We start from the raw sequence: 111,668 nt of genomic DNA, 5'->3' as shown, positions 1-111,668 counted from the left end.
CCCATCCGGCCGGGAACGCGAGCGCGGATTGCAGCTAATAGGGGAGCCTACAGATACCGCTTCAACTCCACCGCGGCCTCTTCCGGCGTGCGCTTCAGGTTGAACGGCGAGACGAAGCGGCCGTCGCGGTCCATCAGATAGATCAGCGCGGTGTGGTCCATGGTGTAGTCGCCGTCCTTGGTCGGGACCTTCTTGGCATAGACCCGGTAGGAGGTGATCACCTTGGCGGTCTCGGCAGGATCGCCGCTGAGGCCTTCGAGGTGCGGGTCGAAGCTCGACAGATAATCCTTCATCGCCGCCGGCGTATCGCGCTCGGGATCGACCGAGATGAAGACGGCATTGACCTTGTCGGCGTCCTTGCCCATCGCGCGCAGCACTTCCGAGATCTCGAACAGCGAGGTCGGGCAGACGTCGGGGCAATGGGTGTAGCCGAAGAAGATCAGGGTCGGCTTGCCCTTCAGGTTCTTGTCAGTGACGGCCTTGCCGTTCTGGTCGGTGAGCTGGAACGGGCCGCCGATCGCGGCCGGCTGCACCACCTTGCCGACCCCGCCCATGGCCCAGAATACGATCAGGAGCCCAAGGACGAGGCTTGCGGCGAAGGCGGTCGCGATCACCAGCGGACGGGCGGCGGAGCTCATGGGCGAAAAACTTCCTGTCGCGGGTCAGAAGCAGGCGGCGAAACCGGTCCTGATCATTTCGAAGAACACCTGGCTGCCGTAGTGGAACCAGAGCGCGAGCGCCCCGAGCACGACCAGGCCGCTGACGCCAGCACCCGCCAACAGCAGCACGACCGGCATCCGGCCGGCAGTGGGCGAATTGTCCGATACGGGATGGGCGGGGTGCAGTGGTTGAGCCATGACAACGATCGGGTGAAGGGTTCCCTGCCGTTCAAATAGGCGCTGGGACTGGGCCGGGCAAGCGCGGTGGGCGGGCGGGGGGTCGTATGGTGGGGAGGATCTCCGTCATGCCCGGCCTTGTCCCGGGCATCCACGCACTTCTCGCCGGCCCAAAAACGTGGATGGCCGGGACAGGCCCGGCCATGACGAAAATTCAGGTTAGACGAAGCGAGCGCCTGCCGCGGTCTATCTTGGCGACGGCTTGTTGGCCGAGGCCTGCGCGTCGAGGTAGCAGGGCTTGTACATGGCCTGGAGCTGCCTGCCCTTCAGAAAGAGCATATGCGGGGTGAGGCCGCCGCGCTGATTGATCCAGCGCTTCACCTGCGAGGGATACATCGCATAGAGCATCTGGGTCGCTTCGGTATTGGTGACGGCGCGGCCGTTGCTGCCGAAATCCCACGCTGCGTGGAAACCCAGTGTCGCGTGCGAGGTCACGCAAATGCGGTCAGGCGGGATGGCGCCGAGGACGATGGTGCAGGCAGAGGCGCAGAGACCGTCGATGATGACGGTATCGCCTGACTGTCGCAGGTCCTGGTATTTGTCGACGTAGGTTCCGATTCGGCCGCCGCGGTCATCCGCGATCCGAACCACTGCCTGAGAAGCGCCCATGCTCGCGATCAGGAGAACCGCCGCAAGCAACCCCGTCAGAAACTTCATTGGCCCCCGCCCCAGTCGAATTCGAATCTGTGTGTCAGGTGGTGATGCCCTGCTAGGGTCTGTCGTAACCGCGGTTTTGTCTAGGCATGCCGGCTCGTTCAAAACAAATTCAAATCCAGTGTTGCGCCGGCGCTGCACTCGGGCGCTCTTTTTCCCGAAGTGGAACAAGTTAACGATGTCTTACGCGCCACACTCTTGATCTCAGTTGCAACCGCCGGCTTCAATCCGGGCAACTACAGGGGGGAACCTGTGGAGGGGGAAACACATGCAGGGGAAAACACATGGCCGAACGGATGACTGAAGAGACTGACGTCATCGTTGTCGGCGCAGGACTGTCGGGCCTCGTGGCCGCAACCGAGATTGCGGATGCCGGCAAGCGCGTGATCGTGGTCGACCAGGAGGGCGAGCAGTCGGTCGGCGGCCAGGCGTTCTGGTCGTTCGGCGGTTTGTTCCTGGTCGATTCGCCGGAGCAGCGCCGACTCGGCATCAAGGACTCCTTCGACCTTGCGATGCAGGACTGGCTCGGCACCGCCGGCTTCGACCGTGACGAGGATTTCTGGCCGCGCCAATGGGCCGAGGCCTATGTGGCGTTCGCGGCCGGCGAGAAGCGCGCTTGGCTGCGCGCGATGGGCCATCGCATCTTTCCCGTGGTCGGATGGGCCGAGCGCGGCGGCTATGACGCCATGGGCCACGGCAATTCAGTGCCGCGCTTTCATGTCACCTGGGGCACCGGGCCCGGCATCGTCGAGCCGTTCGAGCGCCGCGCGCGCGAGGCCGTCAAAAGCGGTCGGCTGACCTTTCGGTTCCGCCATCGCGTCGATGCGCTCTCGATCACCAACGGCACGGTGGATGGCGTCCGCGGCGCCATTCTCGCCCCCGACAATGTCGAGCGCGGCAAGAGCTCATCGCGCAACGTCGTCGGCGAGTTTGCGTTGAAGGCGCAAGCCGTGATCGTGGCGTCCGGCGGCATCGGCGGCAATCACGAACTGGTCCGGCAGAACTGGCCGAAGCGGCTCGGCGAGCCGCCGAAATTCATGATCTCCGGCGTGCCCGAGCATGTCGACGGCCGCATGATCGGCATCACCGAGACATCAGGCGCGCGGCTGATCAACCGCGACCGCATGTGGCATTATGTCGAAGGCATCCAGAACTGGTCACCGATCTGGCCGCGCCACGGCATCCGCATCCTGCCCGGCCCCTCCTCGATGTGGTTCGACGCCACCGGCACGCGCTTGCCGGCGCCGCTCTTCCCCGGCTCCGACACCCTCGGCCAGCTCCAATACATCATGTCCACCGGCTACGAATATTCCTGGTTCATCCTGACCCAGAGCATCATCAAGAAGGAGTTTGCGCTGTCGGGCTCGGAGCAGAACCCCGACCTCACCGGCAAAAGCTGGCGCATGACGATCAAGCGCGCCACCAACAAGGGCGCGCCGGCGCCGGTGGAAGCGTTCAAAAGCCATGGTGTCGACTTCATCGTGCGCGACAAGATCGAGTATCTCGTTGCGGCCATGAACAAGCTGGTCGGCAGCGACCTCCTCAAGCTCGAGCACATTAAGATGCAGATCGAGGCGCGCGACCGTGAAATCACGAACCCTTACGTCAAGGATGCGCAGGTGATGAACATCCACAATGCGCGGCGCTATATCGGCGACAGGCTGATCCGCACCGCCTCCCCTCACCGCATCCTCGATCCCGCGCAAGGGCCGCTGATCGCGGTCAAGCTCAACATTCTCACCCGCAAGACGCTGGGCGGTTTCGAGACAGACCTCTCTTCGCGTGTGTTCGGCGATGAGGGCAGCGTCATCCCCGGCCTCTATGCAGTGGGCGAAGCCGCCGGCTTCGGCGGCGGTGGCGTGCACGGCTATCGCTCGCTGGAAGGCACGTTCCTCGGCGGCTGCCTGTTCTCGGGCCGCAATGCGGGCCGCGCCGCGGCGCAGGCCGTGGGCTAGACCATGCGGGGGGGGATGCGCATCGCGGCGTTTGTTGCGGCATTGGCCGCCGCCCCGGCTGCGTCCGCCGATACGATCGACATCGACGGCGTGAAGCGGTCCTACGCTGTGCAATTGCCGGCAAAGCGGCTCGTGCCGCTCGTGGTCGTGCTGCATGGCAAGACCCAGCGCGGCGCCGACATGATGACGCGGACGGCGTGGCCGCAGGTCGCAAAGCGCGAAGGGTTCGCCGTGGTCTTTCCTGATGGCCTCAACCACGCATGGGCCGATGCGAGGACCAAGGCCGGACCGGCGCTCCGTGGCCCGCCCGCAGGCACCGACGACGTCGCCTTCATCGCCAAACTCGTCGAGAAGCTGGTGGCGAACGGCACCGCCGACCCTCGCCGCGTCTATGTCGCCGGCATCTCCAATGGCGGCGCCATGGCCATGACGCTGGTCTGCGCCCGCGCCGATCTGTTTGCTGCCGGCGCGAGCGTGAGCATGAACCTCACCGATGAGGCCGCGGTCACGTGCCATCCGTCGCGGCCGCTGCCGATGCTGCTGATGAACGGCACGGCCGATCCGCTGGTCCCCTACGAGGGCGGCCGCGGATCGAGCTATTATGCCGCAGACGGTTTCTGGTCCACCGACGAGACGCTTGCGTTCTGGCGCAAGCTCAACGGCTGCGAGACCGACAATTCCGACGTGACCGATCTGCCCGACAGGGCGCCCACAGACCAGTCCACGGTGACACGGATCTCCTCGCGCTGCCCTGAGGGGCACGACGTCGTGCTTTATCGCATCAATCAAGGCGGTCACCGCATGCCCGGATTTTCTCCGGATGCCCGCTTCCCGAAGGTCGCCGCCAGCTTGCTCGGATCGCAGAACGGCGACATCGACGCCGCCGAGACGATCTGGACGTTCTTCGGCCAGTTTCCTTGAAGCGCAACACATGCATGGCCAGCGACGCATGCGTGCCTGGCAACGCATGCGTGCCTGGGGTGGCACGGGGCAAGCCGCTGCGCTAGACAGGGCCGCCATTCAAAGGAGACCCCCAATGAGCATTCAGCGTCTTGAATCCGGCCCGCGCATGAGCCAGGTCGTCGTGCACGGCAACACCGTCTATCTCGCCGGTGTCGTCGCCAACAACGCCGCCGGCGAAAGCGTGACGAAGCAGACCCAGGACATCCTGGCGACCATCGACAGCCATCTGGCCAAGGCCGGCACCGACAAGTCGAAACTGCTCTCGGCCACGATCTACATCACCGACATGAAGACGTTTGGCGAGATGAACGCGGTGTGGGACGCCTGGGTCTCGCCCGGCAACACGCCGGCACGCGCCACCGTCGAAGCCAAGCTCGCGGCAGCACAATACACCGTCGAGATCATGGTCACGGCGGCGAAGTAACCGCGGAAAATTCACGCGCGCTGATGACCTCAGAGGTAATCGATCAGCGCGCGTGAACCTTCGATAGTCAGGTCAGCCGAACGATACGGCGCCATCGAAGGAGACGACAATGACCGACCCCATCACCATCGCCCGCCGCTACATCGATCTCTGGAACGAACGTGCAGCCGGCCGCCGGCGCGAACTGCTGAGCCAGAACTGGACAGCGGATGCGAGCTATGTCGATCCCCTGATGAAGGGTGACGGCCATGACGGCGTCGACGCGCTGATCGCAGGCGTGCAGCAACGCTTCCCCGACTTCAAGTTCAAGCTGATCGGCGAGCCCAACGGCTACGGCGACCATGTCCGCTTCAGTTGGGGTCTTGGTCCTGATGGCATCGACAGCCCGATCAAGGGGACGGATTTCGCCGTGCTGAAGGACGGCCGCATCAGGAGTATCACGGGATTTCTGGACCAGGTGCCTGCGGGTGCGTGAGCGCGCGCTGATCGTTGCTGCGCCCTCTCCCCTTGTAAGGGGAGAGGGCGAGCTTTCGCTCGTCGCACAAGTTAATTATTCGCGCTCGCGGAATCGTCCATCGCCTTGAAGGCTTCCTCCAGTTGCAGCGAGATCGGCACGTTCAGCCGTTCGCCGGTCGGAAGCCGTGCGGTGAACCATTTGTTGTAGAGCGGAACGAGGTCGTGGTTGGAGCCGAGCTTGCGGAAGGTGCGATCGACCACCGCCGCCAGTTGCGGTTCTCCCTTGCGGAACATGATGCCGTAGGGGTCGTAGGACAGGTAATCGCCGGTGACGCGGAATTTGTCCTGTGCCTTGTGGCGCACGATCAGGCTGGACAGCAGGATATCGTCGGTCGCGAACGCGTCGGCCTTGCCGTCGACGAGCATCTGGTACGACTGCTCGTGATCTGCACCGACAACGATGGTCAGTCCCAGCGAGGACTTCTTGTCGGCCGCCTGGATCGCCTGCTCGTTGGTGGTGCCCTTCGTCACCACGATAGTCTTACCCTTCAGATCAGTCAGTGACTGGACGCTGGACGCCTTCGGCACCATCAGCTTGGTGCCGGCGACGAACATCAGCGGCGAGAAGGCAACGCGCTTGCCGCGCTCGGCATTGGCCGTGGTCGAGCCGCATTCCAGGTCGATCTTGTTCTGGAGCACGGCGTCGATGCGGTCATCCGAGGTGACCTTGACGTAGGCGATCTTGAGATTGGGATCGTCGACCTCGACGCCGATCTCCTCGACGATAGCCTCGCAGAGTTCGAGGCTGTAGCCGATCGGCCGGTTGGCCTGGTCGAGGAAAGAGAACGGCGGCGAGCTCTCGCGATAGCCGAGCCGCACGGTGTGCGCGGTCTTGATGGCTGACAGCGTCGGGCTAAGCCCTTCGCTGCCACCGGTCTGGGCGGAGGCACCCGTTGCCAGCTGGCACGCTGCCAGCAGCAGGCCGCCCGGTATCGCCATTGAAAGGCGCATGATGCACTCCGATCAATGGCCGGCCATCGCGGGCACTTCGCCGGGGATCATGTCCCCCGGCACGGCATCGCCCGGTCCAAGCTCGTGCTCGGGCCCGAGCTCGCCTTCCCACTTGGCCACGACCGAGGTCGCGAGCGTGTTGCCGATCACGTTGGTAGCGCTGCGGCCCATGTCGAGGAAGGTGTCGATGCCCATGATCATCAATAGCCCCGCCTCGGGGATGCCGAACTGCGACAGCGTCGAGGCGATCACCACGAGGGAGGCGCGCGGCACGCCGGCGACGCCCTTCGAGGTGATCATCAGGGTCGCCAGCATCGCGAGCTGGGTGCCGAGCGGCATGTCGATGTGATAGCTCTGCGCGATGAAGACGCTCGCGAAGGTGCAGTACATCATCGTGCCGTCGAGATTGAAGGAATAGCCGAGCGGCAGCACGAAGCTCGATATCCGCGACGAGGCGCCGAACTTGTTCAGCCCCTCCAGCGTCTTCGGATAGGCCGCTTCGGAGCTCGCGGTGGAGAACGCGATCATCAGCGGCTCGCGGATGAGCTTCAGCAGATGGGCGTAGCGCGGCCCGATCACGATGAAGCCCACGACCACCAGGATGCCCCACAGGATCGCGAGCGAGAGATAGAAGCCGCCCATGAAGACGATGAGCTTCCAGAGCACCAGCAAACCGTTCTTGGCAACCGTCGCGGTGATGGCGGCCCAGACAGCGAAGGGCGCGAACAGCATCACATAGCCGGTGACCTTGAGCATGATGTGGCCGATGTCGTCGATCAGCGCCAGGATCGGCTTGGAGCGCTCGGGCATCGAGCCCATCGCCACCGAGAAGAACACGGCGAAGATCACGATCTGCAGGATCTCGTTCTGCGCCATCGCATCCGCGATCGAGGTCGGGATCAGATGGGTCAGGAATTTTTCGATCGAGAAGGCGGAAACCGGCAGGCCGGTCGACTGCGCCTTGTCAGGCAGCGTACCGGGGAAATTCGCGCCGGGCTGGAGCAGATTGACCATCACGAGGCCGAGCATCAGCGAGACGAAAGAGGCGCTGACGAACCAGCCCATGGTCTTGGCGAAGATGCGGCCGAGCTTGGAACCCGAGCCCATATGAGCAATGCCGCCGACCAGGGTCGCAAACACCAGCGGCGCGATGATCATCTTGATCAGGCGCAGGAAAATCACGGCGATCAGGTTGATGGACGAGGCCCAGTCGCCCCGCGTGTCGGGCAGGAAATTGTAGATCGCCGCGCCCATGATGATGCCGAGCACCATCGCCACCAGAATGAATTGCGTAAACCTGTTCGACATTGAACACCCCCGCTACACCGACCGCTTCATGATGTCGCAGATATGACGACTGCGCAACACGCTTGGCGTGCGATCGCCGGGGCGGATGTTCCCGTTGCGAAGCTGGCGCCCGCGATCTAGCTTCATGCAGCGCACAACGAATGCGGCTTGCACGTTTTTCTTGCGGCAGCTGCATCAATAATCGTCAAACGACCTAGGGGAAACATCATGAGCGGCAGCGTCAATCGTCAGATTCTTCTGGTGGAAAAGCCCAGCGGCAAGCTCGGCCCTGAGCACTTCAAGATGGTCGAAGGTGCGATGCCTGAGCCGAAGGACGGCGAGGCCTTGCTGCGCGTACGATACATCTCGCTCGACGCCGCCAACCGCGCCTGGATGCACGGCGCGACCTATCGTTCAGCAGTCGAAGCCAACAGCGTGATGGCCGGCGGCGCCATCGCCGAGGTCATCAGCTCAAAGGCGCCGGGGCTTGCGCCGGGCGACATCGTGTTCGGCGACACTGGCTGGCAGGAGTTGGCGGCAGTGCCCGCCAAGCATCTCACCAAGATGCCGAAGCTCGAGCCGATGACGCATCTGCTCAGCGTTTTCGGCATCGCCGGCCTCACCGCCTATTTCGGCCTGCTGGAGATCGGCAAGCCCAAGGGGGGCGAGACGGTCGTGGTCTCCGCGGCCGCGGGCTCGGTCGGCTCGATCGTCGGGCAGATCGCAAAGATCAAAGGATGCCGCGTCATCGGCATCGCCGGCGGCGCCGACAAGTGCAGCTGGCTGACCTCCGAGCTCGGCTTCGATGCCGCCGTCGACTACAAGGACGGCGCGGTGTTCAAGGCGTTGCGCGCGGCGGCGCCGAAGGGCATCGACGTCTATTTCGACAATGTCGGCGGCGACATTCTCGAAGCCTGCCTGCCGCAGATGAACAATTACGGCCGCATCGCCTGCTGCGGCGCGATCTCGCAATATGACGGCGCGCCGTCGGCACACGGCCCGCGCGGCGTGCCCGGCCTGATCGTGGTGAAGCGGCTCGTCATGCAGGGCTTCATCGTGATGGACTACATGAAGGAAAGCCAGCGTGCGCTCGCCGACCTCCAGGCCTGGGTCACATCCGGCAAGCTGAAGGTGCAGGAGGACATCATCGACGGCCTCGAGAACACGCCGAAGGCGCTGATCGGATTGCTCGCGGGCGAGAACCGCGGCAAGCGCATGGTCAAGCTCTGACGACGTAGTTACGTCGCAATTTCGCGGGCATATCTACTTGCGGTGGCAGCCAAAGCGGCCAAAGATATCGCTCGCGAGGCATCACTCGCGATGATTGCGTTTGCATCAGATTTGTAAAACTTCGGCGTTACCGACAGGGCAGGAATTCACTCAGATGTTCAACACGTTGAAACATGCGTCGGCACGCGGGGCGTTGCTGGCGGCGGCTCTCTTCGCAACTGCAGCAGGCGCATTCGCGCAAGCACCGACCGAGGCGCAGAAGAGCGCGATCCGCTCCGCATGCCGCTCGGACTTCATGGCGCACTGCGCGAGCGTCAAGCCCGGCGGCGTGGAAGCCTATCAATGCCTGCAGAAGAATATGTCCGGCCTGTCCTCGGGATGCCAAACCGCGGTTCGCGCCGTCGAGCCTGCTGCCGCGCCAAAGACCGAAGCCGCGCCGAAGATCGAGGCTACACCCAAAGAGGCTGCACCCAAGCAGGCTGCACCCAAGGCGGAGTCCGCGCCTGCCGCGCCGAAGGCTGAAACCGCTCCCGCCGCAAAGCCCGCTGCCGCCAAACAGCCGAGCAGCGCGCAGATCGCTGCCGTCAAGAGCGCGTGCCGTGCCGATTATCCCAAGGTGTGCGCCAGCGTGCCGCCGGGCGGCGCGCCTGCGCTCGAATGCCTGGAGAAGAACAAGGCGAAGGTTTCGCCGACCTGCGAGAAGGCCGTGTCCGCTGCGGCCGGCGGTGGCGCGGCAGCAACGACGGCACCTGCGGGCGCAACCCCTGCGGCGGCAGCTGCACCGGCAGCCGCGCCTGCCGTGATCGTGCTGCGCCCGCTGCGGCCGCGCGAAGAGCTGTTCATCGTCCAGTCCGCATGTCGCGAGGATGTCCGCACGCTGTGCGGCAGCGTGGCGCCAGGTGGCGGTCGGATCATCCAATGCGTTGCCAACAATGCCGCTTCGTTGTCGCCCGCCTGCAAGGACGTGCTGGCACCGTTTGCCGCACGCTAAGAAGCGAGCCACCCTGCCGTCTGCTGCACCGTGCTCGTAAATGGTGTCTGGGTGAAGCGCTGCGTCTGACGTGCGGATGGCCAAGCCGGCGCGGTTTGGCTATGCTTCGCACGCCACTGCTTCGGACACGCGCCAAACGCGCGTCCGGGCACGAGCTTCGGCGTGCCGCGCGCTTTGCCAATAAATTCCGCTGGCGCGGGAAGCCGGAGCACATTAGTCTACCCCTAGATAGTAAGTATACTGTCAATCAGGGAGGACAGACGTTGCGGATCGCCGTGATTGGCGGGGGGCCCGGTGGACTCTACTTCGCCTATCTCTGGAAGAAGCGTCACCCCGAGGATCAAGTCGACCTGTTCGAACAGAACCCGGCCGACGCGACCTGGGGCTTTGGCGTGGTGTTTTCTGACCAGGCGCTCGAATTCCTGCGTGCTGACGACCCCGAGACGGTCGACGCGATTGCGCCGCACATGGAGAGCTGGGAGAACATCACGCTGAACCTGAGCGGCGACAGCGTCGCCATCGACGGTGTCGGCTTCTCCTCGATCGGTCGGCTCGAACTGCTGCGATTCCTACAGCAGCGCGCGCTCGATGCCGGCGTCACCCCGCGCTTCGACACGCCAATTCATGCGATCGACCAGCTCAACGGCCACGATCTGATCGTCGCCGCCGACGGGCTGAACTCGCTGGTGCGCCGCGCCTTCGAGGGCGATTTCGGCACCTCGCTGTCCTACTCCTCCAACAAGTTCGTCTGGTACGGCACCTCGAAGCGTTTCGACACGCTGTCGCAGACCTTCGTGAAGACGGACCGCGGCGCCTTCAACGCCCATCACTACCGCTATTCGCCGACCATGAGCACGTTCCTGGTCGAATGCGATCATGCGACGTGGCAGGCTTACGGTTTCGCCTACAAGGACGTGGAGCAGTCCAAGGGTGTCTGCGAGGAGGTGTTCGCCGACACGCTCGGCGGCCGCTCGCTGGTCTCCAACAAATCAGTCTGGCGCAACTTCCCCTGGGTCTGGAACGAGCACTGGTCGTTCAAGAACATGGTGCTGCTCGGCGACGCCCTGCACTCGGCGCATTTCTCGATCGGCTCTGGCACGCGGCTCGCGATCGAGGACGCCATTGCGCTGGTCAAGGCGCTGGAATCGGATGCACATCTCTCGACCGCGCTGCATCGCTACCAGGCCGCACGAAAACCGGTGGTGCAGAAGCTCGTCAACGCCGCGCGGACCAGCGCTTTCTGGTACGAGCACTTTGCCCAGCACATGCAGCAAGGCCTGATGGACTTTGCCTATAGCTACATCACCCGCTCCGGCCGCATCGACGACTCCCGCCTGCGCGCGATGTCGCCGGCGTTCATGGCGCGCTACGAAGCCGCCAAAAACGGTGGGGACGAGGCATGAGCGGGCAGATCAACGACCAGGTGCCCGCCGACTGCGCGGGCGCGCGCGAGATCGGCTTTTCCGTTCCGCAGGTCTACAATGCCAGCCGCGTGCTGTTCGACAATCTCGCGAGAGGATGCGGCGACAAGCTCGCGCTCATTGGCCCCGCGGGCACGCGCACCTATGCCGAGCTCTGCGCGGACGCCTGCCGCTGGGGCAACGGCTTTGCGTCACTAGGCCTCAAGCGCGGCGATCGGGTGCTGCTGTTCCTCGACGATACCCCGGCCTATCCCGCCGCGTTCTTCGGCGCGGTGCGCGCCGGCTTCGTGCCGTTGCTGATCAACACGCTGACACCGCCTGATCTGCTGCAATTCTATCTCGCGGATTCCGGCGCCTCTGTTGCGGTGGCGGATGCCGAGTTCTGTGCACGTTTCAACGCCGAGGCCTGCAAGGACACGGCCCTGCATACGCTGGTCGTCGTCAACGGCGCTGCGGGCGATCACGCCTCGCCGAACGCCGTTTCTGCCGCCGGCTGGCTCCCGCAGTTTCCGGTCGAACTCGCGGAAGCCGGTACGCATCGCAACGAGATGGCGTTCTGGATGTACTCGTCCGGATCGACCGGCCGGCCCAAGGGCATCGTGCATCTCCAGCACGACATGGCCTATAGCGAAGTGGCCTTTGCGCAGAACATCTTGAAGCTGACGCCGGACGATATCTGCTTCTCGGTGCCGAAGATTTTCTTCGCCTATGGCTTTGGCAACGCGATCACCTTCCCGTTCTCGGCGGGCGCGACGACGCTGCTGCTGCCGGGGCAGCCGAAGCCCGCGGCGATCTTTTCGGCGATCGAGCAGTATAAGCCGACGGTCTTCTTCGGCCTGCCGACGCTCTATACATCGCTGACCAAGGCCGAGGGTGCCGACAGGACCGACTTCTCGTCACTGCGGATGGCGCTCTCGGCCGCAGAGGTGCTCTCGGCCGACGTCTTCAACGCCTGGAAGACGCTCACCGGTCTCGAGATCGTCGAAGGCCTCGGCTCGACCGAGGCGCTGCACATCTATCTCTCCAACCACCCCGAGCGGAAGAAGCTCGGCGCCGCCGGCCTGCGCGTGCCCGGCTACGAGGTCGCGCTGCGCGACAAGGACGGTCGCGATGTCGCCGACGACGAGGAAGGCATCTTGTGGGTACGCGGTGATTCCAACACGCCGCTGTACTGGAACCGGCCGGACAAATCCGCCGAAACCATTCGCGAGGGCGGCTGGATCTACACCGGCGACCGCTTCGTCCGCGATGCCGACGGCTTTCACTTCTTCCGAGGCCGCGCCGATGATCTCATCAAGATCTCCGGCCAGTGGGTCTACCCGCTCGAGGTCGAGCTGTGCCTCGCCGACCACCCGGACATCCGCGAGTGCGCGGTGTTCGCCGCCGAGCTGCCGGACCGGCGCATGACCCTGAAGGCGGTCGTGGTGATGAACAGCCGCGCCGCCGATCAAAGCGAAGCGACCCGCAGGCTGCAGGATTACGTGAAGGGCAAGCTGCTACCTTACAAATATCCGCGTGAGGTGATCTTCATCGACGAACTGCCGAAGACGGGCACGGGGAAGATCGACCGGCAGGCGCTGCTGCGGATGTGAGGGCAACAGCGCAGCTTCATATTCGCTGTCGTCCCGGCGAAGGCCGGGACCCATAACCACCGAGTTTGGTTTGGCGAAGATAGGCAATGACCTTCTCGCGCTATCACAGGTGCCTCGGCGTATGGGTCCCGGCCTTCGCCGGGACGACACCGAGGATGAGGCGCCGCTATCGTCACAAACTCGCGCTCACCCCGCCTTCCCCATATGCTCCAGCGCGTCCTCCGCCCGGAGCGGCACCCGCGACGCCTCGTTGTTGAGATCGACGAGCTGCACCAGGAGCCCCATCAGCGCCTTGCGATCCGCCGGCTTGAGCGGCTCCAGCATCCGCGCCTGGGCGCGTTCGACGGCGGGAATGATGTCACGCAGGATCGCCGCGCCTGATTTTGTCAAATAGAGCAGCTTGATCCGCTTGTCTTCCGGCGCCGGCCTGCGCTCGACGAAATCCTTGGCCTGAAGCCGCTCGATTACGCTGCCGAGCGTGGAGCGGTCGAAGGCGATCACCGCGGACAGCCGCGTCGCGTCGATGCCGGGATGGGTGTGGATCGCGATCAGAGCCGCGTATTGCACCGGCGTGAGGTCGAACGCCTTGCATTCCTCCATGAAGATCGAGACCGCGATCTGCTGCATGCGCCGGAACAGATAGCCCGGCGCGGCATAGACCGCGTTGATCGTGATCGGAGGCGGCTTACTCGGCATCGGGCTGCTTCTCCGGCGCGGCGTCGACGAACCCCGGCAACGCCTTGGCCGCAGCTTCCGCCCCGAGCAGACGCGGATAGGCGGAGACATCGACGCCGAAGCGGCGGGCATTGGCGAGTTGCGGCACCAGGCAGAGATCGGCAAGCGTCGGTGCTTCACCGAAGCAGAACGGGCCCGGCTCGTCCCTGATCAGCGTCTCGCAGGCCGCGAGCCCCTCGCGGTTGACCCAGGCCGCCCAGTCCTGAACCTTGTCCTCGGCAAGGCCAAGCTCGCGCAGCCGCGCCAGCACCTTCAGATTCTGCACGGGGTGAGTGTCGCAGGCGATCGCCAGCGCGAACGCCCTCACCTTGGCGCGCTGCAAACTATCCTTCGGCAGCAGCGGCGGGTTGGGATGGGTTTCGTCGAGCCATTCGATGATGGCGACCGACTGGGTCAGCACTGCGCCCGCATCGTCCTCCAGCGCGGGCACCAGGCCCTGCGGATTGATGGCGAGATAGGCGGGCGCGCATTGCTCGCCTTTGCGAAGGTGATGCGGCAGGTGCTCGGCACCGAGGCCCTTGAGGTTCAGCGCGATCCGTACCCGGTAGGCGGCGCTGGAGCGGAAATAACCGTGCAGCTTCATCGGAACCCTCCCTTTTGTCTGTCATTCCGGGGCGCGCGAAGGGCGAACCCGGAATCTCGAGATTCCGGGTTCGATGCTAACGCATCGCCCCGGAAAGACGACCTGGACTGTCATTCGACACGTTGACGCTACCTAGATCGTAAGTATACTGTCAATTAACAAAACGATGGGAGCCGCACCATGGAAGCCGTGACCAAGACGCCGGAACGCGAGGCGTTCTACAAGAAGATCGACGGCGAGAATCTCACCGCGCTGTGGACGGTCATGAGCGATTTGATCACGCCGGAGCCGAAGAGCGCCTGCCGGCCGCATCTGTGGAAGTTCGACATCATCCGCGACTACATGACCGAAGCCGGCAAGCTGATCACGGCGAAAGAAGCCGAGCGGCGCGTGCTGGTGCTGGAAAATCCAGGCCTGCGCGGGCAGTCGAAAATCACCACGTCGCTCTATGCCGGCGTGCAGATGGTGGTGCCCGGCGACGTCGCGCCCGCCCACCGGCACAGCCAATCGGCGCTGCGCTTCGTGCTCGAAGGCAAGGGCGCCCACACCGCGGTCGACGGCGAGCGCACCGCGATGGAGCCCGGCGACTTCATCATCACGCCGTCGATGACCTGGCACGATCATTCGAACGAGACCGACCAGCCGATGTTCTGGCTCGACGGTCTCGACATTCCGCTGGTGCAGTTCTTCGACTGCTCCTTCGCGGAAGGCTCCAACGAGGACCAGCAGAAGATTACAAGGCCGGCCGGCGACAGCTTCGCGCGCTACGGCCACAATCTGCTACCGGTCGACGTGAAGCGGAGCTCGAAGACGTCGCCGATCTTCAGCTACCCCTATGCCTACACGCGCGAGGCACTGGAGAAAGCCCGCGCGAGCCAGGAGTGGGACGCATGTCACGGGCTGAAGCTGAAATTCAGCAACCCCGAGACCGGCGACTTTGCGATGCCGACCATCGGCACGTTCATCCAGTTGCTGCCGAAGGGCTTCAAGACCGCACGCTATCGCGCGACGGACGCGACGGTGTTCTGTCCGATCGAAGGCCACGGCCGTACCCGCATCGGGGAATCGACCTTCGAATGGGGCCCGCGCGATTTGTTCGTGGTGCCGAGCTGGCAATGGGTCACGCACGAGGCGGACATGGATGCGGTGCTGTTCAGCTTCTCGGATCGCCCCGTGCAGCAGAAGCTGGATTTGTTCCGGGAGGATCGCGGGAATGCGTGAGGTGCGAATGTTAGCCGCACTCTCCGCCGTCGTCCCGGCGAAGGCCGGGACCCATAACCACAGGGAGATGTTTGGCGAAGACTCTTAGTTGTTCTTCGGTACGAACACCGCGCTCCCTCGATAGATCACGCGGTATGGGTCCCGGCCTTCGCCGGGACGACGGCGGGGTAAGCCTCACCGCCAGTGCAACAGCCGTATCTCCAGCCAGTTGATCACCCGCCCCACGATCAACCCGAACACCGATAAAATCACCACGCCCGCGAGCAGCTGATCCGTCTGCATCAAATTGCCGGCCTGCAACACGAACGCGCCGATACCGTACTGCGCGCCGATCATCTCGGCGCTGACGACGAGCAGAAGCGCCACCGACGACGTGATGCGGAAGCCGGCGAGGATCGCGGGCAGCGCGCCCGGCCACACCACCTTGCGGACGATGGTGGCGAACGGCACATTGAAGCTCTGCGCCATGCGGATGAGATTGCGCGGCACCGCGTCGACGCCGCTATAGACCGAGATCGCGGTCGAGAAGAACACGCCGAGCGCAATGGTTGCGATCTTCGGCTCTTCGCCGATGCCAAGCCAGAGGATCAACAGCGGCAGCAGCGCGATCTTCGGGATCGGGAACAGCGCCGAGATGAAAGTGATGCCGACGCTGCGCGCCAGCCGCGACAGGCCGATGCCAAAGCCAACCGCGACACCGGCCGCCGTGCCGAGCAGCCACCCGACACCGATCCGCAGGAGCGACGCGGAAAGGTGCTGCCACAGCGCGCCCGAGATCGCGAGCTGGTAGATCGCCCGTGCGATCGCCGATGGCGGCGGCAGGAACAGCGGATTGACGAGGCCGGTGCTGCCGGCCGCCTGCCAGATCGCAATGACCAGCGCGAGTGCGATCCAGCCGCCGAAACGGCTGCTCGCCGGCACGAAGCCGGCGCCGCGAAAGCGGACGCGCCGGACCGCTTCATCCTTCGCAGATGTTCCCGCCGGAGCGCGATCAAGCATGCTGAACCTCGCGCTCGGCATCGATCGCCTCGTTGCGGATCAGCGACCAGATCTGGTTCTGCAGCGCGAGCAGCTTTTCACGGGCTGCAATGTCACCGCGCTCAGTGCGCGTCATCGGCACGCTCACGACCTCCCGAATGCGGCCCGGACGCCGCGACAACACCACAATGCGATCGGCAAGCCGCGCCGCCTCTTCGAGATTATGCGTGACATAGACCGCGCCCATGCCGCCATCGGCGAGCAGCCGGACGAAATCCTCCATCAGCAGTTCGCGGGTCTGCGAATCCAGCGCCGACAGCGGCTCGTCCATCAGGAGAATGGCCGGCCTGACCGCGAGCGCGCGCGAAATGCCGACGCGCTGGCGCATGCCGCCGGAAAGCTGCTTTGGATAGGTCTTGCGAAAATCGGTCAGGCCGGTGCGGCGCAAGGCATCGTCGACCAGCGCGCGGCGCTGCACGGCCGAGAGCTGGGTGTGCAGCAGCGGGAATTCGACGTTCTCCTCGACATTGGCCCAGGGCAGCAGCGCGAAATCCTGGAACACGAAGGTGAGCGGATTGAGACTGTCCGCCGGCGGCGATCCACGCAGCTCGGGCGCGCCCGAGGTCGGCAGCAATAGGCCACCGAGGATCGACAGCAACGTGCTCTTGCCGCATCCCGAGGGGCCCACGATCGCCACCACCTCGCCCGCGCCGACGGTGAACGAGACGTCGTCGAGCACGGCGAGTTCGCCGAAGCGATGGGTGATGTGGTTGGCGATCAGGTCCATGTCATGGCCCCAGTGTCGTCCCGGCGAACGCCGGGACCCATAACCACCGAATTGAATTTGGCGAAGACAGGCAATGACTACTCTGCGCCACAACTTCCACTCGGCGTATGGGTCCCGGCCTTCGCCGGGACGACACTGAGGGCTTGGCAACAGTAACGGCCCTGCTGCATCCGGGCCGTGCATCCTTCGAGGCTCGCTTCGCGAGCACCTCCAGCGACAACGGCTTTGCCGTTGCGCGGGGATGACGGAGATGGAGAGGAGCGCGCAGCATCAATCCGCCTTCACAAATTCCTTTGCGATGATCGCGTTCGCGTCAAAGCCCTTGTCGGCAAAACCCTGCTCCTGGAGCCATTTGATCTGGTTGTCGACGTTCTTCACATCCAGCTTGCCGTCGGGATCGATGTAGGCGCAATTGCCCACCACCTGCTCGACCGGGAGGTTGGTATATTTTGCGATGATCTCCAGCAGCGGCTTTGTCTTGTCATTGATCGGCGCGACGCCGTCCTTCATCGCGGCAAGGATGACGTCGTGATATTCGCGGTCGGCCTTTGCCAAAGCGCCGAGCAGCTTCGTCACCAGCACCTTGTTGGTCAGCGTCTTCGGCGAGGCGAACACCGCGCCCAATTGCCAGGGTGTCTCGTCGCCGACCCAGCCGAGGAACTTCGCACCGCCGTCGTCCATCAGCTTTCGCGCGGTGGAGATCGGCAGCAGCGCCGCATCCACGGTTTCGCCCTTCAGCGCGGCCGCCGCATTCGACAGCGATTGCAGCGGCACGATCTTCACGTCGGCGAGCTTGAAGCCGTATTTGTCGGCAAGCAGGCCGAGCGAATAGTGAAAGGAGGAGCCGACCTGCGTCATCGCCACGCGCTTGCCCGCGAGGTCCTTCGGCGTCTTCAACCCGGCGGCATAAGCGCTATTGCTGGCGAAATAGCCGATCAGGGGATAGCCGGCCTTCTCGCGGCTCATGCCACCGATCACCTTGAGCACGCCCTTGCCGGCGAGATTGTAAAGACCGGCAGTAAAGGCGGTGACGCCGAAATCGACATCGCCCGAAGTCGTCGCCACCGCGATCGGCTGCGCCGCATCGAAGAATTTCAGCTCGACGTCGAGGCCGGCCTCGCGGAAATAGCCCTTGTCCTGTGCGATGAAGACCGGCGCGGAGGAGGATAGCCTGAGCACGCCGATCCTGGCCTTCGGCGCGTCCTCGGCTCGGGCCGTGCCCATCGCCGTGATCGCCATCAGGCCAGCTAGCGCGAGCCGCACAATCCCGATCATTTCGTTTCCTCCGGCGTCGTTATCATGCAGTCGTTACAGGCCCTCGGGCACGGGCTGGTCCCGTCCGATGAAGGCGCCCTGTTGTTTCAACGTTTCCTGCAATTTTTCAATGGGGATATCGCGTGGAATGCGGTTTCCGGAGAGCGCCAGCGCGGCGGCGGAACCTGCCGCCTCCCCCATCACGAAACAGGCACCGGAGACCCGGGCCGCCGACTGGCCCTCATGGGTCATCGAGGCGCAGCGGCCCGCGACCAGCAGATTGTCGACACCTTCGGGCACCAGCATGCGGTAAGGCAGCTCGTTATAGCCGCGCGATTCCGGGATCGGCGGGAAGGTGAAGACGACGTCGCCGGGGACATGGGCCTCGATCGGCCAGCCGTTGACCCCGATGGAATCCTCGAACGAGGCGCAGCCGAGCACGTCCTGACCGCTGAGCTGGTAGCCGCCCGTGATGCGGCGGGTCTCGCGGATGCCGAGCTGCGGCGGCAGGTCGACGATGTAGGATCTTTCAAAGCCCGGCACGGTGCGCAGGAATTCGAACGCCGCGAGCGCCTGCTTGCGGCCCTCGATCTCGCCCCGGGTGAGATCATCAGGCTCGATGCCGTTGATGGCATGGCCGTCCTCGCGCGCCACTTGCGTGAAGTTCACGCGCCATTCGATGCCGGATTTCTGCGGCCGCACGATCGCGCTCTTGCGTGGGAATGTGTGGGTGCCGGCGGCAATGGCCTTCTCCATCAATTGCGGGATGGTGCGCCAGGCCTCGCCCGCCTTCGCGGGATCGATGCCGTTGAGACGGAGCATCATCGAGGGGTACATCGGATGGCCGTGCTCGTCGCCGAATTCGAACGGCGCGCCGGCCCAGACCGCGAGATCGCCGTCGCCGGAGCAATCGATGAAAATCTCCGATCGCACCGCCTGCCGGCCGGCCTTGGTCTCGACCATCAGCGCATCGATGCGGCTGTTATCGCCCATCACGACGCCGGCACCGAGCGCATGGAAAAGCACGTGCACCTTGTGACTGGCGAGCAGTTGGTCGGCCGCGATCTTGTAGGCGGCGGTGTCGTAGGCCTGGGCAAAGACCTTGCCGAGAATCAGATGCGGCGCGTTGAGGCCGTTCAAATGGTCAATCCGCGCCAGCAGCTCGGACGCCATGCCCTGCACCAGCCGGTGGGCCTCGCCGTAGACATTCCCGTGCAGGCCGCAGAAATTGGTGACGCCGGCAGCGGTCCCCATGCCGCCAAGGAAACCGTAGCGCTCGATCAGCAGCGTCTTCCGCCCAGCGCGAGCGCTTGAGGCCGCCGCCACGATGCCGGCCGGACCGCCGCCGAGCACGACGACTTCATATTCGCCGTAGAGCGGCACCTGGCGCGCCGGTTCTTCGATCGTGGTGGCCTGCATGGCGCGTCCTGCTCCCAAAATCTCTTGCTTGGACCGGACTATGAATTAACGCGTGCCGAGCTACAATCCACCAAAATATGCGATCAGCTTTCACGAATCGAGAAAGGTCGACATGGACGTCCTCGTGAACCTCCAGGCCTTCCTCGCCACCGCGGATGCGGCGGGCTTCTCCGCCGCTGCGCGAAAACTCAATGTCTCGACCTCGGTCGTGGCCAAGCGCGTGACGCAATTGGAGGCACGCATCGGCACGCCGCTGTTTCACCGCTCGACGCGGCAATTGCGGCTGACGGAAGCCGGCCAGCGCTACGTGCATCGCGCCCGCGGCGTCGTCACCGATGCCACCGACCTGCTCTCGCGCATGGGCGAGAAAGGCCATGATCTCGTCGATCACCTGCGCATCAAGGCACCGACCTCGCTGACGGTGGCGCGGCTGGCCGACGCGTTCAGCGCATTCCAGACCCAGAACCCGCGGCTCAAGCTCGAGATCGTGCTGATCGACCGCCCCGTCGATCCGGTGACCGAAGGCTTTGACATCGCCATCGGCGCCTTCCCGCATTCCTTCGGCGGCGTGGTCGACGAGCCGCTCTGCGCGTTGAAGCGATTGCTCTGCGCTTCACCCGCTTATCTGAGGAAGCACGGCACGCCAAAACATCCGCGCGACCTCGTCGAGCATCGCTGCCTCAGCTTCCTGCCGACGGGACCGGAATGGATCTTTGACGGCCCGCGCGGCCGCATCAGCATCCAGGTCAGCCCGCTGCTCTCGTCCAACGAGGGACATGTGCTGGCGCGCAGCGCCATCGCGGGCAACGGCATTGCGCTGATCTCGCATTATCTCGTCGCCGACGCGTTGCGCGACGGCTCGCTCAAGCCGGTGCTGCGCGACTTTCCGATTCCGGAATTGTGGGTGAAGGCCGCGATCCCCGAGCGGCGACGCAATGCGGCCGCGGTGCAGGCGCTGCTCACACTGCTGAAAAGATCACTCGCGGCGTCGCTGTAAAGGCCCGTAGCCCGGACGGAGCGCAAGCGTCATCCGGGTTCGTGCCACGCGGCGCAATCGGGAGGTTCGGTTGGTCCGTTCCCGGATTGCGCTTCGCTCCATCCGGGCTACTCGCGTTCAGCTTTTAGCACCTCCCCAATTCGCCGCACGCTTCTCCGCGAACGACGCCAGACCCTCCGCGGCTTCCGCGCTCTGTCGCTTCAGCGAATGCAGCTGCACGAGGCGGTCATAAGCCGCATCGTCCACCGCCATTCCGCCGAACGAGCTCTCCAGCGCCAGTCGCTTGGTCTCGGCCATCGCCTCCGGTCCGTTGGCAAGCAACTGCTCGACCACCCTGCTGCCTGCGACGTCGAGATCGGCGAACGGCACCACCTCGTGGACGAGGCCGATGCGACGGGCGTCCTCGGCGCCGAAACGTTCACCTGTCAGCGCGTAGCGGCGGACTTGCCGTACACCGATGGCATCGCAGAGCTGCGGGATGATGATCGCCGCCGTCAGGCCCCAGCGCACTTCGGTAATCGAGAACAGGGCATTGTCAGCCGCGATCACGACGTCGCAGGCCGCGATCACGCCGGTGCCGCCGCCAAAGCAGCCGCCCTGCACCAGCGCGACCGTCGGGATCGGCAGCGTGTTGAGCCGCTGCACGGCCTCGAACGTCGCACGCGACGCCGCCTCGTTCGCCTCGGTCGATTGCGGCCGCACGCCATTAATCCATTTGAGATCGGCGCCGGCCTGGAAATGCTTGCCGTTGCCCTTGAGCACGACGACGCGAAGGTTGGGCTTGCTGCCGAGATCGTCCATGGCCGCGAGCACGCCCGCGATCAATGCGCCGTCATAGGCGTTGTTGACCTCCGGCCGGTTCAACGTGACGGTCGCAACCCCACGCGCATCCAGGGTCCACAGGACGGGGCTGTCGGTCATCGGTGTTCCTCCGCTCGCTTGTTTGGCGCGCACTATGACCGAGGCTCCGCGCCTTGATCCATATCTTTCGAGCGTAGGGCGGCCGCGTCCATCGCATGGCGGCTTGTGTCATGCTGTCGCGGGGCGGCATCAAGGGATCAGGGACGGACATCACATGCGCATCTGCATTTTCGGCGCGGGCGCCGTCGGCAGCCATCTTGCGGTTCGGCTGGCGCGCGCCGGCCATGAGGTCTCGTGCGTGATGCGCGGCGCGCATCTGGAGGCGGTCCGCGCCAACGGCCTCAAGCTGCGCGTCGGCGATTCCGAGGTCTCCGCCAAGGTGAACGCCTCCGGCGATCCGGCCCAGCTCGGCCCCCAGGACGTCGTGATCTCCACGCTCAAGGCCACCGCGCTCCAGGGGCTGGTCTCCAGCATCAAGCCGCTACTGCAAGATGGCACCGCGATCGTCTTTGCGCAGAACGGCATTCCCTGGTGGTACGGGATCGGCCTGCCGCCGCGACACCCGACCCCGCCCGACATCTCCTTCCTCGACCCGGGTGGCCGCTTGCGCGCCTGCATCCCGAAGGAGCGGATCGTCGGCGGCGTGGTCTTCTCCTCCAACGAGGTGATCGCGCCCGGCGTGGTGCAGAACCTGACGCCCGACCGCAACCGCCTGCTGATCGGCGAATGCGACGATCGCAATTGCGAGCGCATCACGACGCTGCGCGGTGTTTTCACCGACGCGCGGCTGGAATCGCCGCCGGTCGCCGAGATCCGCGAGGCGATCTGGTCAAAGCTGCTGACCAACATGTCATTGTCGGTGCTGTGCCTGCTCACCGGCCAGACCGCGCGCGGCGTGCGCGATGACCCCGCCTTTGCGGACGTCATTCCGCGGATGCTGAACGAGGCCAACGAGATCGCCCAGCATTTCATCCCCGAGGTCAAACGCGTGAGCCGCAGTGGTCCCGCCCCCAATCACAAGCCGTCGCTGCTGCAGGATTACGAGCTCGGCCGCGCCATGGAGATCGACGTCCTGGTGAAGGCGCCCCAAGCCTTCGCGCGCACCGCCGGCCTGTCGACGCCGACCCTCGATCTCATTGCCGCCCTCGCGATCCAGAAGGCGCGCGACAAAGGGCTATATTCGGCGTGAGATTTCAGGCGAGTTTGTCGATCCAGGCCGCGAGCACATCAAGTACCTCCGCAAGCGCCTCTTCATTGCTGCGACCGGACTTCTTCAGCACCGCGAAGGAGTGATCGCCGCCTTCGACCTCGTGCAGCGTCGCCTTCGGGCCAAGAGCGGCGATGACCGGCTTGAGGAGGCCGAGATCGGCGAGCCCGTCGCGGGTACCTTGCAGGAACAGCATCGGGATCTCGACATGGGCCAGGTGCTCGGCGCGCTCCGTCGACGGCTTCTTGTCGGCGTGCAGGGGAAAACCGAGGAACGCGAGCCCTTTGACATCAGGCAGCGGAGTCTTCGACTGCGCCTGCGACGTCATGCGCCCGCCGAAGGATTTTCCGCCCGCAACGAGCATCACACCGGGGCAGAGCCGCGCGGCTTCCTCGACTGCCGCGCGGATCGTGGCGTGGGCGACCGCCGGCGGGTCGGGACGGCCCTGCTTGTTTTCCATGTAGGGAAAATTGAAGCGGAAGGTGGCGATGCCGCGAGCAGCGAGCCCCTCCGCAATCTTGTCCATCGATGCGTGCCGCATCCCTGCACCGGCACCATGGGCCAGAACGTAGCAGGCGCGCGCATTGCCCGGCTGCGTCAGGATCGCCGAGACCGTGCCGATGCGCGCGATGTCGAGCTTGAGCTCTTGAGTTTTGACAGCCACAATCAACGATCCCGATAGACGCTGCTCCGGCCGCCTTGGTAGCGTCACCGGCGCAGCCTGAAAACACAATAATTGCCGCCAAACCCTGGCCTACCAAGCCGGAACGCCGCATTGACCGAGGTGACCATGTCCTACCGTTCCTCCTGGATGACCGAAGAGCTCGAAATCTTCCGCGACCAGTTCCGGAAGTATCTTGCCAAGGATCTGGCCCCGCATGCCGAAAAATGGCGCGAGCAGAAGATGGTCGACCGCTTTGCCTGGCGCGGGCTCGGCGAGATGGGCGCGCTGCTGGCAAGCGTGCCGGAGGAATATGGCGGGCTGGGCGCGACCTTCGCCTATGATGCCGCCGTGCTCGACGACCTCGAAAGCACGGTGCCGGAGCTGACGACCGGCGTCTCCGTGCACAGCGCCATCGTCGCGCACTACATCCTCAATTACGGCTCGGAGGAGCAGAAGAAGCGCTGGCTGCCGAAGATGGCCTCGGGCGAGATGGTCGGCGCCATCGCCATGACCGAGCCCGGCACCGGCTCGGATTTGCAGGCCGTCAAGACCACCGCCAGGAAGCAGGGTAATTCCTACGTCATCAACGGACAGAAGACCTTCATCACCAACGGCCAGGCCGCCGATCTCGTCATCGTGGTCGCGCGCACCGGAGATGTCGGCGCCAAGGGCATTTCGCTGATCGTGGTCGAAACCGCAGGCGCGGATGGATACAAGCGCGGGCGCAACCTCGACAAGATCGGCCTGCATGCCTCCGACACGTCCGAGCTGTTCTTCGACAACGTCACGGTTCCGCCGGACAATTTGCTCGGCGGCGAGGAAGGCCAGGGCTTCGTGCAGCTGATGCAGCAACTGCCGCAGGAGCGCCTCGCGCTCGCGGTCGGCGCGGTCGCCGCGATGGAGCGCGCGATAAAGCTCACCACCGACTACACCAAGGAGCGGAAAGCGTTCGGCAAGCCGCTGATGGATTTTCAGAACACCGCCTTCAAGCTCGCCGAGCGCAAAACCGAAGCGATGATCGCGCGCGTGTTCGTCGACTGGTGCATCGAGCGGCTGGTCGCAAAGGACCTCGACACCGTCACGGCGTCGATGGCGAAATACTGGTGCTCAGAGAAGCAGGTCGAGACCGCCGACGAATGCCTCCAGCTGTTCGGCGGCTACGGCTACATGCAGGAATATCCGATCTCGCGCATCTTCATCGATTCCCGCATCCAGAAGATCTATGGCGGGACCAACGAGATCATGAAGCTGTTGATCGCCAGATCGCTGTAATCAAGTCGCTGTAATCAGGTCGGCGTGAGCGGCCTGCCGCTCAATTCGGATGCCACCAGCGGCCGCCGATGACGACGCCCTCGGAGACGATCTTGCGATCGCCGATCAGGTGCTCGCCGACGACGTCCTCATAGTCGAACTGGCCTTGCTTGACCGAGATCAGCGTGGCGTCGCCGACGCTGCCCGGCTTGAGGCTGCCGAGCTCGGGCCGCCGCAGCGCCATCGCGGCGTTGACGGTCGAGGTTGCGATGACGTCGGACAGCGGCATGCCCATGCACAGGAATTTCGACAGGGTCGTCACCTGATCGAAGGCCGGGCCGTCGATGCAGAGCTGATGAATGTCGGACGAGATGGTGTCCGGATAGAAGCCGTTTGCGAGCATGGCGCGTGCGGTCTTGAACGCGAACGAGCCCTTGCCGTGACCGATGTCGAACAACACGCCGCGCTCGCGAGCGTCGAGCACCGCCCGTTTCACCGTGCCCTGCGCGGTTGCGGGCGTGTTGGGGAAAGGCCGGAACGCATGGGTGAGCACGTCGCCGGGGCGCAGGCGCGCCAGCACCTCCTCGTAACTCGGCGGCGGATGATCGATATGCGCCATCAGGGGCATGCCGACTTCGTTCGCGACCTCAAGCGCGATGTCGAGCGGCACGACGCCTGACGTGCCCGAGGAGTGCAGCCCCACGCGCACCTTGATGCCGACGATGAGGTCGCGGTTGGCGTCGGCCACCTTGGCCGCCTCGATCGGATTCATCAGCCGCAGCTCCTCGCTCTCGCCGACCATGATCCGGTGCGAGAAGCCGAAGATGCCGGCGTGCGAGACGTGCAGATAAGCGAGAATGCGGACCTGGCTCGGCTCAATCACGTGCTTGCGGAAGCCCGCGAAATTGCCGGGCCCCGCGCTGCCGGTGTCGACCGCAGTGGTGACGCCGGAGAGGCGGCAAAATTCCTCGGCGTCGATGCCAAGCGAAGTGCCGCCCCAATAGACATGGGTGTGGAGATCGATCAGTCCCGGCGTCACGATGAAATGCGAGACCTCGCGCACGTCAGTGCCTGGATCGGCCTTGAGCCCACTGCCGATCGCAGCGACCTTGCCGCCGGCAAAGGCGACATCGGCCACGGCATCGAGCTTCTGGGACGGGTCGACCACACGGCCGCCGCGCAGGATCAAGTCGAAGGGCATCATCGTCTCCGGATATGGCAGCGAGGCGGGGCGACAGTCAGCCCGGGCCAGGAAGGAAGCTTCGCGCTTCTAGCAATTTTTGCGCCGACGAGCGTGGCAAACCCGACGATTGCTCACTGAAAAACTGGCGATCCCGGGAAGACTCGAACTTCCGACCTACGGTTTAGGAAACCGTCGCTCTATCCGGCTGAGCTACGGGACCGCGGAACCCGCAGAGCGGGTTACCGGGGCTTCATATCAAAGCGGAGGCGGGATCGGAAGCCCTTCGCATTGCTCAATGCGGAGGGCTGCCGGTCGCCTCACGCCCGGATATTGTTGTCCTTGACCACCTTGCCCCAAGTGGCGACCTGCTTGTCGAAGAAGGTCTTGAAGGCGGGAGCGTCCTCAAGCAGCAACGTCATCTGCTGCGTCTCCTTGAGCTGGGCGGCGGTGGCGGGCTCGCTCAGGATCTCCTTGGAGGCCGTCGCGAGGGCTGCGACGATGTCCGGCGGCGTGCCCGTGGGCGCGAAGATGCCCCACCAGGCCAGCGTCTCGAAATCCGGAAAGCCTGCCTCGATTGCGGTCGGCGTATCCGGCAGGCCGGGCAGCCGCTCGCGGCCGAGCTGCAGGATCGGACGCAGCATGTTGGTGCCGAGCTGGGCCGCGACCAGCGCCGCAGATCCCGCGATCAGATCGACATGGCCGCCGAGCACGTCGTTCATCGCGGGACCGCCGCCGCGATAGGGCACGTGCATGATCTCGACGCCGGCCTTGTTGCCGAGCACGGTCATGGCGAGATGGCCGAGCGTGCCGATGCCGACGGAGGCATACTTCACCGCGCCGGGCGTCGCCTTGCAGGCCGCCACCACGTCGGCAAAGCTCTTGTAGGGACGTCCGGCACCGGCGGCGATCACGTAAGGCGCGGTGCCGACCAGCAACACCGGCATCAGCTCGCGCTCGACATCGACGGGCGGCTTGTCGAGGATGGAGGGGATCACCGCGTGGGAATCGAAGGTAACCAGGAAGGTCGAGCCATCAGGCGGACTCTTGGCGACCTGCGCCGCGCCGAGCGCACCGGCGGCGCCCGACTTGTTCTCGACGATGACGATGCGGTTGAGCTTGGTTTGCAGGTGGCTCTGGAGCAGCCGCGCCATCGCATCGGTCGATCCGCCCGGCGGAAACGGCACCACCAGCGTGATTTTTGAAGCCTGCGCCAACGCCGGCGTCATCGCGAGAATAGCCGGCGCTGCGAGCAGCGTCCGTCGTGTGATCGTCATGGTATCCCTCCCCTGTTTTCTCGCGCCCGGCTTTTGCTCTTGGCGCTTTAAGTCGTTCCGAAACCGGATCCCGCTTTTCTGTATTCTGGCCGCGGCGGACTGAAAATGTCCAGCACGCGGGCGCCGTCGGGGCCGGCGCGCATGGTGTGCGGCACATTGCCCGGCGTGCGCCAGAAGTCGCCCTTCTTCACGGCAACCTCCTCATTGCCCTGGACGCGGATGGCGGAGCCGTCGAGCAGCACGCCCCATTGCTCCTCGGGATGATGGTGCAGCGTGCCCTGCGCATGCGGCGCCAGCGTCACCACCGACAGCATCGCCTGCTCGCCGGAGAAGATGCGCGTGGTCACTCCTGCCGCGAGCTCGCGAAACAGCCCGTCGGCGGTATCGTCGAGATTGTGGAATTCGTCCTTCTGGCTCACGTCATCCTCCCTTTTGCGCTTTATTTTGCAGCAGACTGGCTCACGGCGGCCAGAAGGCGATCTTTGAACTCACCCTTCACGGTAACATACACGCTCGACCAATGCCGGCTCTTGAACTCGCAGCTCCCTCGTGGGCAATATTCTTTGTCGTGATAGTCCCCATTAAGGACGCCGAACAGAGTCATTCGACCGTCCAACAGACGAAACAAAGCGCTACCTGATGCCCCTACTGTGAACTCGCAGCTCGTTTCGAATATCGACCAGTCCCTTACGTCGCGTATCTGGCACTCCTGAATCGTCTTGTTGAAGGGGCCGTACCTGTCCCTTCTTCCCGTGGCTTCGATGTCGTAACCGACAACCGCCAGGACACGCTCCAGCTCGACCACACTTTCAGTTCGTTCATTGATCTCGTAAGGCGTCACTTCCGCGGCAGACTCGAGCTTTGCGACTGCCCAGTCGCTGACAATCGCCTTGGGCGCACTCTCAACGCATGTGCCCATCCATAGGGTCGCTGACAAAGGAATGGCACGCCTCTCGGCTCCGAGATAGTACTCGAATATGCACTTGTCAGGTGACGTATGGGGTTTGCAAAGGTCCCGAAACGCGTGAGCCGCCGTGGTAATCACGTCGCGCGCTCCTGTCACTTGAGCGCTGCTATCTCCACCAGGACATCGCAGGACTCCACTTGCCGCAAAGCGCTTTTCCACCTCACCTGGGGGCAGACCGTTGGCTTTTGCGTAAACCCCTTCAGTTAGTCGTCGCTCTGTCTCGGTCGAAGCGGCCTCGACTGCCAGATGACTATCAGTGACGCGATCGCGATTGAAAATGGGCGCTGCCCCGCGGCCGGAGCCAAAAGGCGGCATCTTCCACGAACCAACCTCGTTGCTTCCAGAGACCAACAGAACGAAGAAGCTAGGCAGGACGATCGCGTAATTCCTCGTCACTTGAAGTATCCCCAGCAGCAAAAAGCACGAAGCAAGTCTGACCGAAACAAAGTTGTGAAATCACTTTCGAAAGAGGCAATGGCCAACGTCGACGTGCGATCGATTCGACCATTGCTTTGACCAAGCCTCGCGCTGTTCAGGATTTGCCATACGAGCCCTGATAACGGCCCTCGCGGATCGCCTTCAGTGTGTCCTCCTCGCGCGCGACCTGGGCGCGCACGGCGTCCAGCAGCGCCGCGGCACCGGCGGCGGCAAACGACACCACGCCGTCCTCGTCGCCGACGACGATGTCGCCGGGCGAGATCACGCTGCCGCCGATGGTCACAGGCACGTTGATCTCGCCGGGGCCGTTCTTGTAGGGGCCGCGGTGGATCACTGCGCGGGCATAACATGGAAAATCATCGGCCGCGAACGCCGCGACGTCGCGGATCGCGCCGTCGATGACGTAGCCTTCGGCTTTGCGCCACTGCGCGATGTTCTTCATGATCTCGCCGACGAGCGCGCGGGTCTCATCGCCGCCGCCATCGACCACGATGACGTCGCCGGGGCCCACCAGCTCGAGCGCGCGGTGGATGGCGAGATTGTCGCCGGGACGGGTGCGGACCGTGAAGGCCGTGCCCACCAGCTTGGCGCCGCGATGATAGGGCTTGAGCCCGACGGCGCCCGGCAGCCGGCCGAGATTGTCCGAAATGACCGAGGTCGGCGCACCGCGAAAACCGTCGATGATCTCGGCCGGTGGCTTCGGCACAGCGTTCGCGGCGATGGTGATGGTCATAATCTCGTTCCTTCCCGTGAATTCTCTTGATCGGCGTGCGCCCTTTACTCTGCGTCCGCCCTTGCCTTCGCCGGCCAAATCCGGAAGGCGCGCCCCTCCTTCATCCATGTTGCGCGCTCATCGCGCAACAGCGTGCGACGAACTTTTCCGGAATCGTCGCGTGGCGGAGCGGCGACGATCTCGAAGCTCTCGGGGTGCTTGTAGCGGCTGAGCCTCTCTTTCAGGAAATCCGCCATCCCGTCGGCGATGGCCTGACCGTCCGCATCGCCCTCCGGCTCGATGATGGCGTGGACGCGCTGGCCCAATTCCGGATCGGGTAATCCCACCACCACGCAGGAGCGCACGCCCGGACAGGCGGAGACGGCGGCTTCGACCTCGGCCGGATAGATGTTGGCGCCGCCGCGCAGCACCATGTCGGCGAGGCGGTCACCGAGATAGAGGTAGCCGTCCGCATCCAGCCTGCCGATATCGCCGAGCGATTCCCAGCCGTCGGCGCGGCGCTTCGGCTCGGCGCCGAGATAGTGATAGGTGGCATCCTTGCCGTCATTGTTGAGGAAATAAATCTCGCCGGTCTCGCCCGGCGCAACGTCGTTGCCGTCCTCGCCGATGATGCGCAAGCGCGCCATCTCGCCGATCTTGCCGACCGAACCCTTGTGCGTCAGCCATTCCGTGCCGGAGATGATGCAGGAGCCTTGCCGCTCGGTGCCGCCGTAGAGCTCCCAGATCCGCTCGGGCCCGAGCCAGGCGATCCAGTTCTCCTTCAGCCAAGGCGGCATCGGAGCGGCCATGTGGAAGACGGTCTGCAGGCTCGACACGTCATAGGCGTTGCGCACGTGCTCCGGCAGGGCCCAGATCCGGTGCATCATGGTCGGCACGAAATTGACCCATTGCACGCGCTCGCGCGCGATTTGCCGCAGCGCCTCCTCGGCGTCGAACTTGACGAGGCCCGTGAGCTGGCCGCCGGTGAACAGCGCGTAGTGCGACACGATGAACGGCGCGTTGTGATAGAGCGGACCGGGATTGAGCAGCGAGACCCCGAAGGGAATATTGAGCGGCGGCGTGGCGACGGTGTCGATCACCGCCGGCTGGTGATCGAGGATCACCTTCGGCCGCCCGGTCGATCCACCGCTGGTCATGGCTTTCCAATAGCGCGCCACCGGTGCGGTGAGCGGCTCGTCCGAAAACCCTTCCGGCACGAAATCCGCGGGCAGACGGTTCGGCGCGTTCCAATCGGCTTCGCCGCCGACCACCAGCGCCGGCTTTAGGATGTCGAGCACCGCGGCGGCTTCGCCGCGCGGCAGCCGCCATGACAGCGAGGTCGGCGTCGCCCCGCATTTCCACACCGCAAAGGAAGTCTCAAAGAACGCATTGCCGTTGGGCAATCCGATCGCAACGAAATCACCAGGCTTGACGCCCTTGGCCATGAACGCCCGCGCGCGCCGGTTGGCGCCGCGTTCGAGCGCGTCCCATGTCAGCGTATCCTGCCCGTGACGGACGGCGATCGTGCCTTGCGGTTTGCGCTCGGCGTACCAGCGCGGCACGTCGGACAGGGGCAGCAGCATCAGGCGTTTCCACTTCGTTTTCTTGGCGTCGCCGGTGAGGCGAGCGCAGGATGAAGTGACGCTGTGACTCCCGCGCCACGTCAAGCAAAAAATGTCAGCATCCCAGCCATGAAATTCCCGAGTTCCATGGGTGACAAGCCGGCCATAAAGGGGCAAAAATCAGCCCGACTCAGTTCGGGTTGAGTTTTGCAAGGAATGCTCTCGTAGAATGTCGAACTTAGTTGCATGGCGTCGTGCGGCGCTTGTCGTTGCCGCAGCAGGATTTTTCCTGCTGGCGCCGTCGCATGCCCAGGCACAATGGTGGAAGCGCGCGCCTGTTGACTTCGAGGCTTGCGCCGATGCCGCCGAGAAAGCCACGACCAAGTCCGAGAAGACGGCTGCGCTTGCGGACTGCAACGCCAAATTCGCCGGCCGGCGCAAGGCAGGCGGCGGCTATTCCTATTACGACTTCCTCCAGGACCGCACCTTCGACATCGCCGGCCCCAATCCGACGCCGGAGGAGCAGAAGAAGATCGACGAAGCCTACACCGCCTATCTCGCCAATCAGCGCCGCAGCAATGAAGCCGCGCAGGCCACCGCGCGCCAGCAGCGCGAGCAGCAGGAACAACAGGTGCAGCAGCTTCAGCGGGTCGCGTTGCGAACCGAGGTCGAGCGCGTGCCGGTGCCGGTCGAGCGGCCCAAGGTCCAACAGGCCGCCATCGGCGACGCGCGGCCGCGGCCGAAGGGCGCGCCCTGCACCAAGGGCTCGTTCTCCTGCGAATGGCCGCGGCTGTCGGATGGTTTGAACGACATCAAGAAGCTGTTCAGCCCGACGCCAAGCAAGCCGGCGAAGAAGGGCTGAGCTTCTTTGGTGTCATTCCGGCAGAGCTACACCCTCCGCCGTCGTCCCGGATCGGCGCGCGCTTCGGGCGCGCTTGTCCGGGACGACGGCGGAGGATGTGGCGCCGCCTGCACCTCAGTTCGGAGGCTTCTTCTTGCTGCGCTTCGGTTGAGCTACCGGCGCGGTCGCCGGGGCCGTTGTTGTCGGTGAACTGCCTAATTGCGACCTGCTCTCCTGCAATCGGCTGTCATAGCCGGGAGAGTTCATGACCGTCGGCGGCCGGGCCTCCGCGACCGAGGACGCAACGCAGAGCAAAGACAGCGCGAACCCGATCATCAGACGACGCTTCATCGTTGCTCCTCGCTTCGCCCAGCCTGAACTCATGCGTTACCCGCGAATCTGCTGCGGCGTCAGCCGCGGCGGGCCCTTGCCCGCGGCCTCAGCCTCATTGATCAGCGCAACAATGCGGCGCGACAGCGGCACGTCGACACTGTTTTGTTCGGCGAGCGCGATGATCGCGCCCTGGAGATAGTCGATCTCGGTCTTGCGCCCCTGGTTCAAATCCTGCCACATCGAGGAGCGCGCCTCGGGATCGATCTTCATGGTCCTTCCCAGGATCAGGTTGAAAATCGGATCAGGCAGTCTCAGCAAGGTCGGCGTCCAGGACGACGGGATCGGCGTCGCCGAGACCGGTGTGATGCCGGCGGCCCTCATCGCCGCCAGCCCCTCCGCCATCTGATCGGCGAACAGCCTTCGCCAGTCGCGGTTCGCCAATTGCGCGGCGAGCGGCACGTCGGACAAGGCGCTGAGCGCGTTATTCAAATTGATGATCAGCTTGCCCAATTGCACCCCGGTGATGTCGCGGCTTGCGCGCATGGTGAGCCCTGGCACCGACAGCGCTGCGGCCGTGTTCGTATCATCTTGGCCAACATGAATGTCGCCGGAGGTCGAGCGGTGGAAGCGGCCCTCACCCATCCCGACCACGTTGAAAGGCACCATGCCGGCGAGCACGCGGCGGTCGCCGAGGCGCTCGCGCAGCACCGCGACATTGCCGACGCCGTTTTGCAGCGAGACGATGACGGCGTCCTGCGGCGCATGCTGCGCGATCTGCTCCGCGACAGCGGCCGTGTCGGCGCTCTTGACCGTGACCAGCACGATGCCGGCGCTGTGGAAGATCGCGGGATCTTCCGACAGCGCGAGTTGCCCCGCGCTGAGCTTCTTCTCTGAGCCTTCGAAATCGGTCAGATGCAAGCCGAACCGCTCGATCTCGGCCTTCACCCGCGGCCGCACCAGGAGCGCGACGCGGCGGCCGGCAGCGGCCAGGGTGCCGCCGACGAAACATCCGATGGCGCCTGCGCCGGCCACCACGATCGGTCGATCCGTAACCACCTTGGCTTGCCCCCTCAACGATCTGCCCTCGATAGCAGAGGCTGTGCCTGCTGCCCATTCCCGCAGTTGCGGCGCAATCGCCTTGTAACCGTCATGACAGCCTCATATGTTTTCGAGCGGGGCTTGTTACGGCAAGAAAGCGCCAAAGGAGAACGCCATGGGTTTGCTCGACGTCCTCAACGGCATGCAGAACGGCCCGCGCGGCCCAAGCACGCCGAGTTCACAATCCTCATCCAGCGGCGGCATGTCGCCCATGACCATGGCGCTCCTTGGCCTGCTCGCCTGGAAGGCATTCAAGCATTTGAGCGGCAACCAGAGCGGCAGCGCGCCGCAGCCGTCCCCGGCACCGACGCCGACGCATCTCCCCCCGCCGGTGAATGCGGGCGCTGACGGCGGCCTCGGTGACTTGTTGAAGGGTGGCCTTGGCGGCCTGCTCGCGGGCGGCGCGGCCGGTAGCGTACTCAGCGGCGGTCTCGGCGATCTCCTCAACCAACTCCAGCAGAGCGGTCATGGCGATGCCGCCAATACCTGGGTCGGCAAGGGCGAAAACAAGGCGATCGCACCAGGCGATCTCGCCAATGCGCTCGGCGCCGACCAGATCGAGAGCTTGTCCGCCCAGAGCGGCCTGTCGCGTGACGAGCTGCTCTCGGGCCTCAGCCAGTATCTGCCGCAGGTGGTCGACCATCTGACGCCGGACGGACGGCTGCCGACCGAGCAAGAGATCGCGGGTAGAGTCTGATTTAGTTTAGTCAAAGCGAGGGAAGCACGGACATGAGCATGGGTGGCTTGTTGTGGATCATCGTCGTCGGCTTCGTCGCCGGCCTCATCGCGCGTTGGCTGGCGCCGGGACCGAACAATCCGAGCGGCTTCATCCTCACCACCATCCTCGGCATCGCCGGCGCATTTCTCGCGACCTTCATCGGCCAGGCCATCGGGCACTACAGTCCCGACCAAGGCGCGGGATTCATCATGGCCACGATCGGCGCCGTGGTGGTGCTGTTCATCTGGCACCGTCTGGTAGCGAGCGGCGTGATCAAGGGGTGACGCTTCAAAGCGTCGAAAGCGGCACACCGCCACCTCATCGTCATGCCCGGGCTTGACCCGGGCATCCACGTCTTTTGATCCGCGCGGGAACGCGTGGATGGCCGGGTCAAGCCCGGCCATGACGTGGAGAGAGTTTGGCGACCTCACGTCACCAAATGCATGCCCGCATCCATGCGCACGACCTCGCCGGTCATGTTGCTGGAGGCCGGCATCGCCAGGAAGCAGACGAGCTGCGCGATGTCTTCCGCCGATGACGCGACCTTCAGCGGCACCTTGGCCACGACGCTGTCGCGCACCTGCTTGGCGCCAGCCTCGCCGCGGCCCTTGGTGAACCAGGGGGTGTCGATATAGCCCGGACATACCGTGTTGACGCGGATCAGCGGCGCCAGCGCGCGCGACAGCGACAGCGTCATGGTGTTGAGCGCGCCCTTGCTCGCGGCGTACGCAATCGACGATCCGACACCGCTGATGCCGGCAACCGAGGAGATGTTGACCACGGCGGACGGCCGCCCAGAGGCCTTGGCGCCGGCCTCAAGCAGGCCGCGCGCCGCGCGCACCATCTGGAATGGGCCGATGGTGTTGACGCCGTAGAGGCGCTGGAAATCTTCCGCCGACAATCCGTCGAGATCGGCATGGGCGACATGCTTGGTGGTGCCGGCATTGTTGACGAGCATGTCGAGCCGGCCCCAGCCGCTGGCTGCCGCAACGATCTTGCGGCAATCGTCATCCTTCGAGACGTCGCCCTGCACGACCAGAACTTCCGGTGAGCCGGCCTTGCGGCACAGCTCCGCGGTCGCCTCGGCTTCCTTCTGGCTCGAGGAATAGTTGATGACGAGCCGCGCCCCGCTCCGTGCGAGAATTTCCGCGGTCGCAGCACCCAGGCCGGAGGCGGACCCCGTCACGATTGCGCACAAACTGTCCTTTGCCATCCGGATTTCCTTCCCCTTGATTGACTATCGACGTTCTGTTTAGCGAGTTTGCCGCGCCCTGCAAATCGAGCAAACTCCGCTAAGCGGAATTAGCTCATCGCCCATGTCCGCGCCGCAGGTTGACCTGCGATCAACGCTTGTCAGGGCCATGGCTTTTTTGGATCATCGGGCGCAAGAAGAACCCGCGTGCCCTGCCCTCCGGCCGGACGCGCCAATGGCAAAACACGGGGAACGCTGTGGCGGAGAGTGACAATATCGTCGTCGAGACCGCGGAGAAAATCTTCGCCGATCTCGCCGATCCGCAGACCGTCAACAACGACAAGAAGGATTCGTGGCAGGCGCCGCTATGGCAGGCGCTGAGCGAAGCCGGCTTGCCGTTGTCGTGGGTGCCCGACGATCTCGGCGGCTCCGGCGCGAGCCTTGCCGACGGCTTTGCGCTGCTGAACGCCGCCGGCCGTTTCGCAGTCGCGGTTCCCCTGGCCGAAACCATGCTGGCAGGCTGGCTGCTGGCGCAGGCGAAGATCGCATCCCCCGAGGGCGAGATGACGGTGCTGCCGGCATCCCCGAAGGATCGGATCACGCGCGATGCCGATGGTGCGCTCTCCGGCCGCGCCCGCGGCGTGCCCTTCGCGAAGGCGGCAAAGCACTTCGCGGTGCTGGCCCACGGCAAGGACGGCGCCTCGATCGCGCTGGTCGATGCGAGCAAGGGTCGGATCGAGACCGGACTCAATGTCGGCTACGACCACAGCGACACCGTCACGCTCGACAAGGTGCAGCCCGTCACCATCAAGCCCGCCCCGAGTGGCTTTGACCAGACCACAATGATGCTGATGGGCGGCGTCGCGCGCAGCCTTCAGATCGCGGGCGCGCTGGAATCGATGCTCAACATCTCCGTGCGCTATTCCAACGAGCGCGTCGCCTTCGAGAAGAAGATCTCCAAATTCCAGGCCGTGCAGCACAACCTCGCCCGCCTCGCCGGCGAGTCGGCTGCTGCGCTTGCCGCGGCGACCTCTGCGGCCGATGCCATCGCCAACGCAAAGTCGTTCAATGACGAGGTCTATCTCGAAGCTGCCTCCGCAAAGATCCGCTGCGCGGAAGCCGCGGAAAAGGGCGGCGCCATCGCGCACCAGGTCCATGGCGCGATCGGCTTCACCCTGGAGCACATCCTGCACCGCTATTCGCTGCGGGCGCTGGCCTGGCGCGACGATTTCGGTTCGGAAAGCCACTGGGCCGTCGAGCTCGGCAAGCTGGTTGCAAACCGCGGCGCCGACGAATTGTGGCCGCTCGTGGCTTCGCGCTGATCAGGGACGAGACAACAATGACCGCTGCCCTCCGTTTCGATCCGATCCGCCTGCCCGAGAATTGCGAGCAATTGCGCAAGGAAGTGCGCGCGTTCCTCGCGGAAGAGATCGCCGCCGGCACCTTCGATCCGCACAAGCCCAACCGCGAAGACACCGACGCGCCGGAATTTTCCCGCCGGGTCGGCGCCAAGGGTTGGCTGGGCATGACATGGCCGAAGAAATATGGCGGCCAGGAGCGCTCGTTCCTCGAACGTTACGTGGTGACGGAGGAGATGCGCGTCGCCAACGCGCCGACTCGGCGGTTCTTCGTCGCCGACCGCCAGAGCGGGCCGGTGCTGATTAAATACGCGCCTGAGCACATCAAGATGGACATCCTGCCGCGCATTTGCCGCGGCGAGATTTGCTTCGCGATCGGCATGAGCGAGCCGAACTCCGGCTCGGACCTGTTCGCCGCGAAGACCCGCGCGACCAAGACCGACGGCGGCTATCTCATCAACGGCACCAAGATCTGGACCTCGTCGGCGCATATCGCCGACTACATGATCGCGATCTTCCGGACGTCGCAGCCGACCAAGGAAAACCGGCGTCACGGCCTGACCCAGTTCCTGGTCAAGATGAAGCAGCCGGGCATCCAGGTGAACCCGATCGGACAGATCACCGGGCAGTACGAGTTCAACGAGGTCGTCTTCACCGATTTCTTCGTGCCTGACGATCATGTGCTCGGCGAAGTCGACGGCGCCTGGAAGCAGGCGACCAGCGAGCTCGCTTATGAACGTTCGGGACCCGAGCGCTTTCTGGAGACCTATTACGTGCTGACCGAGCTGGTTCGCGCCGTTGGCCCCAATCCAGACACCCGCAGTGCCGAAGGGATCGGCCGGCTGGTGGCGCAGCTCCACACCATGCGGCGCATGTCGGTCTCGGTCGCGGGCATGCTGCAGGCTGGCAAGGAGCCGGTCGTCGAAGCCTCCATCGTCAAGGACATCGGCACGGTGTGGGAGCAGCAGCTTCCGCACCGCGTGCGCGATCTCGCCGCCTTCGTCGAGGAGACCGCGACCAATCGCGAGACGCTGGAGCGGCAGCTCGACTTCGCCATCAAGACCGCGCCGAAACTCACCATCCAGGGCGGCACCACCGAGGTGCTGCGCGGCATCATCGCCCGCGGGCTTGGCTTGCGCTAATCATTCGAGGACATCATGAGCACTTACAAAGATATCGGCGTCGAAAAAGTTGGTCACGTCGGCACCATCGAGATCCGCCGCCCGCCGCTCAACTTCTTCGACATTTCGCTGATCAACCAGATCGCGGACGCGCTCGACGAGTTCGATCGCAACATCGAGATTCGCGCCTCGGTGCTGTCGGCGCAGGGCAAGGCGTTTTGCGCCGGCGCCAATTTCCAGGACCCGGCACGGCAGGCGCAAGAGGCGCGCGAAGCCGATAAGACGGCCAAGGGCGACCCCGCCGACAGCCTCGGCGCGATCAATCACCTCTACATCCAGGCCGTGCGCATCTTCCGCGCCAAGAAGCCGATCGTCGCCGCCGTTCAGGGCGCTGCCATCGGCGGCGGATTGGGTCTCGCGGTCTCGGCGGACTTCCGGGTCACCTGCCCCGAAGCGCGCTTCTCCGCGAATTTTACCAAGCTCGGCTTCCATCCCGGCTTCGGCCTGACCGTGACCCTGCCCGAGCTGATCGGCAAGAACAACGCCGAGCTGATGTTCTACACCAGCCGCCGCGTCACCGGCGAAGAGGCCTTTAAATGGGGCCTCGCCAACGAACTCGTGCCGCAGGACCAGGTCAAGGCGGCCGCACTGAAGCTCGCCGGCGAGATCGCCGAATGCTCGCCGCTCGGCCTCGTCTCCACCCGCGCCACGATGCGTGCTGGCCTCGCCGATCGCGTGATGGCGGCAACCAATCACGAGCTCGAGGAGCAGACCCGGCTGCGCGCGACGGAAGATTTCAAGGAAGGCGTGAAGGCCACGGAAGAACGGCGGGTGGCGAATTTCAGGGGGCGGTAGCTTTCAAATTTGGCCGGAGGGAGATGTTTGGCGAAGACTCTTAGTCGTTCTTCGGTATGAACACTGTGCTCCCTCGATAGATCACGCGGTATGGGTCCCGGCCCCCGTGCGCAATTGCGCACTAGGCCGGGACGACGGCGTTGATTGTGACTACTACTTCCGCCCCACCAAGCGATCAAGCAACAAGCCGGAACGTCACCCCGCCCAGCAGGAACTCATCGCCCGCGACCGGAAGACCCTTTGCCCTGGCGGCATGCAACACGCGCGCCGTATCCGCCACCCGAAACTCCAGCGCGCCCATGATTTCGCTGGCGCCCTTCACGAAACGGAAGGTCGCGTTGGGCAGCGCCAGTTCGGCATCGCCACTCGGCGCAACGCCGATGAGCTTGCCCCAATGCTCGGCCAGCCCTTTCGGGTCCGGGCTCTGCATTTCCACGCTCGTCAACGCCTGCGTCACGTCCTTGCGGATGAATTTCTGCCAGTCCGGCCCCGCCGGCGGATAAGGCCCTAAAATGTCGTCGCTGCCTTCGGTGTGGTTGAACTCGATGAAGGCGGCGCGGCAGTCGCGGGGATGGAGCTGCACGCCGTGATAGGGCGCGTGGTCGATGACGTTGGCGGTGCGCACGCCGAGCGCGTTGGCATTGCGACCGCGCTCGTCGGGATCGTTGCAGCAGAAGATCGCCATGTAGCCGCCGCGCCCGCCGCTCTTCTCGATGAAGCGGCCGGCGGTGGTGCCGTCCTTGAACGGCGCGACCACCTCCAGCAGGATGGTGTCGACCGGCAGCAGCGCGTTCTCAAGGCCGTATTTCGCGACGTTGCCGTCGCGGTAGCAGACAGCGAGGCCCATGATATCGGCGATGTCAGTGATCACGGGCGCGAGCTGCGGCGCGACCAGGCAGATCTGCCGCAGACGCATATAGGGCGCCATCGTCATGTGCCCTTGAAGGTCGGCTTGCGCTTCTCGACGAACGCCTTTGCCGCCTCCTTGTGGTCCTCGGTATCGCTGCAGCGAGTGTGGTGGATCGCCTCGCCGTCGAAGCAATCTTCCAGCGCGAGATGCTCGGCATTGTTGATGTTGCGCTTGATGAAGCCGAGCGCGATCGACGGGCCCTGCGCCAGCGACAGCGCGAGCCCGTGCGCGGCCGTGTCGATCTCGGCGTCGGGGACGACCTTCGTCACCATGCCGATCGCATGCGCTTCCTTCGCGGAAAGCACCGGCGAGGTCAGATAGAGCTCGCGCGCCCGCGCGCTACCGAGGAGTTGTGTGAGAAAATAGGTGCCGCCGTAATCGCCGGAGAAGCCGACTTTTGCGAAGGCGGTGGTGATCTTGCAGGATTCGGAGGCGACGCGGAGGTCACACGACAGCGCCATCGACAGACCCGCGCCGGCGGCCGCGCCGTCGAGCTGTGCCACCACAGGCTTTGGCATCTGGTGCAGGATGCGCGACACCTCCATGCCGCGGCGCAGGTTCGCCATCTTCACTTCGAACGGCAGCGGCGCCCGGCCCTCGGCCATCGACTTGACGTCGCCGCCGACGCAGAAGCTGCCACCCGCGCCCTTGAACAAGACCGCGCGCACCTCCGGATCATCCGCCGCGCGCCGCGCCGCCACGACCAGCCCGGCGACCATGTCCGGATTGAGCGCGTTCTTCCGCTCGGGCCGGTTCATGGTGATGGTGAGCAGCCCGCCTTCGAGCTTTTGCAGGACCATGTCGTTACTCATGGGGCGTCTCCCTTGTTGTTGTTTTGTATCTCCGTCGTTCCGGGGCTCGCGAAGCGAGAACCCGGAACCTCGAGATCCCGGGTTCGCTTCGCGCCCCGGGATGACGTCGTGACTGACGTTACGCCGTCACTTCTTCACCAGCGGACAGCGCGACTGCTCCAGCGACTGGAACGCCTCGCTGCCGGGCACAGTGGCGAGCAGCTTGTAGTCGTCCCAGCGGCCCTTGGATTCCGACGGCTTCTTGACCTCGAACAGGTACATGTCGTGCAGCATGCGGCCGTCCTCGCGGATCTTGCCGTTCTTGGCGAAGAAGTCGTTGATCGGCGTCTCCTTCATCACTTTCATCACCGTCGCAGCGTCGGTCGTGCCGGCCGCCTTCACCGCTTTCAGGTAGTGAGTCACGGAAGAATAGACGCCCGCTTGCGCCGAGGTCGGCGGCCGCTTCATGCGCTCCTGGAAGCGCTTCGAGAACGCGCGGGTGTCGTCGTTGAGATCCCAGTAGAAGGCCTCCGCAAGCAGCAGGCCCTGCGCGGTCTCGAGCCCGATCGAGTCGATGTCGGTCACGAAGGCGAGGAGCGGCGAGACCTTCTGGCCGCCCTTGGTGATGCCGAACTCGGCCGCCTGCTTGATGGCGTTGACGGTGTCGCCGCCGGCGTTCGCGAGCCCGATCACCTTTGCTTTCGAGGCCTGGGCCTGGAGCAGGAACGACGAGAAATCCGACGTGTTGAGCGGATGGCGCACGCTGCCGAGCACCTTGCCGCCAGTCTTGGTCACGACGGCGCTGGTGTCCTTCTCCAGATCCTGGCCGAAGGCGTAGTCAGCGGTGAGGAAGTACCAGGTGTCGAGGCCCGACTTCACGGCCGCAAGGCCGGTCACGTTGGCCTGGCCGTAGGTGTCGAACACGTAGTGAATGGTATAGGGACCGCAGGCCTCGTTGGTGAGACGGATCGAGCCCGGGCCGTTGAACATGATGATCTTGTTGCGCGCTTTCGCGATCTCTCCGGCGGCGAGCGCGGTCGCGGAGGCCGCGACGTCGTAGATCATCTCGACGCCCTGATTGTCGAGCATGTCGCGGGCGATGTTGGCGGAGAGATCGGCCTTGTTCTGATGGTCGGCAGCCAGCACCTGGATCTTGCGGCCGAGCACCTCACCGCCAAAGTCCTCCACGGCCATCTTGGCCGCGGTCTCGCTGCCGGGGCCGGTGATGTCGGCATACAGGCTCGACATGTCGAGGATGCCGCCGATCTTCAGTGGCGGTTTATCCTGGGCCTGCGCGGCGCTTGCACTCAGCGCCAACGCAGCAGCAAAAACGCCCGACAAAACATGCTTCATCGAAAAAGACCTCCCTTATCGCGCCGTACTCTGATGGCGGCTTGGTTGTTGCTCTTGGTTAAAGCTGTTGCCGCAATCATGCCGCATGCACAAGAGCGCATCAAGCGAAGCTGCGCTACGAGAACAGGATTGGCGCGCATGTTTTCCGCAAAGCGGAATGGCGAAGTACAGACAACTGCTTCCACCTCGTTGCTTCGCTGCGCTCGCAATGACGGAGCCTGACGAAGCCTCTTCGCGACACGCCACGCTTGAGTTAAGACTGGCACGCAACGCAACCTCACCGGGCAACGTGACGCAACGGCTTCGCCTGATCGCAATCCTTCTCGTCGCGAGTCAGAGCGCATTCGCGAGCCCGTGCCAGTTCGAGTCCCAAGGCGAAGGCCGCGTCACCGCGATCGATGCGCGCAGTCTGCGGCTCGATGACGGCCGGGAAATCCGCCTGACCGGCATCGAGCCGACCGCGACCACGAGGCAGGCGCTGACCGCGCTGCTGGTCGGGCGCGACGTGATCCTGCGCAGTGCCGACGACACGCCCGACCGCTATGGCCGCCAGGGCGCGCTGGTCTTTGTCGGCGAGAGCGATATCTCTGTGCAGGCGACGCTCCTCGCCCGGGGCGACGCCATCGTCTCCGCCGAGATCGCCGATAAGGACTGCGCGGCCGTCTTGATGGCATCGGAGGCCGAGGCGAGGCGCCAAAAAAAGGGCAATTGGGCTGACCCATCGGCCATAAAAAACGCGGAAAGTTCGGACGATATTTTGGCGGGGATCGGGCGTTTTGTGGTGGTCGAAGGCAAAGTTCTGTCGGTCCGGCAAGCTGGGGCAATGACCTACCTCAACTTCGGACGAAACTGGACACGCGGCTTCGCCGTGACTATTTCAAAGCGCATGGTACCCGCGTTCGAAAGTGCCGGGATTGCTCTTAAGTCTCTGGAAAATAAACGTATTCGTGTCCGGGGCTGGGCTGAGGGGAATACGGGGCCGCGTATCGATGTACGCCTCGTGGGACAAATCGAGTTGCTGGGCGCAAACGAGCCGACAGGGGTAAGGCCCTAAAAGGGGCCAGGCACGGGTTAAGCGACGTGAATGGGGTGCTAGGACGGCACGGACAAGGTGAACGCCGCCGCCTGCGGGCAGCGCCGGCTGCGCTATGCCTCGTGCTCGGTTCAGCCCTTGCCGGTTGCGGCGATATGGGCCGCTTCCAGACCGCGGCGGCGCCGCCGACCGTCGCGATGCCCAAGCCGAAGCCGGCCGTCGCGCAGACCCCCGCAACCGAGAAGGAGCACGAGCGCATCCTGGCGAGCTATGGCGGCACCTATGACGACCCAAGGCTCGAATCGCTCGTCAGCAAGACCGTCGACCGGCTGGTCGCGGCGTCCGACCGCCCCGACCAGGGTTACAGGGTCACGATCCTCAATTCCGGCGCGGTGAACGCGTTCGCGCTGCCAAACGGCCAGCTCTATGTCACGCGCGGTCTGCTTGCGCTCGCGAGCGACACGTCGGAATTGTCCTCCGTGCTCAGCCACGAGATGGCGCATGTGCTGTCCAAGCACGCCGCGATGCGCGAGGACCAGGCCCGCCAGGCCGCGATCGTCACCCGCGTCGTCACCGACATGAGCAACGATCCCGATCTCACCGCGCTCGCGCTCGCCAAGACCAAGCTCACCATGGCGAGCTTTTCGCGCAATCAGGAGTTCGAGGCCGACGGTGTCGGCGTCGGGATTTCCGCCAAGGCCCGTTTCGACCCTTATGGTGCCGCACGCTTTCTCTCGGCGATGGAGCGCAATGCCGAGCTGAAGGTCGGCAAGACCTCGCTCGATCCGCGCGCGCAGGATTTCACCTCGTCGCATCCGGCAACGCCCGAGCGCGTGCAGAACGCGCAGACCATCGCGCGGCAATACGCAGCGCCAGAGGGCGGCGAGCGCGACCGCGAGACCTATCTCGCCGCGATCGACAACCTCGTCTACGGCGAAGATCCCAGCGAAGGTTTTGTCCGCGGCCGGCGCTTCCTGCATCCGAAGCTCGGCTTCACCTTCCAGGCGCCGGACAATTTTACGCTCGACAATACCGCGCAAGCCGTGATCGGCGTGCGCGACGGCGGCTCGCAGGCGATGCGTTTCGACGTCGTGCGGGTGCCGGCCGAACAGTCGCTCGGCGATTACCTGAATTCCGGCTGGATGGAGGGTGTCGAGAAGGCCTCCACCGAGGACATCACCATCAACGGTTTTCCGGCTGCGTCCGCCACCGCCAAGGGCGATCAGTGGCAGTTCAAGGTCTATGCCCTGCGCTTCGGCAGCGACGTCTACCGCTTCATCTTCGCGGCACGGCAGAAGTCGACCGAGAGCGAGCGCAATGCGCGCGAGACCGTCGGTTCATTCCGCCGCCTGACGCTCGAGGAAATCCAGGCCGCGCGCCCGCTGCGCATCAAGGTCATCACCGTGCAGCCCGGCGACACCGTGGAATCGCTCTCCCACCGCATGGCGGGCGTCGATCACCCGGCCGAGCGTTTTCGCGTCCTCAACGGCCTCGATCGCAACGCGCAGGTGAAGGTGCGCGATCGCGTGAAGGTCGTGGCGGATTGACGTACGCTAAACTGCCGTAGGGTGGGCAAAGCGAAGCGTGCCCACCATTCCCGATCAGGATTGTTGAAAGATGGTGGGCACGGCGCTTACGCGCGTTTGCCCACCCTACAAGCTCCGCCCGATCAGCGCCCCGCGTCCATATCGCCGGCCTCGCGCTGGCCGCTGAGCCAGAGCGCGAGCAAGGTCCAGAACGCGCCCGACAGCAGGTACGCACCCGAGGCGATGACGCCGAGATTGGTCGCAAGCAACAGGGCGACGAGCGGTGCAAAGCCGGCGCCGAACAGCCAGGCCATGTCGGAGGTCAGCGCCGAGGCCGTGTAGCGATACGTCTGCTTGAAGTTCGAGGCGATCGCACCCGACGACTGGCCAAACGACAGACCGAGCAGGATAAACCCGATCACCATGTAGATGGTCTCGCCGAACGCGCCGGCATCGAGCAGCTGCGGGGCAAAGCCGCTGTAGATCGCGATCGCGATCGCCGATCCCATCAGCAGCGACTTGCGGCCGACGCGATCGGCGATGACGCCGGAGAGCACGATCGCGCCGACGCCGAACACGGCGGCGACGATCTCGATGATCAGGAAGCGCACCGGGCTTTCGCGGGTGAACAGGAACACCCAGGACAGCGGAAACACCGTGACCATGTGGAACAGAGCGAAGCTTGCCAGCGGCGCAAACGCACCGAGCATGATGTTCTGGCCTTCGCGCGCCACGGTCTCGGAGATGCGCGAGGGCTGCAATTCGCGGGTCTCGAACAGCGAGGCATATTCTTCCGTCGTCACCATGCGCAGCCGCGCGAACAGCGCCACGACGTTGATGGCAAAGGCGACGAAGAACGGATAGCGCCAGCCCCAATCGAAGAAATCGTCGGCCGAGAGATTCCCGGCGAAATAGGCGAACAGCCCGCTCGCCACGATCAGACCGAGCGGCGCGCCAAGCTGCGGCACCATCGCGTACCAGCCGCGCTTCGAAGGCGGCGCGTTCAGCGCCAGCAGCGAGGCCATGCCGTCCCAGGCGCCGCCCCAGGCCAGACCCTGTGCGATGCGCGCCAGCGCCAGCAGCCAGATCGCGGCAACGCCGATCTCGTGATAGCCGGGCAGGAACGCGATCGCGACGGTGGCGGTGCCGAGCAGGAACAGCGCCGAGATCAGCTTGGCCGTCTTGCCGTATTCGCGGTCGACCGTCATGAAAATGACGGTGCCGATCGGCCGCGCCATGAAGGCCAGCGCGAAGATCATGAAGGAATAGAGGGTGCCGGTCAGTTCGCTCGTGAACGGAAATACCAGGCGCGGGAAGACGATCACCGAGGCGATCGCGAAGACGAAGAAGTCGAAGAATTCCGAGGTGCGGCCGATGATGACGCCGATAGCGATCTCGCCGGGACTGGCCTGGTCGTGGCCGTGCTCGCCCGAGTGGTCTGCCATTGCGGGGGTCTGTGCCATCGCCATTCGTGCGCCCTTAACGTCCTGAAAACCAAAGCCGACCGCCCGGCAAGGCGCCAGGCAATCCAAGCCTGTCTGGCGCAACATCCCGCACTGCAACATTGGACAAATTGTCCAATGTCCCGATTGCTGCGCCGCAGCTACCCCTTGGGCCCGCAAAGGAAACTCATTCTCATAAGGCTCGGCCCGTGTCCCGTTTCAAGATTCTGGCGCTGCTACCCCTGGCGGTTGCGCTCAGCGGCTGCAACTACGTCGTGCTGGCGCCGGCCGGCGATATCGCGGCGCAACAGCGCGACCTCGTCATCATTTCCACCGTCCTGATGCTCTTGATTGTCGTGCCCGTGATGGCGCTGACGGTGCTGTTCGCCTGGCGCTACCGCCAGTCCAACACCGACGCCCGGTACGAGCCGGAATGGGACCACTCGACCAGCCTCGAGCTGGTGATCTGGTCGGCGCCGCTTCTGATTATCGTTTGCCTGGGCGCGCTGACCTGGATGGGTACGCATCTGCTGGACCCCTATCGCACGCTCGGCCGCATCCATGCCGACCGCGCCGTGGACCAGTCAAAGGCCCCGCTCGAGGTCGACGTCGTCGCGCTCGACTGGAAGTGGCTCTTTATCTATCCGGACTACGGCATCGCCACCGTCAACGATCTGGCAGCTCCGGTCGATCGTCCCATCAACTTCCGCATCACAGCGTCCTCGGTGATGAATTCGTTCTACATCCCCGCGCTGGCCGGCCAGATCTACGCGATGCCGGGCATGGAGACCAAGCTCCACGCCGTCGTGAACCACGCCGGCACCTACCGGGGCTTTTCGGCGAACTACAGCGGCGCCGGCTTCTCCGGCATGCACTTCAACTTCCAGGGTCTCGACGACAAGGGCTTTGACGCCTGGATCGCCAGCGCCAAGTCCGGCGGCGGTTCGCTCGGCCGCGCCGAATATCTCCAGCTCGAAAAGCCCAGCCAGAACGAGCCGGTGCGGCGCTACGGCACGATCGATTCCGATCTCTACCGCCTGATCCTCAACATGTGCGTCGAGACCGGCAAGATGTGCCAGAGCGAGATGATGGCGATCGACGCCAAGGGGGGCCTCGGCCATGAGGGCCTGAACAACACGCTGCCGCTGGCCTACGACAAGTACGCCCGCCGCGGCACGGCGCTTGGGCCGGAGCCGACCTTCGTCGCCGGCACCTGCACGCCCGAGGCGCCGCAGGGCAGGACCACCGCCTCCATCACGGCACCTGTCGACACCGCGCCGCTGCTCGGCGCCGGCCTGAAGCGGCCGACTTTCACGCCGCTGAAGTCCTCGTCCTTCTTCCTCGGACAACGTCCGAAGTCAGATTCGTAAAGAGATCCCGCATGTCTCCTGATCTTCTCAAGCTCATCTTCGGCCGGCTCACCTTCGAATCGCTGCCGCTGCACGAGCCGATCGTCGTCGGCACCTTTGCCGTGGTCGCGACCGGCGGCCTCATCATGGTCGCCGGCCTGACCTATTTCCGCGTCTGGGGTTATCTCTGGAGCGAGTGGTTCACCAGCGTCGACCACAAGCGCATCGGCATCATGTACATGATCCTCGGCATCGTGATGCTGCTGCGCGGCTTCGCCGACGCGCTGATGATGCGGTTGCAGCAGGCGCTCGCCTTCGGCGGCTCGGAGGGCTATCTCAACTCGCATCACTACGACCAGGTCTTCACCGCCCACGGCGTGATCATGATCTTCTTCGTGGCGATGCCGCTGGTCACCGGCCTGATGAACTTCGTCGTGCCGCTCCAGATCGGTGCGCGCGACGTGTCGTTCCCATTCCTGAACAATTTCAGCTTCTGGATGACGGTCGGCGGCGCTGTGCTGGTGATGGCCTCGCTGTTCATCGGCGAATTCGCCCGTACCGGCTGGCTGGCTTATCCGCCACTATCGAACATCGGCTACAGTCCGGATGTCGGCGTCGACTATTACATATGGGGATTGCAGGTCGCGGGCGTCGGAACGACGCTGTCCGGCATCAACCTGATCTGCACCATCGTCAAGCTGCGGTGCCCCGGCATGACCATGATGCGGATGCCGGTGTTCACCTGGACCGCGCTCTGCACCAACGTGCTGATCGTCGCCTCCTTCCCGGTTCTGACCGTCGTGCTCGCGCTGCTCTCGCTCGACCGCTACGTCGGCACCAACTTCTTCACGAACGATTTCGGCGGCAGCCCGATGATGTACGTGAACCTGATCTGGATCTGGGGTCATCCCGAGGTCTACATCCTGGTTCTCCCCGCCTTCGGCATCTTCTCGGAAGTGACCTCGACCTTCTCGGGCAAGCGGCTGTTCGGCTACACCTCGATGGTCTACGCCACGGTGGTCATCACCATCCTGTCGTACCTGGTCTGGCTGCACCACTTCTTCACGATGGGGTCGGGCGCCAGCGTCAACTCCTTCTTCGGCATCACCACGATGATCATCTCGATCCCGACGGGCGCGAAGATGTTCAACTGGCTGTTCACGATGTATCGCGGCCGCATCCGCTTCGAGCTGCCGATGATGTGGACGATCGCGTTCATGCTGACCTTCGTGCTCGGCGGCATGACCGGCGTGTTGCTCGCGGTGCCGCCGGCCGACTTCGTCCTGCACAACAGCCTGTTTCTGATCGCTCACTTCCACAACGTGATCATCGGCGGCGTCGTTTTCGGCGCGTTCGCCGGCATCGGCTACTGGTTCCCGAAGGCGTTCGGCTTCAAGCTCGACCCGTTCTGGGGCAAGCTGTCGTTCTGGTTCTGGGTCACGGGCTTCTACCTCGCCTTCATGCCGCTCTATGTGCTCGGCCTGATGAGCGTGACCCGCCGGCTCCGTGTGTTCGACGACCCGAGCCTGCAGATCTGGTTCATCGTCGCCGGCATTGGCGCCTTCCTGGTCTTCCTCGGCATCCTCTCGATGCTGATGCAGTTCGCCGTCAGCTTCCTCAGGCGCGAGCAGCTCAAGGACGTCACCGGCGATCCCTGGGATGCGCGCACGCTGGAATGGGCGACCTCCTCGCCGCCGCCGGCCTACAACTTCGCTTTCACGCCCGTCGTTCACGACAATGACGCGTGGTGGGACATGAAGAAGCGCGGCTATCAGCGCCCGCTCCTTGGGTTCAAGCCGATCCACATGCCCAGCAGCACCGGCACCGGCATCATCCTCGCCGGCCTTGCCACCGCGATGGGCTTCGGTCTGATCTGGTACATCTGGTGGCTGGCGGCCGCGAGCTTCATCGCGATGCTCGCCGTCGGCATCGGTCACACCTTCAACTATCACCGCGATTTCGACATTCCGGCCGACGACGTCATCCGGGCCGAAGACGCGCGCACCAAACTGCTCGCCGGAGCCAAGTAAATGACTGTCGCTGTCAATCCCACGCAAACCGGCAAACCGGTGTTCTACCTCGCCGACGAACACCCGCATCCGGAAGGCTACAGCACCTCGCTGGGCTTCTGGATCTATCTGATGAGCGACTGTCTCATCTTCGCGATCCTGTTCGCCACCTTCGGCGTGCTCGGCGGCAATTACGCCGCCGGGCCGGCGCCGAAGGATCTGTTCGAGCTGCCGCTGGTCGCGGTGAACACCTCGATGCTGCTGCTGTCGTCGATCACGTATGGCTTTGCGATGCTGACGATGCAGCAGAACAAGATCGCGCAGACCCAGATGTGGCTGGCGATCACCGGGCTGTTCGGCGCCGCCTTCATCGGCATCGAACTGTCGGAGTTCGCCCACATGATCCATGAAGGCGCGACGCCGCAGCGCAGCGCCTTCCTGTCCGCCTTCTTCACCCTGGTCGGCACCCACGGCCTGCACGTCTCCTGCGGCCTGATCTGGCTGGTGACCCTGATGGTGCAGGTCTGGAAGTTCGGCCTGATCGAGGCCAACCGCCGCCGCCTGATGTGCCTGTCGATGTTCTGGCACTTCCTGGACGTGGTCTGGATCGGCGTCTTCACCTTCGTCTATCTCCTGGGAGTTTTGCGATGAACACCGATACTCACGCCGCCCACGCGGACGATCACCACCATGGCGATGGCCACGCTCACGGCTCGTTCTCGACCTACATGCTCGGCTTCGTGCTCTCGGTCGTGCTCACCGCGATCCCGTTCTGGCTGGTGATGAGCGGCGCGCTTCCGAGCAAGCAGATCACCGCGCTCGTCATCATGGCCTTCGCGGTGGTGCAGATCGTCGTGCACATGATCTACTTCCTGCACATGAACACGACGTCCGAAAACGGCTGGAGCATGATGGCGCTGATCTTCACCATCGTCATGGTGGTGATCGCGCTGTCCGGTTCGCTGTGGGTGATGAACCACCTCAACAGCAACATGATGCCGATCCACCAGATGACCGGGATGAAATGAACGAGACTAGGGCCGTGGCAAGCAAGACAGACGGGGCTCGCGGAAAGGCCGCGCGCCCGTCCTGGTGGCTCGCGGTCCTCTCGCTCGCGGCTATTGCGCTTCTGATCGCGCTCGGCGTCTGGCAGATCGAGCGCCGAGCCTGGAAGCTGGCGCTGATCGATCGCGTCGAGCAGCGCGTTCATGCTCAGGCCCAGCCGATCCCCTCGCCGGCGGCATGGCCGACCGTCTCCGCCGCAAGCGACGAATACAGGCACGTCAGCGTCAGCGGCCGTTTCCTGCATGACCGCGAGACGCTGGTTCAGGCCGTCACCGAAGAAGGCCCGGGCTACTGGGTGTTGACACCGCTCAGGCGCGACGACGGCACGCTGATCCTGGTCAACCGCGGCTTCGTGCCCTCCGACCGGCGCGACGCCTCGACGCGCCGGGACGGCAATCCGCAAGGCCCGGTCGAGATCACCGGCCTCTTTCGCGTGACGGAGCCAAAGGGCGGATTCCTCAGAACCAACGTGCCTGAACACAATCGGTGGTACTCGCGGGATGTCGCAGCGATTGCGGCGGCACGCGGCCTCGACCATTTCGCGCCCTTTTTCATCGATGCCGACGCTCGATCACAATCCGGCAGCGGCCCAATCGGCGGATTGACCGTGATCAGCTTTCCCAATAACCACCTGATCTACGCGGTGACGTGGTTTGCCCTGGCTTTCATGCTGGCCGGCAGACTTATCGTCACGTTCGGCGGCGGGCTGTTCCGCCGCAAGAAGCCCTGGAGCGGCTTCGTCCACGAAGCGGCCCGCGGCTCCGATGCTGTCGCCCGCAGGACGGGATCAGATGCTGGAACGATCGTCGAGCCCACCTGACGACGGAAGAACGCATGGCGCCGTCACGCTGCAATCGCAGGCGGACGCGCGCAGCGAGCTGATCGGCGCTGCGCCGACCGACGACGAGACCAACCGCAAGAACATGGCGCTGCTGATCCAGCTGCGCTGGACTGCAGTGGTCGGCCAGATCGTGACCATCGGCGGCGTGCATGTCTGGCTCGGCATTCCCCTGCCCCTCACCCGCATGGGCGCGGTGATCGGCGCACTGATATTTCTCAACATCTCCAGCCTCGTCTGGGTGCGCCATCGCGCCGCGATCACCAACAACGAGCTGCTGGTCGCCCTGATGCTGGACGTCGCCGCGCTGACCGCGCAGCTTTACCTCAGCGGCGGCGCTACCAATCCTTTCACCTCGCTGTTCCTGCTCCAGGTGACGCTGGGCGCGGTGCTGCTCGATGGCCGCTCGACCTGGTCGCTGGTCGCGTTGACCTGCGCGAGCTTCGTCTGGCTGACCGTCGCCTACCGGCCGCTCGATCTGCCGCCGAACCCGCTGAGCGAGACCTACACGCTCACGGTGGCCGGCATGCTGCTGGGTTTCGTGCTCAATGCCGTGCTGCTGGTGGTGTTCGTCACCCGCATCAACAGGAATTTGCGCGAGCGCGACGCGCATCTGGCGGCGCTGCGCCAGCATGCCGCCGAGCAGGATCATATCGTGCGCATGGGTCTGCTCGCCTCCGGCGCGGCTCACGAGCTCGGCACGCCGCTCGCCTCGCTCTCGGTCATCCTCGGCGACTGGCGCCGCATGCCCGACCTCGCCGCCGATCAGGAGCTGGCTGAGGACCTGGCGGAGATGGAGACCTCGCTGCAACGTTGCAAGTCGATCGTGACAGGCATCCTGGTGTCGGCGGGCGAAGCCCGCGGCGAAGGATCGTCGCCGACGACGGTGGCGGCTTTCGTCACCGCGCTGGTGGAAGAGTGGCGCGACGCGCGCTCGGCGCGCACGCTATATTTCGTCAACACCTTCGGCGAGGACGTAGCGATCGTCTCGGACGTCGCGCTGAAGCAGGTGATCTTCAACGTGCTCGACAACGCCTACGAGGTCTCGCGCGACTGGGTCGAGCTCGTTGCCGGGCGCGAGGGCGATCATCTCGTGCTGTCGATCAGCGATCGCGGCCCCGGCTTTGCGCCGGAGATGCTGGCACAGATCGGAAAGCCCTATCAGTCGAGCAAGGGCCGCGCCGGCGGCGGGCTCGGCCTGTTCCTGGTGGTAAACGTCGTGCGCAAGTTAGGGGGCAGCGTGACCGCCGAGAACCACAGGAAACGCGGCGCCACGGTCCGCCTTACGCTGCCGCTCGCCACGCTCGCGATCGGAGGCAGTTTTGACGCCTGACCGTTCGCTCATCGTCGTCGAGGACGATGCCGGCTTCGCCCGCACCCTGAAGCGTTCGTTCGAGCGCCGCGACTACGAGGTCGTGCTCGCCGCCTCGATCGAGGACGTGCGGAAGGTCCTGGAGGAGCGATCGTTCGGCTATGCCGTCGTCGACCTCAAGCTCGGCGGCGCCTCGGGGCTGGCCTGCGTCGAGCTGTTGCACACGCACGATCCGGAGATGCTGATCGTGGTGCTGACGGGCTTTGCCAGCATCTCCACCGCCGTCGAGGCCATCAAGCTCGGCGCATGCCACTATCTGGCAAAGCCGTCGAACACCGACGACATCGAGGCCGCCTTCAACAAGGCTGCAGGCAATGCCGAGGTCGCGCTCGACGCCCGGCCGACATCGATCAAAACGCTGGAATGGGAACGCATCCACCAGACCCTGATCGAGACCGATTTCAACATCTCGGAAGCGGCAAGACGGCTCGGGATGCACCGTCGGACGCTGGCGCGGAAGCTCGAGAAGCGGCCGGTGAAGTGAGGTTGGTCAACTTTGTAGGGTGGGTTAGCGAAGCGTAACCCACCACTTCTTTGCGGCAGCATGGTGGGTTACGCCTTCGGCTAGCCCACCCTACGGACCGAGCAAGATCATCCGGCGCCCAAAACAAAAAGCCCGGCCAAGCGGCCGGGCTTTTGCTTGGTTGTGATGAACGCGCGAGACGCTTACGCGGCCTCGTCGGCGACCGTGGCGCCGCCATCGGTCTCGTCGCTATCGCCCTCGGCGTCCGCATCGGCCTCGCCTTCGGCGGCTTCAGACTTGGCGCCGGTGCGGCGCGGGCTCTTGGCGAGCTGGGCCTCGATCTCCTTGACCGCTTCGGTCTCGGTCGAGTGCTGCACCACCGCGATCTCGCGGGAGAGACGGTCGAGCGCGGCTTCATAGAGCTGGCGTTCGCTGTAGGACTGCTCGGGCTGCGACTCGGAGCGATAGAGGTCGCGCACGACTTCCGCGATCGCGACGATGTCGCCCGAATTGATCTTCGCTTCGTATTCCTGGGCGCGGCGCGACCACATGGTGCGCTTGACGCGGGCACGGCCCTTCAGTGTCTCGAGCGCACGCTTCACCAGCGCGGGCTCCGACAGCTTGCGCATGCCGACATTGGCGACCTTGGCGGTCGGCACGCGCAGCGTCATCTTGTCCTTGATGAAGTTGATGACGAACAGCTCGAGCTTCGCACCGGCGATCTCCTGCTCCTCGATGGCCAGAATCTGGCCGACGCCGTGAGCGGGATAGACGACGAATTCGTTGGCCTTGAAGCCCTGGCGCTGGGTCACGACCTTCTTTTCCTCGACCTTCGGCGCAGCAGCCGCGGGCTTCACGGCCGGCTTGGCGACAGCGACAGGAGCCTTGGCAGGAGCAGCCGCAACAGGAGCCTTCGGCGCGGCGGGCTTGGCAGCTTGAGCCTTGGCAGCGGGAGCCTTGGCAACAGCGGGCTTGGCGGCAGGCTTGGCGGCAACAGGCTTGGCAACGGTCGCTTTCGCGGCCGGCTTGGCAGTCTTGTGAGGCATTGCGCTTCTTTTGTTCTTCGAGGACTTTGCAGCCGGCGCCTTCGTCGCGGTCCGACCCTTGGATGCGCTACGGCTGGCCGCGGCGACTTTCTTGGCGTCCTTATGGGAAGCCTTCGCTGAAGTACTCTTTTTACGCGTTTTCTGTGACACAGCCTGCGCGCGGAAACTGCCACGCCCCTGTTCGACATTTGGTTTCACGGGAACCCAACGGGGCCGACGGGGCTAACCAGGGTTCGGCTCAATGTGCCCAATATAGCACATTTCCCGCAAAAATCAATGATTTAGGGGTCTTAAGGGCTGGTTTTCAGCGGTTACGCCGCTAATAGGGTTAAGTTTGACCCGAATTAGTCGCCGGAGCCGGGGTTCGGCGAGAAATACTTGTCGAACTTGCCCTCCATGCCGTCGAAATCCTTGGCGTCGGCGGGTGATTCTTTCTTCTGGGTGATGTTCGGCCAGCTCTTGGCATAGTCGGCGTTGACGGTGAGCCACTTTTCCAGGCCCGGTTCCGTGTCCGGCTTGATGGCATCGGCGGGGCATTCCGGCTCGCACACGCCGCAGTCGATGCACTCGTCAGGATGGATGACGAGCATGTTCTCGCCCTCGTAGAAACAATCGACCGGGCAGACCTCGACGCAGTCGGTGTACTTGCACTTGATGCACGCTTCAGTGACGACGTAAGTCATCCAACGCTCCGAAAAGCTCTTTTAAAAGTCGCGGCTTGCGTAGCGCGGATGGCCCGGCGCCGCAAGCTCAGGAACGGCCGATCATGACGGCTTTATGCGCTTGATCGACCAAGAAATGAATTCAAAGCGCAATTAATTGCGCTGAGAATTCGGATGGCCTTCGCTCAGCTCTTCGTAGAGCACACGAGCCGAGGCAGCATCGCCGCGGCGCTCGTTGAAGGCGACGACTCTCAAGACGCGCACGGTGCGATCGAGCGCGACGGTGAGCACGTCGCCGATCTTGATCGCATGCCCCGGCGATTTCTCGCGTGCGCCGTTGACGCGAACATGGCCGGACTCGACAAGCTCGGCAGCGGAGGTGCGCGCCTTCACCACCCGCGCGTGCCACAGCCATTTGTCGATGCGCTGCCGCTCGGTCGTGACTCTATTCCTTCTGACGCGTCTTCTTCACGCGAACCGCTCCGCACTTCGCTTGAAAACGCTGCGCTACTCCTTGCGCCCGGACAGCTGCTCCTTCAGCGCAGCGAGCTTCGCGAACGGCGAGTTCGGATCGACCAGACGATCGCGTTCACGCGGGGTGGCGCTCGATGCGTAGGGGCGCAGCGACGGTCCACCCTGGCGGTCGCGGCCCTTGTCGCGGTCGCGGCCGCGGTTGTCGCGGCCCTTGTCGCGATCGCCGCCGAACTTGCCCTTGTTGCGATCCTTGTTGTCGCGGTCCTTGTTGCCGCCATTCTTGCCTTCGAAGCGACGGTTCTTGTCGTCGCGCCCCTCGGGACGTGGCGCGCCTTCGGCGCCGCCTTCGCGCGGCTTGCGGAAGTCTCTGCCACCATCGCGACGATGACCGCCGCCATGGCGATGACGCTCACCGCGCTTCTCGCCGTCGGCGGCAGGCTGGGCTTCGCCTTCGGCAGGAGCAGTGCCGGCTTCCGCAGTCGCCTGCGGACGCGGCTGGTGATGGCGCTGGTTGCGATGGCGCTCGTGGCGCGGCTTGCGATCGTCGTGACGGCCGGCGGGACGCCAGACCTCGATGAGCTCGGGCTCGGCGGGTGCGGCCGCGGCCTCCACGGGTGCTGCCGCATCGGCCGACGCAGCGGCTTCGGTTGCAGCAGTTTCTGCGGGCGCGGTTTCCGCAGGAGCGGCTTCGGCAGGAGCGGCAGCTTCAGTGGAGACTGCAGCTTCTTCTTCCGGTGGCGCGATGCCGGGAGCGTCTTCCGGCGTGACGGAAGCCTCAAGCGCCGGCTCATCCTGCGCGGGCTCGTCGTGCTGCTCCATCCCTGGCGCGTCTTCGACGGTCACAGGCTCGGCGGCGGCTTCGATCGAGGCATCCGCAGGCGCTGCGGCGTCCTCGACCGGCGTCTCTGCCGGAGCTTCGGTGCTTGCTTCCGCAGCCGGCGTTTCCGCAACAACCGGCTTCGCCGGCAGCGGCGGACGCTTGTCCATGCGATAGCCGAGCGCGCGCAGCACGGAGGCAAAATCTTCGCCGGCCGAACCGGTGAGCGACGTCATCGCCTGCGTCACGACAAAGCTGCGGCCGTCGAACGCACCGGCGGGCTTTTCGCCGGACGCGTTCTCGCGCCAGGCCAGCGCCGGACGGATCAGATCGGCCAGGCGCTCCAGGATGTCGACGCGGACGGCGCGCTCGCCGGCCTGCTTGTAGCCGAGCACGCGATAGGCGTCGCGCGGCAGCTGCTTGTCGACCGGGAACGAGGTGCGGCCGGAGCTCGCCAGATGCTGCGCGCCCGACAGCGCGGAGGGATCGACATTGTCCTGCTTCAGCGCCCAGAGCAGCGCGGCCAGCGCACGCCCGGCCGGCTTGAGCAGGCCGGGGAAATAGAGGTGATAGGCGCCGAAGCGGACGCCGTATTTGCGCAAGGTCGCGCGCGAGGGCTGGTCGAGGTCCTTCAGCTCGTTGGCGATCTTCGGGCGCTCCAGCACGCCGAGCGCCTCGACGAGCTGATAGGCGATGCCGCGGGCGATGCCGGTGACGTCCTCGGCCTTGCTGAGCTCGAACAGCGGCCCGAGCAGCTTTTCGATATGCGTCTTGAGCCAGAGGTCGAGCCGGGCCTGCACCTTGTCGCGAGGACCGCCCGTGAGGCGTTCGTCGGAGATGATGCGGATGCGCGGATGCAGCGCGTCCTCTGCGGCAGACAGCCGCGCCACGGCGTCGCCGGTCCAGCGGATGATGCCTTCCGAGGTCAGCACGAACTGCTCGTCCGGCGCATTGCCCAGTTTTTCGGCGCGCGCGTTGATCTCGCCGGCGAGCACGGCCTGCGCTGCAGCCTGCAACGCTTTCGCATCGGAGCCGGCTTCCGCCGCATCCGGTGCAAAGGTGAAGCCATCGAGGCGGCCGATGACATGGCCTTCGACGATGACTTCGCCGGTCTTGCCGATTTCCGTATTCAAGCTCGTGTTCTCCCGCAGGCGGCGCATCAATACACTGGTCCGGCGATCAACGAAACGCTCAGTCAAGCGTTCATGGAGCGCATCCGATAATTTATTTTCGACCTCGCGGGCGATCCCCTGCCATCGTTCCGGGTCTTTCAGCCAGTCGGGGCGGTTGGCGACGAAGGTCCAGGTGCGAATCTGCGCGATCCGGGCCGACAGCGTGTCGATATCGCCGTCGACGCGGTCGGCCTGGTCGATCTGGGTCCTGAACCAGGCGTCGGGGATGCATCCCTTCCGCATCAGGAAGCCGTACAGCGTCGTCACCAGCTCGGCGTGGGCGGCCGGCGACAGCTTTCGATAATCCGGGACCTGGCAGGCCTCCCACAGCCGTTCCACCGCGTCCTTGCCATGTGCGACATCGCGCACCTCGGCGTCGCGGGCGGCGTGGTCGAGCACGCGCATGTCCTCGGCGATGGGCGCGCGCGTCAGCGCCTCGTGACCGGGGGCCAGGTTCAGCGAGACCTGGAGCGCGCCGAGGGAGGCAAAATCCAGCTTCGAATTGCGCCATTGCAAAACCTTCACGGGATCGAAGGTGTGGTTCTGCAGCGCATTGACGAGTTCGGGCTCGAACGGCGCGCAGCGGCCGGTGGTGCCGAAGGTGCCGTTGCGGGTGGCGCGGCCGGCGCGGCCGGCGATCTGGCCGAATTCGGACGGCGTCAGGCGGCGGAACTGGTAGCCGTCGAACTTGCGGTCGGAGGCAAAGGCGACGTGGTCGACGTCGAGATTGAGGCCCATGCCGACGGCGTCGGTGGCGACGAGGTAATCGACCTCGCCGTTCTGGAACATCGCGACCTGCGCGTTGCGGGTGCGCGGCGACAGTGAGCCCAGCACCACGGCGGCGCCGCCATGCTGGCGGCGGATCAGCTCGGCGATGGCGTAGACCTCGTCGGCCGAGAAGGCGACGATGGCGGTGCGGCGCGGCTGCCGCGTGATCTTGCGGTCGCCGGCGAATTCCAGCTGCGACAGCCGCGGCCGCGTGATCATGGAAACGCCCGGCAGCAGCCGCTCGATGATCGGTCGCATGGTCGCAGCGCCCAGCAGCAGCGTCTCGTCGCGGCCGCGGCGGTTGAGGATGCGATCGGTGAAGACGTGGCCGCGTTCCAGATCAGATGCAATCTGCACCTCGTCGACGGCGAGGAACGAGACGTCGAGATCGCGCGGCATCGCCTCGACGGTCGAGACCCAGTAGCGCGGCGATTTCGGCTTGATCTTCTCCTCGCCGGTCACCAGCGCGACGGCATCGGGGCCGACCCGCGCGGCGATCTTGTTGTAGACCTCGCGCGCCAGCAGGCGCAGCGGCAGCCCGATCATGCCGGAGGGATGCGCGAGCATCCGCTCAATGGCGAGATGGGTCTTGCCGGTGTTGGTGGGACCAAGCACCGCAGTGACGCCGGCGCCGGGAAGCCGATCGGAAGCGAAGGGGGAGGAGGAAAAAGGCATCTGGGGGATTAGGTAATGGCGATTGGGGCGAATGTCAGTGCTGTTTTGGGGCGGTGGCGCGAAGGGCTGGCCTCACACACTGCTGTCATCGCCCGGCTCGACCGGGCGATCCAGTATTCCAGAGGCGGCGCAGATCAAACCGAGAGGGCGCGGCGTACTGGATGCCCCGGTCAAGCCGGGGCATGACAGCGGAGAATGCGGCGCCCCTCCCCAGATCCCGCGCAACTGTCTCACTTTGCGACGCTTTTCCCGTTGGCTTTAAGCTTCGGAACGAGTTGAGAACGAATCGCGGCCGAATCGCTGACTCCCCCTTGAGTCCTGTTCCGTTCACGCAAGATGTCGCGGGAGGCTTATTGGGTTCGCACTAGATGGAGTTTTGGCCCGCCGCACAAGCGACGTTTCGGTGGCGGATTCGTTAAAGCTGGGGACGGCGCGGAGTCGAATCAGAATCGGGGAGGAGTCAAATGGATTCCCGTCCTCGCCCCCACAAAAAGCGCGAAAACAACCCCATGCACAGTAGGCATGTCGTTGAAATCATTCGTGTTTATTTTGCCAAAAAGGGGAGTTCGGCGCGGGACGCCAGCCCTACTGAGTCTTCGCCACCCTGGGCGGCTGCGCCGTGGTGATGAAGCTGGTGGCTTCCAGCATGGCCGGCCCGAGCGGGGTCGGCACTTTCAGCCAGAACGGGACCAGGATGCGCGTGCCGGCGATCGGCGCGAACGCGACCTCGATGTTGCGCTGGGCGGCGAGATATTTGATCACCGGACGGTCGGGGATGTAGCCGGCGATGGGCACGAAATACAGCGAGCAGACCACGACCTGGCCGTGATAGCCCTTTTCCGCCTTGACGTTTTCCATGCGCTTGAAATCGAGCTTGAGCTCGTAGCGCATGCGGCCGTCGAACACGGCGGCGCTGCCGTGGCAGGCGTCCGCCGACAGCACGTCGCCGGTGCCGGATACGCGCACCAGCGAGGCCGTCATCGGATCCCAGACGCCGCGGCGATGCGCGTCGGTGACGACGATGCGGTCTGGATCGACCGGCGGCTCCGGCAGGATGGCAAAATCCTTCACATTGCCCTTGTCGAGCGTGATGCGGATCTCTTCGGTCTTCTTCGAGGTGGTGGTGGAGGCCTGGTAGCCGGTCGCGACCAGCGCGCCGTTGACCACGCGGCCCTGCGAGGCGCCGGTGCCGGACCCGCCCGCGAACGATTTCAAAAGCCCCGAGGTGCCGCCGGAGGCCGCGGCCGCGAACACGTCGTCCTGGATGTCGATGTTCCAGGCGCCCTTGCCGACCGGAATGCCCGCCAGCGTCGCCTCGTATTGCGCCTCGAGCTTGCCTTGCGCCGCCGCGGGCTCCGCCGCCCACGCCAAGACCAGCCCGAAAAGGGCCACCATGACCCAGCGGCCGGCAGAGCGCGGATGACTTGCGCGCCGCTCCGCTGAGCGCAGCTCATTTGGGCGCAGCTCATTTGGACGCAGACTTGGCGCAAGATGAGGCGTTGTGAGCACGAAACAATCCAATCGGGGCGCGAACGGTTGTTACTTAAGCGAAAAACCGCGCCAGGCAATGTGTCCGGGCCTATCGGCGTCCGGAACTCCACTGGACTCTTCGGGCGCGAATACGCCCTTTATGTGATGGTAAGGCGCGATAATCATTGCCGTTTTGGTGATCGGGGCGGGTCAGAAGCGCGCACCTCTCTCCTCCCTTTCCACTGTCATGCCCCGGCTTGACCGGGGCATCCAGTACGCCGCGGCCCCTCTGGTCAGCCGTACCGTCTCGGAGTACTGGATCGCCCGGTCCCGGCTCCGCCAAGGCTACGCCGAGGCCCACACGGGTGCTCGGCCCGCCGAAGCTTCAGCGAAGGCGGCAAGGCGGGCGATGACACCGCTTTATGCCGCTCGAGATCCCGGTTTCGCGCTCTCGCGCGCCCACATTGCGCAAGCGCGCAATGGGGGAACGACGGGCCAAAAACGGCCCGTCGCCTTGACGTCCCGCCGCTTCCCCCCTATACGTCCGCCCGCTCCCTGCAAGGACAGAGAATTTGCCCGTGGCGCCCCGAATGGCGGCCGCACATCGTTGGGAAAGATTGAGGATTTTGCCATGTCTCGCCGCTGCGAATTGACGGCCAAGGGCCCCCAGGTCGGCCACACGGTCAGCCACTCCAACATCAAGACCAAGCGCCGCTTCCTGCCGAACCTGGTCAACGTGACCTTCATCAGCGAAGCGCTGGGCCGCAACGTGCGCCTGCGCGTCTCCACCAACGCGATCAAGAGCGTCGACCACAATGGCGGCCTCGATCCCTTCCTGCTCAAGGCCAAGGCGGCCGTGCTGTCGCCGCGCGCCCTCGAGCTGAAGCGCGCCATCCAGAAGAAGGTCGGCCCGACTCCCGCGCCGGAGAAGAAGGCGAGCTAAGAATTTTCGAATTGGGCGAGGGCTTGCGTCGGGTGGCGTAGGCTGAGCCGGAAGAGTTTTGCATTGCGGCCGGATCGGAAGATCCGGCCGTTTTTGTTTGCGATGCAACGTGAGCGCGGGGCGTGGATAGTCTGAAAGACTAGCTATCATTTAGGTTGCAGATCTGAAATTCGCTATCTTTCCGCCGCTGAGTTCTAGCCATGACTATCAAACCACCCCTCTTGGGCCAACTAAACCAAGGATCAATTTTCTCCTGTGCAAGGGCCGAACGGTATCCAAAATGTAGAGTTGACGGCATCGTTCTCACAGCGCGATGCGACCTTGAGCAGGACAAGTACAACGTTCTCAATTATGCGCCCATTGTCTCGCTTGCGGACTGGTTACGAGTAGATGGCTATGAACTAATCGTGTCGAGAATAGCCAGTGACCTTTCGTCGAGAACAGAATCTGCTCTAAAGACTATCGAACTGCCGAACAGTATTCTCTATTCTCAAACGCCGGCTACGATCCTCGAAAATTACATCAGGGCAAAGGCTTCATTTTTACGATTTTCAGATTCTACCACGATCACCTAAATAATGCTGGTCAGTTTGACACCGATGATGTCGTTCTGACAACCATAGGCCAACTCGACACCCCTATCTGGCGCAGAAGGCGCACACGTGACGGCTATGACGCAGTGCTGGTTGACGAGACGCATTTATTCAACATCAATGAGCTTCAGCTATTTCATTATTTTACCCGCCTGGAAGGGCCGCACCCTATCGCTTACTCGGTAGATAAATCCCAAGCCGTAGGAGACAGAGGGTGGAGTACCGAAGATATCGCAAACACGTTGGCGGATTCTCGCGGCATCCACGCGGATGAGCAAAGCGAAGTCGTTCGTACGGTATTCAGATCTTCGCCTGATATCGTAAATCTAGCGTTTGCCATTCTGTCCTCTGGGGCGACGCTTTTTACTAATTTCGATAATCCGATGGAAGCCGCAGCATCTGGCTTCACCGAAGTAGACGAACGACTTTGCTCTGAGCCGATCTACTACCATGTTGCAAATGAGCAGGCGTTGATTGCTGGAACGTTCGAGCGCGCCGAGATACTTCAAAGAGAACTTGGGTGTCGCCGGAGCGATATTTTGATCGTCAGTCTGAGCAAGGCTCTTGTGACCGAACTTACCGATTACGCGAAGGGTCGAAATAAGCCTACCCTTCTCTTGACTAAACGAGGCGACGCTAGCGCCGTGGGCGCCGCACGCGAGGCTGCACAGTGGGTCGTAGGTCACGCGGATTTCGTTGGAGGACTTGAGTTTCACGCCGCAATCATTGTGGGGGTTGACGGCGGCCGCGTCCCTCCAACGGCGGACAACGAAAACTTCAGCAGCAAGAGCTTTCTTTCCTATGTCTCACACAACCGATTATACGTCGCCGTCAGTCGCGCACGCTACCGGGTCGAGTTGCTAGGAGAGAAAGCTCGGGGGCCCAGTCGACTAATTGCGTCAGCCATCGAAAATGGGCTTCTCAAAGAGCTTGACCTTGAGGTTTAGATCGGTCGAACGATATTCCTCTTCCTTTCCGAGGTGACCGCGCCGATAGCGCCATCGGGAGAGGTATGCGGTTGAGCCGAACCGCAACATTCGACCACAAATCCAGGCCCAAAATCCTCGTGAACTGCTGACCGCGCCTGCAACGACACCTCGAAGGACATCTCCAAACGTCCTGAAACTCTATCGCTGCCCACGCAAGGACGGCGAGGACGCAGCCGACAGATGATGTCACCATCCTGGGGCATGGTGACGAAGGAAACGACGTGGCACCTGATCAAGGCAAAAGGTCCGATCTGGCTGGCTGGGGCCACCGGCTCCAAGCTAAATGATAGGAGACCGTCTATCGCATCAAGAGCTCTAACCCCGAAAATCAATGCTCCGCAGCACGATCCCCGGCGGCGTGCCTTCGAACTCCGTCGCCTGATATTTGCGTCCGGTGCAGGCTTCGATGCGTTCGCGCAGGCGCGTGAACTGCTCTTCGCGCTCGCTGGGCCTGGCGCGCGGGCCGCGCTCGAGGTCGTCCATGGCGGAGGTCGAGATCGCGCAGGCGATCTCCTTACTGCCGTCCTGCATCGAGAACTGGACGATGCCGCGGTCCTGGTCGTGGGCGATGAAGCGGCTGCTGGTGAGCGTCATGGGGTACTCCTTTTGCGTCCGCGCGGCGTGCCGGCCTTGTGCAACGCGCACACGGGGACGCCGGTCGGCGTTATCGAAGCACGCTGTGACACAAGGGTGCACGACAATTCACTTCGGTGGTTATGGGTCCCGGCCTTCGCCGGGACGACGCCGGTGTTTGCGCGACTTGGCCGGCTTCAGCCGTCGCCGTTGAGTCTTGCGAAATCGTCGAATAGCGCGGCCACCAGCGCGCGGTGGCGGGTGTCTTCGGCGGGCAGGCTCGCGGCATAGAGGTTGAGCAGATGGCGGGCCTTCACGGCGGCCTCGGGCCAGGACGTGGCGGGCACCGACATCATGCGGTTTTCGAGCTCGGCCTCGCGCTCGCGCAGCTCCCTGACCTGGGCCTCGACATCGGCCAGCGCGCGGCGCAGATCGGTTGCCTTCTGGGCGGCCATGCCGCGGTGGCTGTCGAGATCGACCGGGATGTCAGTCATTACAGGCACTCGCATCGATACGTTGGGCATCCGCCAGGTCGACCGAGCCGATCGACAGCATCTCCGTCGCACCGCGCACGCCTTCGGAGGGCACCGTGATCATGGTGGCGACGCGGCGATAGGACGCGAACGACAGGCCCTCGATCATCTGCTCGTCGGTGACGACCTCATAGGCGCCGGCCGGCAATTCGCGCTCGAGGCCGCGGATGTGGAATGGATGCTTGAAGGTGATGGTTTCTCGCCGCGAGCGGATGGTCATGCGCGCCTGCCTTTCGCAAAGAAGGGGCCCCAACCGACGCCAGCCATGGCGAACCATGCGCTTGTTACCCGGCAATAGCCAGCTTTATGTCAGCGCGGGCCGGGACTTAAGGCGCATCGCGATACTCGTGCGCGGCGTTTTAGTCCTCGCCATCGGCAGGACGCGGGCGTACGCTCGACCACGTCAGCGCAGCTCACGCAATTGCCGCGCGTCGATGTTGCGCTGCATCTTTCGCGCCTCGTGTGCGCGGCGGCGATCTTTCAATGGCTCGGGCAGGTGCATCTCGTCGCCTGGCCTAGCGACCATTGCAGCGCCGATCTCGCACGCGGACGAATTCGAAACCCAGGAGGAGACGACGTCATGGCCAAGGGACAGCAACGCAGCAACCGCGAGACCAAGAAGCCGAAGAAGGACAAGATCAAGACCAGCGCCGCAGCGCCCAGCCGCAAGGATGCGGCGTGGCAGCCGGAGATCGGTCAGAAGAAGAAGTAGCGGCGGATAGGAGGGCGGGCTCGGCGTATCGCCGGACTCCGTCATGGCCGGGCTTGGCCCGGCCATCCACGTCTTTCGCGCGGAAGCAAGAACGTGGATGCCCGGGACAAGCCCGGGCATGACGAGTTTGTGGCGCGATCACGCGTTCAATCTCGCCACCATCTCCTTCTCCCCACTCTTTTCCGCTATACTCGCCCGGGTAGCATCACCTGGAGGGGCGTCCTGTGGAGCACGAGCGCAACGCCGACCACACATCCGAGCCGAAGAATCTCGTCATCTGCTGTGACGGCACCGGCAACGAGATCTCGGAGAACATCTCCAACGTCCTGAAGCTCTATCGCTGCCTGCGCAAGACCGACAAGACGAAGCCGCGGCAGATGGTGTTCTACGATCCAGGCGTCGGCACCGTGACGGAGCCGTCGACGTGGCACCGCTGGAAAGCCAACGTCAATCTGGTGCTGGGGCTCGCCACCGGCTACGGGCTCGATGACAACGTGCTCTCGGCCTATTGCTTCCTGATCGAGCATTACGCACCCGGCGACAGGATTTACCTGTTCGGCTTCTCGCGCGGCGCCTACACGGTGCGGGTGCTGGCGGGGCTGATCCACAAGATCGGCTTGATCTCGCCGGAGCAGGCCAACCTCGCAGGCAGTGGCCTCGTCGCCTACAAGCAATATTCCGGCACCGGGCGCGGCAACGACGTCGAGGATCTCAAGGACGTCGCGATCGACGAGAGCGGGCCGCTGCCAAAGGACGCGTTCGACCTCGCCGCGCAATTCGCGCGCATCACCTCGACACGCTGGCCGACCATCCACTTCATCGGCGTCTGGGACACGGTGGCGAGCGTGATCGTGCCGCGGCGCGACAACTTCTTCTTTCTGTTCAGCCTGGAGGAGCTCGCCTTCACGCTGCGCAATCCCAGCGTCAACATCTTCCGCCAGGCGATCGCGATCGATGAGCGCCGCTGCATGTTCCGCCTCAAGCAGTATGAGGAGCCGCAGGATTATTGGCGCAACCGCTATGTGCCCGACGAGAAGAAGGAGCCGCAGGACATCCTGCAGGTGTGGTTCGCCGGCGTGCATTGCGACGTCGGCGGCGGCTATCCGGAAGTCGAGAGCGGCGAGTCCAAATATCCGCTGCTCTGGATGATCGAGGAGGCGACGAAGGCCGGGCTGAACTTCAACCCGCGCACGGTGAACCAGCTCGCCTGGGGCATCCAGCGCAAGAACTCACCATTTCAGTACGTGCCGCCGGCCTACACCGGCAAGACCGGTGAGCTGCACAATTCGATGACGGCGCTGTGGCGCGTGCTGGAGTATCTGCCGAAGAGCGCGACGTACAAGGAATGGCCGGAGCGGAAGGTGTTTCTGGGGTTCTACATCCCCGATTGCGAACCGCGCCCCATCCCCGAAGGCGCGCATGTGCATGAGAGCGTGGTGAAGCGGATGGCGGTGGAGCCGGACTATCGGCCGGTGAATCTGCCGAAGGATTATGTGACCGTGCCGATGCCCGTGCCGCCGCATGTGGGGATGGCGGCGGAGGCGGGGGAGATCGTGGTGGGGTGAGGTTTGCTTGGCGGTACTGCCGCCCCAAAAAAGGTGTCGTCCCGGCGCAGGCCGGGACCCATAACCACAGGGAGCAGTTTGGCGAAGACTCGTCGCTCGGTACTCCTACTTTCCGCAACCGAGAGATCACGCGGTATGGGTCCCGGCCTTCGCCGGGACGACGGCGAATTTGGAGCGCCCGCCGCACCCCGCTACCGCTGCTTTCTCCATTCACCGACACATTTCATTAAAATTCTCCGCCCCGCCTTAGCCGGATCGCATCAACTCCTCTGCATCATCTGCCAAACCACCCGCGCCATCCGCGGAAATTGGAGGAGAGTGCCAATGCATCCGCGACGACATGCCCGCGTCAAACCCGCGGGCCTCGTATCCCGCCAGGCCAAGATCATCACCGACCCGCGCGCGCCGGTGATCCCCTGCACGCTGATCGACTATTCGCCCGGAGGGGCCTGCGTCGATCTCGGCGGACAGGTGAAGATTCCCGATCGGTTCGAGCTGCTGCACGTCAACACCAAGAAGCGCTGCCGCGTGGCGTGGAAGCGCGGCACGAAGGTAGGCGTGGTGTTTTAGAGGGAGCGAGACGTCAGCTTAATCACCCTCTCCCCTTGTGGGAGAGGGTGGCTCGCCGCAGAGCGGCGAGACGGGTGAGGGGTCTCTCTCCGCGGGTACATCTCTCACAGTTGGATCTGCGGAGAGAGACCCCTCATCCGGCGCCATAGCCGATGCGAAGCGTCGGCGTTTTCAAGAACGGCGGCCGAAGGCCGCCTATGCCACCTTCTCCCACAAGGGGAGAAGGAAGAAGCCTACGTCCGCATCCGCGCCTTCGCGCCCGCGACGATCTGCATCGCCACGCCCGCGATCCAGCCAAACAAGGCGAACCAGCTCCACGCGATATGCGGCTCGAGGCGGAGCACGATGATGGCGACGGAGGCGAGCGCGGTGAACGTGGCGCAGAGCGTGCCGGCGGAGCTCAACAGCTCCGCGGCGTCGATGTCACCGTGGGCCTCGTCGAACGGCAGCTGCGGCGTGTCGATGCCGAGATAGAAGCCGACAAAGCCCAGCACCATCATCAGCAGCAGGAAGCCCTCGGTGGTGAGCGCGGGAATCGCAGATCCCACGTAAGCGCCGACGAACAGCCCGCACGCCGCGCCCGCCATCGCAAGACCCACGCGCTCGATGACGTGGGCAGCTTTCCGGATACGAAACCGCATGGCGGGCCTCCGTGAGGCGTTGAACGCGCGCGAGGTTAGGCCAGATTTGGCGGAGGTGGAAGGTGAGGGGATCTACGGATGCGTGAGGCGGGGTGGAGTGGGACGTGACGACCCAAGCCCCACTCTCGCGTCGTCCCGGAGAAGGCCGGGACCCATAACCCCAGGGAGATGTTTTACGAAGACTCAGAGTTTAGTTGCACACTGACAACTCCCACCACGCCTCGTCGTTAGATCACGCGGTATGGGTCCCGGCCTTCGCCGGGACGACACTGTAAATGCGGCGTGGTCCTCGCGCCACACTCGCTCCCCTCACCGCGCCCCGAAACTGGTCTTGCCGAACAGCGCCTTCTGCGTCGAGGGCTGCGAGCGCCAGTATTGCGGCGGGGCTTCGACCTCGCCGCCGAGCTCCGCTGCGGCGTGCCAGGCCCAGCGGGGGTCGTAGAGCAATCCACGGGCGAGCGCGATCATGTCGGCCTTGCCGGATGCGACGATGTCTTCGGCCTGCTTCGGCTCGGTGATCAGGCCGACGGCGATGGTGGGCAAACCCGTCTCGCGCTTGATGGCCTCTGCAAACTGCACCTGGTAGCCGGGGCCGAGCGCGATCTTCTGCAGCGGCGAGACGCCGCCGGAGGAGGCATCGATCCAGTCGACGCCGCGCGCCTTCAGCGCATTTGCGAATACGATGGTCTGCGCCAGTCCCCAACCGCCCTCGACCCAGTCGGTCGACGACACCCGCATGCCGACCGGCTTGTCGTGCGGGAACACCGCGCGGACCGCGTCGTAGACCTCCAGCGGGAAGCGCATGCGGTTCTCGAGCGAACCGCCATACTCGTCGGTGCGCTTGTTCGAGATCGGTGACAGGAATTGATGCAGCAGATAACCGTGCGCGCCGTGCAGCTCGATGGCGTCGATGCCGATCCGGTCGGCGCGTTTGGCGGCATCGACGAAGGCGTCGCGGATGCGCTTGAGACCGGCGGCATCGAGTGCCAGCGGCGCGGCTTCGCCCTCCTTGTGCGGCAGTGCGGACGGCGCCACGGTCTGCCAGCCGCCCTCGCTCTGCGGGATCAGCTGGCCGCCGTCCCAGGGCCGCGCGCTGCTGGCTTTGCGGCCCGCATGCGCGAGCTGCATCGCCACCGCTGTCGAGGAATGTTTCCGCACCGAGGTGAGGATCTGCTTCAGCGCGGCCTCGGCGGCATCGCTGTAGAGCCCGAGGCAGCCCGGCGTGATGCGGCCGATCGCCTCGACATGGGTCGCCTCGATGCAGAACATCGCCGCGCCCGACAGGCTGAGATTGTTGATGTGGGTGAAGTGCCAGTCGGTGGGGACGCCGTCCTCGGCCGAATATTGGCACATCGGCGACACCACGACGCGGTTCTTCAAGGTCAGGCCGCGCAGCTTGATCGGGGAAAACAGGGCGCTCATGCGGGGGAGTTCCGAGGGATGGAGGGCGGGAGTTGGGGAGAGTGTAGTGGGCGATGCGCCAATTGCCAGCCGCGCGGCGGGAATGGCGGCTCGCGGGGGATGCATTGCGGCTATTCCACCAGCGCGAACTGCAGCAGCAGCGTGCGCTGGAGCATCGAGAAATTGTCGTCGGACACCAGCGTCAGCACGGTCTCGCCGTCGGCGGTGAAATGGGCGTCGATGCCTTCCATGTTGTCGATCTCGTGGCCGAGATCGGCCTTGAACAGCACGGGGCCGTCGACCAATGCGCCCGGCGCAATCGATTTCAGGGGGATCGCGCGGATGCGGATATCGACGCCGGTGAACCAGGAGAATTTGCGTTCGAGGATCAGGAGATCGCCCGAGGGCAGCAGCACGGCGTCGCTGATGAGCTGCTGGTCGGTGCGGCGAATGCTGAACTGGCCCGGTGTGGGGCCGCCGATCAGAAATCCGATCAGGTTGCCGTCGGCATCGAAGCCGCCTTCCGACAGCGCGATCAAGGTCCCCGCGAGCGGCTGCCCCTTGGGGACGAACACCAGCGCCTCGAGACCCTTGTTATAGGGCAGTTTCCGCAAGCCCGGCGGCGTCGGCAGCACCTCGCCGCGGGCGCTTGTGCCGCCCTTTGAAAAATCGAACCGCATGATCTGGTTGACGCGCTCGAGCCCGACATAGACGAGGTCGCCGTCACGCGCGAGCGCCTCGGTATCGTACCACAGCCGCTTCTCCGTGATCGGCCGCCCCTGCGCATTGAGCACCGGCGCGGCCTCGACGTCGTCGAGACCCGCCATGCTCCGCCCGGAATAGCGGATGCGACCGGTGAACCAGGTGCCCTGGTCGGACATCGCGAGGAAGCGCTCGCCTTTGCTGTCGAGGAAGCGGAAGCCGGACAGGCCGCCGAAGCCGCGATGCGGCGAGGTCAGCACCAGGCCGCCGCGATAGTCCAGCGAGCCGAAACGCGTGCGCGCGCGGTCGCGCGGCTCGAAATTGGGAATCGGCCGCGCGTTGACCTCGATGCCGACAGGCGCGGCGACGGCGTGCTCGATGAGCGCCGGCTTCGGCGCGGGCTGGGCCTGCGCCAAGCGAGATAGTGCGAGAGTGGAAAATCCCGCCGCCGCGTGGCCGATAAAGCTGCGGCGGGATCGATGGTTGCTCACGAATGCAGTTTGCGTCGCGGGCGACCGGCCGGCTGCGTGGGCGCGGTGTTGGTCTCGCTGAAGAGTTCGGCAAGTTTTTCGGTGATGGCGCCGCCGAGCTCTTCGGCGTCCACGATCGTCACCGCGCGACGATAATAGCGCGTCACGTCATGGCCGATGCCGATCGCGATCAGCTCGACCGGCGAGCGGGTCTCGATCTCCTCGATGATGTGGCGCAGGTGCCGCTCGAGGTAGTTGCCGGGATTGACCGACAGCGTGGAATCGTCGACCGGCGCGCCGTCCGAGATCATCATCAGGATCTTGCGCTGCTCGGGCCGGCCGAGCAGGCGCTTGTGCGCCCAATCGAGCGCCTCACCGTCGATGTTCTCCTTCAGCAGCCCCTCGCGCATCATCAGGCCGAGATTCTTACGCGCGCGACGCCACGGGGCGTCGGCCGACTTGTAGATGATGTGGCGGAGATCGTTGAGGCGGCCGGGACTGGCCGGCTTGCCGGCGGCAAGCCACGCCTCGCGCGATTGCCCGCCCTTCCAGGCGCGCGTTGTGAAGCCGAGAATCTCGACCTTGACGCCGCAACGCTCCAGCGTGCGGGCGAGGATGTCGGCGCAGGTCGCCGCGACCGTGATCGGCCTGCCGCGCATCGAGCCGGAATTGTCGAGCAGCAGCGTCACCACGGTGTCGCGGAACGTCGCCTCCTTCTCGTGCATGAAGGACAGCGGGTGATAGGGATCGGTCACCACGCGCGACAGCCGCGCGGGGTCCAGGATGCCCTCTTCGAGATCGAACTCCCAGGCGCGGTTCTGCTGCGCCATCAAGCGCCTCTGGAGGCGATTGGCGAGACGGGCGACGATGCCCTGCAGATGCGCGAGCTGCTTGTCGAGATAGGCACGCAGGCGCTCCAGCTCGTCATGATCGCAGAGGTCTTCGGCGGCGATGACCTCGTCGAATTTCGGCGCGAAGGCGTGATATTCCGGCCCGCGCGGCTCGTTCTTGCCGTGCGAATTCGGCCGCGTCGCCTCGCCCGGCGTCTCGTCGTCACCGAGCTCGCCATCGTCGAAGGTGTCGGAGGTCGAAGCCTGCGCGCTTTCCATCGCGCTCTCGCTCATCTCCTCGCTTGATGCCTGGGCCTGGTCGGCGCTCATCTCCTGCGCGGCGTCGGAATCGGGCGAGCCCTCGGCGCCGGACTGATCGTTGTCGCCGTCCTGGTTCTCGTCGTTCTCGTCATTGTCTTCGCTGTCGGCGCTGCGCTCGTCGCCAATCTCGAGCGCCGTCAGGAGATCATGCACGGCATCGCCGAACCTGGTCTGGTCCTCGACCACGGTGTCGAGCCGGTCGAGGCGCCTGCCGATCTTGTCTTCGAGGATGGGACGCCAGAGATCGACCATCTTCTTGGCGGCCGTCGGCGGCGCCATGCCGGTCAGGCGCTCGCGCACCAGCATCGCCAGCGCGTCGGCGAGCGGCGCGTCGGCGCGATCGGTGATCTCGTCGAACTTGCCGCGATGGAAATGGTCGTCGAGCATCGCGGTAAGGTTTTTCGCAACCCCCGCCATGCGCCGCGCGCCGATCGCCTCGACACGGGCCTGCTCCACCGCCTCGAACACGCCGCGCGCCTGCGGATTGCCGGGCATCAGCTTGCGATGCACCTTCGGATCGTGACAGGCGAGCTTGAGGGCTATCGAATCGGCATGGCCACGCACGATCGCGGCATCGCGCCTGGTCATCTTTCGCGCGGGCTCGGGCAGCCGCGCCTTGCCCGGTGCGAGCCCGGGACGCTCGGCGGCGAAGCTGACGTCGAGCTCGGGCGCCTTGGCGATCGCCTTCAGGCAGGAGGCCACCGAGCGCTTGAACGGCTCGGTCGGGGCTTCCTTGGTGTTGCGGAATTTGGAGTTGGAGGTGGTCATTTCACCCTATCCGTCGTCCCGGCGAAGGCCGGGACCCATAACCACCGGCCGTTGTCGGTCAGGGAAAACTATCGGTGTGGCTTCATCGAGAGACCTCGCGGTATGGGTCCCGGCGTTCGCCGGGACGACATATCGCGAGAGTAATCAGCTGAGCGCCACGTTCACCGCCGATTCCGGCAGCTCCGCGTTGAAGCAGCGCTGGTAGAACTCGGCGACGAGGGGACGTTCGAGTTCGTCGCACTTGTTGAGGAAGGTGACCCGGAACGCAAATCCGATGTCGCCGAAGATGTCGGCGTTCTCGGCCCAGGTGATCACCGTGCGCGGGCTCATCACCGTCGACAGATCGCCATTGGCGAAAGCGTTGCGGGTGAGATCGGCGAGGCGAACCATCTTGTTGACGATGTCGCGGCCCTCCGTGGTGCGATAGTGCTTGGCCTTGGCCAGCACGATCTCCACTTCCTCGTCATGGCTGAGATAGTTCAGCGTGGTGACGATCGACCAGCGGTCCATCTGGCCCTGGTTGATCTGCTGGGTGCCGTGATAGAGGCCCGAGGTGTCGCCGAGGCCGACGGTGTTGGCGGTCGAGAACATGCGAAATGCCGGATGCGGCTTGATCACCTTGTTCTGGTCGAGCAGCGTCAGCCGGCCGGAGACTTCCAGCACGCGCTGGATCACGAACATCACGTCCGGGCGGCCGGCGTCGTATTCGTCGAACACCAGCGCGACATTGTGCTGGAGCGCCCAGGGCAGGATGCCGTCGCGGAATTCGGTGACCTGCTTGCCGTCGCGGACCACGATCGAGTCCTTGCCGACGAGGTCGATACGGCTGATGTGGCTGTCGAGGTTGACGCGCACGCAGGGCCAGTTCAGCCGCGCGGCGACCTGCTCGATATGGGTGGATTTGCCGGTGCCGTGATAGCCCGTGACCATGACGCGGCGGTTGTGGGCGAAGCCGGCAAGAATGGCGAGCGTGGTGGCGCGATCGAAGCGGTAATCGGAATCGACTTCGGGGACGTGAGGATCGACTTCGGAATAAGCGGGGACTTCGAGATCGCTGTCGATCCCGAACACTTGGCGCACCGACACCTTCATGTCGGGCAAACCGGAAACTTCCTCAACTTTGGACATCGCGGCGGTCGTCATCAATCCTCCGAGGTCCCGGGCGATCCCGAGACCAGTTATTGCACGTTGGCTGCGGCTGGGTGCTGTTGCGAACCTATCAGAGACAACGTGCGGGCAGAAGCCCGCCCCCCAATCAAAGTTCCGTTGTCTTTTCATTTAGATAGGCAAGGAACGCGATTTTTGGAAGGCTGCCCTGCGAATCACGCCTGAATTTCGTGCGGAAGGCACGTCCTGCCCACGTGGGTGGCACTTTTACCGCCGCTCGTTACTTATGTAGGGTCCGAATGCAGGGTCCGAACCCCGAGGCCCAATCCCACCATAGAGACGACGTGACGTCCTTTCTCGATCCCCTCATTTCATTCGTCTCGGCCCATGCGTGGCTGGCCTATCTGACCCTGTTCCTGGCGGCTCTGCTGGAGGCGGTTCCAGTGGTGGGGTCGGTGATCCCCGGCTCGACCATCATCCTGGCGCTGAGCGCCCTGGTTCCGGGCGGCGAGCTCAGGCTGCAATGGGTGTTGCTGGCGGCGGCGCTCGGCGCAGTGCTCGGCGACGGTTCGGCTTACTGGATCGGGCACCGGCAGCAACGGGAGATCCTCAACACCTGGCCGCTGACCAGCTATCCGCGCGTAGTCGAGCAGAGCGAGAATTTCTTCCACCGCTTCGGCACCTGGGCGGTGTTCTTCGCCCGCTTCGTGCCGCCGATCCGTGCCTTCGTCCCGGTCACGGCGGGCGCGCTGGGCATGCCTCCGGCCCGCTTCTACGTCATCAACATTCCGGCGATCCTGGTCTGGGCACCGGCGCATGTGCTGCCGGGTGTTTTGGCGGTGTCGGCCCTGCACGAATATGCCGGGCTGCACCACCATGGACATGTCGGCAAGCACATCTGGATTTTGACTGTGGCTGCAGCGGCGATTTTGCTGGGCGTAGCGGCGTGGGTCTACCGCCGGCGGAACGGCGGCGCGGTCGCCGCGGCGAAGCCGCAGATCTAGCGCCGGCGTCGCGACCTTCTCTCAAGGCGTATTGAGAAGTACCCACAGCCGCGAGATTCTACCATTTTCGACTTCAGCCACGTCGGCCCCTGTCACGGTGGTCGGGCCGTGCTCGGGCCCGGCGTGCCAGGCTAGATGGCCCAAGCCGTGATGCCCGACAGCCGCGCCATCGGGTACGAACCTGAAAGTCGGCCCGAACTGCTTCAAAAGATCTCCCGCGATCCTCGATATTTCTGCCCGCCCGCGGACGATATTCGTCGGCTCGTACATGACGGGCTCATCGACGAACAACACGGCTATGGCCGCTCGCCGCTTGTCCTCGTCACGCTCGTTGAACACGCGCTCCAGATTTGAACGAAGCAGATGGTCGAATTCGATACTACCGGTTGTCATGTCGTAGCCTTTCTTCACATTATTGGTCGGCGAATATCCGCGACGGATCATCAATCGAACTTGACCAGGTTCAACGCGGGAAGCGGGCCACCCGGAAACTGGGTCAACCTTCCGCCGATCGCGAGCGAGCCAAGATCGATGCCGAAGAATCCGAGTTGTTCGATCAGCGCGCCGATGGCGGTCTTAGCTCCGGCATCATCTCCCGAGTAGAACAGCACGCGCTTGCCCCCATCGGTGGTCGGGTCAGCTGCGAGGAGTTCTGACAGCAGATGATTGAATGCCTTCACTACCCGCGCTCCGGGCACCAGATCGGCGAAGACCTCCGACGAGGCGCGACCACCGAGTTCAGCCGGCTTGAATAGCGGCGCCTCGATCGGATTGTTGGCATCAACCACGATGCGGCCGCCGAACGGCGGCAGGCCCGCAAGCGCGCCAGGCAGCTTCGACCAGTTGACCGCGACCAACACGATATCCTTGGCAGCCGCCTCCTCGCGAGTGCCGGCGGTCACGAGCCGACCGATGTCGGCCACAGCCGTCGCCAAGCTCTCCGGACCGCGGCTGTTAGACAAGGTCGTGGCGATGCCCTTACGCGCGAACGCCCGGGCGATGGCGCGGCCGATATTGCCCGCGCCGATAATGCCGATGGTGGACATGGAAGATGCTCCCGAGATGTATGGAGATCAGATCGACTGATCAGTGACCTCAAAATGGCGCAACCATTCCCTCTTGATTAGAGGGAACTTGGTAGTAAGATTTTCAACGATTACTTTCGAATGAGCTGATGGAAACGCTGGCTAATCTGGAATCCTTCCTCCGCAGCGCGGAATGCGGCAGCTTTTCCGAGGCAGGTCGGCGTCTCTCGGTGACGCCGGCTGCTGTCAGCCGCAATGTCGCGATGCTGGAGCGCAATCTGGGCGTCCGGCTGTTTCATCGATCCACGCGAAAGCTGACGCTGACGGAGGCCGGGGAGACGTTCCGCGCAGCGATCGCCGACAATTTGGAGGGACTGCAGGCAGCGATTACTGGGATATCGACGGGGAGCAATGAGCCGGCTGGCCTTCTCAAGGTGAGCCTGCCGCCGACATTCGGCATAGGCCATATCCTGCCGCTGCTTCCCGGTTTCCTGGCCCGTTATCCGCGGGTACGCGCCGAGTGGCACTTCGAGAATCGCCAAGTCGATCTCGTCGGTGAAGGCTACGACGCCGCGATCGGAGGCGGATTCGAGTTGTCCCCCGGTCTCGTGAGCCGAACACTTGCGCCGGCACACATCGTCGCCGTGGCGTCTCCAGCCTATATGTCGGGACGAACATTTCCGACCAAGCCGGACGAATTGGCGACACTGGACGGCATCGTCATGCGCTCGCTGCAGACCGGGCGCATTCGGCACTGGTCGATGCGCGACGTTTCAGGTCGGGAAATTCAGGCCTCGCTCTCCGAGGCGATCGTGGTGAACGATCCCGCTGCGATGCGTGAGGCGGCATTATTGGGCCTCGGGGTCGCCATGCTCGCAACCGCCGACACCCTGCCCGCGCTTGAAAACGGTTCGCTGCTGCGCCTCGTGCCGCGCTGGTACTGCGACGCCGGCGCGATCTCGATCTACCATGCCTCGCGCAAGCTGGTGCCGGCAAAGACGAGAGCCTTCGTGGACTGGGTGGCGGATGCATTCAAGAAGAACAAGCTCGCGGAACGCTTTGCGGGGAGTCTGAGCTGACACGCATGCCCGCACGTATGATCTAGGCCTTTGCGTCCGGCTCCCCTGCCCGTCGCCCCGGTGCAGGCCCAACATAACGCGCCCTTGGCCTGATCAGCTTGCCGAACTGCAATTGCTCGCTGGCATGGGCGATCCAGCCGACGCTGCGGGCCATGGCGAACAAAGCCAGCTCGCTGCCTCCAGGCAGGCGCAGCGCGTGCACGAGCACCGCGAGCGCGTAGTCGATATTGACGAGTTCGCCTGTCGCCTCCGCGATCCGCTCCGGCACCTCCTTGGTGAATTTGCGCGGTGCGCCGGCGCGGGCCAGGGCATTCAGGAGCGACTGCGCGCGCCGATCGCCCCGCTTGTAGACGCCGTGACCGAAGCCGGCAAAGCGTTCGCCGAGCGCGACGCGTTCGCGGACCATTGGCTCGACGTCACGATCCACCAGCGCCTTGACGAGCTGCGAGGCGAGCACGCCCGCACCGCCGTGCTTCGGTCCCTTCAGCGCGGCGAGGCCGGCGATGACGGAGTCATAAAGATTGAGGCCGGTCGAGGCCGCGCAGCGCGCGGTGAAGGTGGACGCGTTCAATTCATGCTCGGCGAGCAGAACCAGCGCGCGGCGGATGAGTTCGGCCGCGTGCTTGTTGTCGGGCGCCCAGGCCCTCGCGATCTGCTGGTGCAGCGGCTCGGCAGACGGCTCCGTATTGAGCATGGTCGCGACCAGGAGCCGGACGATGCGCGCACCGACCATCGCGCGTCCATCATGCGCGCGGGTGAAGGCGCGGGGATCAGCGCTCGATGCGAGCGCCAGCACGGCAATGGCGCGATCGATCGGCGCGGCGCGGTGCGCCGCCTGCGCGATCAGGCGCATCTCATCGGACACCGCGGGCTGATTATCCGGCGCAAAGGGATCGACGCCGGAGACGTCCCACAGAAGCGTCGCGGTGTGCTCCAGCGTGTCGTGCTCGGCGAGATCGACGCAATTGACGCCGCGATAGATCGCGCCGTCCTCGGTGATGGTGGAGATCTCCGTGTCCATGACCGGCAGATCGGCATCGAAGCTGCGCAGACCGCGCGGCTCCGGCGACGGCACCCGGCGCTCCTTCAGCGCCCGGACGTCCTCGGCGCGATAGCGGTTCTTGCGCGAGTCCGGCGTCGGCTCGGAGCGGACCAGGCCGCGGCTGACATAGGCGTAGAGCGTGGCCGGCGAGATCGTGAGCTCGGCGGCGGCTTCCCGGGCCGAGAGGTATAGCTCCTCGGAATTTTTCATATTGATTTATGTAATCAAGATTGATCAATCTGTCGAGAGGCCCGACCTTTGGCTTGTGCAAAGGAGATTTGGGCCATGAACATCCACCTCACCAAAAGCCAGATCGGGCTGGACGGCGTTCCCGCGGCCGAAACCGTGCTGAGCCATGTCGACGGCGAGCGGGGCGAGTTGATCATCGCCGGCGAGCATGTTGGCCGACTGGCGAGCCAGTCGAGCTTTGAGGGCGTCACCGCCCGGCTCTGGAACGGCGCCAGCACGACCACGCTGAGCGAAGCCAATGTGCGCGCAAGCCTGGGCGCCGCACGCGAGCGCGCCTTCGCGCGGCTGGATGAGTTGCTGCCGGCAACGCGCGGCATGGGCGTCATCGACGGGTTTCGCGCGGCGGTCGCGGGACTTCGCGCCGAGCACGGCCTCGCTCATGAGGCGACGATCGTCGGCGCATTCCCGGTGATTGCGGGCGCGCTCGTCCGCCGCGCTAGGGGTCTCGATCCCGTGGCGCCCGATCCGAACGTGAGCCATGCTGCCGATACGCTTCGCATGCTGCACGGGCGCGCGCCTGAACCACGCGAGGTCACGGCGCTGGACGCCTACCTCGTCACCGCGAGCGACCACGGCATGAACGCCTCGACCTTCACCGCGCGCGTGGTGGCCTCAACGCAGGCAGATCTGTTTGCCGCCGTCACCGCCGGCTATTGCGCGCTGACGGGTCCGCTGCATGGCGGCGCGCCGGAGCCGGTGCTGGAAATGCTCGACGCGATCGGCTCGCGCGAGCGCATCCAGCCCTGGGTGGACGCGGCACTCGCCCGCGGCGAGCGGATGATGGGTTTCGGCCACCGCGTCTATCGCGTGCGCGATCCCCGCGCCGACGTGCTCAAGACCGCGATCGAGGCGCTGGCCTCGGACGGCGCCGACCTGCCGTTTGCCGGCGAGGTCGAAGCCTATATCCGCAGCGCGCTGCGCAAGAAGAACCCGGACCGGCCGCTGGAGACCAATGTGGAGTTCTTCACCGCGATCCTGCTCGATGCGCTGGCGATCCCGAGGCAGGCCTTCACGCCGATCTTCGCGGTGGCGCGCGCCGCCGGTTGGACGGCACATGCGCGCGAGCAGCAGCGGACGGGACGGCTGATCCGGCCGAGCTCGTCATATGTGGGGGCGATGCCGAAGGCGTGATGAAACGTAGCCTGGATGGAACGGCGTTCTTTCCCTCTCCCCTTGTGGGAGAGGGTGGCTCGCCGCGCAGCGGCGAGACGGGTGAGGGGTTCTCTCCCCGCACAATCCCTTGCATTGGAATTTGAGGAAGCAACCCCTCATCCGGCGCTTCGCGCCACCTTCTCCCACAAGGGGAGAAGGGAAGACAGAGGCGCGGCCTCAGGCCTCGCGCACCACGGTCTTCAGGTAATTATACGCCTTGATGATCTCGATCAGGCGGTCCTCGGTGGAGCGGTCGCCGCCGTTGGCGTCGGGGTGGTGCTGCTTCACCAGCGCCTTGTACTTGGACTTGACGTCGGCGAGCGTGGACTCGGGGCCGAGGCCCATCACCTGGAGCGCCTTGCGCTCGGCATTCATGATCTTGCGCGTCTCGGCCTTGGGCGCGGCCTGCGGCCCGGCGCGCCAGCCGGTGCGGCCGTTGAGCTCCTGGAACATGCTGAACGGATCGAAGGCGCCGTCGATCTCGGCTTCCGCGCCTTTCTTGACGCCGCCATTGGCGCCCATCTTCCAGGTCGGACGATGACCGGTCAGTGCATCCTTCTGATAGCGCGCGACAGCGTCGGCATTCATGCCGGAAAAGAAATTGTAGTTCTGGTTGTACTCGCGCACGTGGTTCAGGCAGAAGTGCCAGTACTCACGCTGATTGTCGCGACCCTTGGGCGCACGATGCGCGCCCTTGTTCTGACACCCGGTCCATTCGCAATTGACCACGGCGTCGCGCGGCTTCACTTCCGGCTGCTTGCCTTTCGGCTTGACCCGGATGGAGTCGAAGAACTTTGATGAATCAATCGGCATGGCTGACTTTGACTACGCAATGCAAAAACCTTCAAGTCTTGACATTGCAATTAGCTGAAAACACATAGCCGAAGCTTCGCCTCGGCGTCCTGAAGAACGGCTACCCAAGGGCAGCCTACGCAATTGACGGAGTGCGGTCGCGCACCTTAAGGCACACCCATGGCTATGAGAGACACTATCAGCAACAAGTTGCAGGAAGCTTTCACGCCGGAAAGCCTGCAAGTCGTCGACGAGTCACATTTGCATGAGGGCCACGCCGGCCATCGGCCGAGCGGCGAGACGCACTTCCGCGTATATATCGTGTCTCAGGGCTTCAAAGGGAAGAGCCGGGTCGATCGCCACCGCATGATAAATTCGGCACTGGCCGCGGAACTCGCAGGCAGCGTGCACGCGCTGGCGATCCACGCGCAAGCGCCGGGAGAAAATTAGCTTGGTCATTCCGGGGCGGCTCGAAGAGCCGAACCCGGAATCTCGAGATTCTCAGGTGCGCAATTGCGCACCATAGTTCGATGCTTCGCATCGCCCCGGAATGACCGAGGAATCAAAACGACGTCCCGGCCCGCCGCCGCTTGGCTTCTTCCATTTCCGTCTCGCGCGGCACCGGTGAAATACGGAGTGCGGTGATGCGGTTGCGTTCACGGCGGAGGACGCGGAAGCGGAAGCCGTGGAAGGTGAAACTCTGGCCGCGGTCGGGGATCGAGCGCGCCTCGTGAATGACGAGGCCGGCGACCGTCGTTGCCTCTTCGTCAGGCAGGTGCCAGTCCATGGCGCGGTTGAGGTCGCGGATCGGCACCGAGCCGTCGACGACGACCGAGCCGTCCGGCTGGGCGCGCACGCCCGCGACCACGACGTCATGCTCGTCGGAAATGTCGCCAACGATCTCTTCCAGAATGTCTTCCAGCGTCACGAGACCTTCCACTTCGCCGTACTCGTCGACGACCAGGGCGAAATGGGTCTTGCGGCGGCGGAACGCCTTGAGCTGCTCGGAGACGGGCCGCATCTCCGGCACGAACCAGGGCGGTAGCGCGATGGTGGAGACGTCGATGCGCGAGGTCTCGCCGTCGGCCGCGCGGATCGCGCGCAGCAGATCCTTGGCGTGGAGCACGCCGATGATGTTTTCCGGCTTCTCGCGCCACAGCGGGATGCGGGTGTATTCGGCCGCCAGCACCTCGCGCACCAGATCCTCCGGCGGCAGATCGGCGTTGATCATCGTCATCTCGGTGCGATGGATCATGACGTCGGAGACCTGGAGCTCGCGCAGATCGAGCAGCCCGCCGAGCATGTCGCGGTCCAGCTTCTCGAACTTGCCTTCATGATGCAGCAGGTCGACCGCGCCGCGGAGGCGCTCGGTCGGCGACAGGATCGCCTGGTGCTCGCCGGCAAGGCCAAACAGGCGCATCAACAGCCGCACGATGACTTCCACGATCCGCAGCAACGGCCCCAGCACGTACATCGTCAGCCGCATCGGGCGGGCGACTGCCAGCGCCATGCGGTCGGGCGCGTTGATTGCGATGGTCTTGGGCAGCACCTCGGCGAAGATCACGACCAGTGCGGTCATCAAGCCGGTGGCATAGAGCACGCCGACGTCGCCGAACCAGGCCGTGAAGATACTGGTGGCCAGCGCGGATGCACTGATATTGGCGATGTTGTTGCCGAGCAGCAGCGCACCGATCAGGCGCTCGCGCATGTCGAGCAGCTGCGAGACCACGTCGGCGTCGCGATTACCCTGCTTGGAGAGCCGCAGCATGCTGGCGCGCGAGGCGCCGGTCAGTGCGGTCTCGCTCGCGGCGAAGAAGCCGGAGACGAGCAGGCAGAGAATGACGATGGTGAATCCGAGCCAATCCATGAACCACTCTGGTTTCTTGTTTTGACGCGTTTTCTTGACGCGAACCGGTACCCACTTCGCTCGAAAACGCTTTAACGCCGTTCAGCCGCGTGTCACGCCTTCTGGGCGAGCTTGTCCTTGAGGAAGTCGCGCACCGGAGCCGGCTCGACGTTCTTCACGACGACGGCCCGCCCCACCGCCTCCAGCAGGATAAAGGTGAGCCTGCCGCGCTCGACCTTCTTGTCCTGCGCCATCAGCGCCATCAGCGCGTCGGCATCGGCAAGCCCCTCCTGCGCGAAGCCCGCGATGTCCTGCAAGCGCGTCGGCAGGCCGGCCTCAATGAGGTGACGCTCGACTCGCGTCGCATCCGCCTCGCCGATCATGCCGAGCCTGGCCGAGAGCTGCGCCGCCAGCGTCATGCCGATCGAAACGCCCTCGCCGTGAAACAGGCGGTCGGAGAAGCCGGTCGCGGCTTCCAGCGCATGACCAAACGTATGGCCGAGATTGAGCAGCGCGCGCTCGCCGGTCTCGCGCTCGTCGCGCGAGACGACGCCGGCCTTGGCGCGGCAGGAGGTCGCGATCGCATGCTCGCGCGCCGAACCGCCTTTGGAGATGTCGGAATGGTTCTTCTCGAGCCAGGCGAAGAAGGCCTCGTCGCCGAGCACGCCGTATTTGGCGACCTCGGCATAGCCGGCGCGGAACTGCCGCGGCGACAACGTGTCGAGCACGGCGGTGTCGGCGATCACCAGCACCGGCTGGTGGAAGGCGCCGAGCAGATTCTTGCCCTGCGGCGAGTTAATGCCGGTCTTGCCGCCGACGGAGGAATCGACCTGCGCCAGCAGCGAGGTCGGCACCTGCACGAAATCGACGCCGCGGCGCAGGATCGCCGCGGCAAAGCCGGCGAGATCGCCGACCACGCCGCCGCCGAGCGCGATGACCAGATCGTTGCGCTCGATCTTCGCGGCGATCAGGGCCTCGCTGACCTTTTCGAGGCCGGCATAGGTCTTGGAGATCTCGCCTTCCTCGACGACGATGCGCGATGTCGGAATGCCCGCGGCTGCGAGCGATGCCTCGGCGGGCTCGAGCCAATATTTCGCGACCGTGCGATCCGTCACGATCGCGGTGCGCACGCCGGGACGCAGACGCGCGACCCGTTCGCCGAGCGAGGCCAGCACGCCGCGGCCGATGACGATGTCATAGGCGCGATTCTCCAGCGCGACTTCGACGTTGACGGGATCGGAATGTTTCAAGGGCGCGGTCATCGTGCGGCACTCGCGACGTCGGCTGGTGGCGGGGACGCCTGTTCGCCGCAAAGATGCGCGCGCAGCGTTTCGATGGTCTCATCGACGATCTTGTCGTGCGGCACGTCGCGCGAGGCGATGGTGAGGTCGGCATGGCCGTAGACCGGCTCGCGCTCGGTGAGCAGGCGCGTCACGGTTCCCTCGGGATCGGCGGTCTGGAGCAGCGGACGGTCGGCGCGCCGGCGCACGCGGCGCATGATGACATCATGATCGGCCTTGAGCCAGATCGAGATCGCCTTCGCCGCGATGCGGCCCCGCGTCTCCTCGCGCATGAAGGCGCCGCCGCCGGTCGCCAGCACGATGGGACCACCGTCAAGCAGACGCGCGATCACGCGGGCCTCGCCGTCGCGGAAATGCGGCTCGCCGTGGCGCTCGAAGATTTCCGGTATGGTCATGCCGGCCGCCGCCTCGATCTCGGTGTCGGCATCGATGAAGGGCAGCTTGAGCCTGAGAGCCATGCGGCGGCCGATGGTGGATTTGCCCACTCCCATCATGCCGACGAGCACGATCGAGCGCGTCCCCAGCGCCGACAGGATGTCGGCCTCGGGCGAAGCTTGGATCGGCAACGCGGCGTCGGGCATTTGTCTCGCTCGATTGGGTCTCGCTCGATCTGCCGCCAAAGGCGGCATCCTTTGGCCACCTATACGACCCCGCAGGGGCCCTCGCCAGAGGACTCTTGCCACGAAACAGCGAACGTGTTGGATGATTTCATTGGTTAATTTGCCCGCCGAGCCCCTGACCGAGACCCCTCCGAGATCCTGCCGATGCCCAGCCTGTTCCGCTTCCTGACGGTCGTCGCCGTGATCGCCGGCATCGTCTATGGCGTGGTCTTCGCGCTGGCGAACTTCGTCAATCCGAAGCCGCGGGAAATGACGGTGACGATCCCGCCGGATAAGTTTCTCAAGAAATAGGGGCTAGGCTGCCGGGCATGCGTGCCAGATCTTCCACCAGCAAGCCCTCAGATACAAAACTCACCGGCCTGTTCCTCGACATGCTCGCGGCGGAACAGGGCGCCGGCCCCAACACGCTCGATGCCTACCGCCGCGACCTCACCGACTTCTCCGAGTTTCTCGGCCGCGTCGGCCATGCATTTGAGGATGCGGAAACACAGACGCTGCGCGACTATCTCGCCGATCTCGACACGCGAGGCTTCAAATCCACCAGCGTCGCGCGGCGGCTGTCGGCGATGCGGCATCTCTATCGCTTCCTCCTGAACGAACGCATCAGAACCGACGATCCCGCGGCGATCCTGTCCGGCCCGAAGCGCGGCCGCGGCCTGCCGAAGGTGCTGTCGATCGCGGATGTCGACCGCATGCTCCGCCGCGCCAAGGAATTGAGCGAGGCGGAGGATGCCTCGCCGTCGAAACGGCTGCGCGCCCTGAGGCTCTATTGCCTGCTCGAGGTGCTCTACGCCACCGGCCTGCGCGTCTCCGAGCTGGTGGCGCTGCCGCGCACGGCCGCGAAGCGCGACGCCCGCATGATCGTGGTGCGCGGCAAGGGCAACAAGGAACGGCTGGTGCCGCTCAACGAGGCCTCGCGCCAGGCGATGGCCGATTATCTCGCGGCGACGGAGGCGGCCAAGGACAACAGCAAGACAGACAAGAAGAACAGCGTGGCGGCCTCGAAATGGTTGTTCCCCTCGTTCGGCGAGAGCGGACATCTGACGCGGCAGCATTTTGCCCGCGACTTGAAGGAGCTCGCGGTTGCTTCGGGGCTGCAGGCCCGGCTGGTCTCCCCCCACGTGCTGCGCCACGCCTTCGCCAGCCACCTGCTGCACAACGGGGCCGATTTGCGCATCGTGCAGACGCTGCTCGGCCACACCGACATCTCGACGACTCAGATCTACACCCACGTGGTCGAGGAGCGGCTGAAGAGCCTGGTCCGCGACCTGCACCCCCTGGCGGAGAAATGAGTCTCCGGTAGCCCGGCTACAGGCCACAGCCCGAAACCGCCTTGACTTCGGCCACATCTCCGCAGAAAGAGCCGGGGCCTCACGATGATTTGGCCTGCGCTCGTTGCGAGCACACAAGCCAACTCATTGACGAACCTACATTTCTTACCGCGACATCGAATCCGCTTCGCCGCCTCGCCCCGTTCTTCCTATATTGAGTTGATGCCAGACCAGATGCGCAGCTATCTCGATTTCGAAAAGCCCGTCGCCGAGCTCGATTCCAAGCTCGACGAATTGCGGACGCTTGCGGCCTCCGGCAGCGACATCGCCGAGGAGATCGGGCGGATCGAGGACAAGGCCGCGCAGGCGATGGCCGACCTCTATCTGAACCTGACGCCGTGGCAGAAGACGCTGGTCGCGCGGCATCCGCAGCGGCCGCATTTCAACGACTTCATCAAGGGCCTGATCACCGAGTTCACCCCGCTCGCCGGCGATCGCAAATTCGGCGAGGACGAGGCGCTGGTGGCCGGCTTCGGCCGCTTCCGCGGCGAGGCCATCTGCGTGATGGGCCAGGAAAAGGGCGATTCCACCGAGAGCCGCATCAAGCATAATTTCGGCATGGCGCGGCCCGAGGGCTATCGCAAATGCGTGCGGCTGATGGAGATGGCCGAGCGGTTCGGCCTGCCGGTGCTGTCGCTCGCCGATTCCGCCGGCGCCTATCCCGGCATCGGCGCGGAAGAGCGCGGCCAGGCCGAGGCGATCGCGCGTTCGACCGATGCCTGCATGGCACTGACAGTGCCGAACGTCGCCATCATCACCGGCGAGGGCATGTCCGGCGGCGCCATCGCCATCACCACCGCCAACAAGGTCCTGATGCTGGAGCACGCGATCTACAGCGTGATCTCGCCCGAGGCGGCGTCCTCGATTCTGTGGCGCGACGGCTCCAAGGCGCAGGAAGCCGCCAACAACATGAAGATCACCGCCCAGGACATGCTCCGCTTCGGCGTGATCGACAGCATCCTGAAGGAGCCGGTCGGCGGCGCCCATCGCGACCCCGCCGCCATGATCGCCACCACGGGCGACGCCATCGCCAAGGCCTTTGATGAGCTCCGGGGTCTGGACGGCGCCGCCATTCGCAAGCATCGACGGCAGAAATTCCTCGATATTGGCCGGAAACTGGGCTGATTCGGGCAGGTTTGGGGCCCGTCGGCCGCGTCACCCTCCTTGGGGTAATGGGTCCTGGCTTTCGCCAGGACGACACTGAGTTTGAGGCCGGCCAAACCGCGCCGTAGGCCCCGGTAACCCCGCGTTAACCCTTTTTTTGCCCAAATCAGCGATCTCTGTACCGGTTTGGCCGCGAGGCCCAAGTTACGGCCCAGTTTAAGTCTTCGTTGACCACACCTTTGGGCCAACGGGCTCGTGATCCCCGCTCGGGTTGCGACCACATGCCCCAGAGGTTAGAATTTTAATCAATGGCTTCAGGGCATAAGCGCTGGAGCGTGATTGCGAAAAAGCCCGTCGCGACGGGTCCGGGTCTCCGGTCGGATCATGCTTCAAGATTGGGGTTTGCGCGCGATGCCCTGGACGGTGTGGGGTCCATCTTGATTTCTCGTTCGCTTGCTCGCGCGTTTTTGGTTTCGGTGGCGCTTGCCGCCAGCTTTGTGCTGGCCGGCTGCGACACCGACCAGGTTTCGCTTGCGACCAATGCCAAGGCCAACCAGCCGGTGCCGCCAAAACTTCTCGCCGCGATGGTCGAGAAGAACATGGACCTGCAATCGCCGATCCTGGTGCGCCTGTTCAAGCAGGAGGCCGAGCTCGAGGTCTGGAAGCAGACCCGCAACGGCCAGTTCGCGCTGCTCAAGACCTATCCGATCTGTCGCTGGTCGGGCGACCTCGGGCCGAAGGTGCGCGAAGGCGATCGCCAGGCGCCGGAAGGATTCTACTCGATCAATCCGGGCCAGATGAATCCGCAATCGGCATACTATTTGTCGTTCAACACGGGCTATCCGAACGCGTTCGACAAGGCCTTGGGCCGCAGCGGCTCGCAGCTGATGGTGCATGGCGATTGTTCGTCGCGCGGCTGCTACGCGATGACGGACGAGCAGATCGCCGAGATCTATTCGCTCGGGCGCGAGTCCTTCTTCGGCGGCCAGAAGGCGTTTCAGCTGCAGGCCTATCCGTTCAAGATGACGCCGGTGAACATGGCCAAGCACCGGAACAATCCGAACATGCCGTTCTGGAAGATGATCAAGGAAGGCTATGATCATTTCGAGGTGACGCGGCAGGAGCCGAAGGTCGATTTCTGCGAGAAGAAGTACGTCTTCGACGCCGCCAAGCCGCCCGACGCCAAGCGCGATCCGGTGTTCGACGCGTCTGCAAAGTGCCCGGCCTATGTGATCCCCGAGGAGATCGCCAGCGCTGTGCGCGAGAAGGATGCGCGCGACCAGGCGGAGTACAGCAAGCTGGTTTCGCGTGGCACGCCCGTTGCGCGCATGAACACCGGCATCGACGGCGGCATGAACAAAATCTTCGCCGCGAAGATTCCGGAAGGCTCGACCGGCCTGTCGGAGGGCGCCGAAGGCACGACGTTGCAGATGCTGGCCATGGCGAAGGCGCCGGGCACGATCCCTGGGCACGTCAATCCGCCGAAGCCGAATCTCGATGCAGCCGCGCCCTCGCCGCAGGAGGAGCCGGTTGTCGCCGTCAGCGCGCCCGCCGCCAACACCCGCGTCGCCACCGCTGCTGCACCTGAGAAATCCGGCTTCTTCTCGAATCTCGGCCGCAAGATGGGCATGGGCAACGCCGAGGCCACGGCGACCACGCCTTCGCCGCAAGCCACGGCATCTGTCGCCCCGGCCGCGACGACCACGACGCCGCCGAGCGCGGCGTCCCGGCTGAAGGCCGCGGTGACCCGGTTCGTGCCGGGACACGACAAGTCCAAGGATGCAGCGAAGGATGCGCCGAAGCCGGCTGTTGTCGCTGCCAAGCCCGCCGAACCTGCGAAGCCCGACACCCGTCTCGCCGCAACCCGCCCTGCGCTCAAGCCGTCGGTGTCGGATGGCGCGGGTGAAGCATCCCAGATCATGGGAGCCGCGCCGGTCGTGCAGTCGAACTCGTTCGACAGCCGGTTTGGGGCCGTGAAGTAAACGGGCGGGAACCTCTCGCCCCTTCCCGATTCGTACCAAGCTGACGGCCGTCCCGGATGATCAGCGGCATTCCAGGACCTGAAGCCCTTGAATTGCGATGATATCCTATCCATGATATACAATAATCCTGTATATCATGGAGCAGTCCATGCTGGTCTCCAAATGGGGTAACAGCCTCGCAGTCCGTCTGCCTAAGGCACTCGTTGAGGCCTTGAACCTCGCCCCCGGTGACGAGCTCAACGTCGTAGAGGCTTCGACAGGCCAGATCAAAGTAGAGAAGGTCGACAGACGAGCGGAATTTCTCAAGCGAGCCGAGCAGTTCCGGATTCCCCTGCCCGAGGGTTACAAATTCGACCGCGACGAAGCGAACGAGAGATGAGCTCGTTCTTCGACAGCAACATCTTGGTCTATGCCTTTTCGGCCGACATCCGGCGCGAGCGCGCGCTGACCACAATTGCTGGCGGCGGCGTCATCAGTGCGCAGGTGCTGAACGAGTTCACCAACGTACTGCGCAAGAAGCAAAGACAGGACTGGTCCGTTATCGAGGCCGCGGTGCAAGCCATCCGATTTCGGTTTCCGGATATCGCACCGCTCACCGCCGACACGCACGCTACGGCGCTTGCGCTTGCGCGCGACCATACGCTTGCCTTCTACGATGCTCTGATCGTAGCGGCCGCGATCGAGGCTGGCTGCGAGACGCTGTATAGCGAGGACATGCAGCACGGCCGCAGCATCGGTGGGCTGTCCATCGTCAATCCATTTTTCGGAAGCACTTCGCCGTCACCCTGAGGTGTCCGCTTCTTCAGCCGCCCTCGAAGGGCGACGGCCCGGCTGGCAGCGCTACGCGAGTGCCTCCAGCGACAATGGCTTCGCCATTGCGCGGGGATGACGAACTGCCAGGGCTCTCCTACGGCGCCAGATAACGCAGCAACTCCGGATTGCCCCTCACTTCGCCTGCCTCGCCTTGCAGTGCGACGCGGCCGCGGTCCAGCACGTAGGCGTAATCGGCTACGCGGAGCGCGAGGTCGAGGTGCTGCTCGACGATGATGACGGCGATGGTTTTCGCGAGCTCGATCAGGCGCTCGGTGATCTCCTCGATGACACCGATCCAGACGCCTTCGGTTGGCTCGTCGAGCAGAAGCAGCTTGGGATCGCCCAGCATGGCGCGGCCGATGGCGAGCATCTTGCGCTCGCCGCCGGAAAGCGTGCCGGCGGGCTGGTCGAGGCGCTGGCCGAGCTTTGGGAAGATGGTCAGCACGTGGTCGACCGCGTCGGCTTTCCTGCTCGCGAGCGAGCCGACCGCGAGATTGTCGCGCACCGACAGGCGCGCGAACACCGAATGCTCCTGCGGCACGTAGCCGATGCCGGCGCGTACGCGCTCCTGGGTCGCGCGGCGGCTGATGTCGCGGCCATCGAAGGCGACCTCGCCCTTCCACGCCGGCAGCTCGCCGACGATGGTCTTCATCAGCGTGGTCTTGCCGGCGCCGTTGCGGCCCAGCACGGCGACACCGCCGCGCCAGGGAATGCCGAGGTTGACGTCGAACAGGACCTGGCTGCGGCCATAGCCGGCGTCGAGATGCTTGATGTCCAAAAATTCAGGCACGGCGCAAATAGATCTCCTGGACGGCCTTGTTGGCCTGGATCTCCGACACAGTGCCGGATGCCAGCACCTTGCCCTGGTCGAGCACGGTGAGGCGATCGCAGATGTCGCGGATGAAATCGAGATCGTGCTCGACGATGACCAGCGAGCAATGTTTTTTGATCGGCTGCAGCAATTCGCCGGTGACGCGGCGCTCCTCCAGGCTCATGCCGCCGGTGGGCTCGTCCAGCAGCAGAAGCTTCGGCTTGCCGGCCAGCGCCATCGCGATCTCCAGCCATTGCTGCTGGCCATGCGACAGCGCCGCCGCCGCGTCGAAAGCGCGGTCAGCGAGGCGGAACTGCGTCAGCATGGTCATGACCTGATCGTGCAGGAGCCCGCGCGTGCGCGAGAACACGAGATCGAACAGCGAGGACTGCGCCTGCAAGGCGAGCAGGATGTTGTCGTAGAGCGTCAGCGTCGGCAGCACGGACGTGATCTGGAATTTCAGGCTCATGCCGGCGCGGGCACGCTCCGTCGGCGTGAACGCGGTGATGTCGGTGTTGATGAAGCTCACCTTGCCCTGCGTCGGCACCTCGGCGCCGGCAATGCACTTCATCAGCGTGCTCTTGCCGGAGCCGTTGGGGCCGATCAGGCCGTGAAACTCGTTCTCGCCGACGGTCAGCGCGGCGCCATCGAGCGCGGTGAGCTTGCCGAAGATCTTCTTGACGCCGGTGGCTTCAAGGAGCGGCATCGCGCTTCTCCTTTTGGGTCTCCCTGGACTTGCCACCAAAGCTGCCGACCCGCTCGCGCTCGCCGAGCACAAAGCTGATCAGGCCGAGCGGCCGGAACAGGATCACGAGCAACAGCAGCACGCCAAGGATGATCGGCCAGACCTCGCGGTAATTGTCCGAGAGCCAGAAGCTGACGCCCTCGACGATGACAGCGCCGATGACGGCGCCGATCAGCGTGCCGGAGCCGCCAAACAGCACATAGAGCACGACTTGCGTCGAGACCACGACGCCGACCATGTTGGGCCAGACGAAACCTTCGTGGAAGGCGTAAAGGCTGCCGGCAAGACCTGCTACCGCGCCGCCGATCGCGAAGATAATCGCCTTCAGGTGCTGCGCCTTGTAGCCGAAGAAGGCGATGCGCTGCTCGTTCTCGCGCAGGCCGGCCAGCGCCAACCCGAACTGCGAGCGCACCAGAAAACGGCAAAGCAGGTAGACCACAACAAGAAGGCCAAGCACGAGATAATAGAACGGCGGCCCTTCCGAGAACTCGTAACTGCCGACCGTCATCGGCGCGATCGAGGGGATGCCGTTCTGGCCACCGAGATAGTACCAGCCGCGCGCCAGCCGGTCGGCGGCGTAGGATCCGGTCAGCGTGCCCAGCGAGACGAAGATCACACTGGAGGGATGCCGCCCCAGCAGCAGGAAGCCGCCGAGCAGCAGCGCGAAGGTGAGGCCGATGATGGTGCCCGCAGGCAGCACCAGGAAGATGTTGGTGATGTCGAGGTCGCGCGCGAGCAGCGCCACGCCATAGCCGGCTGAACCAAAAAACAGCGCCTGGCCGAAGCTCATGATGCCGGCATAGCCCCACACCAGGTCGAACGACAGCGCGAACAGCGCGAGGATGATCACCCGCGTCGCGAACACCGTGAGGTAGTCCTGCAGCACCAGCGGCGCGAACAGCGCCGCGACGAGCACGGCGCCCTCCACGATCGGCAAGACCTTTCGTCCCGGAGCGGCTTGCTTCGCTGATGCGTGTTCAGTCATCGCGCCGACCGCCTCCCCGCCGATCTCGGCGGGGATTGCCTGTTTCACTGCGCCCATCGACTTCAGCATTCCAGCTTAACACTCCTTGGGATCGACGAGCCCGTCGCTGCGTCCGACGATCTCGTAATTGCCGCCCTTGGCGACCGCGGTGTACATTTTCATCTTGCAGTGCCGCTTGCCCGGCACCATCTCGGCCGGTCCGCCCGGACCTTCGGCGATCTTGGCGTGGTCGAGCGTAGCCGCAACCGACTCGCGGTCGATCTTGCCGGCTTCCTTGACGGCGGCTTCCCACAGCTTCAGGCCGCGATAGGTGCCGGTGGCGGCGCTGCCGGCGGCGAACAGGAAGTTGCCCGGGAAATCCTTCTCGTAGGCCGCCTGGATTTTGGCGTCGAACGGGTTCTCCTTGGTCAGCACCTTGAAATAATCGAGACAGCTGGCGAGCCCCTCGATCTCGGCCGCCTGATTGATGTTGAGCGTGTTCTCGTCATAGTAGACGCAAGCCAGCCGTCCGCCATTCTTGAGGAAGCCGGCCTCATAGAGTTGCTTGAAGAACGGACCGACACCGGGCGGGATGACGGTGTTGAAGACGACGTCGACCTTGTTGGAGATGATGCGGTTGACGGTCGAGGAGAAATCGACCTGGTCGAGCGGATAATATTCCTCGAACACGACCTCGCCGCCGTTGGCCTCGATCACCTTGCGGGCATAGACGTTGAGCGTGTGCGGCCAGACGTAGTTGGCGCTCGGCAGCGCGAACTTCTTGCCGCCGTTCTTGATCAGCCAGGGAATGAACTCGTCGCACTGCTGCGCGGGCGTCGGCCCAGTGCAGAACAGATAGGGCGTGCACTCCTTGCCTTCGTAGAGCTGCGGATAGATGTAGAGCGTCTTGCCGCGCGCGACGATCGGGTCCTTGATCGCGTTGCGCATCGACGAGGTGATGCCGCCCAATACCATGTCGACCTTGTCGCGCTGGATCAGCTTGCGGACGTTGCCGACCGCGACGGATTCGTTCGAGGCGGTGTCCTCGATATAGAGCTCGAGCGGGCGGCCGAGCAGACCGCCGCCGGCGTTGATCTCCTTGATCACCATCTTCGCGACGTTGGCGTCGGCATTGCCGGCGTAGGCGATCGGCCCGGTGAGGTCAGTGGCGATGCCCACCTTGATCGGGGCTTCGGCCGCATTAGCCCAGGGCGCCGGAATCACCCAACTGCCGACGCCGGTGGCGACCGCGCCGGAGGCAAAGGCGAAATTCGAGAGGAAGCGGCGGCGGGAGAGCTGAGTGCGATCGGACATGTGACTAAACCCCTTTTCCAGCGATGAGGCCCTGCGGCCGGAATTTGATGAAGACGATGGCGAGAACAAAAACGAGGACATCGGCAACGACGGGCGCCATTACCCAGGGCAGCGCGGCACTGAGCGTGCCGATGAGCCCGGCGCCCGCGACCGGCCCGATGAAGGAGCCGACGCCGCCGACCATGACCGCGACAAAGCCCTGGATCAGGAAGCGCAGGCCGAGATCGGCGAACAGGCTGAACACCGGCACGATCAGAGCGCCGGCTAGGCCGGCAAGCGCCGCACCGAACGCAAAGGTGGCGCCATAGATCAGCGGCGTGGAGATTCCGGAGGCGCGCGCCAGCGAAGGATTTTCCAGCGTGGCGCGCACGCGCAGGCCGAAGCTGGTGCGCGCCAGCAGCAGATAGCAGCCACCCATCACCAGCGCCGTGATGACGATGATGGTGAAGCGCCAGGCCGAGATGTGCATGGCGCCGATGTCGATCGAGCCGCCGATCGGCTCCGGCACGGTGAGATAGAAGCCGCCGATCAGGCCGCGCACGGATTCGCGGATGATCAAGCCAAGCGCATAGGTGCCGAGCATGGCGACGATGGGTGCTGCGTAGAAGCGGCGGATGATCAGCGCCTCCAGCACGAAGCCGAGTGCGCCGACGACGAAGGGCGCGGCGACCATGCCGGCCCAGATCGGCAGGCCCTTGGCGTAGGCGAGATAGGTAATGTAGGCCCCGAGCAGGACGAACTCTCCCTGCGCGAAGTTGAAGATGCCCATCATGCTGGCGATGATCCCGAGCCCCAGCACGATCAGGACGATGATCGCGCCGAAGCTCAGGATCTCGAACGCCGCGACGAACGCGTTAGCCATATGATGGGTTCTTGTTTTGACGCGTTTTCTTGACGCGAACCGGTATCCACTTAGCTTGAAAACGCTCTGGTCCGTCCGTCTGCATAAGTCCCTCGCTCACATCTTCTTCCAGTCGCCGATCTGCTCGAACGCGTGCGCGGCGCGGTAGATGGTGGATTCCTCGAACATGCGTCCGACCAGCATCAGACCGACGGGCAGGCCGTCGACCATGCCGCAGGGCAGCGACATCGCGGGATGATGGGTGATGTCGAACGGCGCGGTGTTGGAGATCATTTCCAGCGCACGCGCGACATAGTCCTCGCGGCTGGCCGTGGGCTCCGGCAGCTTCGTCGCCTTCATCGGCGTGGTCGGCAGCAGCAGCAGATCGTAGTCTTTGAAGGCCTTGTCGTAGGCCGCCGTCAGGCGGCGGGAGATGTTGAGCGCCTTGCCGTAATAACGGGGACCGAAAGTATTGTTGATGTAGGTGCCGAGCAGCAGGAACAGCTTTGTGGTCTCGGACAGTGAATCCGCCTGCCGGCGCCAGCCGCGATGGAAGTCCATCAGCGTGGTCGAATAGAGGTCGGAGCGGGACAGGCCATAGCCGTCGCCATACATCATGGTCTGGGTCATGCCCTCGGTGCCGATCGGCGTCCAGATCGCGGGGCCGGCGAGATGCATCGGGATCGAAACCGTCTCGACCGTGGCGCCGAGATCCCTAAAACGCTTTGCGGCCTCCCGCACGCTCTCGTTCACGGCGGCTTCGGCATTCGCCTGCTCAAAACCTTCCTTGAGGATGCCGATCTTCATGCCCTTGACGCCCTGGCCGAGCGCCTTGGTGTACTCCTCGACCTTGGGCGCCTTGATGCGGGGATCGTAGCCGTCGTCGCCGGCGAGCACTTCGAGCAGCAGCGCGTTGTCGGCGACGGTCGCCGTCATCGGGCCGGTGTGATCGACGAACACCTCGATCGGCATGATGCCGGTGTAGGGCACGAGGCCCCAGGTCGGCTTCATGCCGTAGGTGCCGCAGAACGAGGACGGCATGCGGATCGAACCGCCCTGGTCGCCGCCGATCGCCATGTCGACCTCGCCGAGCGCGACGACGACGCCTGAGCCTGACGACGAGCCGCCGGCCGAATAGCCCATCTTGTGCGGATTGTGGACGGCGCCGACCGCATTGGTGTGGCTGCCGCCGGACATGCAGAAGGATTCGCAATGGACTTTGCCGGCGATCTCGGCGCCGGCATCGAGCATGCGCGTGACGATGGTGGCGTCGAAATCGGGGACGTAGCCTTCCAGCGTCGCCGAGCCGTTCATCATGGGAACGCCGGCGAGCATGATGTTGTCTTTGAGAGCGACCGTCTTGCCCTTGAGCTTGCCGCTCGCCGCACCCTTGACGGTCGACTTGCGATACCAGGCGTTGCGCGGGTTCTCTTCCGGCGAGGGCCGATAGCCCGGCGTGCGCGGATATTTGACCTCCGGCACCTCGTCCGGCATGGCGCCGACGAGATTGTAGGCTTCGATCGAGCCCTGCATCAGGCCGCGGAACGAGGCGACATCGTCGTCGGATAGCGAAAGGCCGCACTGGTCGGCGACACTGCGCAATTGGGCTGGCGTGGGAAGGACAACTGTCACGGCGCTCTCCTCAAAGGCTTCTTGATCCCTGGAATTGGAATCCCTGGCATTGGAGCCTCATGGGCGCACGTGTGCGGCGCGCGCCAATCGGCTTCACCTCGATATTACAGACGGAAATATTTTCCTTTTCAAGTATTATTTTGGAATCTGGCGTTTGCAGATGGCCGCGCCGGCATCAGATCGGTTTGATCAGCTTGAAGTCGAGGCCATCCGCCCCGGCCAGATACATTTGCATCCGGGTGTGACCGTTCCTGACGGTGACGGGGCCGCGCGCGCCGCCATAGACGATGTTGCGGCCGGCCGCGAGCATCGGGCCCATCGCCAACGTGCCCGCCTTGTTCGCGACTGCCTCGAGGAAGCGCAGTCCCTCATAGCTGGATTGACCGAGCGAGCCGATCGGAGGCCCGTTCGGCCCGAACATCGCGCGATAGCGGCTCTGGAAGTCGTCGTTGGCCCGCGATCCGATGCCGGGGAAATAGCCGGAGGCGCAGAACAGGTTCTCGCTGTTGTCGGCGCCGATTCCGAGCAACACGGTCTCGTCCATCGCCCCGGCCAGCCGCAGCGTCGTGGCGCCCAGGCCGCATTCGCCGAACGCGCGATTGAACGTGATGCTGTCGGTGCCGATCAACGAGATCAGCACGACGTCCGGCCTCGCGGCACGGATGCGCTCCAGATGCGGCTCGTGGTTGTCTTCGCCGAGGGGAACGAACTCTTCGCCGACGACATGGCCGCCGGCCTCCTTGATGTAGCGCTTCACCGCGCGGTGTGACTGCCAGGGCCAGACATAGTCGCTGCCGATCAGGTACCAGCGCGCCGCCTTCTTGACGTCGGCGAGCCAGTGAATGGAGGGGCGGCTCTGCCAGCGCGGCGTCTCGCCGATCGCCATGACGCCCGGTGTCTGCTCGCCGCCCTCGTAGACGGGTGTGTAGATGTAGGGGATGCGGTGGCGGGTGGTGACCTTGCGCAGCGCCACGCGCACCGCGCTGGTATGCAGTCCGACGATGAGGTCGATCTCATCCGAAGCGATCGCCTGCTCGGCGCGGCTCAGAATCTCGTCGAGCGGACCGCCAGCGTCATAGATCGAAAGCTCGATCTCGCGCCCGAGGATGCCGCCGCGCTTGTTGATCTCGGCGACCGCGAGCTGCGCGCTGCTTGTCGCGCACGGGCCCCAAACGCCGGGCGAGCCGGTGCAGCACATGAAGCCTCCGATGCGGAGCTTGTTGTGTGCACCGCGGCGCTTCATGAAATGCGCGTCAACCGGCGACAGGTCGAAATCCGCTGCCGCGGGCGACAGATTCCTGAACAGCAAGGACGGCGGTAAGGCCGGACCGCCGTGAGCCGGGAAGTTTACCGTCGCGCGCACGCCAACTCCTGTCTGACACCAGACTTGAAAGCTCATTCAGCAGGCGGCCGCGGCACCCGCCCTATTGTTGGGCAATATCCTATTTTGAAAATATTGAATATTCAAGAATTGAAGTGCATATAGATGCAGCATCGATTGCAAGACATTCACTCATTTGGGTCAAGACAAAGTCTTAGCCGTGGCAAAACCGAACACCCCGATCACCGAACACCTCGCCTACCTGCTCGCGCAAGCCAACCGGGAGATCAACCGGCAGCTCGAACTGCGGTTGAGCAAGGAAGGCGTCCCCGTCGAGCAGTGGCGCATCCTGAAAGTGCTGTCGGATGGCAACGGCCATTCGATGGGCGAGCTGGCGGATGCCGTGCTGCTCAACCATCCAACGCTGACCAAGATGATCGACCGCATGGTCTCTGACACGCTGGTCTACCGCGTGCAGGACCCGAACGATCGCCGCAAGGTCCTGATGTTCATCTCCGACCGCGGCAAGGTGCTGAGCAAGAAGCTCAACTCGCTCGCGGTCGACCAGGAAGAGCACATCCTGGAGAGCTACGGCGACAAGTCGACGAGCGAATTGAAGCGGCTGCTGGAGAGCTTGATCGACAGCTCGAATTGAGGGGTGCGTTTAGCGCGCTCTCTCAACGGTCATCCTGGACAAGCGCAGCGAAGCGGAGCGCCGATCCAGGACCCATTACCCCAGAACCCAGTTTGGCCGAAAACCCGCGCGGGTTAGCAGCTCGGGCCTTAACCTCTCACTGGGGTAATGGGTCCTGGCTTTCGCCAGGACGACGATGGAGATGGAGCTGCGCGCCACATACTCGCTGTCATCGCCCGATTTAATCGGGCGATCCAGTATTCCAGAGACTGATGTGATCTGAACCGAGAAGCCGCGGCGTACTGGGTCGCCCGGCTAAACCGGGCGACGACAGTGGAAAGCGAGGCGCCGACGTCGCACCTCACAGCTGATCGCTACGCATACCGCCCGTGGCAGTGCTTGTACTTCTTGCCTGAGCCGCACGGGCAATCCTCGTTGCGGCCGATCTTGCCCCAGCTGGCCGGGTTCTTGGGATCGCGCAACGCCGCGTCGGTGGCCTGCGCTCCGAGCGTGACGCTGGCGAGCGCCATTTCGTCCTCGCCGGTGTTCGGGTCGAACTTGTGCGCTTCCATCGGCGGCAGCGCCGGGGCTTCCTGCTCCGGCGGCACAATCTCGACCCGCATCAGCTGCGCAGTGACGGCCTCGCGCAGATGCGCGCTCATCTCCTGGAAGAGGTTGAACGCTTCGGTCTTGTACTCCTGCAACGGATCGCGCTGGCCGTAGCCGCGCAGGCCGATGACCTGGCGCAGATGGTCGAGCATGATCAGATGCTCGCGCCAGAGATGGTCGAGGGTCTGCAGCAGAATGGTCTTCTCGACGTAACGCATCACGTCGGGACCCCATTGCGCGACCTTTGCGGCCATGTGCTCGTCGGCGCGGGTCTCGATCCGCGTGAGCAGCTCCTCGTCGGCGATGCCCTCTTCCTTGGCCCAGTCCTCGACAGGCAAGTCGAGATCGAGCACGCGCTTGAGCTCTTCCTTCAGGCCCGCGACGTCCCACTGCTCGGCATAGGCATGCTCGGGCACGTGCTTGGCGACGAGGTCGTCGATGAAGGCGTGGCGCATGTCGGCGACGGTCTCGGCGACGCTGTCGTCCTTCATCAGGTCGACGCGCTGGTCGAAGATCACCTTGCGCTGGTCGTTCTGGACGTTGTCGAACTTGAGCAAATTCTTGCGGATGTCGAAGTTGCGCGCCTCGACCTTCTGCTGCGCCTTCTCCAACGCCTTGTTGATCCAGGGATGGATGATCGCCTCGCCCTCTTGCAGGCCGAGACGCTGCAGCATGCTGTCGAGGCGATCCGAGCCGAAGATGCGCATCAGATCGTCTTCCAGCGACAGGAAGAATTTCGAGCGGCCGGGGTCGCCCTGACGGCCGGAACGGCCGCGGAGCTGGTTGTCGATGCGGCGGGATTCGTGGCGTTCGGAGCCCATGATGTAGAGGCCGCCGGGCTTCTTCACGGTCTTGGCGGGCTTCGAACCCTTCGCCGGCTCGATCTCGACCTCTTCCTCGGCCTTCAGCACGATGTCGCGGAAGTGCTCGATGTCGGCCTTGATCTGCTCGATCTTCTTGGCCCTCTCGGCCTCGTCCTCGATCGAAGCGGCCTCCTGCTGGATGCGCATTTCCAGCGAGCCGCCGAGCTTGATGTCGGTGCCGCGGCCGGCCATGTTGGTCGCGATCGTGATCGCGCCGGGTACGCCGGCTTCCGCGACGATGTAGGCTTCCTGCTCGTGGAAGCGCGCGTTCAGCACCGCGAACAGCTTTGCCGGCTTGCCGGCGCGGGCCGCGGCGTACAGCTTCTGCATCGAATGTTCGCTGCCGAAATCGATCTGCCGATAGCCGTGCTTCTTGAGATATTCGGCGATCACTTCCGATTTTTCGATCGAGGCGGTGCCGACCAGCACCGGCTGCAGCCGCGCATTGGCGCGCTCGATCTCGGCCAGGATCGCGGCGTATTTCTCGTTCTGGGTGCGATAGACCTCGTCGTCCTCGTCGAGACGGGCGACCGGCAAATTGGTCGGGATTTCCACGACCTCGAGCTTGTAGATGTCGAACAGTTCGTCGGCTTCGGTCAGCGCCGTGCCGGTCATGCCGGCGAGCTTTTCGTACATCCGGAAATAGTTCTGGAAGGTGATCGAGGCCAGCGTCTGGTTTTCCGGCTGGACCTGCACTTGCTCCTTGGCTTCCAGCGCCTGATGCAGGCCTTCCGAATAGCGGCGGCCCTGCATCATGCGGCCGGTGAATTCGTCGATGATGACGACCTCGTCGTCGCGGACAATGTAGTCCTTGTCGCGCGTGAACAGCGTATGGGCGCGCAGCGCCTGGTTGATGTGGTGCACGACGGAGACGTTCTCGACGTCGTAGAGCGACTCGCCCTTGAGCTGGCCGGCATCGCGCAGCAGCGTCTCGATCTTCTCCATGCCGGCTTCGGTCAGCGTCACCGTGCGCTGCTTCTCGTCGACGTCGTAGTCGGACTTGTCGAGCTTGGGCAGGAAACCGTCGATGGTGTTGTAGAAGTCGGAACGGTCGTCGAGAGGGCCGGAGATGATCAGCGGCGTGCGCGCTTCGTCGATCAGGATGGAGTCGACTTCGTCGACGATGGCGTAGAAGTGCGGCCGCTGGACCATGTCCTCGAGCCGGTACTTCATGTTGTCGCGCAGATAGTCGAAGCCGTATTCGTTGTTGGTGCCGTAGGTGATGTCGCAGGCATAGGCCGTCTTGCGCTCGGAATCGTCGAGGCCGTGCACGATCACGCCGGTGGTCAGGCCGAGGAAGCCGTAGATCTGGCCCATCCAGCCGGAGTCGCGGCGGGCGAGGTAGTCGTTGACGGTGACGACGTGGACGCCCTTGCCGGCGAGCGCGTTGAGGTAGACCGCGAGCGTTGCGACCAGGGTCTTGCCTTCGCCGGTCTTCATCTCGGCGATGTCGCCCTCGTGCAGCACCATGCCACCGATCAGCTGGACATCGAAATGGCGCTGGCCGAGCGTGCGCTTGGCGGCTTCGCGGACCGTGGCGAAAGCGGGGACCAGCAGGTCGTCCAGGGTCTTGCCCTCGGCGAGCTGCTTCCTGAATTCGACAGTGCGGGCCTTGAGGGCCTCGTCGGAGAGTTTCGAGACCTCGGGCTCCAGCGCGTTGATCGCGTTGACGCGGGATTGATATCCCTTCACCCGCCGGTCGTTGGCGGAGCCGAAAAACTTGCGGGCGAGCGCGCCGATCATGCTTAGTTCCTGTGTTCGCGATTCAACCGCGTTCGCGTTGCAGCCAAGAGGTTGTCACCCGCCTGCCTATCAACTCACCGTGACGCCTGCTGGGCGCCGGAGCCCGGACTGCGGGGGGTCCATCCGCCATATGGGTGGGAGTTGGGCAAGTCTGGGTTCAACGGCCAAAAACGCAGCAAAATAAACGCCATCGCATGGACGCGACCGGGCAGAGATATGGCCCGGTCAGGGCCTTGTCAACGGCGGGTGCATTGCGGCTAATTCATCATTTTGACAGACTTTTCGCGTTGCCAAGGCCCCCTGAATTGGGCGAGTGTCCGCCCCGCTCGAGCAGCCCCCTGCTTCAACAAAAGGATTTTCCATGACCACCTCGTTCCCGGTTACCAAAACCGGCCTGCGCTTCGGCCTCGCCACCGCCCTGGTGGGCTGCCTTGCGCTGGCGCTGATCGCGGGGCCCGGCCGGGCTGCCGACGATCCGGTGCTGGCGAAGGTCAATGGCGCTGAAATCAAGAAGAGCGACGTCGCCATGGCCGAAGAGGAACTCGGGCCGAGCCTCGCCCAGATGGACCCGGCGACCAAGGACGAGAACGTCCTGTCCTTCCTGATCGACATGAAGATCGTCGGCAAGGCCGCCGAAGACAAGAAGCTCGCCGAGGGCGAGGAGTTCAAGAAGCGGCTGGCGTTCGCCCGCAACCGCCTGCTGATGGACAGCCTGCTCGCCGGCGAGGGCAAGGCCGCCACCACCCCGGACGCCATGAAGAAGGTCTATGAGGAGGCCTCCAAGCAGATCACCGGCGAGCAGGAAGTGCACGCCCGCCACATCCTGGTCGAGACCGAGGACGAGGCCAAGGCGGTGAAGGCCGAGCTCGACAAGGGCGCCGATTTCGCCGAGCTCGCCAAGAAGAAGTCCAAGGATCCGGGCTCGGCCGACGGCGGCGACCTCGGCTTCTTCACCAAGGAGCAGATGGTGCCGGAATTCTCGGCAATCGCCTTCGCGCTCGAGCCGGGCAAGATCTCCGACCCCGTGAAGTCGCAGTTCGGCTGGCACATCATCAAGGTCGAGGAAAAGCGCAGCCGCAAGGCGCCGGACTTCGAGCAGGTCAAGGCCCAGATCGAGCAGTATGTCACCCGCAAGGCCCAGGCCGACTATGTCGCCAAGCTGCGCGCGGAAGCCAAGGTCGAGCGGATGGACCAGCCGGCGGATGCGGCCAAGGACGCCAAGCCGGCCGATGCGGCCAAGCCTTCTGACAGCAAGATGGCGCCGCCCGCGAAGAAGTAAGAATTCGCTGTCACTTCGGTGACGTGAAGAGTATCTAACCCTCTGTGATGCCCGGCCCCCGCGCCGGGCATCTGCATATCCAGATCCCATCAAGGCGCCCGCGATGTCCTCCACCGTCTCTCCCCTCGCCCCGAAAAACGTTCCGAACATGCCCACCATTGCGGGGGTCCGTCTCGCGACGGCCGAGGCCGGCATCCGCTACAAGAACCGTACCGACGTGCTGCTGGCGGTGATGGACAAGGGCACCGCGGTCGCAGGCGTCTTCACCAAGTCGAAATGCCCCTCCGCGCCGGTGGAATGGTGTCGCGCCAAGCTCAAGGGCGGCAAGGCGCGCGCGCTGGTGGTCAATTCCGGCAACGCCAATGCCTTCACCGGCAAGACCGGTCGCAGCTCCACGGCACTGACTGCGAAGATCGCGGCCAAGGCCGTCGGATGCACCGAGGGCGAGATCTTCCTGGCCTCGACCGGCGTGATCGGCGAGCCGCTGGATGCGACCAAGTTCGACGGCGTGCTCGGTCGGCTCGCGCAAACCGCCGAGGCCGGCGATTATCTGGCCGCCGCCAAGGCGATCATGACCACCGACACCTTCCCGAAGGTCGCGACCGCGACCGTGAAGCTCGGCAAGGCCAAGGTCACCATCAACGGCATGGCCAAGGGTGCCGGCATGATCGCGCCCGATATGGCGACGATGCTGTCCTTCATCTTCACCGACGCACCGATCGCGCCTGCCGCGCTGCAGGCTTTGCTCAAGAGCGGCGTCGAGGACACGTTCAACGCGGTCACGATCGACGGCGACACCTCGACCTCGGACACGCTGCTGGCCTTCGCCACCGGTGCTGCTGCAGAACACGGTGCGCCAAGGATCAGCCGCGCCAGCGACCCGCGCCTGAAAGCCTTCGTCAAGGCCTTCAACCAGGTGCTCGCCAACCTTTCCGAGCAGGTGGCCCGCGACGGCGAAGGCGCGCGCAAGCTGGTCGAGATCACCGTCGAGGGCGCCAAGACCAAGGCCTCGGCGCGCAAGATCGCGATGTCGATCGCGAACTCGCCGCTGGTGAAGACCGCGATCGCCGGCGAGGACGCCAATTGGGGCCGCGTGGTGATGGCGGTCGGCAAGGCCGGCGAGCCGGCGGACCGCGACAAGCTCTCGATCTCGTTCAACGGCATCCGCGTCGCCAAGAGCGGCGCGCGCGATCCGTCCTATGACGAGGCGCAGGTGTCGGAGGCGATGAAGGCGCCGGAGATCGCGATCAAGGTCTCGCTCGGCCTCGGCAAGGGCCGCGACCGCGTGCTGACCTGCGACCTCACCAAGGAGTATGTCGCGATCAACGGGGACTACAGGTCGTAGTGTTCAGGACCACCGATAGCCGGGCCGTCGGCCTTCGAGGGCCGCTGAAGAAGCGGCCACCTCAGGCTGACAGTGAAAGAGCTTTGGTCCAACTCAACCCGCAATCCGCGCGTCCGCGATTGCCTTCTTGAACAGCGCGTTCATCGCTTCCGAAATGCCCTGGGTGGGGCTCACCTCGAAATAGAATCCCGGCGAAGCGCAGCTCTGCATGTTCTGCGCGATCTTGCTGTTCGGAGACGGCCCCCACGGCCCGGGGTTAAAGGGCGATATCCATGTGTTGTACCAGCCGTCAGTAGGCGGCTGGTATGTCGTGTACAGCACCGCGATCTTGATCCCGCGGTTCTTGATGGTCGTGCAGAGCGCCGGATTGATCGGCGACTGACAGCGGTTCGATGACGCGAGAGGATACGAAGAAGACGAGACACTACACATCGTCATGCCCGAGTTGGCTTCGTCAGCGACCCCATCGGATACAAAGAACAGATATTTCAGCGGTGACGCGGACGTACCTGCTCCAGGCGCGGCGATTGCGGTATTGATTGCGGGAAAAATAGTGGTGAAGGGAGTATCTTTGTCGATAGTATACACGTCATTCTGACCGGCAACCGCCATCAGGTCGATGTTTCCCGCCGCCGTCTTGGCGGAGCTCAAGCTCGACGAGAGCGCGAACAGATTTCTCAATCCGATCGTCGCTGACGAAGCGCCGAAATCGTAGATCGCCATTCTGAACTGGTTCGAATAGGTCTGCGTGCTCTGGGCTGTGTCCATCAAGTTCGCGCTCGCCTGGCGCACCACGTCAATTCGGGTCGTGATGCCATTTGCTTTGGCGATGTCGTAGTTGCTTGTGCCGGCCGCCTTGGTGGTGTCGTGACAGGCGAATGCACATCCGCCCGTCTTTCCCTGCAAACTCGTTATGTCGGCCGGTGTCGCTGCGACGCCCATCGACGGAGAATTGTCCAGCAGGAGATAGAAGTCGACATAGAGCGGCATGTTGGCCGTCGACGCTGACGTGCCGCTCATGGTCAGTGTGGTCTTGCCGATCAGGCCGAGAAACATGGTGTTGATGGTGGCGGTGAACGAGACGGTCGAGTTGATGGTCGAGCCGGTCTTGACGACTGTCGGGGTGACGCTGTTGAGCGTATAGCCGGTCAGGTTGGCGCGATTGGCATCGAAGATCTTCTGAGCATCGGTGACGCCGACCGTGATCGAACCATCCGTGGTCATCGAGCCCGCGGCAGCAAACCCCGGCGAGGCTTTGGCGATCGCACCGACGCTGGCCGCGTCGGCCGCGCCCTGAAGCTTCGCCCGGACCTGCGTCGCGCGGGAGTAGTCGATCGCACTGCCGACGAACGTGATCAGGGGAACGCAGCAGATTGCGAAGATCACCGCAACATTGCCGCGCCGGTCGCGACGGAAGCGGCGGAAGACGGTACGAAACTCAGCGCGCATGGATCTGGCCCGGAATGGTTTCAGCGTTTCCACCCTAGGATCCGTGGATTAAATATGACTTATGGTGACCTCGGAAACACCGGCCCTAACAGGGTTAACCAACCGTTGCGGATGATCTTTTCAGGGAGCGACATTCCAGGCATGGCTGATCTCAAACTGGCGCTCGTGGTGGCCTGCGCGCTGGTCGACGCCGACAAGCGCGTCTTGATCGCGCAGCGCCCCGAGGGCAAGACGCTGGCGGGCCTCTGGGAATTTCCCGGCGGCAAGTGTGAACCCGGAGAGCGACCGGAGCAAAGCCTGATCCGCGAACTCCACGAAGAGCTCGGCATCACCGTCGCCGAGCCGTGCCTGGCGCCGCTGACGTTCGCGAGCTACGGCTACGAGACCTTTCACCTCCTGATGCCGCTCTACATCTGCCGGCGCTGGGAAGGGCAAGTCATGCCGCGCGAAGGCCAGACCCTGGCCTGGGTCCGCGCCAACAAGCTGCGCGACTACCCCATGCCGCCCGCGGACATTCCGCTGATCCCGCATTTGATTGATTTGTTGATGTGAGTTGCGCGTGCCCCGGACGCAGCGCAGCGCTCTTGCGGTGCGCTGCAGCGCGTCCGGGACACGTCACTCTTTCCGCGCCTTCTGCACCGCCTCCGCGAGGCTCGCCTTCGCCGATCCCGGCTTCAGCGGCTGCTGCTGGCTCGCATGCGGCGCCCAACCGGAGAGCCAGATGATATCGAATGTCGCACGGATGCGGCCGTCGGCATCGGCAAAGCGTTCCGCGTAAATTTCCGCCATCCGCAGCAGCGTCGATCGCCGGCTCGGGGTGCGCCGCCGTTCGATCAGCACATTGGCAGCGCCCATGCGCCTGATATCCTGCATCAGCGCGAACGCGTTGGCGTAGCGCACCACGACACGGTCGACATCGGTGACCGGCAGCGCAAATCCTGCTCGCTGCAACAGCGCACCAACGTCGCGCAGATCGGCAAACGGTGCGACGCGCGGCGACACGCCGCCCTCGCATTCGGCCTCGGCGGCGGCAAAAGCCTGGCGCAGCTCGGTCAGGCTGTCGCCGCCGATCATCGCCGCCAGCAGCAGCCCGTCCGGCCTCAGCGCGCGACGGATTTGCGCGAGCACCCCCGGCAGATCGTTGACAAATTGCAGCGCCAGCGCCGAGACCACAAGATCGAGGCTTTCGGACGCAAAGGGCAGCTTCTCCGCACCCGACGTATCGAGCTCAATGCGCGCGATCGAGGGCAGTCGCGCGCGCAGCACCGCGAGACCCTCGCCGGGCGTCCAGAGATCGGCCGCTGTGTGAAACTCCCGCATCACCGCGGCCAGCCGGTCGGACATGTCCTCGGCGACCCGATCCAACAGGAAGCTCACGGCACCTTGCGCCTGCGCGCGGCGCTGTCGCGCGTGCAGCAAAGCACGGTCGAACAAAGCAGGCGGGGTTTGCGGGTCTTGAGCCATGCCGCTGGTTACGCCCATCGCGACGGTTCTGGCAATCCGGTGCGTGCGGCGCTAGCTTTCGGCCATGGCATCCGACGCCGGCCCTTCTCGTTCCTTTGCCGCCCCCCTGCGTGCCGCATGGACGGCCGGCCTCCACGTGCTGTCACGTGCGGCACGGCTTGCGCTCGACATCGCGCTGCCGACGCTGTGCGTGTCCTGCCGCGAGCCGGTCGACGGCGAGGGCGTTTGCGCGGCGTGCTGGGCGCGGCTGTCGTTCATCGAACGGCCCTACTGCCCGCGGCTCGGCATTCCTTTTGTGTACGATCCCGGCCCCGACATGCTGTCGATGGAGGCGATCGCGAGCCCGCCCGCCTACCAGCGGGCGCGCGCCGCCGTGCGTTATGACGACGTCGCGCGCACCCTGGTGCATGCGCTGAAATACCAGGACCGCACGGATTTGGCGCCCGCCATGGGTCGCTGGATGGCGCGCGCGGGCGGCGAGCTGCTCACCGAGGCCGACATGCTGGTGCCCGTTCCCCTGCACTGGCGAAGGGCCTGGCGCCGCCGCTACAACCAGTCCGGGGCGCTGGCGCGGATCATCGAGCGGCAGAGCGGGGTGAAAGCGAAGGCTGAGGTGCTACGGCGGGTACGCGCGACCGAGCAGCAGATCGGCCTGTCGCGGGCCCAGCGCGCCACCAATGTGCAGGGCGCATTCCAGGTATCCCCGGACCGTCAGGCGGACGTCCAGGGTCGGCGCATTGTCCTCATCGACGACGTCCTGACGTCGGGTGCGACACTGGATGCCTGTGCGCGGGCCCTGCTCCGGGCCAAGGCGGCGCAAGTGGACGTGCTGGTCTTTGCCCGGGTTGTCGAGAGCCGGTGAAGTCCCATATAATTCAATGAATTCATGACATGAAAGCGCCAGACAAGATGACCGCTGCTGTCGAGATCTACACGAGGCCGGGCTGCGGCTATTGTTCCGCCGCCAAGTCGCTGCTGACCCGCAAGAAGGCGACCTTCACGGAGTTCGATATCGCGAAGAACCCGTCCTGGCGCCAGGAGATGTACGATCGCGCCGGCGACGGCTCGACCTTCCCGCAGATCTGGATCGGCGGAACCCATGTCGGGGGCTGCGACGAGCTCTACGCACTCGATCGCGAAGGCAAGCTCGACGGCATGCTCGAAAGCGTCAAGGCGGAGTCATGAGCGACACCAGGACCTTCACTGCGGCGATGGTGCAGATGCGCACCGGCCTGATGCCCGAGCCGAGCCTCGAGCAGGCCACCAGGCTGATCCGCCAGGCTGCGGCCAATGGCGCCGACTATGTGCAGACGCCCGAAGTCAGCAACATGATGCAGCTCAACCGAAAGGCCCTGTTCGAGCACCTCCAGAGCCAGGATGACGACAACTCGCTGAAGGCGTACCGGGCGCTCGCGGCGGAACTGAATATCCACATCCATGTCGGCTCGCTGGCGCTGCGCTTTTCGGACGAGAAAGCGGTCAACCGCTCCTTCCTGATCGGGCCCGAGGGCAATGTGCTCGCCAGCTACGACAAGATCCACATGTTCGACATCGAGCTGCCGGACGGCGAGAGCTATCGCGAATCCGCCAATTACCAGCCGGGCGAGACGGCCGTGATCTCCGACCTGCCCTGGGGCCGCGTCGGGCTGACGATCTGTTATGACGTGCGCTTCCCCGCGCTCTACCGCGCGCTGGCCGAAAGCGGCGCGTACTTCATCACGGTGCCCTCGGCCTTCACCCGCAAGACCGGCGAGGCGCATTGGCACGTGCTGTTGCGTGCGCGCGCGATCGAGACCGGTTGCTTCATCTTCGCCGCGGCGCAGGCAGGCCTGCACGAGAACAAGCGCGAGACCTATGGCCATTCGCTGATCATCGATCCCTGGGGCGAAATCCTCGCCGAAGGCGATGTCGAGCCCGGCATCATCATGGCAAAGATCGATCCGGCCAAGGTCGAGACCGCGCGCCGCGCGATCCCCTCGCTCCAGCACGGCCGCCGCTTCGGCGTCGCCGACCCCAAGGCGGGGCCGGACCATCTGCACCTCGTGCGGGGATCGGCATGATCCGCTACGCGCTCCGCTGCGACCGGAGCCACGACTTCGAGAGTTGGTTCCAGAGCTCGGCCGCGTACGACCAGCAGGTGAAGCGCAAGCTCGTGACCTGTCCGATCTGCGGCTCGGCCAAGGTCGACAAGGCGATCATGGCGCCGCGCATCGTCGGCAAGAAGGGCCGCGGACGCGCCACGCCGCCGCCTGAGCCCACCGCCACGACGACCGCGCCTGAGCCTGCGCAATCCGCACCGACCTCGCTGTTGATGGCGCAGGAGCGCGAGCTGCGTGCCAAGCTCAAGGAGCTGCGCGACCACATCGTGAAGAACGCCGACAATGTCGGTGAGCGATTCGCCAATGAAGCCCGCGCGATGCATTACGGCGACAAGGAGCACCGTCCGATCTACGGCGAGGCCTCGCCCGACGAGGCAAAGTCGCTGATCGACGAAGGCATCGAGGTGTCTCCGCTCCCGACGCTGCCGGAAGACCGGAACTAGACTCCCACCAGCACGGCCACGCCGATCACGATCAGCGCGATGCCAATAATCTCGCGCGGCGCGATCGGCTGCTTGAACGAGTAGTAGGCCACGCCTTGCGCGAACAGCACCTCGATCAGAGCGAGCGTGCGGACATTGGCAGCGGCCGTCAGCGCGAATGCCAGGAACCAGAACTGCGAGGCGAAGGCGCCCATGAAGCCGGCGAGCAGCGACGGCTTCCAAAGCTTCAGGATCGCCTGAAGCACCTTCGGCGCGCGCCAGAGCAGATAGATCGTCAGGATCAGCGTCTGCACGAACAGGCCGAGAACCAGCGTGAATGATGCCGCCGTCACGAACGAGACATCAGGCACGTTGATGATGGCGCCGCGGAAGCCGACCGCTGACAACGCGAACGCTGCCGCCGCGACCAGACCGGTGATCGTCGGCTTCAATTCGGCAAAGCTCTTCTCGCCGCCGGGCCGCAGCGCGGTGATGACGACGCCGATTGTCGCGATCACGATCGCCAGCACCTTGAGCCATGTGAGGTGATCGCCGAGGAAGACGAAGCCGAAGATGGCGGTCTGGATCGCCTCGGTTTTCAAATAGGCCGTCGTCACCACGAAGGAGCGGTCGTTCATGGCGAGCAGCATCAGGCCGGTCGCGACGATCTGGCTGAGCGCGCCCAGCAGCAGCCACGGCCAGAATACGCCAGGCGGCATGCCGAGATGATCGCCGGTTGCGACCAGCACCACCGCGAGAAACAGCAGCGAGAACGGAAAGCCGAACAGGAAGCGGATATTGGTTGCGCCCCAGGTCCCCAGCGGCTTCGTCAGCGACCGCTGCATCGCATTGCGCGCGACCTGGCCGAGCGCGGCAATGACGGTGAAAGGAATCCAGAGGCTGGCGATGGTGAACATAGGTGGGGCGGCGGTGGGAGGGAGAAGAAGTTGAGACCAACGTGCCGCTCGCGCTCAAGCAGGTCAATCACGCGGATGTCATGGGTGCGATGCTCTCGCAACAAGCACCCTGTCGTCCCTGCGAACGCAGGGACCCATAACCCCAGAGAGCAGTTTTGCGAAAGGTGACAACCCGCGCATCTAACACCATCCTCCTCCGATAGATTCCGCTGTATGGGTCCCTGCGTTCGCAGGGACGACAGTGGGAGGCTTGACCGCGTCCTTCCCTTCAAATCAGGAGATCGCTCAGATCGCGCCATTCCAGGTTTTCGCGCTCTATCAACTCGATCTTCCAGTCGCGCTTCCAGCGCTTCAGCTGCTTTTCACGGGCGATCGCGTCTTCTGCCCGCTCAAAGGTCTCGGTGTAGACGAGCCGGTGCACCCCGTAGCGCTTGACGAATTTCGAGCCCTTGCCGCTCCGGTGCTCTTCCAAGCGCCTCTGGAGCGAGTTGGTGATCCCGATATAGAGTGTTCCGTGATGACCGCTGGCGAGGATGTAGACGTAATACATGCTCGGAACGCCTGTCTTGGCTAACGGCTCAGCCTGTGGTTATGGGTCCCTGCGTTCGCAGGGACGACACCGTTCGAAGGGCACGAGCTCGCACTTTACTCCCCCCTCACACCATGCCTTCCGCCACCACCATGTAGTTCACGTCCATGTCTGACGAGAGGGTCCATTTGTCGGCGAAGGGGCTGTAGACGACGCCGGTCTGCTCGGTGATGACGAGGCGGTTGTCGAGCAGATATTTCGTCAGCTCGTCGGGGGTGACGAACTTGTTCCATTCGTGGGTGCCGCGCGGCAGCCAGCGCAGGACGTATTCGGCGCCGACGATGGCGAGCGCAAAGCTCTTCCAGTTCCTGTTCAGCGTCGAGACCACCATCAGGCCGTTCGGCTTCAGCATCGCGGCGCAGCGCTTCAGGAAAACGCCGACGTCGACGACGTGCTCGACCACCTCCATCGCCAGCACGATGTCGAAGCGCTCGCGCGGGTCGATCTCCTCAACCGTAGTGCAGCGATAGTCGATCGCAAGATGGGCCTTGTCGGCATGCAGCTTGGCGGCCGCGATGTTGCTGACCGACGGATCGACGCCGATGACCTGCGCACCCAGGCGCGACAGCGGCTCGCAGAGCAGGCCGGCGCCGCAGCCGATGTCGAGCACGCGCAGACCGCCGAGGCAGTTGAGGCTGCGCACATTGCGCTCGAACTTGCGGCAGGCGGCGTCGCGGATGTAGCCGAGCCGCAGCGGGTTGATCCGGTGCAGCGGCGCCATCTTGCCGTTGGGATCCCACCACTCGGCCGAAAGTTTTGAGAATTTCGCGATCTCGGCGGCGTCGACGGTCGAGCCCGGCTGCGGGCTTGCGGTAGCGGAAGTATTTTGCTGCATGCTCATGGTGACGCGCGGTCCTACCGCGTGGTGATCGAACTGCGGAAGGCGAGCGGCGAGGCGATGGTCCGGATGGTTTCGCGACCTTCCCCCACGCCATTGATGGTCACGTCGCCATAGTTGAGAATACGTCCAAGAATGGTCTGATTCACATCGACGCTCTCGACCTTGTCCAGCGCCATCTCGAAGGTGCGGCGCTTGATGAAGCCGGTCTTGTGCACGATCCGCAAATTGGTCACGTCGGTCTCGGTGGTAAAGCGATGGAACCAGCCCTTCACGGTCCAGTACAGCGCCGCCAGAGCCACCAGGCCGGCCGCGACGAGGCAGAGCAGCACGAGCCCCTCGACGATGGTTTGCCGGGACAGGACGAACAGGGCCAGCGCCACGATCCAGGCCAGGATCGCCGGCAAATAGAAGATCCAGTGCGCATTAGTCGAATACAGCACCCGCTCGCCCGGTTGCAGGATCTCGTCGATATAACGCGCCATGACCTCGATTAACCCATTGCCCGGATTGGCCTGCGCAGGAACCCGCTTGCCCCCGGCCCCGCCCGTCTGTATACGCGCGGTCGGTATCGCAGGCACCCGTCCAGCGCGGGTCACCATACTTATCCTTATGAGGGAATGCACGCGTCGTCATGAGCCGCCTCGTGATGAAATTCGGCGGCACATCCGTCGCCAACATCGAACGTATCCGCAACGTCGCACGCCATGTGAAGCGTGAGGTCGACGCCGGCCATGAAGTGGCCGTGGTCGTCTCGGCGATGTCGGGGAAAACCAACGAGCTGGTGGCCTGGTGCACCGAGGCCTCGCCGATGCACGACGCGCGCGAATACGACGCCGTCGTCGCCTCGGGCGAACAGGTGACGTCCGGCCTGCTTGCCATCGTGCTTCAGGGCATGGGCATCCAGGCCCGCTCCTGGCAGGGCTGGCAGATCCCGATCAAGACCAGCGACGCCCATGCCTCGGCCCGGATCGAGGGCATCGACGGCAGCGAGATCATCAAGCGCTTCAGGGAGCGCAAGGAAGTCGCCGTGATCGCCGGCTTCCAGGGCATCAACCCCGAGACCAACCGCATCACCACGCTCGGCCGCGGCGGCTCCGACACCTCGGCCGTGGCGATCGCCGCCGCCGTCAAGGCGGACCGCTGCGACATCTACACCGACGTCGACGGTGTCTACACCACCGATCCGCGAATCGTGCCGAAGGCGCGCCGGCTCGACAAGATCGCGTTCGAAGACATGCTGGAGCTGGCCTCCCAGGGCGCCAAGGTGCTCCAGGTCCGCTCGGTGGAACTCGGCATGGTCCACAACATGCCGATTTTCGTCCGCTCGAGCTTCGACAAGCCCGAGGATATCGACCCGCATGCCAACCAGCCGCCCGGCACGCTGATCTGCAGCGAGGAGGAGATCATGGAAAGCCACGTCGTCACCGGCATCGCCTTTTCGAAGGACGAGGCCCAGATCTCGGTACGCCAGATCGAGGACAAGCCCGGCGTGGCAGCGTCGATCTTCGGCCCGCTCGCCGATGCCAACATCAACGTCGACATGATCGTGCAGAACGTCTCCGAGGACGGCAAGACCACCGATCTCACTTTCACGGTCCCGGCCGCCGACTACACGAGGGCCAAGGAGACGATCACCGCGGCCAAGAGCCAGATCAATTATGCCCGGCTCGACACCGCGACCGACGTCGCCAAGATCTCGGTGATCGGCAGCGGCATGCGCAGCCATGCCGGCGTTGCCGCCCAGGCGTTCTCGGCCCTCGCAGGACGGAATATCAACATCCGGGCCATTACAACCTCCGAGATCAAATTCTCGGTCCTGATCGACACCGCCTATACCGAGCTTGCGGTGCGCACGCTGCACACGCTCTACGGTCTCGATCAAGCTTAGGCTAATTTTCTCTTAGCGGTCGCAGCAAACGCTGAGGTCTCCACACTTTCGCGTTTGGCAGGCGTTTTGCTTGGCAAAACAAGCCCCAATTCGCTATACGGCGAACAGGGTGGGCT

Annotated in this window: 110 protein-coding genes and 1 tRNA gene; 51 read left to right on the top strand and 60 right to left on the bottom strand. The window is 64.4% G+C overall.

The window, feature by feature from the left end:
* Positions 1–47 precede the first annotated feature (47 nt).
* From AC0L27_RS21605 to AC0L27_RS21595, 3 genes are all read right to left on the bottom strand, one after another.
* Positions 48–638 carry an SCO family protein gene (locus AC0L27_RS21605; protein WP_354207554.1) on the bottom strand — a complete coding sequence of 197 codons (591 nt, stop codon included), beginning with the start codon at positions 636–638 and terminating at the stop codon, positions 48–50.
* Positions 639–662: 24 nt separating this feature from the next.
* Positions 663–857 (bottom strand): hypothetical protein, encoded by a 195-nt coding sequence (locus AC0L27_RS21600; RefSeq protein ID WP_354207552.1) that lies wholly within the window; start codon positions 855–857, stop codon positions 663–665.
* Positions 858–1,082: 225 nt separating this feature from the next.
* The gene (locus AC0L27_RS21595) at positions 1,083–1,553 is read right to left on the bottom strand and encodes a Clp protease/crotonase-like domain-containing protein (RefSeq protein ID WP_027515230.1); all 471 of its coding nucleotides are present in this window, start codon (positions 1,551–1,553) and stop codon (positions 1,083–1,085) included.
* A 293-nt stretch (positions 1,554–1,846) separates the two neighbouring features.
* Here AC0L27_RS21595 and AC0L27_RS21590 point away from each other — a divergent pair, with 293 nt between their 5' ends.
* The 4 genes from AC0L27_RS21590 to AC0L27_RS21575 all read left to right on the top strand — a co-directional run bounded on the left by AC0L27_RS21590 (position 1,847) and on the right by AC0L27_RS21575 (position 5,367).
* Positions 1,847–3,505, top strand: coding sequence for an FAD-binding dehydrogenase (locus tag AC0L27_RS21590; RefSeq protein WP_354207928.1), 1,659 nt, complete (start codon positions 1,847–1,849; stop codon positions 3,503–3,505).
* Positions 3,506–3,508: 3 nt separating this feature from the next.
* Positions 3,509–4,426 (top strand): extracellular catalytic domain type 1 short-chain-length polyhydroxyalkanoate depolymerase, encoded by a 918-nt coding sequence (locus AC0L27_RS21585; protein ID WP_354207550.1) that lies wholly within the window; start codon positions 3,509–3,511, stop codon positions 4,424–4,426.
* Between the two features lie 115 nt (positions 4,427–4,541).
* Positions 4,542–4,892 carry a RidA family protein gene (locus AC0L27_RS21580; protein ID WP_354207548.1) on the top strand — a complete coding sequence of 117 codons (351 nt, stop codon included), beginning with the start codon at positions 4,542–4,544 and terminating at the stop codon, positions 4,890–4,892.
* A 109-nt stretch (positions 4,893–5,001) separates the two neighbouring features.
* Positions 5,002–5,367: a nuclear transport factor 2 family protein gene (locus AC0L27_RS21575; RefSeq protein ID WP_027569996.1), complete on the top strand. Its 366-nt coding sequence runs from the start codon at positions 5,002–5,004 to the stop codon at positions 5,365–5,367.
* 71 nt (positions 5,368–5,438) lie between these two features.
* Here the strand turns inward: AC0L27_RS21575 and AC0L27_RS21570 are convergent, their stop codons facing one another.
* Positions 5,439–6,359: an amino acid ABC transporter substrate-binding protein gene (locus AC0L27_RS21570; RefSeq protein WP_354207544.1), complete on the bottom strand. Its 921-nt coding sequence runs from the start codon at positions 6,357–6,359 to the stop codon at positions 5,439–5,441.
* 12 nt (positions 6,360–6,371) lie between these two features.
* A complete protein-coding gene (locus tag AC0L27_RS21565) occupies positions 6,372–7,667 on the bottom strand; it encodes a dicarboxylate/amino acid:cation symporter (RefSeq protein WP_275172795.1) in 1,296 nt (431 codons plus the stop codon).
* 207 nt (positions 7,668–7,874) lie between these two features.
* Here AC0L27_RS21565 and AC0L27_RS21560 point away from each other — a divergent pair, with 207 nt between their 5' ends.
* From AC0L27_RS21560 to AC0L27_RS21545, 4 genes are all read left to right on the top strand, one after another.
* Complete coding sequence (locus AC0L27_RS21560; RefSeq protein ID WP_354063527.1) at positions 7,875–8,876, top strand: NADP-dependent oxidoreductase; 1,002 nt, start codon at positions 7,875–7,877, stop codon at positions 8,874–8,876.
* Between the two features lie 154 nt (positions 8,877–9,030).
* On the top strand, positions 9,031–9,867 hold the full coding sequence (locus tag AC0L27_RS21555) for a cysteine rich repeat-containing protein (protein ID WP_354207541.1): 837 nt from the start codon (positions 9,031–9,033) through the stop codon (positions 9,865–9,867).
* Positions 9,868–10,130: 263 nt separating this feature from the next.
* The gene (locus AC0L27_RS21550; protein ID WP_219684556.1) at positions 10,131–11,270 is read left to right on the top strand and encodes an FAD-dependent monooxygenase; all 1,140 of its coding nucleotides are present in this window, start codon (positions 10,131–10,133) and stop codon (positions 11,268–11,270) included.
* A complete protein-coding gene (locus tag AC0L27_RS21545; RefSeq protein ID WP_354207539.1) occupies positions 11,267–12,880 on the top strand; it encodes a benzoate-CoA ligase family protein in 1,614 nt (537 codons plus the stop codon). Before AC0L27_RS21550 ends, AC0L27_RS21545 begins: the two co-directional genes overlap by 4 nt.
* Positions 12,881–13,066: 186 nt before the next feature.
* Here the strand turns inward: AC0L27_RS21545 and AC0L27_RS21540 are convergent, their stop codons facing one another.
* Positions 13,067–13,576, bottom strand: coding sequence for a MarR family winged helix-turn-helix transcriptional regulator (locus tag AC0L27_RS21540; protein WP_275172791.1), 510 nt, complete (start codon positions 13,574–13,576; stop codon positions 13,067–13,069).
* Positions 13,566–14,198, bottom strand: a complete 633-nt coding sequence (gene maiA / locus AC0L27_RS21535; RefSeq protein ID WP_354207536.1) for a maleylacetoacetate isomerase — start codon at positions 14,196–14,198, stop codon at positions 13,566–13,568. The genes AC0L27_RS21540 and maiA overlap by 11 nt, the downstream gene beginning before the upstream one ends.
* A gap of 180 nt (positions 14,199–14,378) precedes the next feature.
* On the opposite strand from maiA, the gene gtdA reads away from it, so the two are divergent.
* The gene (gene gtdA, locus AC0L27_RS21530; RefSeq protein ID WP_275172789.1) at positions 14,379–15,419 is read left to right on the top strand and encodes a gentisate 1,2-dioxygenase; all 1,041 of its coding nucleotides are present in this window, start codon (positions 14,379–14,381) and stop codon (positions 15,417–15,419) included.
* Positions 15,420–15,593: 174 nt separating this feature from the next.
* Here gtdA and AC0L27_RS21525 read toward each other — a convergent pair whose 3' ends face one another.
* The 4 genes from AC0L27_RS21525 to AC0L27_RS21510 form a co-directional block, all read right to left on the bottom strand.
* Positions 15,594–16,418, bottom strand: a complete 825-nt coding sequence (locus AC0L27_RS21525; protein ID WP_354207534.1) for an ABC transporter permease — start codon at positions 16,416–16,418, stop codon at positions 15,594–15,596.
* Positions 16,411–17,184 (bottom strand): ABC transporter ATP-binding protein, encoded by a 774-nt coding sequence (locus AC0L27_RS21520; RefSeq protein ID WP_275172787.1) that lies wholly within the window; start codon positions 17,182–17,184, stop codon positions 16,411–16,413. The genes AC0L27_RS21525 and AC0L27_RS21520 overlap by 8 nt, the downstream gene beginning before the upstream one ends.
* A gap of 270 nt (positions 17,185–17,454) precedes the next feature.
* Positions 17,455–18,459: an ABC transporter substrate-binding protein gene (locus tag AC0L27_RS21515; RefSeq protein ID WP_354207531.1), complete on the bottom strand. Its 1,005-nt coding sequence runs from the start codon at positions 18,457–18,459 to the stop codon at positions 17,455–17,457.
* 33 nt (positions 18,460–18,492) lie between these two features.
* Positions 18,493–19,857 (bottom strand): FAD-dependent oxidoreductase, encoded by a 1,365-nt coding sequence (locus AC0L27_RS21510; RefSeq protein ID WP_354207529.1) that lies wholly within the window; start codon positions 19,855–19,857, stop codon positions 18,493–18,495.
* A 112-nt stretch (positions 19,858–19,969) separates the two neighbouring features.
* Here AC0L27_RS21510 and AC0L27_RS21505 point away from each other — a divergent pair, with 112 nt between their 5' ends.
* A complete protein-coding gene (locus AC0L27_RS21505) occupies positions 19,970–20,854 on the top strand; it encodes a LysR family transcriptional regulator (RefSeq protein WP_354207527.1) in 885 nt (294 codons plus the stop codon).
* Positions 20,855–20,971: 117 nt separating this feature from the next.
* On the opposite strand, the gene AC0L27_RS21500 is transcribed toward AC0L27_RS21505, so the two are convergent.
* Entirely contained in the window at positions 20,972–21,775 is an 804-nt protein-coding gene (locus AC0L27_RS21500) for an enoyl-CoA hydratase-related protein (RefSeq protein ID WP_354207525.1), read from the bottom strand.
* 154 nt (positions 21,776–21,929) lie between these two features.
* Here AC0L27_RS21500 and AC0L27_RS21495 point away from each other — a divergent pair, with 154 nt between their 5' ends.
* Positions 21,930–22,904 carry a ketopantoate reductase family protein gene (locus AC0L27_RS21495; protein ID WP_354207523.1) on the top strand — a complete coding sequence of 325 codons (975 nt, stop codon included), beginning with the start codon at positions 21,930–21,932 and terminating at the stop codon, positions 22,902–22,904.
* Positions 22,905–22,908: 4 nt separating this feature from the next.
* On the opposite strand, the gene AC0L27_RS21490 is transcribed toward AC0L27_RS21495, so the two are convergent.
* Positions 22,909–23,586, bottom strand: a complete 678-nt coding sequence (locus AC0L27_RS21490; protein WP_275172781.1) for an alpha/beta hydrolase family protein — start codon at positions 23,584–23,586, stop codon at positions 22,909–22,911.
* A 126-nt stretch (positions 23,587–23,712) separates the two neighbouring features.
* On the opposite strand from AC0L27_RS21490, the gene AC0L27_RS21485 reads away from it, so the two are divergent.
* Positions 23,713–24,858 carry an acyl-CoA dehydrogenase family protein gene (locus AC0L27_RS21485; RefSeq protein WP_354207520.1) on the top strand — a complete coding sequence of 382 codons (1,146 nt, stop codon included), beginning with the start codon at positions 23,713–23,715 and terminating at the stop codon, positions 24,856–24,858.
* A 40-nt stretch (positions 24,859–24,898) separates the two neighbouring features.
* Here the strand turns inward: AC0L27_RS21485 and AC0L27_RS21480 are convergent, their stop codons facing one another.
* From AC0L27_RS21480 to AC0L27_RS21450, 7 genes are all read right to left on the bottom strand, one after another.
* Positions 24,899–26,038 carry an amidohydrolase/deacetylase family metallohydrolase gene (locus AC0L27_RS21480; protein WP_354256001.1) on the bottom strand — a complete coding sequence of 380 codons (1,140 nt, stop codon included), beginning with the start codon at positions 26,036–26,038 and terminating at the stop codon, positions 24,899–24,901.
* A 125-nt stretch (positions 26,039–26,163) separates the two neighbouring features.
* Positions 26,164–26,240: transfer RNA gene (locus AC0L27_RS21475), tRNA-Arg, on the bottom strand.
* A gap of 97 nt (positions 26,241–26,337) precedes the next feature.
* Positions 26,338–27,294 carry a tripartite tricarboxylate transporter substrate-binding protein gene (locus tag AC0L27_RS21470; protein ID WP_354207516.1) on the bottom strand — a complete coding sequence of 319 codons (957 nt, stop codon included), beginning with the start codon at positions 27,292–27,294 and terminating at the stop codon, positions 26,338–26,340.
* Between the two features lie 47 nt (positions 27,295–27,341).
* On the bottom strand, positions 27,342–27,713 hold the full coding sequence (locus tag AC0L27_RS21465; RefSeq protein WP_354207514.1) for a cupin domain-containing protein: 372 nt from the start codon (positions 27,711–27,713) through the stop codon (positions 27,342–27,344).
* 20 nt (positions 27,714–27,733) lie between these two features.
* Positions 27,734–28,657: a hypothetical protein gene (locus AC0L27_RS21460; RefSeq protein ID WP_354207512.1), complete on the bottom strand. Its 924-nt coding sequence runs from the start codon at positions 28,655–28,657 to the stop codon at positions 27,734–27,736.
* A 136-nt stretch (positions 28,658–28,793) separates the two neighbouring features.
* Positions 28,794–29,432, bottom strand: coding sequence for an RraA family protein (locus AC0L27_RS21455; RefSeq protein ID WP_354207510.1), 639 nt, complete (start codon positions 29,430–29,432; stop codon positions 28,794–28,796).
* 44 nt (positions 29,433–29,476) lie between these two features.
* Positions 29,477–30,994, bottom strand: a complete 1,518-nt coding sequence (locus tag AC0L27_RS21450; protein ID WP_354207508.1) for an AMP-binding protein — start codon at positions 30,992–30,994, stop codon at positions 29,477–29,479.
* 208 nt (positions 30,995–31,202) lie between these two features.
* Here AC0L27_RS21450 and AC0L27_RS21445 point away from each other — a divergent pair, with 208 nt between their 5' ends.
* On the top strand, positions 31,203–31,835 hold the full coding sequence (locus AC0L27_RS21445) for a hypothetical protein (protein ID WP_354207506.1): 633 nt from the start codon (positions 31,203–31,205) through the stop codon (positions 31,833–31,835).
* Positions 31,836–32,201: 366 nt separating this feature from the next.
* Here AC0L27_RS21445 and AC0L27_RS21440 read toward each other — a convergent pair whose 3' ends face one another.
* Entirely contained in the window at positions 32,202–33,203 is a 1,002-nt protein-coding gene (locus AC0L27_RS21440; RefSeq protein ID WP_354207504.1) for a 2-dehydropantoate 2-reductase, read from the bottom strand.
* Positions 33,204–33,360: 157 nt separating this feature from the next.
* On the opposite strand from AC0L27_RS21440, the gene AC0L27_RS21435 reads away from it, so the two are divergent.
* Both AC0L27_RS21435 and AC0L27_RS21430 read left to right on the top strand, forming a co-directional pair.
* The gene (locus AC0L27_RS21435; protein ID WP_354207502.1) at positions 33,361–33,942 is read left to right on the top strand and encodes a YidB family protein; all 582 of its coding nucleotides are present in this window, start codon (positions 33,361–33,363) and stop codon (positions 33,940–33,942) included.
* A 32-nt stretch (positions 33,943–33,974) separates the two neighbouring features.
* Positions 33,975–34,247 carry a GlsB/YeaQ/YmgE family stress response membrane protein gene (locus AC0L27_RS21430; RefSeq protein WP_196236584.1) on the top strand — a complete coding sequence of 91 codons (273 nt, stop codon included), beginning with the start codon at positions 33,975–33,977 and terminating at the stop codon, positions 34,245–34,247.
* Positions 34,248–34,390: 143 nt separating this feature from the next.
* Here AC0L27_RS21430 and AC0L27_RS21425 read toward each other — a convergent pair whose 3' ends face one another.
* Positions 34,391–35,176 carry an SDR family NAD(P)-dependent oxidoreductase gene (locus AC0L27_RS21425; RefSeq protein ID WP_354207500.1) on the bottom strand — a complete coding sequence of 262 codons (786 nt, stop codon included), beginning with the start codon at positions 35,174–35,176 and terminating at the stop codon, positions 34,391–34,393.
* Positions 35,177–35,412: 236 nt separating this feature from the next.
* Here AC0L27_RS21425 and AC0L27_RS21420 point away from each other — a divergent pair, with 236 nt between their 5' ends.
* The 3 genes from AC0L27_RS21420 to AC0L27_RS21410 are packed head-to-tail and all read left to right on the top strand — an operon-like array spanning position 35,413 to position 38,489.
* Positions 35,413–36,477, top strand: coding sequence for an acyl-CoA dehydrogenase family protein (locus tag AC0L27_RS21420; RefSeq protein ID WP_354207498.1), 1,065 nt, complete (start codon positions 35,413–35,415; stop codon positions 36,475–36,477).
* 17 nt (positions 36,478–36,494) lie between these two features.
* A complete protein-coding gene (locus AC0L27_RS21415; protein ID WP_473320248.1) occupies positions 36,495–37,655 on the top strand; it encodes an acyl-CoA dehydrogenase family protein in 1,161 nt (386 codons plus the stop codon).
* 15 nt (positions 37,656–37,670) lie between these two features.
* Positions 37,671–38,489, top strand: a complete 819-nt coding sequence (locus AC0L27_RS21410) for an enoyl-CoA hydratase/isomerase family protein (RefSeq protein WP_354207496.1) — start codon at positions 37,671–37,673, stop codon at positions 38,487–38,489.
* Positions 38,490–38,664: 175 nt separating this feature from the next.
* On the opposite strand, the gene AC0L27_RS21405 is transcribed toward AC0L27_RS21410, so the two are convergent.
* The 3 genes from AC0L27_RS21405 to AC0L27_RS21395 all read right to left on the bottom strand — a co-directional run bounded on the left by AC0L27_RS21405 (position 38,665) and on the right by AC0L27_RS21395 (position 41,543).
* Positions 38,665–39,417 carry a VOC family protein gene (locus AC0L27_RS21405; protein ID WP_354207494.1) on the bottom strand — a complete coding sequence of 251 codons (753 nt, stop codon included), beginning with the start codon at positions 39,415–39,417 and terminating at the stop codon, positions 38,665–38,667.
* 2 nt (positions 39,418–39,419) lie between these two features.
* A complete protein-coding gene (locus tag AC0L27_RS21400; protein WP_354207492.1) occupies positions 39,420–40,211 on the bottom strand; it encodes an enoyl-CoA hydratase in 792 nt (263 codons plus the stop codon).
* Between the two features lie 126 nt (positions 40,212–40,337).
* Complete coding sequence (locus AC0L27_RS21395; protein WP_354207490.1) at positions 40,338–41,543, bottom strand: ABC transporter substrate-binding protein; 1,206 nt, start codon at positions 41,541–41,543, stop codon at positions 40,338–40,340.
* Positions 41,544–41,751: 208 nt separating this feature from the next.
* On the opposite strand from AC0L27_RS21395, the gene AC0L27_RS21390 reads away from it, so the two are divergent.
* Together AC0L27_RS21390 and AC0L27_RS21385 are read left to right on the top strand one after the other, a co-directional pair.
* On the top strand, positions 41,752–42,597 hold the full coding sequence (locus AC0L27_RS21390; protein ID WP_354207925.1) for a thermonuclease family protein: 846 nt from the start codon (positions 41,752–41,754) through the stop codon (positions 42,595–42,597).
* A 35-nt stretch (positions 42,598–42,632) separates the two neighbouring features.
* Entirely contained in the window at positions 42,633–44,123 is a 1,491-nt protein-coding gene (locus AC0L27_RS21385; protein WP_473320277.1) for a M48 family metalloprotease, read from the top strand.
* Positions 44,124–44,245: 122 nt separating this feature from the next.
* Here AC0L27_RS21385 and AC0L27_RS21380 read toward each other — a convergent pair whose 3' ends face one another.
* Positions 44,246–45,571 (bottom strand): MFS transporter, encoded by a 1,326-nt coding sequence (locus AC0L27_RS21380; RefSeq protein WP_275172760.1) that lies wholly within the window; start codon positions 45,569–45,571, stop codon positions 44,246–44,248.
* A 182-nt stretch (positions 45,572–45,753) separates the two neighbouring features.
* Between AC0L27_RS21380 and cyoA the strand changes: the two genes are divergently transcribed.
* Genes cyoA through AC0L27_RS21345 form a run of 7 tightly spaced genes read left to right on the top strand, consistent with a single transcriptional unit; the run spans position 45,754 to position 52,661 of the window.
* Positions 45,754–46,914, top strand: a complete 1,161-nt coding sequence (cyoA, locus tag AC0L27_RS21375; RefSeq protein WP_354063468.1) for a ubiquinol oxidase subunit II — start codon at positions 45,754–45,756, stop codon at positions 46,912–46,914.
* An 11-nt stretch (positions 46,915–46,925) separates the two neighbouring features.
* Positions 46,926–48,923: a cytochrome o ubiquinol oxidase subunit I gene (cyoB, locus tag AC0L27_RS21370; RefSeq protein ID WP_354207487.1), complete on the top strand. Its 1,998-nt coding sequence runs from the start codon at positions 46,926–46,928 to the stop codon at positions 48,921–48,923.
* Positions 48,924–49,553 carry a cytochrome o ubiquinol oxidase subunit III gene (gene cyoC / locus AC0L27_RS21365; protein WP_354207485.1) on the top strand — a complete coding sequence of 210 codons (630 nt, stop codon included), beginning with the start codon at positions 48,924–48,926 and terminating at the stop codon, positions 49,551–49,553.
* Positions 49,550–49,930, top strand: a complete 381-nt coding sequence (gene cyoD / locus AC0L27_RS21360) for a cytochrome o ubiquinol oxidase subunit IV (RefSeq protein ID WP_275172757.1) — start codon at positions 49,550–49,552, stop codon at positions 49,928–49,930. Before cyoC ends, cyoD begins: the two co-directional genes overlap by 4 nt.
* Positions 49,927–50,787 carry an SURF1 family protein gene (locus AC0L27_RS21355; RefSeq protein ID WP_354063460.1) on the top strand — a complete coding sequence of 287 codons (861 nt, stop codon included), beginning with the start codon at positions 49,927–49,929 and terminating at the stop codon, positions 50,785–50,787. The genes cyoD and AC0L27_RS21355 overlap by 4 nt, the downstream gene beginning before the upstream one ends.
* Positions 50,759–52,138, top strand: a complete 1,380-nt coding sequence (locus AC0L27_RS21350; RefSeq protein WP_354063458.1) for an ATP-binding protein — start codon at positions 50,759–50,761, stop codon at positions 52,136–52,138. The genes AC0L27_RS21355 and AC0L27_RS21350 overlap by 29 nt, the downstream gene beginning before the upstream one ends.
* A complete protein-coding gene (locus tag AC0L27_RS21345; RefSeq protein ID WP_007599266.1) occupies positions 52,128–52,661 on the top strand; it encodes a response regulator transcription factor in 534 nt (177 codons plus the stop codon). The genes AC0L27_RS21350 and AC0L27_RS21345 overlap by 11 nt, the downstream gene beginning before the upstream one ends.
* Before the next feature lie 182 nt (positions 52,662–52,843).
* Here AC0L27_RS21345 and AC0L27_RS21340 read toward each other — a convergent pair whose 3' ends face one another.
* From AC0L27_RS21340 to AC0L27_RS21320, 5 genes are all read right to left on the bottom strand, one after another.
* Complete coding sequence (locus AC0L27_RS21340; RefSeq protein ID WP_354207480.1) at positions 52,844–53,686, bottom strand: CarD family transcriptional regulator; 843 nt, start codon at positions 53,684–53,686, stop codon at positions 52,844–52,846.
* Between the two features lie 344 nt (positions 53,687–54,030).
* Entirely contained in the window at positions 54,031–54,369 is a 339-nt protein-coding gene (gene fdxA, locus AC0L27_RS21335) for a ferredoxin FdxA (protein ID WP_275172752.1), read from the bottom strand.
* A 132-nt stretch (positions 54,370–54,501) separates the two neighbouring features.
* Positions 54,502–54,771: an RNA-binding S4 domain-containing protein gene (locus AC0L27_RS21330; protein ID WP_354063698.1), complete on the bottom strand. Its 270-nt coding sequence runs from the start codon at positions 54,769–54,771 to the stop codon at positions 54,502–54,504.
* Positions 54,772–54,855: 84 nt separating this feature from the next.
* Complete coding sequence (locus tag AC0L27_RS21325) at positions 54,856–58,254, bottom strand: helicase-related protein (RefSeq protein ID WP_473320241.1); 3,399 nt, start codon at positions 58,252–58,254, stop codon at positions 54,856–54,858.
* A gap of 585 nt (positions 58,255–58,839) precedes the next feature.
* Complete coding sequence (locus AC0L27_RS21320; RefSeq protein ID WP_354207475.1) at positions 58,840–59,649, bottom strand: DUF3108 domain-containing protein; 810 nt, start codon at positions 59,647–59,649, stop codon at positions 58,840–58,842.
* 706 nt (positions 59,650–60,355) lie between these two features.
* Between AC0L27_RS21320 and rpmB the strand changes: the two genes are divergently transcribed.
* The gene (gene rpmB / locus AC0L27_RS21315; RefSeq protein WP_026232426.1) at positions 60,356–60,667 is read left to right on the top strand and encodes a 50S ribosomal protein L28; all 312 of its coding nucleotides are present in this window, start codon (positions 60,356–60,358) and stop codon (positions 60,665–60,667) included.
* 679 nt (positions 60,668–61,346) lie between these two features.
* Positions 61,347–62,207: a hypothetical protein gene (locus AC0L27_RS21310; RefSeq protein WP_473320236.1), complete on the top strand. Its 861-nt coding sequence runs from the start codon at positions 61,347–61,349 to the stop codon at positions 62,205–62,207.
* Positions 62,208–62,564: 357 nt separating this feature from the next.
* Here AC0L27_RS21310 and AC0L27_RS21305 read toward each other — a convergent pair whose 3' ends face one another.
* The 3 genes from AC0L27_RS21305 to AC0L27_RS21295 form a co-directional block, all read right to left on the bottom strand.
* Entirely contained in the window at positions 62,565–62,843 is a 279-nt protein-coding gene (locus tag AC0L27_RS21305; RefSeq protein WP_007604598.1) for a DUF1488 family protein, read from the bottom strand.
* A 176-nt stretch (positions 62,844–63,019) separates the two neighbouring features.
* Positions 63,020–63,316, bottom strand: coding sequence for a hypothetical protein (locus AC0L27_RS21300; RefSeq protein ID WP_007599252.1), 297 nt, complete (start codon positions 63,314–63,316; stop codon positions 63,020–63,022).
* Positions 63,309–63,575: a hypothetical protein gene (locus AC0L27_RS21295; RefSeq protein ID WP_354207470.1), complete on the bottom strand. Its 267-nt coding sequence runs from the start codon at positions 63,573–63,575 to the stop codon at positions 63,309–63,311. Before AC0L27_RS21295 ends, AC0L27_RS21300 begins: the two co-directional genes overlap by 8 nt.
* 360 nt (positions 63,576–63,935) lie before the next feature.
* Here AC0L27_RS21295 and AC0L27_RS21290 point away from each other — a divergent pair, with 360 nt between their 5' ends.
* From AC0L27_RS21290 to AC0L27_RS21280, 3 genes are all read left to right on the top strand, one after another.
* Positions 63,936–64,067: a hypothetical protein gene (locus AC0L27_RS21290; protein WP_007599247.1), complete on the top strand. Its 132-nt coding sequence runs from the start codon at positions 63,936–63,938 to the stop codon at positions 64,065–64,067.
* Positions 64,068–64,291: 224 nt separating this feature from the next.
* Positions 64,292–65,632, top strand: a complete 1,341-nt coding sequence (locus AC0L27_RS21285) for a DUF2235 domain-containing protein (RefSeq protein ID WP_354207468.1) — start codon at positions 64,292–64,294, stop codon at positions 65,630–65,632.
* A gap of 324 nt (positions 65,633–65,956) precedes the next feature.
* Entirely contained in the window at positions 65,957–66,202 is a 246-nt protein-coding gene (locus tag AC0L27_RS21280) for a PilZ domain-containing protein (protein ID WP_007599245.1), read from the top strand.
* A 233-nt stretch (positions 66,203–66,435) separates the two neighbouring features.
* Here AC0L27_RS21280 and AC0L27_RS21275 read toward each other — a convergent pair whose 3' ends face one another.
* The 5 genes from AC0L27_RS21275 to cobS all read right to left on the bottom strand — a co-directional run bounded on the left by AC0L27_RS21275 (position 66,436) and on the right by cobS (position 72,478).
* Positions 66,436–66,843 (bottom strand): hypothetical protein, encoded by a 408-nt coding sequence (locus AC0L27_RS21275; RefSeq protein WP_275172742.1) that lies wholly within the window; start codon positions 66,841–66,843, stop codon positions 66,436–66,438.
* A gap of 309 nt (positions 66,844–67,152) precedes the next feature.
* Positions 67,153–68,265 (bottom strand): NADH:flavin oxidoreductase/NADH oxidase, encoded by a 1,113-nt coding sequence (locus tag AC0L27_RS21270; protein ID WP_354207466.1) that lies wholly within the window; start codon positions 68,263–68,265, stop codon positions 67,153–67,155.
* Between the two features lie 110 nt (positions 68,266–68,375).
* A complete protein-coding gene (locus AC0L27_RS21265) occupies positions 68,376–69,437 on the bottom strand; it encodes an esterase-like activity of phytase family protein (protein ID WP_354257722.1) in 1,062 nt (353 codons plus the stop codon).
* Entirely contained in the window at positions 69,434–71,335 is a 1,902-nt protein-coding gene (gene cobT, locus AC0L27_RS21260) for a cobaltochelatase subunit CobT (protein WP_354207464.1), read from the bottom strand. Before cobT ends, AC0L27_RS21265 begins: the two co-directional genes overlap by 4 nt.
* A gap of 144 nt (positions 71,336–71,479) precedes the next feature.
* Positions 71,480–72,478, bottom strand: a complete 999-nt coding sequence (gene cobS / locus AC0L27_RS21255; protein WP_275172738.1) for a cobaltochelatase subunit CobS — start codon at positions 72,476–72,478, stop codon at positions 71,480–71,482.
* Between the two features lie 308 nt (positions 72,479–72,786).
* Between cobS and AC0L27_RS21250 the strand changes: the two genes are divergently transcribed.
* Entirely contained in the window at positions 72,787–73,446 is a 660-nt protein-coding gene (locus tag AC0L27_RS21250; RefSeq protein WP_354207461.1) for a DedA family protein, read from the top strand.
* A gap of 21 nt (positions 73,447–73,467) precedes the next feature.
* On the opposite strand, the gene AC0L27_RS21245 is transcribed toward AC0L27_RS21250, so the two are convergent.
* Positions 73,468–73,890, bottom strand: a complete 423-nt coding sequence (locus tag AC0L27_RS21245; RefSeq protein WP_354207921.1) for a nuclear transport factor 2 family protein — start codon at positions 73,888–73,890, stop codon at positions 73,468–73,470.
* Positions 73,890–74,492: an NADPH-dependent F420 reductase gene (locus AC0L27_RS21240; RefSeq protein WP_354257725.1), complete on the bottom strand. Its 603-nt coding sequence runs from the start codon at positions 74,490–74,492 to the stop codon at positions 73,890–73,892. Before AC0L27_RS21240 ends, AC0L27_RS21245 begins: the two co-directional genes overlap by 1 nt.
* A 128-nt stretch (positions 74,493–74,620) precedes the next feature.
* On the opposite strand from AC0L27_RS21240, the gene AC0L27_RS21235 reads away from it, so the two are divergent.
* On the top strand, positions 74,621–75,550 hold the full coding sequence (locus AC0L27_RS21235; RefSeq protein WP_275172735.1) for a LysR family transcriptional regulator: 930 nt from the start codon (positions 74,621–74,623) through the stop codon (positions 75,548–75,550).
* Between the two features lie 22 nt (positions 75,551–75,572).
* Here the strand turns inward: AC0L27_RS21235 and AC0L27_RS21230 are convergent, their stop codons facing one another.
* The gene (locus AC0L27_RS21230; RefSeq protein WP_354207459.1) at positions 75,573–76,802 is read right to left on the bottom strand and encodes a citrate synthase family protein; all 1,230 of its coding nucleotides are present in this window, start codon (positions 76,800–76,802) and stop codon (positions 75,573–75,575) included.
* A gap of 75 nt (positions 76,803–76,877) precedes the next feature.
* On the opposite strand from AC0L27_RS21230, the gene AC0L27_RS21225 reads away from it, so the two are divergent.
* Positions 76,878–77,972 (top strand): citrate synthase/methylcitrate synthase, encoded by a 1,095-nt coding sequence (locus AC0L27_RS21225; RefSeq protein ID WP_354207457.1) that lies wholly within the window; start codon positions 76,878–76,880, stop codon positions 77,970–77,972.
* Between the two features lie 198 nt (positions 77,973–78,170).
* Here AC0L27_RS21225 and AC0L27_RS21220 read toward each other — a convergent pair whose 3' ends face one another.
* Complete coding sequence (locus AC0L27_RS21220; RefSeq protein WP_007599228.1) at positions 78,171–78,806, bottom strand: J domain-containing protein; 636 nt, start codon at positions 78,804–78,806, stop codon at positions 78,171–78,173.
* Positions 78,807–78,965: 159 nt separating this feature from the next.
* On the opposite strand from AC0L27_RS21220, the gene AC0L27_RS21215 reads away from it, so the two are divergent.
* Entirely contained in the window at positions 78,966–79,235 is a 270-nt protein-coding gene (locus AC0L27_RS21215; protein WP_354063424.1) for a BolA family protein, read from the top strand.
* Positions 79,236–79,347: 112 nt separating this feature from the next.
* Here the strand turns inward: AC0L27_RS21215 and AC0L27_RS21210 are convergent, their stop codons facing one another.
* The 3 genes from AC0L27_RS21210 to AC0L27_RS21200 form a co-directional block, all read right to left on the bottom strand.
* Positions 79,348–80,652, bottom strand: coding sequence for an HlyC/CorC family transporter (locus AC0L27_RS21210; protein WP_275172731.1), 1,305 nt, complete (start codon positions 80,650–80,652; stop codon positions 79,348–79,350).
* Positions 80,653–80,744: 92 nt separating this feature from the next.
* On the bottom strand, positions 80,745–81,893 hold the full coding sequence (aroB, locus tag AC0L27_RS21205) for a 3-dehydroquinate synthase (RefSeq protein ID WP_354207454.1): 1,149 nt from the start codon (positions 81,891–81,893) through the stop codon (positions 80,745–80,747).
* Entirely contained in the window at positions 81,890–82,513 is a 624-nt protein-coding gene (locus tag AC0L27_RS21200; protein WP_275172729.1) for a shikimate kinase, read from the bottom strand. Before AC0L27_RS21200 ends, aroB begins: the two co-directional genes overlap by 4 nt.
* A gap of 183 nt (positions 82,514–82,696) precedes the next feature.
* On the opposite strand from AC0L27_RS21200, the gene AC0L27_RS21195 reads away from it, so the two are divergent.
* The 6 genes from AC0L27_RS21195 to AC0L27_RS21170 all read left to right on the top strand — a co-directional run bounded on the left by AC0L27_RS21195 (position 82,697) and on the right by AC0L27_RS21170 (position 87,758).
* On the top strand, positions 82,697–82,843 hold the full coding sequence (locus AC0L27_RS21195; protein WP_035669499.1) for a hypothetical protein: 147 nt from the start codon (positions 82,697–82,699) through the stop codon (positions 82,841–82,843).
* A 17-nt stretch (positions 82,844–82,860) separates the two neighbouring features.
* Positions 82,861–83,844 (top strand): site-specific tyrosine recombinase XerD, encoded by a 984-nt coding sequence (xerD, locus tag AC0L27_RS21190; RefSeq protein WP_354207451.1) that lies wholly within the window; start codon positions 82,861–82,863, stop codon positions 83,842–83,844.
* 201 nt (positions 83,845–84,045) lie between these two features.
* Complete coding sequence (locus AC0L27_RS21185) at positions 84,046–85,008, top strand: acetyl-CoA carboxylase carboxyltransferase subunit alpha (protein ID WP_354207449.1); 963 nt, start codon at positions 84,046–84,048, stop codon at positions 85,006–85,008.
* Positions 85,009–85,424: 416 nt separating this feature from the next.
* Entirely contained in the window at positions 85,425–86,969 is a 1,545-nt protein-coding gene (locus tag AC0L27_RS21180; RefSeq protein WP_473320221.1) for a L,D-transpeptidase family protein, read from the top strand.
* A 148-nt stretch (positions 86,970–87,117) separates the two neighbouring features.
* Positions 87,118–87,348: an AbrB/MazE/SpoVT family DNA-binding domain-containing protein gene (locus tag AC0L27_RS21175; RefSeq protein ID WP_354207445.1), complete on the top strand. Its 231-nt coding sequence runs from the start codon at positions 87,118–87,120 to the stop codon at positions 87,346–87,348.
* A complete protein-coding gene (locus tag AC0L27_RS21170; protein WP_354063412.1) occupies positions 87,345–87,758 on the top strand; it encodes a PIN domain-containing protein in 414 nt (137 codons plus the stop codon). Before AC0L27_RS21175 ends, AC0L27_RS21170 begins: the two co-directional genes overlap by 4 nt.
* 118 nt (positions 87,759–87,876) lie before the next feature.
* On the opposite strand, the gene AC0L27_RS21165 is transcribed toward AC0L27_RS21170, so the two are convergent.
* The 7 genes from AC0L27_RS21165 to AC0L27_RS21135 form a co-directional block, all read right to left on the bottom strand.
* Entirely contained in the window at positions 87,877–88,572 is a 696-nt protein-coding gene (locus tag AC0L27_RS21165) for a branched-chain amino acid ABC transporter ATP-binding protein (RefSeq protein ID WP_007599215.1), read from the bottom strand.
* A complete protein-coding gene (locus AC0L27_RS21160; protein WP_007599214.1) occupies positions 88,565–89,299 on the bottom strand; it encodes an ABC transporter ATP-binding protein in 735 nt (244 codons plus the stop codon). The genes AC0L27_RS21165 and AC0L27_RS21160 overlap by 8 nt, the downstream gene beginning before the upstream one ends.
* Entirely contained in the window at positions 89,286–90,392 is a 1,107-nt protein-coding gene (locus AC0L27_RS21155; protein WP_354207442.1) for a branched-chain amino acid ABC transporter permease, read from the bottom strand. Before AC0L27_RS21155 ends, AC0L27_RS21160 begins: the two co-directional genes overlap by 14 nt.
* Before the next feature lie 6 nt (positions 90,393–90,398).
* On the bottom strand, positions 90,399–91,616 hold the full coding sequence (locus tag AC0L27_RS21150; RefSeq protein WP_007599205.1) for a substrate-binding protein: 1,218 nt from the start codon (positions 91,614–91,616) through the stop codon (positions 90,399–90,401).
* Between the two features lie 4 nt (positions 91,617–91,620).
* Positions 91,621–92,478, bottom strand: a complete 858-nt coding sequence (locus AC0L27_RS21145; RefSeq protein ID WP_275172720.1) for a branched-chain amino acid ABC transporter permease — start codon at positions 92,476–92,478, stop codon at positions 91,621–91,623.
* Positions 92,479–92,574: 96 nt separating this feature from the next.
* Positions 92,575–94,089 (bottom strand): amidase, encoded by a 1,515-nt coding sequence (locus AC0L27_RS21140; protein ID WP_275172719.1) that lies wholly within the window; start codon positions 94,087–94,089, stop codon positions 92,575–92,577.
* Between the two features lie 175 nt (positions 94,090–94,264).
* Positions 94,265–95,452, bottom strand: coding sequence for a substrate-binding domain-containing protein (locus tag AC0L27_RS21135; protein WP_275172718.1), 1,188 nt, complete (start codon positions 95,450–95,452; stop codon positions 94,265–94,267).
* A 178-nt stretch (positions 95,453–95,630) separates the two neighbouring features.
* Here AC0L27_RS21135 and AC0L27_RS21130 point away from each other — a divergent pair, with 178 nt between their 5' ends.
* Entirely contained in the window at positions 95,631–96,065 is a 435-nt protein-coding gene (locus AC0L27_RS21130) for a MarR family winged helix-turn-helix transcriptional regulator (protein ID WP_007599198.1), read from the top strand.
* Between the two features lie 353 nt (positions 96,066–96,418).
* On the opposite strand, the gene secA is transcribed toward AC0L27_RS21130, so the two are convergent.
* Complete coding sequence (secA, locus tag AC0L27_RS21125) at positions 96,419–99,259, bottom strand: preprotein translocase subunit SecA (RefSeq protein WP_473320219.1); 2,841 nt, start codon at positions 99,257–99,259, stop codon at positions 96,419–96,421.
* A gap of 361 nt (positions 99,260–99,620) precedes the next feature.
* On the opposite strand from secA, the gene AC0L27_RS21120 reads away from it, so the two are divergent.
* Both AC0L27_RS21120 and argJ read left to right on the top strand, forming a co-directional pair.
* Entirely contained in the window at positions 99,621–100,538 is a 918-nt protein-coding gene (locus AC0L27_RS21120) for a peptidylprolyl isomerase (RefSeq protein WP_354207436.1), read from the top strand.
* A gap of 103 nt (positions 100,539–100,641) precedes the next feature.
* Positions 100,642–101,883 (top strand): bifunctional glutamate N-acetyltransferase/amino-acid acetyltransferase ArgJ, encoded by a 1,242-nt coding sequence (gene argJ, locus AC0L27_RS21115; protein ID WP_354207434.1) that lies wholly within the window; start codon positions 100,642–100,644, stop codon positions 101,881–101,883.
* A gap of 93 nt (positions 101,884–101,976) precedes the next feature.
* Here argJ and AC0L27_RS21110 read toward each other — a convergent pair whose 3' ends face one another.
* A complete protein-coding gene (locus AC0L27_RS21110; RefSeq protein WP_275172714.1) occupies positions 101,977–103,332 on the bottom strand; it encodes a TadE/TadG family type IV pilus assembly protein in 1,356 nt (451 codons plus the stop codon).
* A 141-nt stretch (positions 103,333–103,473) separates the two neighbouring features.
* On the opposite strand from AC0L27_RS21110, the gene AC0L27_RS21105 reads away from it, so the two are divergent.
* A complete protein-coding gene (locus tag AC0L27_RS21105; RefSeq protein WP_354207431.1) occupies positions 103,474–103,884 on the top strand; it encodes a (deoxy)nucleoside triphosphate pyrophosphohydrolase in 411 nt (136 codons plus the stop codon).
* 63 nt (positions 103,885–103,947) lie between these two features.
* Here the strand turns inward: AC0L27_RS21105 and AC0L27_RS21100 are convergent, their stop codons facing one another.
* Positions 103,948–104,796, bottom strand: a complete 849-nt coding sequence (locus AC0L27_RS21100; protein WP_354207919.1) for a methyltransferase domain-containing protein — start codon at positions 104,794–104,796, stop codon at positions 103,948–103,950.
* A 64-nt stretch (positions 104,797–104,860) separates the two neighbouring features.
* On the opposite strand from AC0L27_RS21100, the gene AC0L27_RS21095 reads away from it, so the two are divergent.
* The 4 genes from AC0L27_RS21095 to AC0L27_RS21080 are packed head-to-tail and all read left to right on the top strand — an operon-like array spanning position 104,861 to position 107,338.
* A complete protein-coding gene (locus AC0L27_RS21095) occupies positions 104,861–105,658 on the top strand; it encodes a ComF family protein (protein ID WP_354207429.1) in 798 nt (265 codons plus the stop codon).
* A gap of 47 nt (positions 105,659–105,705) precedes the next feature.
* The gene (gene grxC / locus AC0L27_RS21090) at positions 105,706–105,981 is read left to right on the top strand and encodes a glutaredoxin 3 (RefSeq protein ID WP_354063694.1); all 276 of its coding nucleotides are present in this window, start codon (positions 105,706–105,708) and stop codon (positions 105,979–105,981) included.
* Positions 105,978–106,856 carry a carbon-nitrogen hydrolase family protein gene (locus AC0L27_RS21085; RefSeq protein WP_354207427.1) on the top strand — a complete coding sequence of 293 codons (879 nt, stop codon included), beginning with the start codon at positions 105,978–105,980 and terminating at the stop codon, positions 106,854–106,856. The genes grxC and AC0L27_RS21085 overlap by 4 nt, the downstream gene beginning before the upstream one ends.
* Positions 106,853–107,338 carry a DUF1178 family protein gene (locus AC0L27_RS21080; protein ID WP_354207425.1) on the top strand — a complete coding sequence of 162 codons (486 nt, stop codon included), beginning with the start codon at positions 106,853–106,855 and terminating at the stop codon, positions 107,336–107,338. Before AC0L27_RS21085 ends, AC0L27_RS21080 begins: the two co-directional genes overlap by 4 nt.
* Here AC0L27_RS21080 and AC0L27_RS21075 read toward each other — a convergent pair.
* The 4 genes from AC0L27_RS21075 to AC0L27_RS21060 all read right to left on the bottom strand — a co-directional run bounded on the left by AC0L27_RS21075 (position 107,335) and on the right by AC0L27_RS21060 (position 110,146).
* Positions 107,335–108,234: an EamA family transporter gene (locus AC0L27_RS21075; protein ID WP_275172709.1), complete on the bottom strand. Its 900-nt coding sequence runs from the start codon at positions 108,232–108,234 to the stop codon at positions 107,335–107,337. The two genes, AC0L27_RS21080 and AC0L27_RS21075, sit on opposite strands and share 4 nt — an antisense overlap.
* A gap of 268 nt (positions 108,235–108,502) precedes the next feature.
* On the bottom strand, positions 108,503–108,784 hold the full coding sequence (locus tag AC0L27_RS21070; protein WP_354063384.1) for a GIY-YIG nuclease family protein: 282 nt from the start codon (positions 108,782–108,784) through the stop codon (positions 108,503–108,505).
* A gap of 106 nt (positions 108,785–108,890) precedes the next feature.
* Positions 108,891–109,664: a bifunctional 2-polyprenyl-6-hydroxyphenol methylase/3-demethylubiquinol 3-O-methyltransferase UbiG gene (ubiG, locus tag AC0L27_RS21065; protein WP_354207422.1), complete on the bottom strand. Its 774-nt coding sequence runs from the start codon at positions 109,662–109,664 to the stop codon at positions 108,891–108,893.
* Positions 109,665–109,678: 14 nt separating this feature from the next.
* Complete coding sequence (locus tag AC0L27_RS21060; protein ID WP_035973495.1) at positions 109,679–110,146, bottom strand: PH domain-containing protein; 468 nt, start codon at positions 110,144–110,146, stop codon at positions 109,679–109,681.
* 149 nt (positions 110,147–110,295) lie between these two features.
* Between AC0L27_RS21060 and AC0L27_RS21055 the strand changes: the two genes are divergently transcribed.
* Complete coding sequence (locus tag AC0L27_RS21055; RefSeq protein WP_035973494.1) at positions 110,296–111,552, top strand: aspartate kinase; 1,257 nt, start codon at positions 110,296–110,298, stop codon at positions 111,550–111,552.
* Positions 111,553–111,668 lie beyond the last annotated feature (116 nt).

The organism is Bradyrhizobium sp. Ken51, from assembly GCF_055807435.1.
The sequence above is the reverse complement of the archived record's forward strand: the minus strand, read 5'-3'. Positions and strand labels throughout refer to the sequence as shown.

What these genes read in the sequence shown, in the direction of transcription:
- AC0L27_RS21605 (WP_354207554.1), bottom strand. Translation starts at nt 638, where the DNA reads ATGAGCTCCGCCGCCCGTCCGCTGGTGATCGCGACCGCCTTCGCCGCA.
- AC0L27_RS21600 (WP_354207552.1), bottom strand. Translation starts at nt 857, where the DNA reads ATGGCTCAACCACTGCACCCCGCCCATCCCGTATCGGACAATTCGCCC.
- AC0L27_RS21595 (WP_027515230.1), bottom strand. Translation starts at nt 1,553, where the DNA reads ATGAAGTTTCTGACGGGGTTGCTTGCGGCGGTTCTCCTGATCGCGAGC.
- AC0L27_RS21590 (WP_354207928.1), top strand. Translation starts at nt 1,847, where the DNA reads ATGACTGAAGAGACTGACGTCATCGTTGTCGGCGCAGGACTGTCGGGC.
- AC0L27_RS21585 (WP_354207550.1), top strand. Translation starts at nt 3,509, where the DNA reads ATGCGGGGGGGGATGCGCATCGCGGCGTTTGTTGCGGCATTGGCCGCC.
- AC0L27_RS21580 (WP_354207548.1), top strand. Translation starts at nt 4,542, where the DNA reads ATGAGCATTCAGCGTCTTGAATCCGGCCCGCGCATGAGCCAGGTCGTC.
- AC0L27_RS21575 (WP_027569996.1), top strand. Translation starts at nt 5,002, where the DNA reads ATGACCGACCCCATCACCATCGCCCGCCGCTACATCGATCTCTGGAAC.
- AC0L27_RS21570 (WP_354207544.1), bottom strand. Translation starts at nt 6,359, where the DNA reads ATGCGCCTTTCAATGGCGATACCGGGCGGCCTGCTGCTGGCAGCGTGC.
- AC0L27_RS21565 (WP_275172795.1), bottom strand. Translation starts at nt 7,667, where the DNA reads ATGTCGAACAGGTTTACGCAATTCATTCTGGTGGCGATGGTGCTCGGC.
- AC0L27_RS21560 (WP_354063527.1), top strand. Translation starts at nt 7,875, where the DNA reads ATGAGCGGCAGCGTCAATCGTCAGATTCTTCTGGTGGAAAAGCCCAGC.
- AC0L27_RS21555 (WP_354207541.1), top strand. Translation starts at nt 9,031, where the DNA reads ATGTTCAACACGTTGAAACATGCGTCGGCACGCGGGGCGTTGCTGGCG.
- AC0L27_RS21545 (WP_354207539.1), top strand. Translation starts at nt 11,267, where the DNA reads ATGAGCGGGCAGATCAACGACCAGGTGCCCGCCGACTGCGCGGGCGCG.
- AC0L27_RS21540 (WP_275172791.1), bottom strand. Translation starts at nt 13,576, where the DNA reads ATGCCGAGTAAGCCGCCTCCGATCACGATCAACGCGGTCTATGCCGCG.
- maiA (WP_354207536.1), bottom strand. Translation starts at nt 14,198, where the DNA reads ATGAAGCTGCACGGTTATTTCCGCTCCAGCGCCGCCTACCGGGTACGG.
- gtdA (WP_275172789.1), top strand. Translation starts at nt 14,379, where the DNA reads ATGGAAGCCGTGACCAAGACGCCGGAACGCGAGGCGTTCTACAAGAAG.
- AC0L27_RS21525 (WP_354207534.1), bottom strand. Translation starts at nt 16,418, where the DNA reads ATGCTTGATCGCGCTCCGGCGGGAACATCTGCGAAGGATGAAGCGGTC.
- AC0L27_RS21520 (WP_275172787.1), bottom strand. Translation starts at nt 17,184, where the DNA reads ATGGACCTGATCGCCAACCACATCACCCATCGCTTCGGCGAACTCGCC.
- AC0L27_RS21515 (WP_354207531.1), bottom strand. Translation starts at nt 18,459, where the DNA reads ATGATCGGGATTGTGCGGCTCGCGCTAGCTGGCCTGATGGCGATCACG.
- AC0L27_RS21510 (WP_354207529.1), bottom strand. Translation starts at nt 19,857, where the DNA reads ATGCAGGCCACCACGATCGAAGAACCGGCGCGCCAGGTGCCGCTCTAC.
- AC0L27_RS21505 (WP_354207527.1), top strand. Translation starts at nt 19,970, where the DNA reads ATGGACGTCCTCGTGAACCTCCAGGCCTTCCTCGCCACCGCGGATGCG.
- AC0L27_RS21500 (WP_354207525.1), bottom strand. Translation starts at nt 21,775, where the DNA reads ATGACCGACAGCCCCGTCCTGTGGACCCTGGATGCGCGTGGGGTTGCG.
- AC0L27_RS21495 (WP_354207523.1), top strand. Translation starts at nt 21,930, where the DNA reads ATGCGCATCTGCATTTTCGGCGCGGGCGCCGTCGGCAGCCATCTTGCG.
- AC0L27_RS21485 (WP_354207520.1), top strand. Translation starts at nt 23,713, where the DNA reads ATGTCCTACCGTTCCTCCTGGATGACCGAAGAGCTCGAAATCTTCCGC.
- AC0L27_RS21480 (WP_354256001.1), bottom strand. Translation starts at nt 26,038, where the DNA reads ATGCCCTTCGACTTGATCCTGCGCGGCGGCCGTGTGGTCGACCCGTCC.
- AC0L27_RS21470 (WP_354207516.1), bottom strand. Translation starts at nt 27,294, where the DNA reads ATGACGATCACACGACGGACGCTGCTCGCAGCGCCGGCTATTCTCGCG.
- AC0L27_RS21455 (WP_354207510.1), bottom strand. Translation starts at nt 29,432, where the DNA reads ATGACCATCACCATCGCCGCGAACGCTGTGCCGAAGCCACCGGCCGAG.
- AC0L27_RS21450 (WP_354207508.1), bottom strand. Translation starts at nt 30,994, where the DNA reads ATGCTGCTGCCCCTGTCCGACGTGCCGCGCTGGTACGCCGAGCGCAAA.
- AC0L27_RS21445 (WP_354207506.1), top strand. Translation starts at nt 31,203, where the DNA reads ATGTCGAACTTAGTTGCATGGCGTCGTGCGGCGCTTGTCGTTGCCGCA.
- AC0L27_RS21435 (WP_354207502.1), top strand. Translation starts at nt 33,361, where the DNA reads ATGGGTTTGCTCGACGTCCTCAACGGCATGCAGAACGGCCCGCGCGGC.
- AC0L27_RS21430 (WP_196236584.1), top strand. Translation starts at nt 33,975, where the DNA reads ATGAGCATGGGTGGCTTGTTGTGGATCATCGTCGTCGGCTTCGTCGCC.
- AC0L27_RS21425 (WP_354207500.1), bottom strand. Translation starts at nt 35,176, where the DNA reads ATGGCAAAGGACAGTTTGTGCGCAATCGTGACGGGGTCCGCCTCCGGC.
- AC0L27_RS21415 (WP_473320248.1), top strand. Translation starts at nt 36,495, where the DNA reads ATGACCGCTGCCCTCCGTTTCGATCCGATCCGCCTGCCCGAGAATTGC.
- AC0L27_RS21410 (WP_354207496.1), top strand. Translation starts at nt 37,671, where the DNA reads ATGAGCACTTACAAAGATATCGGCGTCGAAAAAGTTGGTCACGTCGGC.
- AC0L27_RS21405 (WP_354207494.1), bottom strand. Translation starts at nt 39,417, where the DNA reads ATGGCGCCCTATATGCGTCTGCGGCAGATCTGCCTGGTCGCGCCGCAG.
- AC0L27_RS21400 (WP_354207492.1), bottom strand. Translation starts at nt 40,211, where the DNA reads ATGAGTAACGACATGGTCCTGCAAAAGCTCGAAGGCGGGCTGCTCACC.
- AC0L27_RS21395 (WP_354207490.1), bottom strand. Translation starts at nt 41,543, where the DNA reads ATGAAGCATGTTTTGTCGGGCGTTTTTGCTGCTGCGTTGGCGCTGAGT.
- AC0L27_RS21390 (WP_354207925.1), top strand. Translation starts at nt 41,752, where the DNA reads ATGACGGAGCCTGACGAAGCCTCTTCGCGACACGCCACGCTTGAGTTA.
- AC0L27_RS21380 (WP_275172760.1), bottom strand. Translation starts at nt 45,571, where the DNA reads ATGGCGATGGCACAGACCCCCGCAATGGCAGACCACTCGGGCGAGCAC.
- cyoB (WP_354207487.1), top strand. Translation starts at nt 46,926, where the DNA reads ATGTCTCCTGATCTTCTCAAGCTCATCTTCGGCCGGCTCACCTTCGAA.
- cyoC (WP_354207485.1), top strand. Translation starts at nt 48,924, where the DNA reads ATGACTGTCGCTGTCAATCCCACGCAAACCGGCAAACCGGTGTTCTAC.
- cyoD (WP_275172757.1), top strand. Translation starts at nt 49,550, where the DNA reads ATGAACACCGATACTCACGCCGCCCACGCGGACGATCACCACCATGGC.
- AC0L27_RS21355 (WP_354063460.1), top strand. Translation starts at nt 49,927, where the DNA reads ATGAACGAGACTAGGGCCGTGGCAAGCAAGACAGACGGGGCTCGCGGA.
- AC0L27_RS21350 (WP_354063458.1), top strand. Translation starts at nt 50,759, where the DNA reads ATGCTGGAACGATCGTCGAGCCCACCTGACGACGGAAGAACGCATGGC.
- AC0L27_RS21340 (WP_354207480.1), bottom strand. Translation starts at nt 53,686, where the DNA reads ATGCCTCACAAGACTGCCAAGCCGGCCGCGAAAGCGACCGTTGCCAAG.
- fdxA (WP_275172752.1), bottom strand. Translation starts at nt 54,369, where the DNA reads ATGACTTACGTCGTCACTGAAGCGTGCATCAAGTGCAAGTACACCGAC.
- AC0L27_RS21325 (WP_473320241.1), bottom strand. Translation starts at nt 58,254, where the DNA reads ATGCCTTTTTCCTCCTCCCCCTTCGCTTCCGATCGGCTTCCCGGCGCC.
- AC0L27_RS21320 (WP_354207475.1), bottom strand. Translation starts at nt 59,649, where the DNA reads ATGGTGGCCCTTTTCGGGCTGGTCTTGGCGTGGGCGGCGGAGCCCGCG.
- rpmB (WP_026232426.1), top strand. Translation starts at nt 60,356, where the DNA reads ATGTCTCGCCGCTGCGAATTGACGGCCAAGGGCCCCCAGGTCGGCCAC.
- AC0L27_RS21305 (WP_007604598.1), bottom strand. Translation starts at nt 62,843, where the DNA reads ATGACGCTCACCAGCAGCCGCTTCATCGCCCACGACCAGGACCGCGGC.
- AC0L27_RS21300 (WP_007599252.1), bottom strand. Translation starts at nt 63,316, where the DNA reads ATGACTGACATCCCGGTCGATCTCGACAGCCACCGCGGCATGGCCGCC.
- AC0L27_RS21295 (WP_354207470.1), bottom strand. Translation starts at nt 63,575, where the DNA reads ATGACCATCCGCTCGCGGCGAGAAACCATCACCTTCAAGCATCCATTC.
- AC0L27_RS21290 (WP_007599247.1), top strand. Translation starts at nt 63,936, where the DNA reads ATGGCCAAGGGACAGCAACGCAGCAACCGCGAGACCAAGAAGCCGAAG.
- AC0L27_RS21280 (WP_007599245.1), top strand. Translation starts at nt 65,957, where the DNA reads ATGCATCCGCGACGACATGCCCGCGTCAAACCCGCGGGCCTCGTATCC.
- AC0L27_RS21275 (WP_275172742.1), bottom strand. Translation starts at nt 66,843, where the DNA reads ATGCGGTTTCGTATCCGGAAAGCTGCCCACGTCATCGAGCGCGTGGGT.
- AC0L27_RS21270 (WP_354207466.1), bottom strand. Translation starts at nt 68,265, where the DNA reads ATGAGCGCCCTGTTTTCCCCGATCAAGCTGCGCGGCCTGACCTTGAAG.
- cobT (WP_354207464.1), bottom strand. Translation starts at nt 71,335, where the DNA reads ATGACCACCTCCAACTCCAAATTCCGCAACACCAAGGAAGCCCCGACC.
- cobS (WP_275172738.1), bottom strand. Translation starts at nt 72,478, where the DNA reads ATGACGACCGCCGCGATGTCCAAAGTTGAGGAAGTTTCCGGTTTGCCC.
- AC0L27_RS21245 (WP_354207921.1), bottom strand. Translation starts at nt 73,890, where the DNA reads ATGATCCGTCGCGGATATTCGCCGACCAATAATGTGAAGAAAGGCTAC.
- AC0L27_RS21240 (WP_354257725.1), bottom strand. Translation starts at nt 74,492, where the DNA reads ATGTCCACCATCGGCATTATCGGCGCGGGCAATATCGGCCGCGCCATC.
- AC0L27_RS21235 (WP_275172735.1), top strand. Translation starts at nt 74,621, where the DNA reads ATGGAAACGCTGGCTAATCTGGAATCCTTCCTCCGCAGCGCGGAATGC.
- AC0L27_RS21230 (WP_354207459.1), bottom strand. Translation starts at nt 76,802, where the DNA reads ATGAAAAATTCCGAGGAGCTATACCTCTCGGCCCGGGAAGCCGCCGCC.
- AC0L27_RS21225 (WP_354207457.1), top strand. Translation starts at nt 76,878, where the DNA reads ATGAACATCCACCTCACCAAAAGCCAGATCGGGCTGGACGGCGTTCCC.
- AC0L27_RS21220 (WP_007599228.1), bottom strand. Translation starts at nt 78,806, where the DNA reads ATGCCGATTGATTCATCAAAGTTCTTCGACTCCATCCGGGTCAAGCCG.
- AC0L27_RS21215 (WP_354063424.1), top strand. Translation starts at nt 78,966, where the DNA reads ATGGCTATGAGAGACACTATCAGCAACAAGTTGCAGGAAGCTTTCACG.
- AC0L27_RS21210 (WP_275172731.1), bottom strand. Translation starts at nt 80,652, where the DNA reads ATGGATTGGCTCGGATTCACCATCGTCATTCTCTGCCTGCTCGTCTCC.
- aroB (WP_354207454.1), bottom strand. Translation starts at nt 81,893, where the DNA reads ATGACCGCGCCCTTGAAACATTCCGATCCCGTCAACGTCGAAGTCGCG.
- AC0L27_RS21200 (WP_275172729.1), bottom strand. Translation starts at nt 82,513, where the DNA reads ATGCCCGACGCCGCGTTGCCGATCCAAGCTTCGCCCGAGGCCGACATC.
- AC0L27_RS21195 (WP_035669499.1), top strand. Translation starts at nt 82,697, where the DNA reads ATGCCCAGCCTGTTCCGCTTCCTGACGGTCGTCGCCGTGATCGCCGGC.
- xerD (WP_354207451.1), top strand. Translation starts at nt 82,861, where the DNA reads ATGCGTGCCAGATCTTCCACCAGCAAGCCCTCAGATACAAAACTCACC.
- AC0L27_RS21185 (WP_354207449.1), top strand. Translation starts at nt 84,046, where the DNA reads ATGCCAGACCAGATGCGCAGCTATCTCGATTTCGAAAAGCCCGTCGCC.
- AC0L27_RS21175 (WP_354207445.1), top strand. Translation starts at nt 87,118, where the DNA reads ATGCTGGTCTCCAAATGGGGTAACAGCCTCGCAGTCCGTCTGCCTAAG.
- AC0L27_RS21170 (WP_354063412.1), top strand. Translation starts at nt 87,345, where the DNA reads ATGAGCTCGTTCTTCGACAGCAACATCTTGGTCTATGCCTTTTCGGCC.
- AC0L27_RS21160 (WP_007599214.1), bottom strand. Translation starts at nt 89,299, where the DNA reads ATGCCGCTCCTTGAAGCCACCGGCGTCAAGAAGATCTTCGGCAAGCTC.
- AC0L27_RS21155 (WP_354207442.1), bottom strand. Translation starts at nt 90,392, where the DNA reads ATGCTGAAGTCGATGGGCGCAGTGAAACAGGCAATCCCCGCCGAGATC.
- AC0L27_RS21150 (WP_007599205.1), bottom strand. Translation starts at nt 91,616, where the DNA reads ATGTCCGATCGCACTCAGCTCTCCCGCCGCCGCTTCCTCTCGAATTTC.
- AC0L27_RS21145 (WP_275172720.1), bottom strand. Translation starts at nt 92,478, where the DNA reads ATGGCTAACGCGTTCGTCGCGGCGTTCGAGATCCTGAGCTTCGGCGCG.
- secA (WP_473320219.1), bottom strand. Translation starts at nt 99,259, where the DNA reads ATGATCGGCGCGCTCGCCCGCAAGTTTTTCGGCTCCGCCAACGACCGG.
- AC0L27_RS21120 (WP_354207436.1), top strand. Translation starts at nt 99,621, where the DNA reads ATGACCACCTCGTTCCCGGTTACCAAAACCGGCCTGCGCTTCGGCCTC.
- argJ (WP_354207434.1), top strand. Translation starts at nt 100,642, where the DNA reads ATGTCCTCCACCGTCTCTCCCCTCGCCCCGAAAAACGTTCCGAACATG.
- AC0L27_RS21110 (WP_275172714.1), bottom strand. Translation starts at nt 103,332, where the DNA reads ATGCGCGCTGAGTTTCGTACCGTCTTCCGCCGCTTCCGTCGCGACCGG.
- AC0L27_RS21105 (WP_354207431.1), top strand. Translation starts at nt 103,474, where the DNA reads ATGGCTGATCTCAAACTGGCGCTCGTGGTGGCCTGCGCGCTGGTCGAC.
- AC0L27_RS21100 (WP_354207919.1), bottom strand. Translation starts at nt 104,796, where the DNA reads ATGGCTCAAGACCCGCAAACCCCGCCTGCTTTGTTCGACCGTGCTTTG.
- AC0L27_RS21095 (WP_354207429.1), top strand. Translation starts at nt 104,861, where the DNA reads ATGGCATCCGACGCCGGCCCTTCTCGTTCCTTTGCCGCCCCCCTGCGT.
- grxC (WP_354063694.1), top strand. Translation starts at nt 105,706, where the DNA reads ATGACCGCTGCTGTCGAGATCTACACGAGGCCGGGCTGCGGCTATTGT.
- AC0L27_RS21085 (WP_354207427.1), top strand. Translation starts at nt 105,978, where the DNA reads ATGAGCGACACCAGGACCTTCACTGCGGCGATGGTGCAGATGCGCACC.
- AC0L27_RS21080 (WP_354207425.1), top strand. Translation starts at nt 106,853, where the DNA reads ATGATCCGCTACGCGCTCCGCTGCGACCGGAGCCACGACTTCGAGAGT.
- AC0L27_RS21075 (WP_275172709.1), bottom strand. Translation starts at nt 108,234, where the DNA reads ATGTTCACCATCGCCAGCCTCTGGATTCCTTTCACCGTCATTGCCGCG.
- AC0L27_RS21070 (WP_354063384.1), bottom strand. Translation starts at nt 108,784, where the DNA reads ATGTATTACGTCTACATCCTCGCCAGCGGTCATCACGGAACACTCTAT.
- ubiG (WP_354207422.1), bottom strand. Translation starts at nt 109,664, where the DNA reads ATGAGCATGCAGCAAAATACTTCCGCTACCGCAAGCCCGCAGCCGGGC.
- AC0L27_RS21060 (WP_035973495.1), bottom strand. Translation starts at nt 110,146, where the DNA reads ATGGCGCGTTATATCGACGAGATCCTGCAACCGGGCGAGCGGGTGCTG.
- AC0L27_RS21055 (WP_035973494.1), top strand. Translation starts at nt 110,296, where the DNA reads ATGAGCCGCCTCGTGATGAAATTCGGCGGCACATCCGTCGCCAACATC.